Annotated in this window: 112 protein-coding genes and 2 pseudogenes (2 of these 114 only partly in view); 57 read left to right on the top strand and 57 right to left on the bottom strand. The window is 71.1% G+C overall.

The window, feature by feature from the left end; translation table 11 throughout:
* Positions 1-73 carry the beginning of a deoxyribose-phosphate aldolase gene (deoC, locus tag FHS39_RS03290; RefSeq protein ID WP_184346723.1) on the bottom strand. The gene continues 920 nt to the left of window position 1, outside the view, so 73 of the gene's 993 nt are visible here — the first part of the coding sequence; its start codon is at positions 71-73; its stop codon lies beyond the left edge, outside the window.
* A gap of 114 nt (positions 74-187) precedes the next feature.
* Here deoC and FHS39_RS03285 point away from each other — a divergent pair, with 114 nt between their 5' ends.
* Complete coding sequence (locus FHS39_RS03285) at positions 188-808, top strand: PH domain-containing protein (RefSeq protein ID WP_184346190.1); 621 nt, start codon at positions 188-190, stop codon at positions 806-808.
* Between the two features lie 379 nt (positions 809-1,187).
* On the opposite strand, the gene FHS39_RS03280 is transcribed toward FHS39_RS03285, so the two are convergent.
* The 3 genes from FHS39_RS03280 to FHS39_RS03270 all read right to left on the bottom strand — a co-directional run bounded on the left by FHS39_RS03280 (position 1,188) and on the right by FHS39_RS03270 (position 4,553).
* Positions 1,188-2,873: a phosphohexomutase domain-containing protein gene (locus FHS39_RS03280; RefSeq protein ID WP_184346189.1), complete on the bottom strand. Its 1,686-nt coding sequence runs from the start codon at positions 2,871-2,873 to the stop codon at positions 1,188-1,190.
* Between the two features lie 307 nt (positions 2,874-3,180).
* Positions 3,181-4,002: a purine-nucleoside phosphorylase gene (locus FHS39_RS03275; protein WP_045932703.1), complete on the bottom strand. Its 822-nt coding sequence runs from the start codon at positions 4,000-4,002 to the stop codon at positions 3,181-3,183.
* 113 nt (positions 4,003-4,115) lie between these two features.
* Entirely contained in the window at positions 4,116-4,553 is a 438-nt protein-coding gene (locus FHS39_RS03270) for a gamma-glutamylcyclotransferase family protein (RefSeq protein ID WP_045932702.1), read from the bottom strand.
* Between the two features lie 164 nt (positions 4,554-4,717).
* Between FHS39_RS03270 and FHS39_RS03265 the strand changes: the two genes are divergently transcribed.
* Both FHS39_RS03265 and FHS39_RS03260 read left to right on the top strand, forming a co-directional pair.
* Positions 4,718-6,166, top strand: coding sequence for an NAD(P)H-quinone dehydrogenase (locus tag FHS39_RS03265; protein WP_045932701.1), 1,449 nt, complete (start codon positions 4,718-4,720; stop codon positions 6,164-6,166).
* A gap of 131 nt (positions 6,167-6,297) precedes the next feature.
* A complete protein-coding gene (locus FHS39_RS03260) occupies positions 6,298-7,275 on the top strand; it encodes a DeoR/GlpR family DNA-binding transcription regulator (protein ID WP_246469931.1) in 978 nt (325 codons plus the stop codon).
* 10 nt (positions 7,276-7,285) lie between these two features.
* On the opposite strand, the gene FHS39_RS03255 is transcribed toward FHS39_RS03260, so the two are convergent.
* The 3 genes from FHS39_RS03255 to FHS39_RS03245 all read right to left on the bottom strand — a co-directional run bounded on the left by FHS39_RS03255 (position 7,286) and on the right by FHS39_RS03245 (position 10,838).
* The gene (locus FHS39_RS03255; protein ID WP_184346721.1) at positions 7,286-7,831 is read right to left on the bottom strand and encodes a TetR/AcrR family transcriptional regulator; all 546 of its coding nucleotides are present in this window, start codon (positions 7,829-7,831) and stop codon (positions 7,286-7,288) included.
* Positions 7,832-8,013: 182 nt separating this feature from the next.
* Entirely contained in the window at positions 8,014-9,768 is a 1,755-nt protein-coding gene (locus FHS39_RS03250) for an acetyl/propionyl/methylcrotonyl-CoA carboxylase subunit alpha (RefSeq protein ID WP_045932698.1), read from the bottom strand.
* 305 nt (positions 9,769-10,073) lie between these two features.
* Positions 10,074-10,838: an IclR family transcriptional regulator gene (locus tag FHS39_RS03245; protein WP_184346187.1), complete on the bottom strand. Its 765-nt coding sequence runs from the start codon at positions 10,836-10,838 to the stop codon at positions 10,074-10,076.
* Between the two features lie 139 nt (positions 10,839-10,977).
* Here FHS39_RS03245 and FHS39_RS03240 point away from each other — a divergent pair, with 139 nt between their 5' ends.
* Positions 10,978-11,694, top strand: coding sequence for a hypothetical protein (locus FHS39_RS03240; RefSeq protein WP_184346186.1), 717 nt, complete (start codon positions 10,978-10,980; stop codon positions 11,692-11,694).
* Positions 11,695-11,697: 3 nt separating this feature from the next.
* On the opposite strand, the gene FHS39_RS03235 is transcribed toward FHS39_RS03240, so the two are convergent.
* The 5 genes from FHS39_RS03235 to FHS39_RS03220 form a co-directional block, all read right to left on the bottom strand.
* Positions 11,698-12,306: a Maf family protein gene (locus tag FHS39_RS03235; protein WP_184346185.1), complete on the bottom strand. Its 609-nt coding sequence runs from the start codon at positions 12,304-12,306 to the stop codon at positions 11,698-11,700.
* A 59-nt stretch (positions 12,307-12,365) separates the two neighbouring features.
* The gene (locus FHS39_RS03230) at positions 12,366-13,820 is read right to left on the bottom strand and encodes a peptidoglycan D,D-transpeptidase FtsI family protein (RefSeq protein WP_184346184.1); all 1,455 of its coding nucleotides are present in this window, start codon (positions 13,818-13,820) and stop codon (positions 12,366-12,368) included.
* 137 nt (positions 13,821-13,957) lie between these two features.
* Positions 13,958-14,086, bottom strand: a complete 129-nt coding sequence (mmpB, locus tag FHS39_RS25640) for a morphogenic membrane protein MmpB (protein ID WP_281396764.1) — start codon at positions 14,084-14,086, stop codon at positions 13,958-13,960.
* Positions 14,087-14,164: 78 nt separating this feature from the next.
* A complete protein-coding gene (locus tag FHS39_RS03225; protein ID WP_045932693.1) occupies positions 14,165-14,371 on the bottom strand; it encodes an acyl-CoA carboxylase epsilon subunit in 207 nt (68 codons plus the stop codon).
* Positions 14,372-14,403: 32 nt separating this feature from the next.
* Complete coding sequence (locus FHS39_RS03220; protein WP_045932692.1) at positions 14,404-16,002, bottom strand: acyl-CoA carboxylase subunit beta; 1,599 nt, start codon at positions 16,000-16,002, stop codon at positions 14,404-14,406.
* A gap of 136 nt (positions 16,003-16,138) precedes the next feature.
* Between FHS39_RS03220 and FHS39_RS03215 the strand changes: the two genes are divergently transcribed.
* From FHS39_RS03215 to hutH, 5 genes are all read left to right on the top strand, one after another.
* Positions 16,139-16,996 carry a biotin--[acetyl-CoA-carboxylase] ligase gene (locus FHS39_RS03215; protein ID WP_184346183.1) on the top strand — a complete coding sequence of 286 codons (858 nt, stop codon included), beginning with the start codon at positions 16,139-16,141 and terminating at the stop codon, positions 16,994-16,996.
* A gap of 114 nt (positions 16,997-17,110) precedes the next feature.
* The gene (locus tag FHS39_RS03210; protein ID WP_184346182.1) at positions 17,111-18,247 is read left to right on the top strand and encodes an adenylate/guanylate cyclase domain-containing protein; all 1,137 of its coding nucleotides are present in this window, start codon (positions 17,111-17,113) and stop codon (positions 18,245-18,247) included.
* A gap of 122 nt (positions 18,248-18,369) precedes the next feature.
* Positions 18,370-19,179 carry an enoyl-CoA hydratase-related protein gene (locus tag FHS39_RS03205; RefSeq protein WP_184346181.1) on the top strand — a complete coding sequence of 270 codons (810 nt, stop codon included), beginning with the start codon at positions 18,370-18,372 and terminating at the stop codon, positions 19,177-19,179.
* A 202-nt stretch (positions 19,180-19,381) separates the two neighbouring features.
* Entirely contained in the window at positions 19,382-20,473 is a 1,092-nt protein-coding gene (locus FHS39_RS03200; protein WP_184346719.1) for a GGDEF domain-containing protein, read from the top strand.
* Positions 20,474-20,586: 113 nt separating this feature from the next.
* Positions 20,587-22,137, top strand: coding sequence for a histidine ammonia-lyase (gene hutH, locus FHS39_RS03195; protein WP_184346180.1), 1,551 nt, complete (start codon positions 20,587-20,589; stop codon positions 22,135-22,137).
* Positions 22,138-22,167: 30 nt separating this feature from the next.
* Here the strand turns inward: hutH and FHS39_RS03190 are convergent, their stop codons facing one another.
* The gene (locus tag FHS39_RS03190) at positions 22,168-22,557 is read right to left on the bottom strand and encodes a cell wall protein (RefSeq protein WP_343069331.1); all 390 of its coding nucleotides are present in this window, start codon (positions 22,555-22,557) and stop codon (positions 22,168-22,170) included.
* Positions 22,558-22,875: 318 nt separating this feature from the next.
* Here FHS39_RS03190 and FHS39_RS03185 point away from each other — a divergent pair, with 318 nt between their 5' ends.
* Complete coding sequence (locus FHS39_RS03185) at positions 22,876-24,141, top strand: L,D-transpeptidase (protein ID WP_246469778.1); 1,266 nt, start codon at positions 22,876-22,878, stop codon at positions 24,139-24,141.
* An 85-nt stretch (positions 24,142-24,226) separates the two neighbouring features.
* Here FHS39_RS03185 and FHS39_RS03180 read toward each other — a convergent pair whose 3' ends face one another.
* From FHS39_RS03180 to FHS39_RS25070, 7 genes are all read right to left on the bottom strand, one after another.
* Complete coding sequence (locus FHS39_RS03180; RefSeq protein WP_246469776.1) at positions 24,227-24,544, bottom strand: peptidase inhibitor family I36 protein; 318 nt, start codon at positions 24,542-24,544, stop codon at positions 24,227-24,229.
* A gap of 133 nt (positions 24,545-24,677) precedes the next feature.
* Complete coding sequence (locus FHS39_RS03175; protein ID WP_343069329.1) at positions 24,678-25,904, bottom strand: DUF2786 domain-containing protein; 1,227 nt, start codon at positions 25,902-25,904, stop codon at positions 24,678-24,680.
* 142 nt (positions 25,905-26,046) lie between these two features.
* Positions 26,047-26,943: a TIR domain-containing protein gene (locus FHS39_RS03170; protein WP_184346178.1), complete on the bottom strand. Its 897-nt coding sequence runs from the start codon at positions 26,941-26,943 to the stop codon at positions 26,047-26,049.
* A gap of 49 nt (positions 26,944-26,992) precedes the next feature.
* Positions 26,993-28,447, bottom strand: a complete 1,455-nt coding sequence (locus tag FHS39_RS03165; protein ID WP_184346177.1) for a vWA domain-containing protein — start codon at positions 28,445-28,447, stop codon at positions 26,993-26,995.
* A 132-nt stretch (positions 28,448-28,579) separates the two neighbouring features.
* Positions 28,580-29,185 (bottom strand): hypothetical protein, encoded by a 606-nt coding sequence (locus FHS39_RS03160; protein WP_184346176.1) that lies wholly within the window; start codon positions 29,183-29,185, stop codon positions 28,580-28,582.
* A gap of 140 nt (positions 29,186-29,325) precedes the next feature.
* A complete protein-coding gene (locus tag FHS39_RS03155; protein ID WP_184346175.1) occupies positions 29,326-29,616 on the bottom strand; it encodes a hypothetical protein in 291 nt (96 codons plus the stop codon).
* The gene (locus FHS39_RS25070; protein ID WP_221462277.1) at positions 29,606-29,995 is read right to left on the bottom strand and encodes a DUF6247 family protein; all 390 of its coding nucleotides are present in this window, start codon (positions 29,993-29,995) and stop codon (positions 29,606-29,608) included. The genes FHS39_RS03155 and FHS39_RS25070 overlap by 11 nt, the downstream gene beginning before the upstream one ends.
* A gap of 277 nt (positions 29,996-30,272) precedes the next feature.
* On the opposite strand from FHS39_RS25070, the gene FHS39_RS03145 reads away from it, so the two are divergent.
* The 3 genes from FHS39_RS03145 (at position 30,273) to FHS39_RS03135 (ending at position 32,705) form a co-directional block, all read left to right on the top strand.
* Positions 30,273-30,932, top strand: coding sequence for a double zinc ribbon domain-containing protein (locus FHS39_RS03145; protein WP_343069327.1), 660 nt, complete (start codon positions 30,273-30,275; stop codon positions 30,930-30,932).
* Between the two features lie 88 nt (positions 30,933-31,020).
* On the top strand, positions 31,021-31,449 hold the full coding sequence (locus FHS39_RS03140) for a hypothetical protein (protein WP_184346173.1): 429 nt from the start codon (positions 31,021-31,023) through the stop codon (positions 31,447-31,449).
* Positions 31,446-32,705 (top strand): hypothetical protein, encoded by a 1,260-nt coding sequence (locus FHS39_RS03135; protein WP_184346172.1) that lies wholly within the window; start codon positions 31,446-31,448, stop codon positions 32,703-32,705. The genes FHS39_RS03140 and FHS39_RS03135 overlap by 4 nt, the downstream gene beginning before the upstream one ends.
* 65 nt (positions 32,706-32,770) lie before the next feature.
* Here the strand turns inward: FHS39_RS03135 and FHS39_RS03130 are convergent, their stop codons facing one another.
* From FHS39_RS03130 to FHS39_RS03120, 3 genes are all read right to left on the bottom strand, one after another.
* Positions 32,771-33,124, bottom strand: a complete 354-nt coding sequence (locus FHS39_RS03130) for a DUF6247 family protein (RefSeq protein WP_184346171.1) — start codon at positions 33,122-33,124, stop codon at positions 32,771-32,773.
* 122 nt (positions 33,125-33,246) lie between these two features.
* Positions 33,247-33,906, bottom strand: coding sequence for a peptide-methionine (S)-S-oxide reductase MsrA (gene msrA, locus FHS39_RS03125; RefSeq protein ID WP_184346711.1), 660 nt, complete (start codon positions 33,904-33,906; stop codon positions 33,247-33,249).
* 30 nt (positions 33,907-33,936) lie between these two features.
* On the bottom strand, positions 33,937-35,022 hold the full coding sequence (locus FHS39_RS03120) for a hypothetical protein (RefSeq protein WP_184346170.1): 1,086 nt from the start codon (positions 35,020-35,022) through the stop codon (positions 33,937-33,939).
* 125 nt (positions 35,023-35,147) lie between these two features.
* Here FHS39_RS03120 and FHS39_RS03115 point away from each other — a divergent pair, with 125 nt between their 5' ends.
* Positions 35,148-36,296, top strand: coding sequence for a cystathionine gamma-synthase (locus FHS39_RS03115; RefSeq protein ID WP_184346169.1), 1,149 nt, complete (start codon positions 35,148-35,150; stop codon positions 36,294-36,296).
* 46 nt (positions 36,297-36,342) lie between these two features.
* Here FHS39_RS03115 and FHS39_RS03110 read toward each other — a convergent pair whose 3' ends face one another.
* Genes FHS39_RS03110 through FHS39_RS03100 form a run of 3 tightly spaced genes read right to left on the bottom strand, consistent with a single transcriptional unit; the run spans position 36,343 to position 37,618 of the window.
* Complete coding sequence (locus tag FHS39_RS03110; RefSeq protein WP_343069326.1) at positions 36,343-36,615, bottom strand: hypothetical protein; 273 nt, start codon at positions 36,613-36,615, stop codon at positions 36,343-36,345.
* On the bottom strand, positions 36,612-37,058 hold the full coding sequence (locus tag FHS39_RS03105; protein WP_184346168.1) for a sigma factor-like helix-turn-helix DNA-binding protein: 447 nt from the start codon (positions 37,056-37,058) through the stop codon (positions 36,612-36,614). Before FHS39_RS03105 ends, FHS39_RS03110 begins: the two co-directional genes overlap by 4 nt.
* A gap of 59 nt (positions 37,059-37,117) precedes the next feature.
* Positions 37,118-37,618 carry a MarR family winged helix-turn-helix transcriptional regulator gene (locus FHS39_RS03100; RefSeq protein ID WP_184346167.1) on the bottom strand — a complete coding sequence of 167 codons (501 nt, stop codon included), beginning with the start codon at positions 37,616-37,618 and terminating at the stop codon, positions 37,118-37,120.
* A gap of 354 nt (positions 37,619-37,972) precedes the next feature.
* Between FHS39_RS03100 and ilvA the strand changes: the two genes are divergently transcribed.
* From ilvA to FHS39_RS03085, 3 genes are all read left to right on the top strand, one after another.
* Positions 37,973-39,136 carry a threonine ammonia-lyase gene (gene ilvA / locus FHS39_RS03095; protein WP_246469928.1) on the top strand — a complete coding sequence of 388 codons (1,164 nt, stop codon included), beginning with the start codon at positions 37,973-37,975 and terminating at the stop codon, positions 39,134-39,136.
* A 156-nt stretch (positions 39,137-39,292) separates the two neighbouring features.
* A complete protein-coding gene (locus FHS39_RS03090; RefSeq protein WP_184346165.1) occupies positions 39,293-40,291 on the top strand; it encodes an ATP-binding cassette domain-containing protein in 999 nt (332 codons plus the stop codon).
* Positions 40,288-41,148 (top strand): ABC transporter permease, encoded by an 861-nt coding sequence (locus FHS39_RS03085; protein ID WP_184346164.1) that lies wholly within the window; start codon positions 40,288-40,290, stop codon positions 41,146-41,148. The genes FHS39_RS03090 and FHS39_RS03085 overlap by 4 nt, the downstream gene beginning before the upstream one ends.
* Positions 41,149-41,223: 75 nt before the next feature.
* On the opposite strand, the gene greA is transcribed toward FHS39_RS03085, so the two are convergent.
* The gene (gene greA / locus FHS39_RS03080) at positions 41,224-41,721 is read right to left on the bottom strand and encodes a transcription elongation factor GreA (protein ID WP_184346163.1); all 498 of its coding nucleotides are present in this window, start codon (positions 41,719-41,721) and stop codon (positions 41,224-41,226) included.
* A gap of 184 nt (positions 41,722-41,905) precedes the next feature.
* Complete coding sequence (locus tag FHS39_RS03075) at positions 41,906-42,316, bottom strand: DUF4307 domain-containing protein (RefSeq protein ID WP_184346162.1); 411 nt, start codon at positions 42,314-42,316, stop codon at positions 41,906-41,908.
* A 125-nt stretch (positions 42,317-42,441) separates the two neighbouring features.
* Here FHS39_RS03075 and mca point away from each other — a divergent pair, with 125 nt between their 5' ends.
* The 3 genes from mca (at position 42,442) to FHS39_RS03060 (ending at position 45,640) form a co-directional block, all read left to right on the top strand.
* On the top strand, positions 42,442-43,311 hold the full coding sequence (mca, locus tag FHS39_RS03070; RefSeq protein WP_184346161.1) for a mycothiol conjugate amidase Mca: 870 nt from the start codon (positions 42,442-42,444) through the stop codon (positions 43,309-43,311).
* Positions 43,312-43,318: 7 nt separating this feature from the next.
* Positions 43,319-43,531: an RAMP4 family protein gene (locus FHS39_RS03065; RefSeq protein ID WP_184346709.1), complete on the top strand. Its 213-nt coding sequence runs from the start codon at positions 43,319-43,321 to the stop codon at positions 43,529-43,531.
* 84 nt (positions 43,532-43,615) lie between these two features.
* The gene (locus FHS39_RS03060; protein ID WP_184346160.1) at positions 43,616-45,640 is read left to right on the top strand and encodes a thioredoxin domain-containing protein; all 2,025 of its coding nucleotides are present in this window, start codon (positions 43,616-43,618) and stop codon (positions 45,638-45,640) included.
* Positions 45,641-45,677: 37 nt separating this feature from the next.
* On the opposite strand, the gene FHS39_RS03055 is transcribed toward FHS39_RS03060, so the two are convergent.
* Positions 45,678-46,304 (bottom strand): TetR/AcrR family transcriptional regulator, encoded by a 627-nt coding sequence (locus FHS39_RS03055; protein ID WP_184346159.1) that lies wholly within the window; start codon positions 46,302-46,304, stop codon positions 45,678-45,680.
* A 352-nt stretch (positions 46,305-46,656) separates the two neighbouring features.
* Entirely contained in the window at positions 46,657-47,358 is a 702-nt protein-coding gene (gene trhA / locus FHS39_RS03050) for a PAQR family membrane homeostasis protein TrhA (protein WP_184346158.1), read from the bottom strand.
* A gap of 262 nt (positions 47,359-47,620) precedes the next feature.
* On the opposite strand from trhA, the gene FHS39_RS03045 reads away from it, so the two are divergent.
* Positions 47,621-49,441 (top strand): phosphoenolpyruvate carboxykinase (GTP), encoded by a 1,821-nt coding sequence (locus FHS39_RS03045; protein WP_184346157.1) that lies wholly within the window; start codon positions 47,621-47,623, stop codon positions 49,439-49,441.
* 100 nt (positions 49,442-49,541) lie between these two features.
* Here FHS39_RS03045 and FHS39_RS03040 read toward each other — a convergent pair whose 3' ends face one another.
* Together FHS39_RS03040 and FHS39_RS03035 are read right to left on the bottom strand one after the other, a co-directional pair.
* Positions 49,542-50,750, bottom strand: coding sequence for a pyridoxal phosphate-dependent aminotransferase (locus FHS39_RS03040; RefSeq protein WP_184346156.1), 1,209 nt, complete (start codon positions 50,748-50,750; stop codon positions 49,542-49,544).
* An 86-nt stretch (positions 50,751-50,836) separates the two neighbouring features.
* Entirely contained in the window at positions 50,837-52,450 is a 1,614-nt protein-coding gene (locus FHS39_RS03035) for an N-acyl-D-amino-acid deacylase family protein (protein ID WP_184346155.1), read from the bottom strand.
* Positions 52,451-52,825: 375 nt separating this feature from the next.
* Between FHS39_RS03035 and FHS39_RS03030 the strand changes: the two genes are divergently transcribed.
* On the top strand, positions 52,826-53,716 hold the full coding sequence (locus FHS39_RS03030; RefSeq protein ID WP_184346154.1) for a S41 family peptidase: 891 nt from the start codon (positions 52,826-52,828) through the stop codon (positions 53,714-53,716).
* Between the two features lie 52 nt (positions 53,717-53,768).
* Positions 53,769-53,860, top strand: a pseudogene (locus tag FHS39_RS25930) (IS5/IS1182 family transposase); the annotation flags it as partial.
* Between the two features lie 4 nt (positions 53,861-53,864).
* Here FHS39_RS25930 and FHS39_RS25230 read toward each other — a convergent pair.
* From FHS39_RS25230 to FHS39_RS25225, 3 genes are read right to left on the bottom strand one after another with little or no spacing between them, the layout of a single operon-like run.
* Positions 53,865-54,053: a DUF397 domain-containing protein gene (locus tag FHS39_RS25230; RefSeq protein ID WP_246469774.1), complete on the bottom strand. Its 189-nt coding sequence runs from the start codon at positions 54,051-54,053 to the stop codon at positions 53,865-53,867.
* Positions 53,965-54,576, bottom strand: coding sequence for a DUF5753 domain-containing protein (locus FHS39_RS03020; protein ID WP_343069370.1), 612 nt, complete (start codon positions 54,574-54,576; stop codon positions 53,965-53,967). Before FHS39_RS03020 ends, FHS39_RS25230 begins: the two co-directional genes overlap by 89 nt.
* Before the next feature lie 45 nt (positions 54,577-54,621).
* Positions 54,622-54,867 (bottom strand): helix-turn-helix domain-containing protein, encoded by a 246-nt coding sequence (locus FHS39_RS25225; protein ID WP_246469925.1) that lies wholly within the window; start codon positions 54,865-54,867, stop codon positions 54,622-54,624.
* A 571-nt stretch (positions 54,868-55,438) separates the two neighbouring features.
* Between FHS39_RS25225 and FHS39_RS03015 the strand changes: the two genes are divergently transcribed.
* Complete coding sequence (locus tag FHS39_RS03015; protein WP_221462275.1) at positions 55,439-55,669, top strand: hypothetical protein; 231 nt, start codon at positions 55,439-55,441, stop codon at positions 55,667-55,669.
* Between the two features lie 90 nt (positions 55,670-55,759).
* On the opposite strand, the gene FHS39_RS03010 is transcribed toward FHS39_RS03015, so the two are convergent.
* Both FHS39_RS03010 and FHS39_RS03005 read right to left on the bottom strand, forming a co-directional pair.
* On the bottom strand, positions 55,760-57,034 hold the full coding sequence (locus FHS39_RS03010; RefSeq protein ID WP_184346153.1) for an amino acid deaminase: 1,275 nt from the start codon (positions 57,032-57,034) through the stop codon (positions 55,760-55,762).
* A gap of 106 nt (positions 57,035-57,140) precedes the next feature.
* Complete coding sequence (locus FHS39_RS03005) at positions 57,141-58,502, bottom strand: M14 family metallopeptidase (protein ID WP_184346152.1); 1,362 nt, start codon at positions 58,500-58,502, stop codon at positions 57,141-57,143.
* Positions 58,503-58,719: 217 nt separating this feature from the next.
* On the opposite strand from FHS39_RS03005, the gene FHS39_RS03000 reads away from it, so the two are divergent.
* Positions 58,720-59,580, top strand: coding sequence for a trypsin-like serine peptidase (locus FHS39_RS03000; protein ID WP_184346151.1), 861 nt, complete (start codon positions 58,720-58,722; stop codon positions 59,578-59,580).
* A 47-nt stretch (positions 59,581-59,627) separates the two neighbouring features.
* On the opposite strand, the pseudogene FHS39_RS02995 reads toward FHS39_RS03000, so the two are convergent.
* Positions 59,628-60,548: pseudogene (locus tag FHS39_RS02995) on the bottom strand (chitinase); the annotation flags it as partial.
* A 364-nt stretch (positions 60,549-60,912) separates the two neighbouring features.
* On the opposite strand from FHS39_RS02995, the gene FHS39_RS02990 reads away from it, so the two are divergent.
* The 11 genes from FHS39_RS02990 to FHS39_RS02940 all read left to right on the top strand — a co-directional run bounded on the left by FHS39_RS02990 (position 60,913) and on the right by FHS39_RS02940 (position 70,618).
* Positions 60,913-61,803, top strand: coding sequence for a hypothetical protein (locus FHS39_RS02990; protein ID WP_184346150.1), 891 nt, complete (start codon positions 60,913-60,915; stop codon positions 61,801-61,803).
* Between the two features lie 43 nt (positions 61,804-61,846).
* Positions 61,847-62,578 carry a Flp pilus assembly protein CpaB gene (gene cpaB / locus FHS39_RS02985; RefSeq protein WP_184346149.1) on the top strand — a complete coding sequence of 244 codons (732 nt, stop codon included), beginning with the start codon at positions 61,847-61,849 and terminating at the stop codon, positions 62,576-62,578.
* A 64-nt stretch (positions 62,579-62,642) separates the two neighbouring features.
* The gene (locus FHS39_RS02980) at positions 62,643-64,361 is read left to right on the top strand and encodes a nucleotide-binding protein (RefSeq protein WP_184346148.1); all 1,719 of its coding nucleotides are present in this window, start codon (positions 62,643-62,645) and stop codon (positions 64,359-64,361) included.
* Positions 64,362-64,466: 105 nt separating this feature from the next.
* A complete protein-coding gene (locus tag FHS39_RS02975) occupies positions 64,467-64,967 on the top strand; it encodes a TadE/TadG family type IV pilus assembly protein (RefSeq protein ID WP_184346147.1) in 501 nt (166 codons plus the stop codon).
* Entirely contained in the window at positions 64,964-66,328 is a 1,365-nt protein-coding gene (locus FHS39_RS02970) for an ATPase, T2SS/T4P/T4SS family (protein WP_184346146.1), read from the top strand. Before FHS39_RS02975 ends, FHS39_RS02970 begins: the two co-directional genes overlap by 4 nt.
* 6 nt (positions 66,329-66,334) lie before the next feature.
* On the top strand, positions 66,335-67,273 hold the full coding sequence (locus FHS39_RS02965; protein WP_184346145.1) for a type II secretion system F family protein: 939 nt from the start codon (positions 66,335-66,337) through the stop codon (positions 67,271-67,273).
* Positions 67,274-67,319: 46 nt separating this feature from the next.
* Entirely contained in the window at positions 67,320-68,216 is an 897-nt protein-coding gene (locus tag FHS39_RS02960) for a DUF5936 domain-containing protein (protein WP_184346144.1), read from the top strand.
* A gap of 280 nt (positions 68,217-68,496) precedes the next feature.
* Positions 68,497-68,667 (top strand): Flp family type IVb pilin, encoded by a 171-nt coding sequence (locus FHS39_RS02955; protein WP_184346143.1) that lies wholly within the window; start codon positions 68,497-68,499, stop codon positions 68,665-68,667.
* Positions 68,664-69,365, top strand: a complete 702-nt coding sequence (locus FHS39_RS02950; protein WP_184346142.1) for a pilus assembly protein TadG-related protein — start codon at positions 68,664-68,666, stop codon at positions 69,363-69,365. The genes FHS39_RS02955 and FHS39_RS02950 overlap by 4 nt, the downstream gene beginning before the upstream one ends.
* 31 nt (positions 69,366-69,396) lie before the next feature.
* On the top strand, positions 69,397-69,993 hold the full coding sequence (locus tag FHS39_RS02945; protein ID WP_184346141.1) for a hypothetical protein: 597 nt from the start codon (positions 69,397-69,399) through the stop codon (positions 69,991-69,993).
* Positions 69,994-70,000: 7 nt separating this feature from the next.
* Positions 70,001-70,618 carry an OmpA family protein gene (locus tag FHS39_RS02940; RefSeq protein ID WP_184346140.1) on the top strand — a complete coding sequence of 206 codons (618 nt, stop codon included), beginning with the start codon at positions 70,001-70,003 and terminating at the stop codon, positions 70,616-70,618.
* A gap of 45 nt (positions 70,619-70,663) precedes the next feature.
* Here the strand turns inward: FHS39_RS02940 and FHS39_RS02935 are convergent, their stop codons facing one another.
* Both FHS39_RS02935 and FHS39_RS02930 read right to left on the bottom strand, forming a co-directional pair.
* Entirely contained in the window at positions 70,664-71,110 is a 447-nt protein-coding gene (locus FHS39_RS02935; RefSeq protein WP_246469770.1) for a PPOX class F420-dependent oxidoreductase, read from the bottom strand.
* A gap of 29 nt (positions 71,111-71,139) precedes the next feature.
* Positions 71,140-71,667, bottom strand: coding sequence for a PadR family transcriptional regulator (locus FHS39_RS02930; RefSeq protein ID WP_184346705.1), 528 nt, complete (start codon positions 71,665-71,667; stop codon positions 71,140-71,142).
* 140 nt (positions 71,668-71,807) lie between these two features.
* Between FHS39_RS02930 and FHS39_RS02925 the strand changes: the two genes are divergently transcribed.
* The 12 genes from FHS39_RS02925 to FHS39_RS02870 all read left to right on the top strand — a co-directional run bounded on the left by FHS39_RS02925 (position 71,808) and on the right by FHS39_RS02870 (position 84,549).
* Positions 71,808-73,055 carry an MFS transporter gene (locus FHS39_RS02925; RefSeq protein ID WP_184346139.1) on the top strand — a complete coding sequence of 416 codons (1,248 nt, stop codon included), beginning with the start codon at positions 71,808-71,810 and terminating at the stop codon, positions 73,053-73,055.
* A gap of 93 nt (positions 73,056-73,148) precedes the next feature.
* Entirely contained in the window at positions 73,149-73,802 is a 654-nt protein-coding gene (locus FHS39_RS02920) for a ScbR family autoregulator-binding transcription factor (protein WP_184346138.1), read from the top strand.
* 616 nt (positions 73,803-74,418) lie between these two features.
* Positions 74,419-75,381, top strand: a complete 963-nt coding sequence (locus FHS39_RS02915) for a ketoacyl-ACP synthase III family protein (RefSeq protein WP_184346137.1) — start codon at positions 74,419-74,421, stop codon at positions 75,379-75,381.
* A 16-nt stretch (positions 75,382-75,397) separates the two neighbouring features.
* A complete protein-coding gene (locus tag FHS39_RS02910; protein WP_184346136.1) occupies positions 75,398-76,381 on the top strand; it encodes a beta-ketoacyl-ACP synthase 3 in 984 nt (327 codons plus the stop codon).
* Between the two features lie 28 nt (positions 76,382-76,409).
* Complete coding sequence (locus FHS39_RS02905) at positions 76,410-77,147, top strand: SDR family oxidoreductase (RefSeq protein ID WP_184346135.1); 738 nt, start codon at positions 76,410-76,412, stop codon at positions 77,145-77,147.
* A complete protein-coding gene (locus FHS39_RS02900; protein ID WP_184346134.1) occupies positions 77,147-77,962 on the top strand; it encodes an enoyl-CoA hydratase/isomerase family protein in 816 nt (271 codons plus the stop codon). Before FHS39_RS02905 ends, FHS39_RS02900 begins: the two co-directional genes overlap by 1 nt.
* A 76-nt stretch (positions 77,963-78,038) precedes the next feature.
* Positions 78,039-79,094 carry an isopenicillin N synthase family dioxygenase gene (locus FHS39_RS02895; protein ID WP_343069324.1) on the top strand — a complete coding sequence of 352 codons (1,056 nt, stop codon included), beginning with the start codon at positions 78,039-78,041 and terminating at the stop codon, positions 79,092-79,094.
* Positions 79,091-80,107 carry a DMT family transporter gene (locus FHS39_RS02890; protein WP_184346133.1) on the top strand — a complete coding sequence of 339 codons (1,017 nt, stop codon included), beginning with the start codon at positions 79,091-79,093 and terminating at the stop codon, positions 80,105-80,107. Before FHS39_RS02895 ends, FHS39_RS02890 begins: the two co-directional genes overlap by 4 nt.
* Positions 80,104-80,856 (top strand): FAD-dependent thymidylate synthase, encoded by a 753-nt coding sequence (thyX, locus tag FHS39_RS02885; RefSeq protein WP_184346132.1) that lies wholly within the window; start codon positions 80,104-80,106, stop codon positions 80,854-80,856. The genes FHS39_RS02890 and thyX overlap by 4 nt, the downstream gene beginning before the upstream one ends.
* A 121-nt stretch (positions 80,857-80,977) precedes the next feature.
* Positions 80,978-81,574 (top strand): TIGR00730 family Rossman fold protein, encoded by a 597-nt coding sequence (locus FHS39_RS02880; protein ID WP_184346131.1) that lies wholly within the window; start codon positions 80,978-80,980, stop codon positions 81,572-81,574.
* A gap of 15 nt (positions 81,575-81,589) precedes the next feature.
* Complete coding sequence (locus FHS39_RS02875) at positions 81,590-83,251, top strand: AMP-binding protein (protein WP_246469768.1); 1,662 nt, start codon at positions 81,590-81,592, stop codon at positions 83,249-83,251.
* Between the two features lie 110 nt (positions 83,252-83,361).
* Entirely contained in the window at positions 83,362-84,549 is a 1,188-nt protein-coding gene (locus tag FHS39_RS02870) for a hypothetical protein (protein WP_184346130.1), read from the top strand.
* A gap of 13 nt (positions 84,550-84,562) precedes the next feature.
* Here FHS39_RS02870 and FHS39_RS02865 read toward each other — a convergent pair whose 3' ends face one another.
* The 4 genes from FHS39_RS02865 to FHS39_RS02850 form a co-directional block, all read right to left on the bottom strand.
* Positions 84,563-85,138 carry a GNAT family N-acetyltransferase gene (locus FHS39_RS02865; protein WP_184346129.1) on the bottom strand — a complete coding sequence of 192 codons (576 nt, stop codon included), beginning with the start codon at positions 85,136-85,138 and terminating at the stop codon, positions 84,563-84,565.
* A gap of 12 nt (positions 85,139-85,150) precedes the next feature.
* A complete protein-coding gene (locus FHS39_RS25635; RefSeq protein WP_281396763.1) occupies positions 85,151-85,759 on the bottom strand; it encodes a lasso peptide biosynthesis B2 protein in 609 nt (202 codons plus the stop codon).
* Positions 85,756-87,435, bottom strand: a complete 1,680-nt coding sequence (locus FHS39_RS02855; RefSeq protein WP_184346127.1) for an albusnodin/ikarugamycin family macrolactam cyclase — start codon at positions 87,433-87,435, stop codon at positions 85,756-85,758. The genes FHS39_RS25635 and FHS39_RS02855 overlap by 4 nt, the downstream gene beginning before the upstream one ends.
* A 63-nt stretch (positions 87,436-87,498) precedes the next feature.
* Entirely contained in the window at positions 87,499-87,624 is a 126-nt protein-coding gene (locus tag FHS39_RS02850; RefSeq protein WP_184346126.1) for an albusnodin family lasso peptide, read from the bottom strand.
* Between the two features lie 187 nt (positions 87,625-87,811).
* Here FHS39_RS02850 and FHS39_RS02845 point away from each other — a divergent pair, with 187 nt between their 5' ends.
* Complete coding sequence (locus FHS39_RS02845; protein ID WP_246469766.1) at positions 87,812-89,197, top strand: helix-turn-helix domain-containing protein; 1,386 nt, start codon at positions 87,812-87,814, stop codon at positions 89,195-89,197.
* A 28-nt stretch (positions 89,198-89,225) separates the two neighbouring features.
* On the opposite strand, the gene FHS39_RS02840 is transcribed toward FHS39_RS02845, so the two are convergent.
* Both FHS39_RS02840 and FHS39_RS02835 read right to left on the bottom strand, forming a co-directional pair.
* Complete coding sequence (locus FHS39_RS02840; protein WP_184346125.1) at positions 89,226-89,417, bottom strand: hypothetical protein; 192 nt, start codon at positions 89,415-89,417, stop codon at positions 89,226-89,228.
* 14 nt (positions 89,418-89,431) lie between these two features.
* Complete coding sequence (locus tag FHS39_RS02835; protein WP_184346697.1) at positions 89,432-90,283, bottom strand: helix-turn-helix domain-containing protein; 852 nt, start codon at positions 90,281-90,283, stop codon at positions 89,432-89,434.
* A gap of 267 nt (positions 90,284-90,550) precedes the next feature.
* Between FHS39_RS02835 and FHS39_RS02830 the strand changes: the two genes are divergently transcribed.
* Positions 90,551-91,057: an ATP-binding protein gene (locus FHS39_RS02830; RefSeq protein WP_184346124.1), complete on the top strand. Its 507-nt coding sequence runs from the start codon at positions 90,551-90,553 to the stop codon at positions 91,055-91,057.
* Positions 91,058-91,086: 29 nt separating this feature from the next.
* Here FHS39_RS02830 and FHS39_RS02825 read toward each other — a convergent pair whose 3' ends face one another.
* The gene (locus tag FHS39_RS02825) at positions 91,087-91,437 is read right to left on the bottom strand and encodes a DUF192 domain-containing protein (protein ID WP_184346123.1); all 351 of its coding nucleotides are present in this window, start codon (positions 91,435-91,437) and stop codon (positions 91,087-91,089) included.
* Between the two features lie 58 nt (positions 91,438-91,495).
* Here FHS39_RS02825 and FHS39_RS02820 point away from each other — a divergent pair, with 58 nt between their 5' ends.
* On the top strand, positions 91,496-92,215 hold the full coding sequence (locus tag FHS39_RS02820; RefSeq protein ID WP_184346122.1) for a prepilin peptidase: 720 nt from the start codon (positions 91,496-91,498) through the stop codon (positions 92,213-92,215).
* 518 nt (positions 92,216-92,733) lie between these two features.
* On the opposite strand, the gene mgrA is transcribed toward FHS39_RS02820, so the two are convergent.
* Positions 92,734-93,771, bottom strand: coding sequence for an L-glyceraldehyde 3-phosphate reductase (mgrA, locus tag FHS39_RS02815; protein WP_184346121.1), 1,038 nt, complete (start codon positions 93,769-93,771; stop codon positions 92,734-92,736).
* Positions 93,772-93,882: 111 nt separating this feature from the next.
* Between mgrA and FHS39_RS02810 the strand changes: the two genes are divergently transcribed.
* The 4 genes from FHS39_RS02810 to FHS39_RS02795 all read left to right on the top strand — a co-directional run bounded on the left by FHS39_RS02810 (position 93,883) and on the right by FHS39_RS02795 (position 98,987).
* Entirely contained in the window at positions 93,883-94,644 is a 762-nt protein-coding gene (locus FHS39_RS02810; RefSeq protein ID WP_343069369.1) for an isoprenyl transferase, read from the top strand.
* A gap of 358 nt (positions 94,645-95,002) precedes the next feature.
* Positions 95,003-96,325 (top strand): RNA 5'-3' helicase PhoH2, encoded by a 1,323-nt coding sequence (gene phoH2, locus FHS39_RS02805; protein WP_184346119.1) that lies wholly within the window; start codon positions 95,003-95,005, stop codon positions 96,323-96,325.
* A gap of 426 nt (positions 96,326-96,751) precedes the next feature.
* Positions 96,752-97,468, top strand: a complete 717-nt coding sequence (locus tag FHS39_RS02800; protein ID WP_484600444.1) for an aggregation-promoting factor C-terminal-like domain-containing protein — start codon at positions 96,752-96,754, stop codon at positions 97,466-97,468.
* Between the two features lie 124 nt (positions 97,469-97,592).
* On the top strand, positions 97,593-98,987 hold the full coding sequence (locus FHS39_RS02795) for an AI-2E family transporter (RefSeq protein WP_184346117.1): 1,395 nt from the start codon (positions 97,593-97,595) through the stop codon (positions 98,985-98,987).
* Positions 98,988-99,053: 66 nt separating this feature from the next.
* Here the strand turns inward: FHS39_RS02795 and FHS39_RS02790 are convergent, their stop codons facing one another.
* The 3 genes from FHS39_RS02790 to FHS39_RS02780 form a co-directional block, all read right to left on the bottom strand.
* Entirely contained in the window at positions 99,054-99,521 is a 468-nt protein-coding gene (locus FHS39_RS02790) for a hypothetical protein (RefSeq protein ID WP_184346116.1), read from the bottom strand.
* Between the two features lie 92 nt (positions 99,522-99,613).
* Positions 99,614-100,147: an alkyl hydroperoxide reductase gene (locus FHS39_RS02785; RefSeq protein WP_184346115.1), complete on the bottom strand. Its 534-nt coding sequence runs from the start codon at positions 100,145-100,147 to the stop codon at positions 99,614-99,616.
* A 6-nt stretch (positions 100,148-100,153) separates the two neighbouring features.
* On the bottom strand, positions 100,154-100,705 hold the full coding sequence (locus tag FHS39_RS02780) for a redoxin domain-containing protein (RefSeq protein WP_184346114.1): 552 nt from the start codon (positions 100,703-100,705) through the stop codon (positions 100,154-100,156).
* 132 nt (positions 100,706-100,837) lie between these two features.
* Between FHS39_RS02780 and FHS39_RS02775 the strand changes: the two genes are divergently transcribed.
* Positions 100,838-101,851 (top strand): LysR substrate-binding domain-containing protein, encoded by a 1,014-nt coding sequence (locus FHS39_RS02775; RefSeq protein WP_184346113.1) that lies wholly within the window; start codon positions 100,838-100,840, stop codon positions 101,849-101,851.
* Positions 101,852-101,905: 54 nt separating this feature from the next.
* On the opposite strand, the gene FHS39_RS02770 is transcribed toward FHS39_RS02775, so the two are convergent.
* Positions 101,906-102,154: a hypothetical protein gene (locus tag FHS39_RS02770; protein ID WP_184346112.1), complete on the bottom strand. Its 249-nt coding sequence runs from the start codon at positions 102,152-102,154 to the stop codon at positions 101,906-101,908.
* The gene (locus tag FHS39_RS02765; protein ID WP_184346111.1) at positions 102,151-103,077 is read right to left on the bottom strand and encodes an SPFH domain-containing protein; all 927 of its coding nucleotides are present in this window, start codon (positions 103,075-103,077) and stop codon (positions 102,151-102,153) included. The genes FHS39_RS02770 and FHS39_RS02765 overlap by 4 nt, the downstream gene beginning before the upstream one ends.
* A 239-nt stretch (positions 103,078-103,316) precedes the next feature.
* On the opposite strand from FHS39_RS02765, the gene FHS39_RS02760 reads away from it, so the two are divergent.
* Positions 103,317-105,581 (top strand): transglycosylase domain-containing protein, encoded by a 2,265-nt coding sequence (locus tag FHS39_RS02760; RefSeq protein WP_184346110.1) that lies wholly within the window; start codon positions 103,317-103,319, stop codon positions 105,579-105,581.
* Between the two features lie 72 nt (positions 105,582-105,653).
* Here the strand turns inward: FHS39_RS02760 and FHS39_RS02755 are convergent, their stop codons facing one another.
* The 4 genes from FHS39_RS02755 to fomD all read right to left on the bottom strand — a co-directional run.
* Positions 105,654-107,117 (bottom strand): catalase, encoded by a 1,464-nt coding sequence (locus tag FHS39_RS02755; RefSeq protein WP_184346109.1) that lies wholly within the window; start codon positions 107,115-107,117, stop codon positions 105,654-105,656.
* Between the two features lie 187 nt (positions 107,118-107,304).
* Positions 107,305-109,347: a SpoIIE family protein phosphatase gene (locus FHS39_RS02750; protein ID WP_184346108.1), complete on the bottom strand. Its 2,043-nt coding sequence runs from the start codon at positions 109,345-109,347 to the stop codon at positions 107,305-107,307.
* A gap of 54 nt (positions 109,348-109,401) precedes the next feature.
* Positions 109,402-110,079: a methyltransferase domain-containing protein gene (locus FHS39_RS02745; RefSeq protein WP_184346107.1), complete on the bottom strand. Its 678-nt coding sequence runs from the start codon at positions 110,077-110,079 to the stop codon at positions 109,402-109,404.
* Between the two features lie 125 nt (positions 110,080-110,204).
* On the bottom strand, positions 110,205-110,835 hold the 3' portion of the coding sequence (fomD, locus tag FHS39_RS02740; protein ID WP_184346106.1) for a cytidylyl-2-hydroxypropylphosphonate hydrolase. Its footprint extends 56 nt past the window's final position; 631 of the gene's 687 nt are visible here — the last part of the coding sequence; the start codon falls outside the window, past its right edge — the gene reads right to left on this strand; the stop codon is at positions 110,205-110,207.

Raw genomic sequence — 110,835 nt, 5'->3', positions numbered from 1 at the left:
CGGAGGCGGTCACGGCCGCCATCGACGCCAGTCGCTCCGCGGCTTCGTTGCCGTTTGCGGGAACAGTGGGCATGGTCACCTGCCGAGCATATCTACGCGCGTAGCGCGTGTCACCCCCCGCCTAGGACACCCTTCGGCAACATTGTCGCCTGCGGCGGGTCCTGCCGCTTGGGGCACAATCGGCGCCATGACGAGCTCCCCGAAGGCGCCGGCCCCGGACCGGGAACGGTCCTATCGCTCTCCCGCAGGCATCGCCAGCGGGGTTCTCCTGCTGGGCCTCGCGGCCTGGCTGGGCGGCGACGCTCTGGTGCGCGGCGAGGGGCGGACGCCGTGGCTGGCCCTGGCGGGCCTGATCCTCGTGGTGCCGCTGGTGATCGCCTTCACGCTGCGGCCCGCGGTCTGGGCGAACGACGAGCGGCTGCTCGTGCGGAACCCCTTCCGCACGATCACCTTGCCGTGGGGCTGCGTCCAGGCGGTACGGGCCGGGTACTCCAACGAGGTCCTCGCCGCGGGCGGCAAGTACCAGCTGTGGGCGATCCCCGTCTCCCTCCGGGCACGCAAGGCCGCTGCGCGGCGGCAGGCGCGGGCGGCTTCGGAGGACCCGACGGGCCGTACGTCGGCGACGGTGTCGGCGGGGTCGCTTCGAGCGCCGTCCGATCAGGCGGTGGACGACCTCCGCGACTTGGCGGAGCGCTGTTCGGCTTCGCCGGGGGCGCAGGGGGCACCGGCGGTGCGGTGGGCGTATGAACTGCTGGCCCCGTCTGCGGTGGGCCTGGTCCTGCTCGCGGTGCTGCTGGCCGTGGCCTGAGCCTGGTTTTCGGCCGGCCCGCCGTAGGGGGTTCACGCGCCTGCGGCGCGTTGTCTCCCACCCACCCGCCCGTTGAGCGGCACCCCATCAACGTAGGCCCGTTGAGCGGCACCCCATTGACGTAGGTGGGGGCCAGGGCGGTCGGAGTGCTGGCCGGAGGGGCGCCTGCGGCGCGTGATGTCGCACCCGCCCACCCGGTTGAGCGGCACGGGGGTGGTTGGGCCGGAGGGGGCGGGGTGGGATGGGGCCTGGCAGGGGACGTAAGGGTTATTTGCGGCGGCGTGCCCGGGTAACCAACCCCGTTGGGCTCATCCGCCGTAAATAATCCAGTCCCCAGAAGGCCCCGTCCCACCCCGCCCCCGACCCACAAACGACCCCGTCAGATACCCGCAGCCCCAGCCAGATCCGCCTTGATCGCGGCAAGCACGGAAGCGGCCCGAGCCCGAGCGTCGTCCAGCGCCACCGCCGAAGCCACCGGCACCACGACCTCCAGGTAGCACTTCAGCTTCGGCTCCGTGCCGCTGGGCCGCACGATGACCCGCGCCCCGGACACCGACCCCGCCTCGTCACCGGCGAGCTGGTACCGCAGCCCGTCCGTCGGCGGCAGCGCCTCCGACCCCTTCGACAGGTCCTCGGCGGACACCACGTGCAGCCCGGCCAGCACCGCCGGCGGAGCCTCCCGCAGCTGCCGCATCGCGGCGCCGATCAGGGACAGGTCCTCCACCCGCACCGACAGCTGGTCCGTCGCGTGCAGCCCGTGCTCGATCGCCAGATCGTCCAGCAGGTCGCTGAGCGTCCGCCCGGACTCCTTCAGCTCCGCCGTCAGCTCGGCCACCAGCAGCGCCGCCGTGATGCCGTCCTTGTCGCGCACCCCGTCCGGGTCGACGCAGTACCCCAGCGCCTCCTCGTACGCGTAGCGCATCCCGTCCACCCGGGACAGCCACTTGAAGCCGGTCAGCGTCTCCTCGTAGGGAACGCCCGCCGCGGCCGCCGCGATCCGGGACAGCAGCGAGGACGAGACGATCGTCGTCGCGAACGTGCCGCGGGCGGCCTTGTGCACGAGGTGCTCGGCCAGCAGCGCACCCACCTCGTCGCCGCGCAGCATGCGCCAGCCCTCGACGGTCTCCGGCGCGGGCACGGCCACCGCGCAGCGGTCCGCGTCGGGGTCGTTGGCGATGATGATGTCGACGCTCTCGCCACGGGCCACCGCGTCGCGGGCCGTCGCGAAGGACAGGTCCATCGCGCCCGGCTCCTCCGGGTTGGGGAAGGCGACGGTCGGGAAGTCCGGGTCCGGGTCGGCCTGTGCGGCCACGACCGTCGGCGCCGGGAAGCCGGCGCGCTCGAACGCGGCGGTCAGCACGTCGCGGCCGACGCCGTGCATGGGCGTGTAGACGACGCGGGCGTCGCGGGCGGAGCCGGCGGTCAGGACGGCGTCCGTGCGCTCCAGGTAGGCGCCGACGACGGCGTCCTCGCCCAGGGTCTCCCACCCGGCGTCGGGCCGCGGCACGTCGTTCAGGCTCGCGATCGCCGCGATCTCGGCCGCGATCTCCGCGTCGGCGGGCGGCACGATCTGGGAGCCGTCGCCGAGGTAGACCTTGTAGCCGTTGTCGCGCGGCGGGTTGTGGCTGGCGGTGACCTCGATGCCGGCGACGGCGCCGAGGTGGCGGATCGCGAAGGCGAGGACGGGGGTGGGCAGCGGCTTGGGCAGCAGCGCGGCCTTCAGGCCGGCGCCGACCATGACGGCGGCCGTGTCGCGGGCGAAGTCCGCCGACTTGTAGCGGGCGTCGTAGCCGATGACGACGGTGCCACCCGAATGGCCCTGCTTCTTGAGGTACGCGGCGAGACCGGCGGCGGCACGGATGACGACGGAGCGGTTCATGCGCATGGGGCCGGCGCCGAGTTCGCCGCGGAGGCCGGCGGTGCCGAACTGGAGGGTGCCGGCGAAACGACCGGCGAGTTCGGTGAGGTCACGGGCCTCGATGAGCTGGGACAGCTCGGCACGGGTCTCGGGGTCGGGGTCCTCGGCCAGCCAGGTCTGCGCCTGGGTGATGAGGTCTCGCTCCACGGTGTCTCCTCCGGAGGGGTGGGTGCGGTTCGTGGTGGGGCCGGGGCCGGGGCGGGCCGGGGCCTGGGCCTGGGCCGGTGCGGGTCGGGCCCTTCTGGGGGCTGGATTATTTACGGCGGATGCGGTCAACCGTCGAGGGTGCCCCGAATGCCGCCGCAAATAACCCTTACGCCCCCTGCCAGGGCCCGACCCGCACCGGCCCCTCCCGCCGTGCCGACGGCGATCGGGCGGGTGGGTGGGCGAAAAGCAAAAGCCCGCGCCGGAGGCGCACTGGGCACCCCCGGCGCGGCTGCCGGACCGGGTTGGGTCAGAGCTTGGGCAGGACCTGGGCCAGGAGGGCGCCCATCTGCGTGGCGGAGTCGCGGCCCGCCTGCAGGACCTCTTCGTGGTTGAGGGGCTCGCCCGTCATGCCCGCGGCGAGGTTCGTCACCAGGGAGATGCCCAGGACCTCGGCGCCCGCCTCGCGGGCCGCGATGGCCTCCAGCGTGGTGGACATGCCGACGAGGTCGCCGCCGAGGGTGCGGACCATCCGGATCTCGGCCGGGGTCTCGTAGTGCGGGCCGGGGAGCTGGACGTAGACGCCCTCCTCCAGGGTGGCGTCGACCTCCTTGCACAGCTCGCGCAGGCGCTGGGAGTAGAGGTCGGTGAGGTCGACGAAGTTGGCGCCGACGATCGGCGAGGTCGCCGTCATGTTGATGTGGTCGCTGATCAGCACCGGCTGGCCGGGGCGCATGCCGTCGCGCAGGCCGCCGCAGCCGTTGGTCAGGACGACGGTCTTGCAGCCGGCGGCGACGGCGGTGCGGACGCCGTGCACGACGGCGGCGACGCCGCGGCCCTCGTAGAAGTGGGTGCGGCCGAGGAAGACCAGGGCGCGCTTGTCGTTGACCTTGTACGAGCGGACGGTGCCCGCGTGGCCCGCCACGGCGGCCGCGGTGAAGCCGGGGAGCTCGGTGACCGGGAACTCGGCCTCGGGGGTGCCGAGCGCCTCGGTCGCGGGGAGCCAGCCGCTGCCCATGACCAGGGCGACGTCGTGGGTCTCGGCGCCCGTGAGCTCGCGCAGACGGGCGGCAGCGGCGTCCGCCGCGGCGTACGGGTCGGCCTGGATGTCGGGAGTAACTGATGCGTTCACGCGGACGAGGGTAACCGCTTATTGCCTACGCGCGTAGATGTCTCAGCTCACGGTGTTCCGATTGTTGCTTTGTGCGTTGCGACGATACTGATCCGTCACTTTCGGCGAGGACGTCAGCAAGGACGCTTGCGCAATTCCATGACGTAGTCGTGCGGCGCGCCCGCCGATTCGGCCGCGTCCGCGATCTCGCCGAGGTAGCGGGCGGAGGGCAGGCCGCCCTCGTAGCCGTTGAGCACATAGATCCACGCCGGTTCCTCACCGTCGAGAGTGTGGACCCGCACCCGCATGCGGCGGTAGATGTCCAGGCCGACACCCTCCCAACGGTCCATCGAGTCCTCGTCCATCGGAGCGATGTCGTAGAGGGCGACGAACACCTGCGAGCGGGGTGCTTCGACGACCGTCGCCAGCGCGCCTTCCCAGCCCATCTGCTCCCCGCCGAAGGTCAGGCGCCAGTCGGACAGCCAGCCCGTGCCGCGCAGCGGCGAGTGGGGTGCACGGCGGGACATCAGCCGCGCGTCGAGGTTGCCGGCGTAGGCGGCGTAGAGCGACATGGTTCCGAGGGTACGGGAGTGAGGCGGGACGGCATTTGGGGTGGCAGTCTCGAAGGGAGGTTCGTGCGGAACTTTTTGGCGGAACTCGCACAAAGTTTGTACAGATCAGGGTGAGGATCGCGAAGTGAGGCCCCGGAAGGAGTCGCTTTGATGGGTGCGGAACAATGGAGTACGTGACTCGGATCGTGATCATCGGTGGCGGACCCGGCGGCTATGAGGCGGCGCTCGTCGCCGCTCAGCTCGGCGCGGAGGTGACCGTCGTCGACTGCGACGGTCTGGGCGGGGCGTCGGTGCTGACCGACTGCGTGCCCTCGAAGACTCTCATTGCGACGGCCGAGGTGATGACGACCTTCGACTCCTCGTACGAGGAGCTGGGGATCATCGTCGCCGACGACACGCCGCCGCTGGAGCAGGCCGCCGGGGTGGTGGGCGTCGATCTGGGCAAGGTCAACCGGCGTGTGAAGCGGCTGGCGCTGGCGCAGTCCCACGACATCACCGCCTCCGTGACGCGGGCCGGCGGCCGGGTGCTGCGCGGGCGCGGGCGGCTGGAGCCGCAGCGGTCCGCGGACGGCTCCCGCAACGTGGTGGTGCGGTCGGCGGACGGTACCGAGGAGACGCTGGTCGCCGACGCCGTGCTGATCGCCACGGGCGCCCACCCGCGGGAGATCCCGGACGCGCTGCCCGACGGCGAGCGGATCCTGAACTGGACGCAGGTCTACGACCTCGACGAGCTCCCCGAGGAGCTCATCGTGGTCGGCTCCGGTGTGACCGGCGCCGAGTTCGCCGGTGCCTACCAGGCGCTGGGGTCCAAGGTGACGCTGGTGTCCTCGCGGGACCGGGTGCTGCCGGGTGAGGACCCCGACGCCGCCGCCGTGCTGGAGGACGTCTTCCGGCGCCGCGGCATGAACGTCATGGCGCGCTCCCGGGCGCAGTCCGCCAAGCGGGTGGGTGACCGCGTCGAGGTGACGCTCGCCGACGGGCGGGTCATCACCGGTACGCACTGCCTGATGGCGGTCGGGTCCATCCCGAACACCGCCGGGATCGGGCTGGAGGAGGCCGGGGTCCGGCTCAAGGACTCCGGGCACGTGTGGACCGACCGCGTCTCGCGGACGAGCGCCCCGGGCGTCTACGCGGCCGGCGACTGCACCGGCGTGCTGGCCCTGGCGTCCGTCGCGGCGATGCAGGGGCGCATCGCGATGTACCACTTCCTGGGTGACGCGGTGGCGCCGCTCAATCTCAAGGCTGTATCCGCGAACGTATTTACGGATCCGGAGATTGCGACGGTCGGCTATACCCAGGCCGACGTCGACAGCGGGTTGATAGACGCCCGTGTCGTAAAGCTTCCGCTGCTGCGCAATCCGCGCGCGAAGATGCAGGGCATTCGGGACGGCTTCGTGAAGATGTTCTGCCGTCCGGGCACGGGCATCGTCGTGGGCGGCGTCGTGGTCTCCCCGCGGGCGAGCGAGCTCATTCATCCGATCTCGATCGCGGTCGACAACAATCTGACCGTCGAGCAGATCGCGAACGCCTTCACCGTCTACCCGTCGCTGTCCGGCTCCATCGCCGAGGTGGCACGGCAGTTGCACACGAGGAAGACGCAGCGCGAGGCGTAGTTCCTATACCACTTCTTGGGGCGCAGGGCGGAGTACTTCCGTTAATTGCTGCAACCTGCTGAAAACAGATGGTCGTTGGCGTTACTGTCGGTTTCGTGTTCGCTGCAGAACGTCGTCAATTGATCCTCGAAATGGTGCGGGCCAACGGAGCGGTTTCGCTCCGTGAGCTCGCCCGCGTCGTCCAGACCTCAGAAGTGACCGTACGGCGGGACGTGCGGGCGCTCGAGGCCGAAGGACTGCTCGACCGCCGGCACGGCGGTGCGGTGCTGCCGGGCGGTTTCACCAGGGAGTCCGGCTTCCCGCAGAAATCCCATCTAGCAACCGCCGAGAAGACGGCCATCGCCGATCTCGCGGCGAGCTTCGTCGAAGAGGGCGAGGCCGTCGTCGTCGGCGCCGGTACGACCACGCAGGAGCTGGCCCGCCGGCTCGCACGCGTACCGGGTCTCACCGTGGTCACCAACTCCCTGCTCGTCGCCCAGGCACTGGCCCACGCCAACCGGGTCGAGGTCGTCATGACCGGCGGCACCCTGAGGGGGTCGAACTACGCCCTGGTCGGCAGCGGGGCCGAGCAGTCCCTGCAGGGGCTGCGGGTCTCGCGGGCCTTCCTGTCCGGCAGTGGGCTGACCGCCGAGCGCGGGCTGTCCACGTCCAACATGCTCTCCGCGAGCGTGGACCGGGCGCTGGTGCAGGCCGCGGCCGAGGTGGTGGTCCTCGCCGACCACACCAAGCTGGGCACCGACACCATGTTCCAGACCGTGCCCACGGACGTCATCACCAGACTCGTCACCGACGATCCGCCGCCGCACGACGACCGTGCGGCCACCGAACTGCAGGCGCTGGCCGACCAGGGCGTGCACATCTCGGTCGCCGGGCCCGGAGCGGGGTCGGGCCCGGCCTCCGGCGGGGCGCACGGGGGCGATTCGGTCTCCCCAGCCCGCCGCCGCGACGTGCCACCGCTGCCCGGACAGCGCAGAAGCCTGCCGCTCGGGCACGACCGGCCGGGCGGCCCGGTGCAGGGCGGGCCGCCGGGCGCGCAGCTGCGCAGCGCGGTGTCGCTGGGCGAGCAGCCCACGGCCCGGGTGGCGGATCTGGCCCCCCGGCGGCGCTAAGCCCCGGCCGTCAGGCTTTTATGCCGGTCAGCGTCAAGGCCAGCAGGCGGTCGGCCAACCCCGGGTCGTCCGGGGACTGTTCGACCGCCAGCGAAATGGCGTTGGTCAGCTGCATCAGATCGGCGATGTCCACGTCCTCGCGGATGGCGCCGGCCTGCTGGGCGCGGGCGAGCAGCGTACTGCCCGCCTCGCGCATCGGCAGGCTGCACCGGGACATCGCGGACGCCTTGTCGCTCTGCGCCGCCATCAGGGCCCGCGAGAGCCCGCGGTAGGTGCTGGCGTGCGTGACGATGGCCCTCAGCCACGCCACCAGGGCGCGGCAGGGCTCGGGGGCGGCCAGCAGCTCGCGCGAGCGCGCCAGCAGGCCGTCCACCTCACCCTGGAACACCGCGCTCATCAGGGCCGTGCGGTTGGGGAAGTGCCGGTAGAGGGTGCCGATGCCGACGCCCGCCCGCTTGGCGATGTCCTCCAGCGAGGCGTCGGTGCCGTGCTCGGTGAACGCCGTACGGGCCTCCACGAGCAGCCGCTCGTAGTTGCGCCGCGCATCCGCGCGCATGGGTCGTGGTGACGTCTGCGCCGCATCGGTCGCCATTGCGTCCGTCCTCCCGCTCGGTGGCCCCAGGCTCACAGTCCCCGTCCGTCAAGGATGCCAGGCTGCCGCGAGCCCTTGGCCATGAATGCCGACGGGCCCCGGCCTGATGCGGCCGGGGCCCGGGGGACGGACGGTGTCGGTGCCGGTCAGTCCTTGATCTCGCAGATCACCGCGCCGGAGGAGACGGAGGCGCCGACCTCGGCCGTGATGCCCTTGACCGTGCCCGCCCGGTGGGCGTTGAGGGGCTGCTCCATCTTCATGGCCTCCAGGACCACGATCAGGTCGCCCTCGGCCACCTGCTGGCCCTCCTCGACCGCGACCTTGACGATCGTGCCCTGCATCGGGGAGGCGAGGGCGTCGCCCGAGGCGGCGGAGGCCGACTTCTTGGCCGCCCGGCGCTTGGGCTTGGCGCCGCCCGCGGCGGCCGTACGGGCGATGGTCATGCCGAGCGAGGAGGGCAGGGAGACCTCCAGGCGCTTGCCGCCCACCTCGACGACGACGGTCTCGCGGCCGGCCGCCTCCTCGTCCTCCTCGCCCACCGCGCCCGCGAACGGGGCGATGGTGTTCTCGAACTCCGTCTCGATCCACCGGGTGTGGACCTTGAACGGGTCGGCGGTGAAGGCCGGGTCCTTGACGACGGCACGGTGGAAGGGGATGGCCGTGGCCATGCCCTCGACCGTGAACTCCGCGAGCGCGCGGGCCGCACGCTGCAGCGCCTGCTCACGGGTGGCGCCGGTGACGATCAGCTTGGCCAGCAGGGAGTCCCAGGCCGGGCCGATGACGGAGCCGGACTCCACGCCCGCGTCCAGCCGCACGCCCGGACCGGACGGGGCGTCGAAGCGGGTCACGGTGCCGGGGGCGGGCAGGAAGTTGCGGCCCGGGTCCTCGCCGTTGATGCGGAACTCGAACGAGTGGCCGCGCAGCTGCGGGTCGTCGTAGCCGAGCTCCTCGCCGTCGGCGATCCGGAACATCTCGCGGACCAGGTCGATGCCGGTGACCTCTTCGGTGACCGGGTGCTCCACCTGCAGACGGGTGTTGACCTCCAGGAAGGAGATCGTGCCGTCCTGGCCGACGAGGAACTCGCAGGTGCCCGCGCCCTCGTAGCCGGCCTCGCGCAGGATCGCCTTGGAGGCGCGGTACAGCTCGGCGTTCTGCGCCTCGCTGAGGAAGGGCGCCGGGGCCTCCTCCACCAGCTTCTGGTGGCGTCGCTGCAGGGAGCAGTCACGGGTGGAGACGACGACCACGTTGCCGTGCTTGTCGGCCAGGCACTGGGTCTCCACGTGCCGCGGACGGTCCAGGTAGCGCTCGACGAAGCACTCGCCGCGGCCGAAGGCGGCCACGGCCTCGCGCACCGCGGAGTCGTAGAGCTCGGGCACCTCTTCGAGGGTGCGGGCGACCTTGAGGCCGCGGCCGCCGCCGCCGAAGGCCGCCTTGATGGCGATGGGCAGGCCGTGCTCCTCGGCGAAGGCGACGACCTCCTCGGCACCGGAGACCGGGTCCGGGGTGCCCGCGACCAGCGGCGCACCCGCGCGCTGGGCGATGTGACGGGCCGCCACCTTGTCGCCGAGGTCGCGGATGGCCTGCGGCGGCGGGCCGATCCAGGTCAGGCCCGCGTCGATGACGGCCTGGGCGAAGTCTGCGTTCTCGGACAGGAAGCCATAGCCGGGGTGGATGGCATCCGCCCCCGATTCGGCTGCTGCGGCAAGCACCTTGGCCACGTCGAGGTAGCTCGTCGCCGGGGTGTCACCGCCCAGCGCGTAGGCCTCGTCGGCCGCGCGGACATGCAACGCGTCGCGGTCCGGGTCGGCGTAGACCGCCACACTTCCGATCCCGGCGTCCCGGCATGCACGAGCGACGCGGACAGCGATTTCGCCACGGTTGGCGATGAGCACCTTGCGCACGATGGCTCCCTCCTGAAAACAAGGTGAGTTTAGGTACTGGCGACACCTTGTGCCGACCCGACTTCCGGGGTGACCTTGCCCACACGGAGCGTGAAGCGGGAGCCGTGTGCGGGCCTTCAGTTCCCCGATACTCCACGGTACGCCGGGTTTCCTAGAGGATTCCCAAAGCGTCGGTTGCGGGCGGTGTGGGCAAGGTCTCGGTGATCGGCCGGGAGTGGCGGCGCCGAATCTTTGTGGAGTCCCTACGAACGGGTGACGCAAAGTTTTCGTGCCGCCCGGGCCGCGGGGCCCCTCGTGTCCTGTGTCTACCCGTCAGTAGTGCCGGTGATGTCGAGCTTGCCCTGGAACTTGCCCGCTTCGGCCGCGACATGGCGGATCGCTCGGGTCACTTGCGGCCCGCGCCGGTGGAACTCCGCGAGCGGCAGCGCCGCCGACACGGCCGTGAGTGCGCCCCCGCGCGCCCCGGGCACCGGTACGGCCACGCAGGCCACCCCCGCCGCGCACTCCTCGATCTCCACCGCCACGCCCTCGCGCCGCACCCGCCGCAGCTGCTCGTCCAGCTGCTCCGGCGAGGTGATCGTGCGCGCCGTCACCGCCCGCATCCCGCTCGTCGCCAGGTGCCGCAGCCGGGCGGCCCGGGGCAGCCCCGCCAGCAGCACCTTGCCGTGCGCGGTGGCGTGCGGGATGGCGTTCCGGCCCACGGAGAAGCCGCCGGTGGCCGGGTGGGAGGCGGACGCTCCGGCGACCACGGCGATCTCGCCGTCCCGGTAGGTGCTGAAGTACGTGTCCACCCCGGCCGCCCGGCGCGTCTTCACCAGCAGCTCCTGCACCTCGTCGGCGATCCGCATCTGCCGCTGGAAGGCGTGGTGCAGGGAGGGCACCCGGTAGCCCAGCGCATAGCCCGCGGGGGTGCGCACGAGGTGGCCGCGGGCGGTGAGGGTGCCCAGCAGTTCGTAGACCGTGGACAGGCCGCAGCCCAGCCGCCGGGCGAGCGCCTTGGCGGGTACGGGCCCGTCGGCCTCGGCGACGGCGTCCAGGACGTCCAGGGCGCGGTCCACGGACTGCGGCATGGCGGGCGGGCTCCTTCAGGGTCGGTGCGGGGGTGCGAGGCGACTTCCCAGCTTCGCACGGGGGTTGAGGAGGTGGTCCGGAAACCCTCGACCGGGGGAGGAGGTGTGACCGATATTCCCTGACATCGTTGAAGAAGTCATGATCAAGCGCATTGCTGCTGCCGCCGCTCTGGCCGGCGCCGCCCTCTCCCTGTCCTCCGCCGGCGCTTCCGCGGCGCCGACGCCGGTGTCCCCGCCGCCGCCGAGCTCGAAGGCCGGCCCGATCGAGGTCACCGCCCCGCCGCAGGCGCAGGAGCCCGGGAGCGGGGCCGGTCCGCAGCGCGCGGACACCTCCCGGCACGACGCGGACGGGCAGCGCGGCACCGCGCCGGGGCACGACAAGCCCGGCCGGCACGGCATGGACGCCAAGCACGGCATGGACGCCAAGCACGGCACGGAGGCCAAGCACGGTACGGCCCCGGAGCACGGCACGGAGGCCAAGCCCGCCGCGGACGCCAAGCACGGCACCGCCCCGCAGCACGGCACCGAGGCCAAGCACGGCACCGCCCCGAAGCACGCTGCGGACGCCAAGCACGGCACCGCACTCAAGCACGCGATGCCCGGCAAGAAGCAGGCGACGCCCGGCAAGCACCCGGCCGCCCCCAAGCACCGCGCCGCGGCCCCCCAGCCCGAGGGCGCTCCGCAGTTCATGCCTCCCCAGGCCGTCACGCCGCCGCAGGAGGGCCCGGAGACCAGCCTCTACCCGGGCGCCGTCAACGGCCTGGGCAAGCTGAACCAGCTGAGCGAGCTGAACCAGCTCAACCAGCTCAACCAGGTCGGTCAGGTGGGCCAGGTCACCAACAAGCTGCCGATCTAGCCGCTACGCCCACAGGTCGGTGATCTGGATCCCCAGCTCGGCCAGGAGCGTGCGCAGCAACGGCAGCGACAGGCCGATGACGTTGCCGTGGTCGCCGTCGATGCCCTCGACGAAGGGGGCGGAGCGGCCGTCGAGGGTGAAGGCGCCCGCCACGTGCAGCGGCTCGCCGGAGGCCACGTAGGCGGCGATCTCGGCGTCGCTGGGCTCGCCGAAGCGGACGGTCGTCGAGGCGGTCGCCGAGGCCTGGCGGCCGGTCGCGGTGTCGAGGACGCAGTGCCCGGTCTGCAGCACGCCGGAGCGGCCGCGCATGGACTTCCAGCGCGCCGTCGCCTCCTCGGCGTCGGCGGGCTTGCCCAGCGCCTGCCCGTCCAGCTCCAGCACCGAGTCGCAGCCGATGACGAGCGCTCCCGCCGCCTCGGCCCGGCCGGCCACGGCGGCGGCCTTGGCCTCGGCCAGGAGCAGCGCCAGACCGGCGGGGGTCGGGGCGTCGAGCGCGTCCTCGTCCACTCCGCTGACGATGACCTCCGGGGCCAGCCCGGCCTGGCGCAGCAGGCCGAGGCGGGCGGGGGACTGGGAGGCGAGGACGAGGCGGCGGGAGGGGGTCCGGTTCATACGGGCCAGCCTAGGGCCCCCGTGTGGACCCCTCGGACACGCGCCTTGAGGGGCCGCCGTCACTTGTCGAGGACGGCCTGCATGACCTTCTTGGCGATGGGGCCCGCGAGCTTGCCGCCGGAGATCTCGTCGTCCGGCACGCTGTCGTCCGGGTCCACCACGACCGCGACGGCGACGGGCGAGCCGTCGCCCTGCTTGGCGTAGGAGATGAACCAGGCCAGGTTCTTCTGGCCCTTGCCGCGCTCGGCGGTGCCGGTCTTGCCGCCGACGGTCACGCCGTCGATCAGCGCGGCCTTGCCGGTGCCCTTCGTCGCGGTGTCCTCCATCATCTGCTGGACCTTCTTCGCGGTGTCGGCGGAGACGGCCTGGGACATCTGCTCCGGCTTGTGCTTCTCGAGCACCGTGAGGTCCGGGCCGCGCAGCTCCTCGACCATGTACGGCTTCATCAGCTTGCCGTCGTTGGCGATGGCCGCCGTGGCCATGGCGACCTGCAGCGGGGTGGCGGTCAGGCTGCCCTGGCCGATGCCGGCGAGCGCCGTCTGTGACTGGTTGATGCCGTCGGGGAAGGTGCTCTTCGCGGCGCGCACGGGGGTGTCGACCTCGGCGTCGTTGAAGCCGAACTTCTCCGCGGTCTGCCGCATCTTGTCCTTGCCGAGGTCGGCGGCGACCTTGCCGTAGACGTTGTTGCAGGAGTGCTGCATGGCGACGTTGAGGGAGGCGTCCTTGCAGGGCGCGGTGGGGTTCTGGTTGGGCAGGGTGGTGACCGTGCCGGGCATGGTCCAGGGGTCGGGCGAGTCGGTCTTGCCGTTGATGTCGCTGTAGAGGCCGTTCTCCAGGGCCGCCGAGGCAGTGACGATCTTGAAGGTGGAGCCGGGCGGATAGACCTCCTTGAGCGCCCGGTTGAGGGTCGGCTTGTCCTTGTCCTTCTCCAGCGCGTCCCAGGCGGCCTTGTCCTTCGCCGAGAGCCCGGCGAAGACCGACGGGTCGTAGGAGGGGGTGGAGGCGAGGGCGAGGATCTTGCCGGTGCGCGGGTCGAGGGCGACGACGGCGCCCTTGCGGTTGCCCAGGCCCTCGTAGGCGGCCTTCTGGGCCTTGGGGTCGATGGTCGTCACCACGTCGCCGCCGCGCGTCTTCTTGCCCGTGAGCATGTCGCTGGTGCGCTGCAGGAAGAGCCGGTCGTCGGTGCCGCTGAGCAGCTTGCTGTTGAGGCTCTCCAGGCCGGTCATGCCGTAGCCCTGGGAGGCGAAGCCGGTGATCGGGGCGTACATCGCACCGTCCTTGAAGGTGCGCTTGTAGCGCAGGTCGCCGCCGGTCTCGGCGGAGCCGGTGATCGGCTGCCCGCCGACGATGATGTTGCCGCGCGGCACCGAGAAGGCGGCGATCTTCACCCGCCGGTTGTGCTCCTGGCCGGCCAGCTCGTCGTGGCGGACGAACTGCACCCAGGTCGCCTGGGCCAGCAGGGCGAACACGAGTATTCCGCTGAAGATCGCTATGTGGCGGACGGGCTTGTTCATGGCGTGACTGCTCTTCCCCCCGGTATTCCCGGTTCGACGGCATATCACTGGGCATGACGCGAATCGGGCATATGCGGTTGCAGTGGGGGTAAAGCTGTGAGGCCACTGTGGTGGGGGTGGCAACGCACGAGCGCCGCTCAGCCCACGCCCAGCACCACGAAGAGCAGCACCGCCGCGACCGCCAGCACGATGCCGGCCCGCCGGAGCATGGCCTGCGCCTCGCGCAGCTCCTCGGGCGGTTCGTCGGACGGGTCGGACCAGAGCATGGCTTCCATGGTCCGGCCGCGGAGCGCGTCGCGCCTGAGTACGCGTACTCAGGCGCGACGGGTGTGTGTACGGGGTCGTCAGGCGGGCCAGTACGTGGTGCGCCAGGCGCGCGGTCCCGGGCGGGGGGTGCGGCGGGCCTCGGCCAGCCGGGCCGGAGCGGCCCACTCCGGGCGGACCCCGGCCTCCGGCGCGGCGGCGGCCCGGGCCGCCGCGCGGGCCTGGACCACCGCCAGTGCGGCGGCCAGCTCCTCGGGTGTGGGGTTGCCCCGTACGACCTTGATCACGTCGGCGTCCCTTCCTTCGTGGTCTGCAGTGCCTACAGCGGGATGTTGCCGTGCTTCTTGGGCGGCAGCACCTCGCGCTTGTCGCGCAGCGTGCGCAGCCCCCGCACGATGTGGCGGCGGGTCTCCGACGGCATGATCACCGCGTCGACGTAGCCCCGCTCCGCCGCCGCGTACGGGTTGAGCAGCGCGTCCTCGTACTCCGCGACCAGCCGGGCGCGCAGCTCCTCCTGCTCCTCCGGCGTCTCGGCCGCCGCAATGGACCGGCGGTGCAGGATGTTCACCGCACCCTGCGCGCCCATGACGGCGATCTGGGCGGTCGGCCAGGCGAGGTTGAGGTCCGCGCCCAGGTGCTTGGAGCCCATCACGTCGTAGGCACCGCCGAACGCCTTGCGGGTGATCACGGTGATCAGCGGGACCGTGGCCTCCGCGTAGGCGTAGATCAGCTTGGCGCCGCGCCGGATGATGCCGTTGTACTCCTGGTCCGTGCCCGGCAGGAAGCCCGGCACGTCCACGAAGGTGAGCACCGGGACGTTGAAGGCGTCGCAGGTGCGCACGAAACGCGCCGCCTTCTCGCTGGCGTTGATGTCCAGACACCCGGCGAACTGCATCGGCTGGTTGGCGACGATGCCCACCGGGTGGCCCTCGACCCGGCCGAAGCCGGTCACGATGTTCGGCGCGAACAGCGCCTGCGTCTCCAGGAACTCCCCGTCGTCCAGCACGTGCTCGATGACCGTGTGCATGTCGTACGGCTGGTTGGCCGAGTCCGGGATGAGCACGTCCAGCTCGCGGTCGGAGTCCGAGACCTCCAGGTCCGCCTCCTCCGGGTAGGCCGGCGGCTCGGAGAGGTTGTTCGACGGCAGGTAGGACAGCAGCGCCTTGACGTAGTCGATGGCGTCCTTCTCGTCGCCCGCCATGTGGTGCGCCACGCCGGAGGTCGTGTTGTGCGTACGCGCGCCGCCCAGCTCCTCGAAGCCCACGTCCTCGCCCGTGACCGTCTTGATGACGTCCGGACCGGTGATGAACATGTGCGAGGTCTGATCGACCATGACCGTGAAGTCGGTGATCGCCGGGGAGTAGACCGCGCCGCCCGCGCACGGGCCCACGATCAGGGAGATCTGCGGAATGACACCGGAGCCGTGCACGTTCCGGCGGAAGATCTCGGCGAACAGCCCGAGGGCGACCACGCCCTCCTGGATCCGCGCGCCGCCGCCGTCGTTGATGCCGACGATCGGACAGCCCGTCTTGAGGGCGAAGTCCATCACCTTGACGATCTTCTCGCCGTACACCTCGCCCAGCGAACCGCCGAAGATGGTGAAGTCCTGCGAATACACGCAGACCGTACGGCCGTCGACCGTGCCGTAGCCGGTGACCACGCCGTCCCCGTACGGGCGGTTGGCCTCGATGCCGAAGTTCGTCGAGCGGTGCCGGGCGAACTCGTCGAGTTCGACGAACGAGCCCTCGTCCAGCAGCAGCTCGATCCGCTCGCGGGCCGTCAACTTGCCCTTGGCGTGCTGCTTCTCCACCGCCCGCGCAGATCCGGCGTGCGTCGCCTCCTCGATCCGGCGCTGCAGGTCCGCGAGCTTGCCCGCGGTGGTGTGGATGTCGAATCCGTTGGCTTCTGGCTCGGACACGGGATGCGGCTCCTGCTCGTCCAGAGGGGTGGGGTGGCCGTTGCTACCGGTTCGTAGGGTATCGGCGCGGATACGCCGCGGCAGTGCGGCGTTGGCCACACCGTTTCGCTGCCGAATGCCTCCTATGGTGGCTCTTATGACGCCCTCCGAGCCTTCCGGAAACCGCTGGTCCGACCTGGACCGCCCACCGCTCAACGCCACCGCGCTGCGCCGCGGTCTGCTGCGCCCCGGCGGACTGTGGACCTCGCTCGACGTGGTCCCGCGCACCGGTTCCACCAACAGCGACCTCGTCGCCGCCGGCGGTGCGGAGGGCGCGGTCCTCGTCGCCGAGGAACAGTCGGCCGGGCGCGGGCGGCTGGACCGCACCTGGTCGGCGCCGCCGCGCTCCGGGCTCTTCTTCTCCGTCCGGCTCGTCCCCGGCCCCGGCGTGCCCGCCGAGCGCTGGGGCTGGCTGCCGCTGCTCGCCGGGGTCGCCACCGCCACCGCCCTGTCCCGGGCCGCCGGCGTCGACACCGCCCTGAAGTGGCCCAACGACCTGCTGGTCACGGTCGACGGCGCCGAGCGCAAAACGGGCGGCATCCTCGCCGAGCGCAGTGGCGACAGCGTGGTGGTGGGCATCGGGATCAACGTCTCCCTGCGCGCCGACGAGCTGCCCGTGCCGACCGCCGGCTCCCTCGCCCTGGCCGGGGCGAAGGTCGTCGACCGCGACCCGCTGCTGCGGGCCGTGCTCCGCTCCCTGGAGGAGTGGTACGAGCAGTGGCGGCGGGCCGGCGGCGACCCTGCCCGCTGCGGGCTCCAGGAGACCTACGCGGCCGGCTGCGCCACGCTCGGCAGGACCGTACGGGCCGAACTGCCCGGCGGCGGCGAGCTGGTCGGCGAGGCCGTGGCCGTCGACGGCGACGGGCGGCTGGTGCTGGCGACGGCTGCCGGGGTGCAGGAGCCGGTGGGAGCGGGAGACATCGTCCATCTGCGCCCGGCACAGTCACAAGAGTGAGCTCCGGGCGGTCGGGAGAGTGAGCTACGGCACACCTGACGTATCGTTGTGCGCGGAACCTAGGCGAGCAGCGATCGGCAGGGCAGTGCGCACGGATCGGACAGGGGGCGGGCGGTGACCACCGACGGTGGGGGTACCTCCCGTGCCGTTGAGGCTACGGGGGAGGAAAAAGCTGCGCGCGGGGCCGCCGAGGAGGGCGGGCCCCAGGAGGTCGAGGAGGACTTCGGCGAGCAGGGCGGCGATCCGCTGGCGCTCCGGCTGGAGGCGCTGATCCTCGGCGCCGAGCGGCGCTACACCCCGTTCCAGGCCGCGCGTGCGGCCGGGGTCTCGATGGATCTGGCGTCGCGCTTCTGGCGCGCCATGGGCTTCGCCGACATCGGCCAGGCCAAGGCGCTGACCGAGGCGGACGTACTGGCCCTGCGGCGGCTCGCGGGCCTGGTGGAGGCAGGGCTGCTGAGCGAGCCCATGGCCGTACAGGTGGCGCGCTCCACGGGGCAGACCACGGCGCGGCTCGCGGACTGGCAGATCGACTCCTTCCTGGAGGGCCTGACCGAGCCTCAGGAGCCCGGCATGACCCGCACGGAGATCACGTATCCGCTGGTCGAGCTGTTGCTTCCGGAGCTGGAGGAGTTCCTCATCTACGTCTGGCGGCGGCAGCTGGCCGCCGCCACCGGCCGGGTCGTCCAGGCCGCGGACGACGCGGAGATGGTCGACCGGCGCCTGGCCGTCGGCTTCGCCGACCTCGTCGGCTTCACGCGACTGACCCGGCGCCTGGAGGAAGAGGAGCTGGGCGAGCTGGTCGAGGCGTTCGAGACGACCGCCGCCGACCTGGTCGCCGCGCACGGCGGCCGCCTGATCAAGACGCTGGGCGACGAGGTGCTCTACGCCGCGGACGACGCCGGCACGGCGGCCGAGATCGGCCTGCGGCTGATCGAGACCCTCACCAACGACGAGACGATGCCGGAGCTGCGCGTCGGCATCGCCTTCGGCACGGTGACCACCCGCATGGGAGACGTCTTCGGCACGACGGTCAACCTGGCCAGCCGCCTGACGTCGATAGCGCCGAAGGACGCGGTCCTGGTCGACGGCGCCCTCGCGGAGGAGCTGGCCCGCAGCGGCGACGCCCCCAAATCCGAGGCGGAGGCCACCGAGGGGAACGGCTACCGCTTCGCGCTCCAGCCGATGTGGCAGCGCCCGGTCAGAGGCCTGGGCGTGGTGGAGCCGTGGCTCCTCAGCCGCAGGGGCGGCTGAGGCCGCGGCTTCCCGGGGATTGGGTGCAACCGGTGGGCGGGAGGGTATGGCCTGCCGCGCAGCGGCGGGTGCATGATCGGTGCGACAAAGGACCGACGCACGATGCGCACCGGAAGAACGGGGTGACCCGCGTGAGCGAAATCCGCTTCGGAGAGTGGATCGCGATCCGCACACACGAGGACGGCCACGTCGCCGAACTCGTCCTGGACCGCCCCAAGGCGATGAACGCCGTCTCCACGGAGCTGGGCCGGCGGCTGGCCGAGGCCACCACCGCCCTCGCGGCGGACCGCGAGGTGCGGGCCGTCGTCCTCACCTCCACCCACGACCGTGCCTTCTGCGTCGGCGCCGACTTGAAGGAGCGCAATTCCTTCACCGACGCCGAGCTCGTCCGCCAGCGCCCGCACGCCCGCGCCGCCTACACCGGCGTGCTGGAGCTGCCGATGCCCGTCGTCGCGGCCGTGCACGGCTTCGCGCTGGGCGGCGGCTTCGAGCTGGCGCTCTCCTGCGACGTGATCGTCGCGGACACCACGGCCGTGGTGGGCCTGCCCGAGGTGTCGGTCGGCGTGATCCCCGGCGGTGGCGGCACCCAGCTGCTGCCGCGCCGCGTCGGTGCCGCGCGCGCGGCCGAGCTGATCTTCAGCGCCCGGCGGGTGGAGGCCGCCGAGGCCCGCGAGTTGGGCCTGGTCGACCTGCTCGTACCCGAGGGCGAGGACCGCGCGGAGGCGCTGGCCCTGGCGGCGCGGATCGCGGCCAACTCGCCGGTCGGCCTGCGCGCCGCCAAGCGCGCGCTCCGGCTGGGGCACGGCCTGGATCTGCGGGCCGGCCTGGAGGTGGAGGACGCGGCCTGGCGCTCGGTGGCCTTCTCCGGCGACCGGGCCGAGGGCGTGGCCGCATTCAACGAGAAGCGGAAGCCGAACTGGCCGGGGGAGTGAGAGGGCGGGTGGCAGTCCTGGCCTTGGGACGGCCGGACTCGTAGGGTCAACAGCGCATTAAACCCGTTATAAAGCGGAATGAGCACAACGTTCTTACGCTGGAGTGCAGGGTCTGCGCGCAGTGACGGAATGTGAGGCTCGGGTGGCAGCTGACGGGGAGCGCGACGACCGCCTGCGCGCCGTGGTGGGACTGGCACAGGCGATGGCCTCGGCGCGCACCCCGCTGGAGACCGTCGAAGCAGCGGCGGAGGGCGCGCTGCGCGCGCTGGGCGGCACCTTCGCCGCCGTCTCGGCCTGGGAGCGCGAGCGCGGCCGGCTGCGGGTGCTGGTCAACGCGGGCGAGCGTACGGAGGCCGAGGAGCGCTTCCCGGCCGACGAGTCCTACCCCGTGCACGACTTCCCCGAGATCACCGAGTTCCTGCACGAGCACTGGCGGGGCGGCCAGCCCCAGGCCTGGGTGGTCAGCGCGGACGGCGTCCGCGAGGATCTCCACGGCCACCGGCGGGTGGCCGCGCTGCGCCGCCGCGGCCGCAACTGCTGCGTGGTCGCACCGATTGTGCTGCACGGGCGGGCCTGGGGCGAGCTGTACGTGGCGCGGCCGCCGGGGGCGCCTCCCTTCGACTCCACGGACGCGGAGTTCGCGACCGTCCTGGCGGCCGTCGCGGCCTCCGGGATAGCGCAGACCGAGCGCCTGGAGGAGGTCCGCAAGCTCGCCTTCACCGACCCGCTGACGGGCCTGGCCAACCGCCGCGCGGTCGACGCCGGCCTCGACGAGGCCATGGAGCGGCACCTGGACGAGGGCGTGGTCGTCAGCCTCCTGGTGTGCGATCTGAACGGGCTCAAGCGGGTCAACGACACGATGGGCCACGCCGTGGGGGACCGCCTGCTGGAACGTTTCGGTTCCGTGCTGTCCCTGTGCGGCGCCAAGCTGCCCGGCGCGCTGGCGGCCCGGCTGGGCGGCGACGAATTCTGTCTGCTGACGGTCGGTCCGACGGCCGACGAGGTGGTCCGGGTGGCCGACGAACTGTGCCGCCGGGCAGCCGAGTTGGACCTCGGCGAGGGCGTGGCCTGCGGCGTCGCCTCCACCGGCGACCCCATCGGGCCCGTGCGCTCCGCCCGCCGCCTCTTCCGCCTCGCGGACGCGGCCCAGTACCGGGCGAAGGCGGCCCGCTCGGCCAAGCCGGTGGTCGCGGGGCGCGACGGCGGCCGCGAGGACCCGGTCGTACGCCTGGCGGACCGCCCGCCCAAGCCGCCCGCGGCGGAGCGCCGCCGCTTCCGGGGCCGGAGGTCGTAAGGCGCCGGGCGGCAAGGTCTGCCGGGGGCCGGGAAAGATCCGCGCCGCGGTCGGCGTTGTAGACAAATGCAGACTAGTGACAGGCAGCGATTCAGTCTCTAGGGTGCCTGAATATGGATATGCACACTGTGGTGGTGGGTACGGCCGGGACGACCGCGGAAGACGTGATCGCCGTGGCCCGCGACGGTGCCCGCGTCGTCGTATCGGAAGAAGCCCTCGACGCCGTCGCCGCGGCGCGGCGGATCATCGACGACCTCGCCGCCAAGCCCGACCCCGTCTACGGCGTCTCCACCGGCTTCGGTGCCCTCGCCGTCCGTCACATCAGCCCCGACCTGCGCGCCCAGCTCCAGCGCAACATCGTCCGCTCCCACGCCGCCGGCATGGGCCCCCGGGTGGAGCGCGAGGTCGTGCGCGCGCTGATGTTCCTGCGCCTGAAGACGCTGGCCTCGGGCCATACGGGCGTGCGCCCCGTCGTCGTCGAGACCATGGCGGCCATCCTCAACGCGGGCATCACCCCCGTCGTCCACGAGTACGGCTCCCTGGGCTGCTCCGGCGACCTCGCCCCGCTCTCCCACTGCGCGCTCACCCTGATGGGAGAGGGCGACGCCGAGGGCCCCGACGGCGAAGTGCGCCCCGCCGCGCAGCTGCTGGCCGCGCACCGCATCGAGCCCGTGGAGCTGCGCGAGAAGGAGGGGCTCGCCCTCCTCAACGGCACCGACGGCATGCTCGGCATGCTGGTCATGGCCTGTGCGGACCTCGCCCGTCTGATCACCTCCGCCGACATCACCGCGGCCCTCTCCCTCGAAGCGCTGCTCGGCTCCGAGAAGGTGCTCGCCCCCGAGCTGCACGCCATCCGCCCGCACCCCGGGCAGGGCGCCAGCGCGGGCAACATGCTGAGCGTCCTGGCCGGTTCCGGGCTGACCGGGCACCACCAGGACGACGCGCCGCGCGTCCAGGACGCGTACTCGATCCGCTGCGCCCCGCAGGTCGCGGGCGCCGGCCGGGACACGCTCGCGCACGCCCGGCTGGTCGCCGACCGTGAGCTGGCCGCCGCTGTCGACAACCCCGTCGTGCTGCCCGACGGCCGGGTGGAGTCCAACGGCAACTTCCACGGCGCCCCGGTCGCCTACGTCCTGGACTTCCTGGCCATCGCCGCCGCCGACCTCGCCTCCGTCGCCGAGCGGCGCACGGACCGGCTGCTGGACAAGAACCGCTCGCACGGCCTGCCGCCGTTCCTGGCCGGGGACGCGGGCGTCGACTCCGGGCTGATGATCGCCCAGTACACCCAGGCCGCCCTGGTCAGTGAGATGAAGCGGCTCGCCGTGCCCGCCTCGGTGGACTCGATCCCCTCCTCCGCGATGCAGGAGGACCACGTCTCCATGGGCTGGTCCGCCGCGCGCAAGCTGCGTACGGCCGTGGACGCGCTCGGCAAGGTCGTCGCCGTCGAGCTCGTGGCCGCGACCCGCGCGATCGAGCTGCGCGAAGGCCTCGGGCTGACGCCCGCTCCGGCCTCGCGGGCCGCGCTGGAGGCCGTCCGTGCGGCGGGCGTCGAGGGCCCCGGCGAGGACCGCTTCCTCGCCCCCGACCTGGCGGCCGCCGAGGCGTTCGTACGGTCCGGAAAGCTGGTCGCGGCGGTCGAGCCCGTCACGGGCCCGCTGGCCTGACCGAGCCGGCTGCCGGGGTGCGGCCCCCGGTCAGCGGTGTGCCGAGCGCGACCTGCGCAGGGCACCGGTGACCAGGGCGCCCCCGGCGGCCACGAACGCCACGCCGCCGAAGAGGTACGGCGTGGTGTCCACGCTGCCGGTGTCGGCGAGCGCCAGATCCTGTGTGTTTCCTGTGGCTTTGGTGGTGGGTGCCTTGGTGTCCGCGCCCTTGGATTCCGCGGCTTGGGCGCCCGCACCCCCGGCGCCCGGTGCGCCCCCCGCATCGGCGGTGCGCCGGTGCTCTTGCGCCTGCTCCTGCCGCTGTCCTGCCACGGTCTGCTGATGGCTCTCGGGCGTCGCGTTGGCGGTCGGCACGAACCACAGCGCGCCCAACAACATGCCTGCGGCGACGGCGGTCAGCAGCGGGCGGCGTGCGGTCACGGGATGAATCCCCCTTGCGACGATGGAGATTGGGGGTCGTGGAGCTGCGAGGAGTCCCGACTGATCCGATGTTAGTGATACGACCGCTCCGGGGGGAAGTCGCGGGCGCCTGCTGGTCCGTAGCGGTTCGTCGCCCTATGTCAAGACCCCGGCGTCGAGGTCCACCCGAGCAGGGGCTTTACTGGGGTGGTCTTCCCCACAAATTCCCTCAAGTGTGGAACGGGCGAAACGGTATGGGCGTTCTTGTAGGAGAAGCCGCGATACGGGTCGCCCCACGAGCCCCACGATCGGCTCGGGGGATTTCGGGGTCCAGGAGCAATGGAGAAGCGTGTGATGACGTACGGCAAGCGCCGCAAGGCCCTGGCGGCCGCGGCCGCTGTGCTCGGCGGTGTACTGACTCTGGCCGCCTGTGGCGGTGACGGTGACGACGCCAAGGGCGGCGGCTCCGACAAGAAGTCCCAGGGTCAGGTGGATGCCGCGGCCGCCAAGGACGCGTCCACGGCGCAGATCAAGATCACGCCGAAGGGCGGCACTGCCAACGCCAGCATCAACGCCGTCCAGGTCGCCGTCGACGGTGGAGAGCTCACCAGCGTCAAGATGACGACGGAGAAGGGCGACCCGGTCGAGGGCTCAATATCGTCCGACAAGAAGACCTGGAAGCCGAGCAAGCAGCTCGAGCGCTCGACGAAGTACAAGGTCGTCGCCGAGGCCAAGGACGACAAGGGCCGCAAGGCCACCGAGAACTCGGCCTTCACCACGGTCTCGCCCGACAACAGCTTCATCGGCGCCTTCACGCCGGAGGACGGCTCGACCGTCGGCGTCGGCATGCCCGTCTCGATCAACTTCGACAAGCCGATCAAGGACCGCAAGGCCGTCCAGTCGCACCTGGAGGTCAGCTCCAGCAGCGGCCAGAAGGTCGTCGGTCACTGGTTCGGCGACCAGCGCATCGACTTCCGTCCGCAGGAGTACTGGAAGGCCAACTCCGACGTCACCCTGAAGATGGACCTGGACGGCGTCGAGGGCGCCCCGGGCATCAAGGGCGTCCAGAAGAAGACGATCAACTTCAAGATCGGCCGTTCCCAGGTCTCCACGGTCGACGCCAAGACCCACCAGATGACGGTGGTGCGCGACGGCAAGACCTTCAAGACCATCCCGATCTCCGCCGGCAGCCCGTCGAACCCGACGTACAACGGCAAGATGGTGATCTCCGAGAAGTTCGTGGAGACCCGGATGGACGGCTCCACCGTGGGCTTCTCCAAGGCCGACGGCAAGGGCGAGTACGACATCAAGGACGTGCCGCACGCCATGCGGCTGTCCACGTCGGGCACCTTCATCCACGGCAACTACTGGGGCAGCGGCGTCTTCGGCGTCTCCAACACCAGCCACGGCTGCGTGGGCCTGGAGGACAAGCAGGGCGCGGACGACCCGAACACCTCGGGCGCCTGGTTCTACTCCAACTCCGTGATCGGTGACGTCGTCGAGGTCAAGAACTCCGACGACAAGACGATCGCCCCGGACAACGGCCTCAACGGCTGGAACATGGACTGGCAGCAGTGGGTCGCGGGGAGCGCCACGGGCCAGTGACCCTTCGGGGTTCGTGAGTACAAGGGCCCGGCTTCCGGATTCGTCCGGGGCCGGGCCCTTGCTTTCTGCCGTTTGCGGCCCGCCCCTACCGGCGGTTGAAGATCAGGCTCTTGATGAGCACCGAGCGCGGCGCCTGCTGGTCGGGGGCGAGGTGGTAGGCCTTCCCCTTACAGTTCTTCTCGGTGTAGACGACCATGGGGACGTCCGTCTGGTTGCGGCCCGCGCGGGCCTCCTGGTTCATCGAGTAGCACTTGCCGTCCGGTGGATTCTGCAGGTAGTAGGCGTGCCCCTTGGGCCCCTCCCAGATGAAGGTGCCCTTCGCCGCCTCCGCAGAGCCGGTGGGCAGCGTCAGGGCGAGCAGGAGGCCGCCGAGGGCGGCCCCGACGACATGACGGGTGTGCATCACAGTTCTCCTTGCGAGGTGAACTCGGACAGAACGCCCCACCCCTATCGCGTCGCCGCCCCGGAGCTACGGACCGTTACTCGAACGCGGTCGCGTCGCACATTGTGCTGACGCGGCGGCGTGCACCCCCGCTTCACGCCCCCCGGCGCCGGGAGATGACCGCCGCGTCGGCCGCCTGGGCGCCCTGCGCCCACCCCTGCGCGTCCCGCCCCTTGAGCCGGTGCGACGTCGTCTGCGGGAACAGCCGCTCCGCCGTCTCGCCGACCGCCACGTCCCGCGCCGCCAGCACCGGAAGCACTTCCGGGCGCCGCTCCTGCGTGGCCGCCTCCCGCACCGCGGCCGACAGCCGGTCGCCGATCCGCGCCGCGTAGGAGATCAGGAACGACTGCCGGAAGTCACGCGTGCGCCGCGAACGGCCGCTCGCATGATGATCGTCCCCCGCCCGGCGCATCGCGGTCGTGGCCTGGACGAGCAGGGAGGTGTACATCAGCTCCACCAGCTCCAGATCGGCGTCGAAGCCGACGACCGTGGAGAAGCCGTACTCGCCCGACCACACCGCCTGGCAGTGGTTGGCCGCGGCCACCGCGTCCAGCAGCAGCGCCTTCGCGGACTCGTACGGCCCGTCGATCCCGATCCGGCAGGCCCCCGGCCCGTCCACCGGCCCGGCGGGACCCGCGGCCGCCAGCAGCGCCTCGTCCATCGAGTGCCGGGCCATCAGCTCCTGCGCCTTGGCCGAGAGGGCCTCGGCCTCCTCCGGGAACTGCGTCGACTCCGCCTTGGCCAGCAGCGCCCGGATCCGGGCCAGGGTCCGCTGCGGCACGGCGGGAGCGTGACCGGCAGCGGCCCGTGACCGGTCACCGCCCGGCAGCGGGCCCACCGCACCGATCCGCGGCAGCGCGTCGACCAGCCGCAACGTGGTGAGCGCGCACGCCGCCGTCTCGAAACGGCTCAGCCGCTCGCGCCGGGCGAAACCCTCCAGGAACTCGCCGTCGGCCTCCCACCACACCTGCGCGTCCAGCTCGGCCAGCTGCGCCGCCCAGCGCGCGCCGAGGGTCTCGGGCTCGTAGCGCCGGGCCTCGGCGGCGATGACGTGGACGGTGAAGCGCTCCTCGGCGCCCGTCAGGTCCCGCCGTACGAGCCGGACCACGTCCGCGGGCTGCCAGCCGCCTTCCCAGCAGCGGCGCAGACGCCCGGAGGCCACCCGCACCAGCGCGGCGCTGACGGCTTCCCAGCCGGAGGGCGCCGCGGCCAGGCCGGAGGCGGCGGCGTACACCGCATCGTCGTCGGCCGCGGCGCGGAGGCTCTGCAGGGCCGCCTCGACGCTCTCCAGCGGGCCTTCGGGGTTGGTGCGCTTGGCCACGATCTCTCTTTCCGTCCCGACCGGTGTACCACCCATTCTCCCGGACGGCCTGGCCGTGGCCTTAGGCGCGGTCTTGGTCGTGGTCCTGGGCGGGCGATCCGCCGCCGCGTACCTCCAGCCCGTCGAGCAGGGGCTCAGTAGCTCAATGGCTCAGCAGGAAGCTGACGAATTCCTCGAACTCCACCTTGTTGGTGCTGGAGACCCGCCGCTTGTCGCGGAACAGCAGGGGAATGTCGTCCGTTTCGGCCCCCGTCAGCATCAGCGGGATCACCATCCGCGACGAGTCGCCGCTCAGCTCGGCGTTGAGGACGCTGCCGAATTCGGCCCGGGTCCAGCCCCGTTCGGTGAGTGCCGGACTGACGCACGGGAGGATGTAGCGACTGGCCCGGAGCCCCGCTTCGATCTTCTCCGAGACCCGGTCCCCGAAGTTGATCTGCTCACTGTCCAGCCAGTAGCGGATGCCTTTGGCCGCCAGTGCCTTGGCGATGAGCTGGACGCTCTCCGTGTCTTCCGACGCGTGGCAGAGGAAGACGCTGAACTCGTATTCCTGGCCCCCGGCTCTCCGGGGCGCCGGCGCGGCGAACGGCGTGTGGCTGCGTTCCACCGTCCAGGACTTGGCGAGCAGGCCCGAGCCATAGAACTTGACCAGCCCCGCATGACCGGGAAACGGCACATGGGGGCAGTTGGCCGTCAGCTCGTACGTGTGCTGCGCGGTGCGGATCTCGCCGCGCATGCGCCCGGAGAAGAATTCCAGGGAGAAGTGGTGGTAGCCCTTGCCCAGGCGGACCGGTTCCGCGAGCTGGGCGACGGGGATCAGCAGGCCTTCCCGGAACGCGCCGAACCGTGCGACGGCTGTATTGCCGTCGGCGTTCTCCGACACCGCGTAGAAGGCCACGAAGGTCCAGTTCCGGTCGGCCCGGCAGACCAGTCCGGCGCCCGCAGCCCAGCGGTCGGTGAACTGGATGCCGGCGGAAACGGAGCCGTTGAGCAGTGGGCCGGAGGCGAGGTCGATGGCGTACGAGGCCGCGTACGTACCCACGCCGCCGCCATATCCGGTGATCAGCCTCGACCCGATCGTCCATTCGCCGCTATTGGATGAGTGCCAGTCGCTCACGGAGCCTCTCGCGCATTTCTTCCAGCCGGACACTGTTCTCCGGGTGGCGCTGGATCAGGATGTCGGCGACCCCGAGGGCCCGCACCAGCAGGGTGACCTCGATGTCCTCGTCCGCCTCCGATACGTCGTGGTAGAGGCTCGACTTGCGCTGCTTTTCGTGCATGAAGCTCTTGCGCATGCGGAGGAGCAGATACCTCACCTCGGGATCGGCCCGATGCAGGTCCAGCAGTTCCTTGACGAGCAGTGTCGTCTCGTTCAACTGCCGGTTGTGGCGGAGATGGCCGATCTCCAGCCCCACCCGCGTTTCGCCGATATCGGGCGACTGACGGAACAACCCCGCCTCGATGCGCTGCACGCGGGCGATTTCCGCCGTGAGCATCTCGGTCATATTGCTGAGATCGCCCGAGGCCATGTCCTTGAGCAGCTTCTCTTCCGTGGCCGAGGCCCGGTACTGCTCCACCACGCTGGTGACGAGCGCATGGCTCTCCGTGGCGGCCACGTCGGAAAGCGGTGCCAAGGCGATGGTCTGCTCGGTGGTGGCGATCTCGCGGCTTCCGTCGTACAGGGCCGCGCCGAGGGTGAACTCGGAGCCGTCGACCTGTGCCGGATCGATCTCCAGCCGCACCGCGAAGTCGAAGGTGTCCTGGCCCTTCAAGGGCCGTAGGCCGTACCGGCGGGAAATCTTCCGCAGGGAGTTCAGCTCTTCGCTGACCGTCACGCCCGGCGGCAGGCTCAACTCGACCCTGGGACGGTCGACCACGACGGTGAGGGCGCTGCGGAATTCCTCCTCCAGAATGTCGTCGATGCCGGCCTCGGCGATGTACCAGAACCGCCCTCCGGAAGCCGTCGCGATCGCTTCCAGAAGGTCTTCCTGGAAGTCGCTGCCGATGCCGATCGTGGAGGTGGTGATCCCCTCGTCCCGGGCGCGGGTCGCCACGGCGGCGAGCGCGGCCTTCTTGGTCTCTCCCTGGTTCGCCTGGCCGTCCGACAGCAGGATCAGCCGTCCGTAGTGATCAGCCGTCATATGGCTCTGCAATTCCAGGAGTCCCTGGTACCAGCCCAGCGACAGGTTGGTGGAGCCACCCGGCGTGATGGCGGTGAGTCGTTCCTCCACCTGGTCCCGCGGGGTCTGTGGATTGATCACCACATGGGCGGTGTGGTCGAACACGACCACGGTGAAGAGGTCGTCACCCGTGAGGCGTCGGGAGATGTCGATGCAACTGCGGGTCGCGGTGGGGAGTTTGTCCTGCCCGCCCATGCTGCCGCTGCGGTCGATGACCAGGCAGAGGTTCATCGCCCCGCCCGCTCGCTCGGCGTCCTCGGCGGAACGGCATCTGACCTCGATGGCCACGTCGAATTCGGTGACTTCGTCGTTCCGTGCGGCGGGGCGCTCGGGAAGGACGAGGATTTCGATGGGATGGTCGCTCATTTGGCCCCCTAGGGCGCACAGCGAACCACACGCGGGCGCCCGCGCGGGAGCGTTCGGCGGGGGCGTGAACAAACCTTCACAAATGCGTGGACCTTTGGCCAAAGCGGGAATGAGATATTCCAGGCAGCCGCTTCACTGCTCCAGGACGACGTCCAGCCCCTTGTCCAGCAGCTTTCCCCCGACCACGAGGGCGGCTGCGGCACCTGCCACGCCGATGGGCCCTCCCAGAACCGCCACCAGCACCGAAGCGGCGACGATCAGAAACCCGCCGATGGTCGCGATCGCCCCCCACATGGGCCGTGAGAGGGCGCCCTCGACGCTCTCGCCTTCGCCCTCCACCCCGCCCAGAAGCCGGGCCTTCTCCCGGAGATCCCGGACCTCTTGGTGACCGGTGTGCTCAAGGTGCTCCAGTGCGAGGTGTGTGCCGTGAATGATCGTGTCGTGGTCCCGTTGGACCTCGGCGGCGTGGAGATTCCGTGCGAGCAGCTCCGGATTGCTTTTCGCCACCACCCTGAAATCGTGCAACAGTGTTTGGACCAAGCCGATTTCGCCATGGATGGCGGAAAGATCGGCTGCCATCTGATAGCCGAGCCGCGAGAGATGCACCCGATCCCAGAGCGACGGCAGAGGCGCTTCGTCATCAAGGCGGCCCGACCAGACCGCTTCGGTGTCCAGCAGCGATACGCACCTGCTGGACAGCTTCACGGCACGGATCTGATCCGTGAGTCTGATGGCCACGGAGCCACGTTAAGCACGTCCGGCCGAGCTCCGCCCGTCGGCAGAGCCTGACGTATGAACCGACCTCGCGGCGGGCGGCGGCAGAGTGCGGTCCGACTCCCGAGCGCTCACCAATTCGCTCAGGCGGAGCCCACGGCGTGCTAAAGGTGGGCGAACGGCGGGATTACCCGCACGATCGCGACCAAACGCAACCGGGGTAGCGGCAGCGCATAGAACCACCCCTCGGTCAGCAGAGGGAGCCGGCGAACGCCGCCGGACGCTCCCCGTTTGGGCCCCTCGCCGATGTCGGTGATGTCGACACTGGCTTCGGCCAACGCAACCAGCTCACCGGCGAGCCGCTCGACCTCGGCGGTGACGTGGTCGGGGAGCCCGCCGATGACGTGTGCTGCGTCAGGGTCGTACTCCCAGCGCCACTGAGGCTCATCGCTCATGTGGTGCGTGATCCTCCCGCTGGACGCCCGCCTCGGCGCACGCCGCATCGAGGATCCGTCCGATCTCGGCGACGATCGAACGGGCCTCGTCGAGGTCTTCGCACTCTGCGGCACGTGTCTCAAGCTCACGGAGGCGAGCCGCGCGTTCGGGGTGGCGCTCAATGGCGATGTAAACCGCCCATTGCCCAACGAAGCGCCGCAACGGCGCGGAGTTGACCGTTTCGCGGGCCTGCTGCAAGGCGACGGCCCGTTCGGAGTCAAAGGTGGGCAGGGCATCTGGGGCGAGTAGCGCAAGGGCGGCGCGAAGTTCCTCGGGAGTGCTCGCCGGCTGGGGGAGGGGAGTGGGCGGTCCCCCTGTGCCCGCTGCCGTGTTGTTCATGCCGCCTCGTCCTTCCGGTCGGCGTGCTCGGAGTCCGACCGTAGACAGTCGTGCCCCGGGCAATCAAGCATTGCCCACCGCTTGGCCGACTTCTCCCCGGAAGCCCGCGCCACCCCAGTCACGGGTGCGGCGGGCGGCTCCTGGCGCCCTGGCGGACTTCCGGCGGTCGGCCTGCCCGGGGAGCCGTCGCATGCCACACTGCGGCTGTCGAGAACCGGTCAGGCGGCGACAGGCGTCGTCCCGGTCGAGAGCTGCAGTCGGCCCACGGGGGCATGCGGTGAGTACGGAGATTTCCTTCGCCAACAACTACCGGGACATGTGCGAGCGGTACGGGACCGCGGCGGGGTTCCAGTTCGAGTTCTACTGCTCGCGCTGTCACGACACTTGGCGGTGCCCGTTCGAGCCGTACCGGGGCGGGCGGCTGGCCGAGTGGCTCAACCGGGGCATCAGCACGGCGTCCGGCCTGCTGGGCTCGGTGGGGTCCGGGGTGGGCAGCGCGGCGGAGGGGCTTGCAGGGTCCGGGTGGGGCAGTGCCCGCGATGCCTCCTTCCAGCGCGCGATCAAGGCGGCCGAGGGGCACTTCAACCGGTGTGCGCGCTGTGCCTGCTACGTGTGCGGCCGCTGCTGGCACCCGGAGCAGGGACTGTGCTTCTCCTGTGCCCCCGATACGGCGGGCGAGGCAATGGCGGCGCAGCAACGGGGGCTCAACGACCTGGCGATGCAGCAGGCGTACGACGAGGGCCAGCGGCGAGGCCAGGAATACGACGCGCGGACGGCCCGGCAGCTGGTGTGCCCGCAGTGCCGTACGGAGGCGCACGGGGGCCGGTTCTGTCCGGGGTGCGGCTTCGAGCTGGCACAACAGAGGCCGTGTGCCGGCTGCCGGGCTCCGATGCCCGACGGCGCGGCGTTCTGTCCGGGGTGCGGGCACCGGCAGTAGCGGGCGAGGGGGGCAGTACTCACTTGATTCGGGCGCCCCCGCGGTGCCAGGCTGAATACAGGGGACCCGCTAGGAAGGGTCCAGCGCCATGAATCCCGAGATGAAGCCTTCAGCAGGCGGCCCGGCTGGATGGGCCGGTAGAAGCCACCTGGAGGAGAAACCGGGTGCCGAGTCCGCGGACGGCGCCATGGAGCTGATCTCGCAGCTGCATGCCGCGCTGTCGGCCTGTTCGCGGCTGCTTGAGGATTTGAACGCCCGGCGGATCGACCCCGACTCCTTCCGCGTCCAGGCGTTCCGTGCCGGCCTCGTCCTGCGCGACGACGAGGCGTGGATGTGGGACTTCGCGAGCGGCTGGCACCGCTACGACGGCTTCGGTCTTCACCACGTGGCACTGCCCGCCGAGAGCCCGACCGTTGCCGGAGGCGACCAGACGATGCCGCCCGGCGGTCCCGCTACCGCTGTGGACTCGCGCGGAACTTGGCAGAGCCGCGATGCGTGGGGCGATGAGCGGTCATGACCCAGTGGCAGGCATTTGACGACCTCATGCAGATGGAAAGGGCGCAGGAGCTGATCAAAACCTGGGAGATGACGCTGGACGCCAAACGAACGATCCTGGCGACCAAGGAGCAGATGCTCACGGAGGGCAGCTTCCCCCCTGGGCAGACCGCGGAGGAGACGAGGTTCTGGATCCAGCACATCCAGGACGGCATGCGGCCCCTCCAGCAGAGGATCGAGCAGACGAGAGAAGCGTTGTCGCGGGGGCCGGAGGCAGTCCGCTCATGGCTCCAGCAGCTCAAGGCCCAGGGAGATGCGTCCCGCCAGGCGTTCCAGCAGATGGTCGACAGCGTCACCCCTCCCGGCCCGCAGGCAGCACAGGCACCCGGCAGCGCCGATGTGGCTCCCGACATGCCTCCTGCCAAAGGGTTCGTACCGAAGCGCGGTGGTGGCGGCGTGGGGCAGGAGGTCCCCACAGGCGGTGCTCCCGAGGTACCCGGCGGAATCGGCGCGGCCCCCGAGGTTCCCCCGGGTGGCGGCGTCGCCGTACCTCCCGAGGCCCCGCCGGTCGCCCCTGTCGCTGCGGGCGAAGAAGCGCTCGCAGGCGGTGACATGGCCGCGAGCGCCGGAGCCGAAGCCGTCGGCGCTTCCCGCCTCGGCAGGGTGCTCGTGATCGGCGTGATCATTGCCGGCGTGGCGATAGGTGGTTACTGGGCCTACACCCGCTTGACCTCCACCTCGCAGCCGACGTCGCCCCCACCCGCCCCCACCGCCCCGCAGCAGCCCGGCGGCCAGGCCCCGGAGCAGCAGCCCGGTGGCCAGCCCCCGCAGCAGCCGGCCGCTCCCGCGGCCCCGCCGACCTTCAACATCAACGGGGACTACGGAGGTACCGCGAACGGAGCGCAGTGCGCGAAGCCCGAGTGCTACGTCACCGTGACGAAGGTGAGCGACCCGTCCGGACCCGGCCCTGACCAGGCCGGGAAGATCACCGTGACGTTCACCGCCGTGGACTGGAAGCCGGCGTTCACCGGCACGGCCACGGTCATCAACAACAAGGCCGGTCCGATGGACGCCTCACTGACCCAGGACGGCACGGTCCAGGGATCCGGCTACACCACCCTCACCGACACCACCCCCGGCTCCAACACCAGCGAGTCCGTGGACTACAAGCTGAACGGACAGTTCACCGGCGGCACGAGCGGTTCACCGTCGTACACCCTCACCATGGTGTTTGCCACCGACTTCACTTACCAGCTCACGGGCACGCGCACGGGCTGAGGGTCGCACGGGCTTTCCCACCTTGATGCGGGTCGGGCTGACGTACTCCCAGTCCCATGCCTTGTTCACCGCTCGAAGTAGCCGATGGCGGCGTATGCCTCGTCGAGGATGCGGCCGATTTCCGAAGCTGCTTGACGCGCTTGTGAGGCGTCTCCGACTTCGGTGAGGTCTTCCAGTTGACGAAAGCGCGCGGCGAGTTGAGGCTGGCGGTGAATGTGCACGTAGGCCGCCCACTGGGTGATGAAGCGCTGGAGCGGAGCGAGGTCGGATGCATGCCGGGACTGGTCCGCTGCCTGATCCAGTTCCCGCGTGAACGCCGGTAGCGCCGCGGGCGCGATGTGCGCCACGGCTTGTCTCAGCGCCGTCACGGTGGCAGGAGGCTGTGGGATGAGAGGTTGCCCGGTAGCGGAGGTGGTCATTGCGTCTCCCATGGGCGAGATTCTTATCCCTGCCGCCAGCGTATCCGGGGAACTCTCTGTCTTGCCCTTCGAACGAGTGATGGGACGGTTGGCCGTACAAGGAAGGAACGGGAAGGGAGCTGTCAGCCGTCGGCCCGCGTCACCCCCACCGGGCAGCTGACCCCCGTCCCCCCGATCCCGCAGTACCCAGCAGGGTTCTTCTCCAAGTACTGCTGGTGGTAAGGCTCCGCATGCCAAAACGGCCCCGCCGGGAGGATTTCCGTGGTGATGGCGCCGTAGCCCGAGGCCCGGAGCACCGACTGGTACGCCTCGCGCGACGCCTCCGCCACCGACTGCTGCCGCGGCGAGTGGGTGTAGATCGCCGAGCGGTACTGCGTGCCCCGGTCGTTGCCCTGGCGGAAGCCCTGGGTGGGGTCGTGGGATTCCCAGAAGAGCTTGAGCAGCGACTCGTAGGTGACCACCGTCGGGTCGAAGACCACGCGGACCGCCTCCGTGTGGCCCGTCAGGCCGCTGCAGACCTCTTCGTACGCCGGGTTCGGCGTGTGGCCGCCCTGGTAGCCCACGAGCGTCGTCCACACGCCCTCGGTCTGCCAGAACTTGCGCTCGGCGCCCCAGAAGCAGCCCAGGGCGAAGTCCGCCACCTCCAGGCCCTCCGGGTACGGGCCGGCCAGTGGATTGCCCAGGACGGTGTGGCGGTCGGGGAGGGGGAATTCGGGCTCCGGGCGGCCCTTGAGGGCCTCCTCGGCCGTGGGCAGACGGGTTTCGCGGCGTCCGAACAGCATCATGTTCCCTCCAACGTGCGACCCCCGTGCCTAATTCCGGCCGGCCTCCCAGCCCGACACCGCCATCGCCCGGTACGCCGTGTACGCGGCCACCGGGTCCTGCTCGTACGTCCACGGCACCGCCCCGATGTGGCCGTCCACCGCGCGCACCTGCTCCAGGGCCTCCCCGTAGCGCTCGGCACGCACCAGGAACCACAGCAGCAGGTGGCGGACGTGCGGCAGCACCGGATGATCCGCCGGGGCGTGGGCCACCGCGTACTGGGCGGCCTCGATCGCCTCGCGCACCACGACGCTCTGGTACAGGCCGCGCACCAGCTGGACGTCCGGCAGGTGGTCGTACACCGCGAACAGCGGCAGCGCCGACAGCAGGCTGCCCTTCGGCGCGGCCGCCGCCACGCGCTGCGCGAAGGCCTCCGCCTGGTCCTGCGAACCGTGCCAATTCGCGCTCCAGTAGCGCAGCGCCACCAAATGCGCCCCCATGTGCTGCGGTGCGCGGGCCGCCACCGTCTCCCACAGGGACTGGAACTCGGCCTCGCTCGCCCCCAGACCCCGCGCCACGCCCAGCTCCACGATGGCGGGGACCACGTCCTCCGGAGCCAGCGCGGCCGCCTCGGCGCAGACCGTACGGGCCTCCTCCAGGATCATCCGGTAGTCCTGCGAGGACGGGTCGCGCAGCGCCTGCTGCACCAGGAATTCGGCCTGCACCGCCGCGCCGCCCGCATCCTCGGGCGCCACCACCCGCCAGTGCCGCAGCCACATCCCGCCCGTGCCCGGCGCCTCGGCCAGTTCGCGCACCGCCGCGCCCGCCAGCGTCTGCACCCGCTGCCAGCGCAGCTCGGGGGCGCTCGCGGCGTCGGTCCGGGCCAGCAGCTCGGCCGCCGGCTTCCAGTCCTGGGTGCGCCGCGCCTCCGTCACCGCCGCCAGCAGGTTCGGGTCGGGGCCGGGCAGCCGCAGGTCCAGCTGCTCGGGCGGTACGAAGCCGTGGGCGCCGGCCGGGTCGACGGCCGTCCCGGCACCCTGCATGACCCCTTCCACGGCCCGGCGCCGCCGCATCGCGGGTGCCACCACCACGCCGCAGATCACGACGACGGCTAGCAGGATGAACAGAAGTTCCATGACCTGTCCTGAGTACTGGAATGAGGGGGCCGACGAGGGTACAACGTGACAAACCGGCGAATCGTTCATCCGCCGGTTACAAGTGAACAGGAGCGTTCGGGCTTACGGGCACTACTCTCGGATGAATGAGCGACCAGCAGAGCTTCGAGACCCTGGCCATCCACGCCGGCCAGGCGGCGGACCCGCTGACGGGGGCCGTCGTACCGCCCATCTACCAAGTGTCCACGTTCAAGCAGGACGGCGTCGGCGGCCTGCGCGGCGGCTACGAGTACAGCCGCAGCGCCAACCCCACCCGCACCGCCCTCGAGGAGAACCTGGCGGCCCTGGAAGGCGGCCGTCGCGGCCTCGCCTTCGCCTCGGGCCTGGCGGCCGAGGACTGCCTGCTGCGCACGCTCCTCGCCCCCGGTGACCATGTCGTCATCCCGAACGACGCCTACGGCGGCACCTTCCGCCTCTTCGCCAAGGTCGTCGGCCGCTGGGGCGTCGAGTGGTCGGTGGCCGACACCTCCGACCCGGACTCCGTGCGCGCAGCCGTCCGGCCCGGGAAGACGAAGGCCGTCTGGGTGGAGACGCCCTCCAACCCGCTGCTCGGCATCACCGACATCGCCGCCGTCGCCGGGATCGCCCACGAGGCCGGGGCGAAGCTGGTCGTCGACAACACCTTCGCCAGCCCCTACCTGCAGCAGCCGCTGTCGCTGGGTGCGGACGTCGTCGTGCACTCCACCACCAAGTACATGGGCGGCCACTCCGACGTCGTCGGCGGCGCGCTCGTGACGGCGGACGCCGCGCTCGCCGAGGAACTGGCCTTCCACCAGAACGCGATGGGCGCCGTGGCCGGCCCCTTCGACTCGTGGCTGACGCTGCGCGGCATCAAGACCCTCGCCGTGCGCATGGACCGGCACAGCGCCAACGCCGAGCGCATCACCGAGGTGCTGGTGGCCCACCCGAAGGTCACCCAGGTCTACTACCCCGGCCTGCCCGAGCACGCCCACCACGAGGTGGCCGCCAAGCAGATGCGCGCCTTCGGCGGCATGGTCTCCTTCCGCGTCAAGGGCGGCCAGGAGGCGGCGGTCGAGGTCTGCAACCGCGCGAAGCTGTTCACGCTCGGCGAGTCGCTGGGCGGCGTGGAGTCGCTGATCGAGCACCCGGGTCTGATGACGCACGCGTCCGTGGCCGGTTCCGCGCTGGAGGTCCCGGCGGACCTGGTGCGCCTGTCGGTCGGCATCGAGTCGGTGGACGACCTGGTGGCGGACCTCCAGCAGGCGCTGGGCTAAGACACGCCCCAAAACGCCGAAAGGCCCAGGGCAACCGTTTCACCAGTCACCAATGCCGCAGCGGCGGCGTCGTCCCTTCCGGCGGCGCCGCCCACGGCTCCGTGACCGCCGCCCACACGCAGAACGCCACCACCGCGGCCGTCAGCAGCACCCACCCCACCCTCCGCAAGGCCCGGCGCCTCCGCAGCAGCCGCATGCCGCGCTCGGCGGCCCGTACCGCCAGCTCGGGAGGGACGGACGGCCGCGGGGCGTCCAGCATCCGGCGGACCTCGGCCTCCTTGCGGTCGTAGCCGCTCACGACGTGCTTGTAGCCGCTCACGACGCCGCCCGACGGCTGCGCATCGCGGCCACCGAGCGCGTACAGATCACCCGTACGCGCTCCACGGACAGCCCCAGGCAGGCCGCAGCCTGCTCCTCGGCGATGCCCTCGTGCAGCCGCAGCACCAGCACCAGGCGCTCCTGCGGCGTGAGCCGCTCCAGCACCCCGCCGCGTGCGTGCCGGTAGCGGCGCGCGGTGCGGGCGAAGGCGGCCGCGAGCTCGCGGCGGGTGTGGTCGTAGGGGTCCTCGCCGCCGAGCCGGTCCCAGGCGGCGTACGTACGGGCCAGGGCCCGGGTGAGCAGCCGCTCGGCGGCCTCCGCGGCGTCGGCGGGCTCACCGGTCAGCAGCAGGGCGGCGCGCAGCAGCCTGCCGCCCGCGCCCCCGACGAACGCCTCGAACTCGCGGGCGCGGCGGCGCTCCCGGGCCGCCTGCCGCTCTCGCAACCCTGCCCCGCCTCCATAGCCGTGTCCCGTTCAAGGACAGGGCAGGTCCCGGGCGCGGGTCAAGAGGTCGGCGGCACCTGCGGGATGGCGGTGTGGACGCCGGAGAGGGCGGTGTTGAAGCGGGTGAGCAGGGTGCAGAAGGCGTCCCGCTCGTCTTCCGTCCAGCCGTCGGTGCACAGCGCCATCAGCTCGCGCCGGGAGGCGCGCACCTCCTCCAGGCGCGCCCTGCCGCGCGGCGAGAGCTGCAGTACGACGGCGCGGCCGTCCTCCGGGTGCGAGGTGCGCTTGACCAGGCCGGTGTCCACGAGCGGCGCCACCTGGCGGGTGACGGTCGAGGAGTCGATCCCCATGCCCGCGGCGAGCGCCTTGACGCCCATCGGGCCTTCCTGGTCGAGGCGGTTGAGCAGCAGGTAGGCGGCGCGGTCCATGGAGTTGTGGACCCGGCCGACGCCGCCGAGCCGGGTCTGCTCGGCGCGGCGGGCGAAGACGGCCACCTGGTGCTGGAGGGCGTCGAGGACACCGGGTGCGAGGTCGGTCGTCATGTCCTGAGGGGTGGGCATGGCCTGGGGCTCACTTCGTACGGCGGGCAGGAACCGGCAGGGATTGCCGAGAGTGGGGGACAGAGTACGCGGCCCGGCGGTCGGCTGTACCGGTGCTCCGCAAACCGGTCGGTTTGTGCGGTCCCCAGATCGGCATACCGGTCGGTTTGTCGCTCCGGGAGCCGCCGGGGAGGCCGGTGTCAGGGGGGTGCCGGACGTTCCTCCGCGACGGGCTCCGGGCACCATACTGGGCACATGGCAGTGCACGTTGGGGACGGGGACGACCATGGTGACGGCGGCGACGCCCTGGGGCGCGAGGGGCTCGGTGGCCGCGCGCTGCCGGTGACGCTCGACGACGTCCGGGAGGCACAGAAGATGCTGTCCGGGGTGGCTCGAACGACCGCCCTGGAGGGCAGCCGTCATCTGTCCCGCCTGATCGGCGCCCCCGTCCACCTCAAGTGCGAGAACCTCCAGCGGACCGGCTCCTTCAAGATCCGTGGTGCGTACGTGCGGATCGCCGCCCTGTCGGAGCAGGAGCGCGCGGCAGGCGTCGTCGCGGCGAGCGCCGGGAACCACGCGCAGGGCGTGGCCCTGGCCGCCTCCCTGCTGGGCGTGCGGTCCACCGTCTTCATGCCGCAGGGCGCCCCGCTGCCGAAGGTCGCCGCCACGCGCGACTACGGGGCCGAAGTGCGCCTGCACGGACAGGTGGTGGACGAGACGCTGAGCGCCGCCCGCGAATACGCGCGGCGTACCGGCGCCGTCTTCATCCACCCCTTCGACCACCCGGACATCATTGCCGGGCAGGGCACCGTGGGACTCGAAATCCTCGAACAGTGCCCGGAGGTGGGCACGATCGTGGTAGGCCTCGGCGGCGGCGGACTGGCGGCCGGGATCGCGGTGGCGGTCAAGGCGCTCCGGCCCGACGTGCGGATCGTCGGCGTGCAGGCGGCGGGCGCCGCCGCGTACCCGCCCTCGCTGGCCGCCGGGCACCCGGTGCCGGTGGAGGCCCCGGTGACGATGGCGGACGGCATCAGGGTGGGGTGCCCGGGCGTCGTGCCGTTCCGGATCGTCGCCGACCTCGTCGACGAGGTCCGTACGGTCTCCGAGGACGACCTGTCCAGCGCGCTGCTGCTCTGCCTGGAGCGGGCGAAGCTGGTCGTGGAGCCCGCCGGGGCGAGCCCGGTGGCCGCACTGCTGGCCGACCCGGGCTCGTTCCGGGGCCCGGTCGTGGCGGTGCTGTCGGGCGGCAACGTGGACCCGGTGCTGCTGCAGGCGGTGCTGCGGCACGGCATGGCGGCGGCGGGCCGTTACCTGTCGCTGCGGCTGCGCCTGACGGACCGTCCGGGCGCGCTGGCCGCGCTGCTGGAGGTGCTGACGCAGGTGGACGCCAACGTCCTCGACATCAGCCATGTGCGCACCGATCCGCGGCTCGCCCTCACCGAGGCCGAGGTGGAACTGCACCTGGAGACCAAGGGGCCCGGGCACTGTGCCGAGGTGGGGGCGGCGCTGCGGGACGCGGGGTACCTGGTGACGACTTGACGGCGGAGGGGGCGCCCCGACTGCCGGGCGCCCCGACCGTCGACGGAATAGCGGCACGGAATATTCCGGTGAATGCCGGCGGGGGAATTCACAGCGCGGAACGGGCCCCGGGAACGTAAAATCCCTTATTACGTCACCCAAACGGGGAGAACCTCCATGCCAGGCGCAATTTATGCCGAAGGCCTGGTCAAGACCTTCGGCGACGTCAAGGCTCTGGACGGCGTCGATCTCGACGTTCCGGAAGGAACCGTTCTAGGACTGCTCGGCCCCAATGGCGCGGGCAAGACCACCACCGTGCGCGTGCTGACCACGCTGATCAAGCCCGACCGCGGCAGCGCCGTGGTCGCCGGAATCGACGTACTGAAAAAGCCCGACGAAGTCCGCCACTCCATCGGCCTGTCCGGACAATTCGCCGCCGTCGACGAATACTTGACGGGCCGTGAGAACCTCCGCATGGTCGGCCAGCTCTACCAGATGAGCGGCCGCGACGCGAAGGTGCGGGCCGGCGAGCTGCTGGAGCGCTTCAACCTCGCGGACGCCGCCGACCGCCCCGCCAAGACGTACTCCGGCGGCATGCGCCGCCGCCTCGACCTGGCCGCCGCCCTGGTCGTCAGCCCGCCCGTGATGTTCATGGACGAGCCCACCACCGGCCTGGACCCCCGCAACCGCCAGCAACTGTGGGAGGTCATCCAGGAACTGGTGGCCGGCGGCACCACCTTGCTGCTCACCACGCAGTACCTGGAGGAGGCCGACCACCTGGCACACGACATCGCGGTCGTCGACCACGGGCGCGTCATCGCCCGCGGCACCTCCGACCAGCTCAAGGCGCGCACCGGAGGGGAGCGCGTCGAGCTCGTGGTGCACGAGCGCGAGCACATACCGTTCGCCGACGACGTGCTGCGCACCTTCGGCAAGGGCGACTCCACCATCGACCACCACACCCGCAAGGTCACCGTCCCGGTCTCCGGCGGCGCCAAGCTGCTCGCCGAGGTCATCCGCGAGCTGGACCTGCGTGGCATCGAGATCGACGACATCGCCCTGCGCCGTCCCACGCTGGACGACGTCTTCATCTCGCTGACCGGGCACGCGGCCGAGACCGCGGAGGAGGCCGACGAGGCCGAGGCGCAGAAGGAGCGGAAAGGAGCGACTCCATGAGCACCGGCGGCCGCACCCTCACCAGGACGGCGGTGCCGAAGGCCCGGGGCGGTGCCGTCCAGTCCGTCCGCGACTCCCTGGTCGTGGCCCAGCGCAATCTGATCCGGATGGCCCGCATCCCCGAAGTCGTGATCTTCGGTCTGGTGCAGCCGATCATGTTCGTGGTGCTGTTCAGCTATGTCTTCGGCGGCTCGATCGCCGTCGGCGGCAGCACGGACCCCGCCACCTACCGCGAGTTCCTGATGGCGGGCATCTTCGCCCAGACGGTCACCTTCGCCACGGCCGGCGCGGGCGCGGGCATCGCCGACGACATGCACAAGGGGCTCATCGACCGCTTCCGCTCCCTGCCCATGGCCCGCGGGGCGGTGCTCACCGGCCGTACCCTCGCCGACCTGGTGCAGACGGCGCTGACGCTGGTGGTGCTGGCGATCGTCGCCGTGATCGTCGGCTGGCGCATCCATAACGGCATCGGCCAGGCGCTCGCGGGCTTCGCCCTGCTGCTCCTGCTCGGCTACGCCTTCTCGTGGATCGGCGCCCTGATCGGGCTGTCGGTGCGCACCCCGGAGGCGGCCACCTCGGGCGGGCTGATCTGGCTCTTCCCGCTGACCTTCATCTCCAACGCCTTCGTGCCCGCGGACAACATGCCGACCGTGCTGCGGCACATCGCCGAGTGGAACCCGTTCAGCGCGACCGTGCAGGCGGCGCGGCAGCTGTTCGGCAATCTGCCGGCGGGCTATCCGGTGCCGGCCGCCTGGCCGATGCAGCACCCGGTGTGGGCGTCGCTGCTCTGGTCGGTGCTGATCATCGCGGCCTTCCGCACGCTGTCGGTGCGCAAGTACCGCTCGGCGACGGGCTGAGGGGAGAGGCGGCCGAACACGCCGAGGCCCCGGACCCCATCGGGGTCCGGGGCCTCGCGCCACCCGCCTCGTGGATCAAGCCCGGTAGGGCTTGGCCTCCAGGACGCGGACCTTGGCCTTCTTGCCGTTCGGCAGCTCGTACTCGGCGTCCTCGCCGATCTTCTTGCCGTTGACGCCGGTGCCCAGCGGGGACTGGGGGGAGTACGTCTCGATGTCCGAGCTGGCGTACTCGCGGGAGGCGAGCAGGAAGTCGAGGGTGTCGTCGGGGTCGCCGTCGAAGGCGATCGTGACGACCATGCCGGGGGCGACCACACCGGTGGCGGCGGGGGCCTCGCCGACCTTCGCGTGCTCGAGCAGCTGCGTCAGCTGGCGCACACGGAGCTCCTGCTTGCCCTGCTCCTCCTTGGCCGCGTGGTACCCGCCGTTCTCTCGCAGGTCACCTTCCTCGCGGGCCGCCGCGATCTTCATCGCGATCTCGGTGCGAGCGGGACCAGACAGGTAGTCCAGCTCGGCCTTGAGCTGGTCGTACGCCTCCTGAGTCAGCCAGGTGACGTTGTCGCTGGTCTGGGTCACAGGTGCTCCTCGTCGGTGCTGGGAATGCTGGGGGGACATCGCTACACAAATGAAACGCCCTACTCAGAAGGGTGCGCCTTCAAAGGTGGGCGAAACCACGAGCCTAACAATTACGTCCGGAAAGGGGGAAGAAGTAAGCGGGACGAATTGCGCAAGAATCTCGTCAATGCAGGTCAGCGGGGGGTCATCCGCGTGGCGCGGTCCGGCATCCCTCGAGCTCCGTCGCGCTGGCGCGCTGCGTCGTACGGATCGTGACGAGCTCGGTGAAGTGGGCCTCGCGCCGGTCCAGCGTGACGTCCTTGCGGGCCACCTCGCTGCCGTCCTCGCCCAGCGAGCGCAGGGTGCACACCCCGACGGCGTCCTTCTCCTTGCGGACCTCCAGCACCGCCTGCACGGCACTGGCCGAGACGGTCCTGGAGCGGATGAGCTGGCCGCTGACGTCCGACTTGGTGAGGTAATGCACACCCGCCCAGCCGACGAAGCCCAGCAGCGCGGCGCCCAGCACCCCGCCGACGATCTTCAGCTTGCGGTCGGCACGCTCGTCGGCCGAGCGGCCGTAACGGCCCTCGGGCAGCGCCTCGCCCTCCGCAGCCATGATCGTTCCCTCCTGGGCGCCGGTTTGTGAACGCGGAATGAAACGGCGCCCGCTTCGGTCACTATAGGAGGCGCCCCGGAAGTCCAATGGGAGGGGCCAAGACCTGAGACCCAAGGGATCGAGCCTTGACTGAGCAGTTGCGAATGATGGCCGTTCATGCCCACCCCGACGACGAGTCGAGCAAGGGCGCGGCCACGATGGCCAAGTACGTGTCCGAGGGGGTGGACGTGCTGGTCGCCACCTGCACGGGTGGCGAGCGTGGCTCCATCCTCAACCCCAAGCTCCAGGGCGACCCCTACATCGAGGAGCACATCCACGAGGTCCGGGCCAGGGAGATGGCCGAGGCCCGCGACATCCTGGGCGTCAAGCAGGAGTGGCTCGGCTTCGTCGACTCCGGCCTTCCGGAGGGCGACCCGCTGCCGCCGCTGCCCGAGGGCTGCTTCGCGCTGCAGGACGTGGACGAGGCGGCGGGGGCGCTGGTGCGCCTGATCCGCGAGTTCCGCCCGCACGTGGTCACCACGTACGACGAGAACGGGGGCTACCCGCACCCCGACCACATCATGACCCACAAGATCTCGATGGTGGCCTTCGAGGCCGCGGGCGACCCCGAGCGCTACCCCGAGGCCGGCGAGCCCTGGCAGCCGCAGAAGCTCTACTACAACCAGGGCTTCAACCGCCCCCGCACCCAGGCGCTGCACGACGCCCTGCTGGAGCGCGGCATGGAGTCCCCCTACGGCGAGTGGCTGGAGCGCTGGCACACGATGGGCCGCGAGCGGACCCTGACCACGTACGTGCCCTGCGGCGACTTCTTCGAGATCCGCGACAAGGCGCTGATCGCCCACGCCACGCAGATCGACCCCGACGGCGGCTGGTTCCGGGTCCCGCTGGACCTCCAGCGCGAGGTGTGGCCGACCGAGGAGTACGAGCTCGCCAAGTCTCTCGTGGACACTTCCCTCCCCGAGGACGACCTCTTCGCGGGCATCCGCAACAATTGACCCCATGATGAGCGCGACCGCTTCCCTCGCCGCCCTGCCGCTCGCCGCCGACCTGGACCAGGACAAGGTCACGCCAGGTGTGCTCGGCTTCATCGTCTTCGCCGTGATCGGCGGGGCCGTCTGGCTGCTGATGAAGAGCATGAACAAGCACATGAAGCGCGTGGACTTCGTGGAGGCCCCGGAGCCGGGCGCCCCCGGCGAGGGCACGGACGCCAAGTAGCCGATCCCGCCCCAGCCCCGCCCGGTTCGGGCAAGGGGCGGGTCAGGCGCGCCCCGCGCCCCCGGCGTGGTGAAGGATGGGCCCATGCCCAACCGCCTGGCGCACGAGACGTCCCCGTACCTCCTGCAGCACGCCGACAACCCGGTCGACTGGTGGCCGTGGTCGCCCGAGGCCTTCGAGGAGGCCCGGCGCCGCGGTGTGCCCGTGCTGCTGAGCGTGGGCTATTCGAGCTGCCACTGGTGCCACGTCATGGCGCACGAGTCCTTCGAGGACGGCGCCACGGCCGGCTACCTCAACGAGCACTTCGTCTCCGTCAAGGTCGACCGCGAGGAGCGGCCCGACATCGACGCCGTGTACATGGAGGCCGTCCAGGCCGCCACCGGACAGGGCGGCTGGCCGATGACCGTCTTCATGACGCCCGACGCCGAGCCGTTCTACTTCGGCACCTACTTCCCGCCCGAGCCCCGGCACGGCATGCCCTCCTTCCCCCAGGTGCTGGAGGGCGTCCGCACGGCCTGGACCGACCGCCGCGAGGAGGTCGGGGAGGTCGCCCGCCGCATCGTGCGCGACCTGTCCGAGCGGACCCTGGCCGTGGACACGGCCCGCACCCCCGCCGCCGAGGATCTGCACGCCGCGCTGCTGGGGCTGACCCGCGAGTTCGACGCCGTGCGCGGCGGCTTCGGCGGGGCGCCGAAGTTCCCGCCGGCCATGACGCTGGAGTTCCTGCTGCGCCACCATGTGCGCACCGGCTCCGAGGCCGCCCTGGAGATGGCGTCGGCCACCGGCGAGGCCATGGCCCGCGGCGGCATCTACGACCAGCTCGGCGGCGGCTTCGCGCGCTACGCGGTGGACGCCTCCTGGACCGTCCCGCACTTCGAGAAGATGCTCTACGACAACGCGCTGCTGTGCCGCGTCTACGCGCACCTGTGGCGGGCCACCGGCTCCGAGCTCGCCCGGCGCGTCGCCCTGCAGACCGCCGACTTCATGATCCACGAACTGCGCACCCCGCAGGGCGGGTTCGCCTCCGCCCTCGACGCCGACAGCGACGACGGAACGGGACGGCACGTGGAGGGGGCGTACTACGTGTGGACGCCCGAGCAGCTGCGCGAGGCCCTGGGCGAGGAGGACGCGGCGCTCGCCGCCCACTACTTCGGGGTCACCGAGGAGGGCACCTTCGAGGAGGGCGCCTCCGTCCTCCAGCTGCCCGACTCCGAGCGGCTCGTGGACGCCGCGAAGCTCGCCGCCGTACGGGCCCGGCTGCTCGGCGCCCGCGAGCGGCGGCACCGGCCGGGCCGGGACGACAAGGTGGTCGCCGCCTGGAACGGGCTCGCCATCGCCGCCCTCGCCGAGACGGGCGCCTACTTCGACCGCCCGGATCTGGTCCAGGCCGCCACGGACGCCGCCGATCTGCTGGTGCGCACGCACATGGACTGGAACGGGCGGCTCTTCCGCACCTCCCTCGACGGCGTCGCGGGCGGCCACGCGGGGGTGCTGGAGGACTACGCGGACGTCGCCGAGGGCTTCCTCGCCCTGTCCGCGGTCACCGGCGAGGGGGTCTGGGTCGACTTCGCGGGGCTGCTGCTGGACACGGTCCTGGTCCACTTCACCGCCGAGGACGGCACGCTCTACGACACCGCCGACGACGCCGAGGCGCTGATCCGCCGCCCGCAGGACCCCACGGACAACGCCACGCCCTCCGGCTGGACGGCCGCGGCGGGCGCGCTGCTGTCGTACGCCGCGTACACCGGCAGCGCCACGCACCGGCAGGCCGCGGAGAAGGCACTGGGCATCGCGGCGGCCCTGGGCGCGCGGGCACCGCGCTTCATCAGCTGGGGGCTGGCGGTCGCCGAGGCGCTGCTGGACGGGCCCCGCGAGGTCGCCGTCGTCGGCCCTGCCGACCATCCCGGCACGCGCGCGCTGCACCGTACGGCCCTGCTGGGGACCGCCCCCGGCGCGGTGGTCGCGGTGGGCGAGCCGGGCTCGGAGGAGGTGCCGCTGCTGTCCGGCCGGGGCCTGGTGGACGGCCGTCCGGCGGCCTATGTGTGCCGGGGCTTCACCTGTGACGCGCCGACGAGCGATGCGGAGGCGCTGGCGGAGAAGCTGGGGTGATCCTCAGGGGGTCCGCCAGAGGGTCCGTCAGAGTCCCTCAGAGGGCGAGTCCCCGCGTCAGCACGTCCAGCGTCCGCTCGATGAGGGGCAGCAGGTCCTCCTCCTGCCCTTGGTCGACCCAGTACATGGTCGTCTCCTGCACCGCCCCGAGCACCGCGGCGGCCAGTACGCGCAGCTCCAGGCCGTCCGCCGGGAGCCCGGTGCGCTGGGCGAGCACCGCGCACAGGACGCGGGCCGATTCGGCCATCGCCTCGGCGGAGCGCCCGCGCAGCGCGGGCACGTCGCGCACGAGCCGGGTGCGCTGGCGCAGTTCGGCGGCGTCGGTCTCGATGATGTGGCGCAGCGCGTCGAGGGAGCCCTGTCGGACGGCCTCGACGGGTGGTTCGCCGGCCGGCCGGGCGCGGATGGCGGCCTCCATCACCGGGTCGTACTCGTCGGTGAGCACGATGTCTTCCTTGGTGGGGAAGTAGCGGAAGACGGTGCTGGGGGAGACGTCGGCGGCCTCGGCGATCCGGTCGACGGGCGTGGCGTCGTATCCGTGCTCCGAGAAGAGGCGGTAGGCGGCGCGGCGGATCGCCTGCCGGGTCTGGATCTTCTTCCGCTCGCGGAGCCCGAGTCTGGGCCCGGGGTGGGCGGAGGAGGACGACGTCTGTGCTGGGGCCATGACAGCATTCTCGGTCATCGATCTTGTGCCGGCCGTCCGCCGGATCCTTGATGACACACTGATTGTCAGTGGGGTGTGTGACGCTATGTGCGGGGCAGGGGTCCGATCAGTGAGATCGGAGGGGTGATCGGTGATGGGTGCCGCTGCAAATGTCGTGGCCTTGCTGGTCGCGGCGCTGTGCGTCGGGGGTTATGTGCTCGCGGGGGAGCTCGCGGTGCTGGCCGTGGTGGGTGCCGGGGTGGGCGCGCTGGCCTGGCGGGTGTCCGCGGCCTCGCGGCCGCGGCCGGGCGGGAGGGCGCGCGGGCTGCCGGGCGCCCTGTTCCGTGTCGGCTTCCGGGCCGGTCGGCCCGCGTCAGGCGTGCGAATAGGCCACCAGCGAGATGCCCACGTAGTGCGTGATGAAGGCGGCCAGCGTGAGCGAGTGGAAGACCTCGTGGAAGCCGAACCACCGCGGTGAAGGGTTGGGCTTCTTGATCCCGTAGATCACGCCGCCCACGCTGTAGAGCAGGCCGCCGACGATCACCAGGACGAGGACGGCGATGCCGCCCCTGCGCAGGAAGTCGGGCAGGAAGAAGACGGCGGCCCAGCCCATGGCGATGTAGCAGGGGAGGTAGAGCCAGCGCGGCGCGCCGACCCAGAAGACGCGGAAGGCGATGCCCGCGACCGCGGCGCCCCACACCGCCCACAGCAGCACCTGCCCGCGGGTGCCGGGGATCAGCAGCATGGTCAGCGGGGTGTACGTGCCCGCGATGATCAGAAAGATGTTGGCGTGGTCGAGACGGCGCAGCACGGCGGTGGTCCGCGGGGACCAGTCGCCGCGGTGGTAGAGGGCGCTGATGCCGAACAGCAGGCAGGCGCTGAGCACGTAGACGGCGCACGCGATCCGGCCGCGGGTGCTGTCGGCCAGGGCCGTCAGGAAGACGCCGGAGATCAGTACGGCGGGGAACATCCCGGCGTGCAGCCAGCCGCGCAGCCGCGGCTTGACCGGGGCCGTCGCGAGGGGCGCGGCGGGGGCGGAAGGCGCGGTGCGCGCTGCGTCGGGCGCGGAAGTCATGCAGGTCATGCTACCTACGGCACCGTAGGTTACGGACCGGTATCACGTGGCGATGGTCACGGGGGTGCCCCCTGGACAGATCCCCGGAGGAGTCGGATGATCAAATGAGTGCGGGCGGCACCGGATGAGCGGTCACGAAGCGTCTGGGTCGCAGCCCCCAAGGGGCAACCAAGTGAAGAGGCGGACACACCGGAGTGAACCGGGTCCGTTCCACCCTCAACATCTGACGCCGGACAGCGGGTTCCGGCGGGACGGAGCGATCGTGGCGCGCAGCAGTGCGGCTCCCACTACCCCCACCAACCACCAGGAGCTGATCTCCTGGGTCGACGAGATCGCCGCCCTCACCCAGCCGGACCGGGTGGTCTGGTGCGACGGCTCCGAGGCCGAGTACGAGCGCCTGTGCGGGGAGCTCGTCGCCAAGGGCACCTTCAAGAAGCTCGACCCGGTCAAGCGCCCGAACTCGTACTACGCCGCCTCCGACCCCAGCGACGTGGCGCGCGTGGAGGACCGCACCTTCATCTGCTCCGAGAAGGAGGAGGACGCGGGCCCGACCAACCACTGGAAGGCCCCCGCCGAGATGCGGGAGATCTTCGCCGGTGAGCAGGGCATCTTCCGCGGCTCGATGCGCGGCCGCACCATGTACGTCGTGCCCTTCTGCATGGGCCCGCTCGGCTCGTCGCTGTCCGCGATCGGCGTCGAGATCACCGACTCCGCCTACGTCGCCGTCTCGATGCGCACCATGACCCGCATGGGCCAGGCCGTCCTCGACGAGCTCGGCACCGACGGCTTCTTCGTCAAGGCCGTCCACACCCTCGGCGCGCCGCTCGCCGAGGGCGAGGCCGACGTCCCGTGGCCGTGCAACACCACCAAGTACATCTCGCACTTCCCCGAGGACCGCGAGATCTGGTCCTACGGCTCCGGCTACGGCGGCAACGCCCTGCTGGGCAAGAAGTGCTACGCCCTGCGCATCGCCTCCGTCATGGCCCGCGACGAGGGCTGGCTGGCCGAGCACATGCTCATCCTCAAGCTCACCCCGCCGCAGGGCGAGGCGAAGTACGTCGCCGCCGCGTTCCCGAGCGCCTGCGGCAAGACCAACCTCGCCATGCTCGAGCCCACCATCTCGGGCTGGACCGTGGAGACCATCGGCGACGACATCGCCTGGATGCGCTTCGGCGAGGACGGCCGCCTGTACGCCATCAACCCCGAGGCCGGCTTCTTCGGCGTCGCCCCCGGCACCGGCGAGCACACCAACGCCAACGCGATGAAGACCATGTGGGGCAACTCCGTCTTCACCAACGTCGCCCTCACCGACGACGGCGACGTGTGGTGGGAGGGCATGACCGAGGAGCAGCCCGCGCACCTCACGGACTGGAAGGGCAACGACTGGACCCCGGCCTCCGGGACCCCGGCCGCCCACCCCAACGCCCGCTTCACCGTCCCCGCCTCGCAGTGCCCGATCATCGCGCCCGAGTGGGAGGACCCCAAGGGCGTGCCGATCTCGGCGATCCTCTTCGGCGGCCGCCGCGCCTCGGCCGTGCCGCTGGTGACCGAGTCCTTCGACTGGCAGCACGGCGTCTTCCTCGGTGCCAACGTGGCCTCCGAGAAGACCGCCGCCGCCGAGGGCAAGGTCGGCGAGCTGCGCCGCGACCCGTTCGCCATGCTGCCGTTCTGCGGCTACAACATGGGTGACTACATGGGTCACTGGGTCAAGGTGGGCCAGGGCAAGGACCAGGCCAAGCTGCCGAAGATCTACTACGTCAACTGGTTCCGCAAGAACGACGCGGGCAAGTTCGTCTGGCCCGGCTTCGGCGAGAACAGCCGCGTCCTGAAGTGGATCGTCGAGCGGCTGGACGGCAAGGCCGAGGGCGTCGAGACCCCGATCGGCATCCTGCCGACCCGCGATGCCCTCGACACCGACGGGCTGAACCTGAGCGAGGGCGACCTCGACTTCCTGCTCACCGTCGACAAGGACGTCTGGCGCGAGGAGGCGGCCCTGGTGCCCGAGCACCTCAACACCTTCGGCGACCACACGCCGAAGGAGATCTGGGACGAGTACCGCGCGCTGGTCAAGCGCCTGGGCTGACCGGCCGGGCTCTGCCCCTGACGTCGGACCGCGCCGCACGCGGTTCCGACGTCAGGGGCACTCCCCGTTATTGGCTGCCCCCGTTATTGGCCGTAGCCGTCTATTGGCCGTAGCCGTCCAGGAAGTTGCCGATGCGCGTCACCGCGTCCGTCAGGTCCTTCGCGTTCGGCAGGGTGACCAGTCGGAAGTGGTCCGGCTCCGGCCAGTTGAAGCCCGTGCCGTGGACGACCATGATCTTCTCGGCGCGGAGCAGGTCCAGCACCATCTGCCGGTCGTCCTTGATCTTGTAGACCTTGGGGTCGAGCCGGGGGAAGGCGTAGAGCGCGCCCTTGGGCTTGACGCAGCTGACGCCGGGGATCTGCGTCAGCAGCTCGTACGCCACGTCGCGCTGCTCCAGCAGCCGTCCGCCGGGCAGCACCAGGTCGTTGATCGACTGGCGTCCGCCGAGCGCCGTGGCCACCGCGTGCTGGGCCGGCATGTTGGCGCACAGCCGCATGTTGGCGAGGATCGTCAGCCCCTCGATGTAGCTGTCCGCGTGGGCCTTCGGGCCGCAGACCGCCATCCAGCCGCTGCGGTAGCCCGCCACCCGGTAGGACTTGGACAGGCCGTTGAAGGTGAGGGTCAGCAGGTCGGGGGCGATGGCGGCGGTCGGGGTGTGCGTGACGCCGTCGTAGAGGATCTTGTCGTAGATCTCGTCGGAGCAGACGATCAGGTTGTGGCGGCGGGCGATCTCGGTCAGCCCGCGCAGCATCTCGTCGTCGTAGACGGCACCCGTGGGGTTGTTGGGGTTGATGATGACGATGGCCTTGGTGCGGTCGGTGACCTTGCGCTCGATGTCGGCGAGGTCCGGCATCCAGTCCGCCTGCTCGTCGCAGCGGTAGTGCACGGCCGTGCCGCCCGCCAGGGAGACCGAGGCCGTCCACAAGGGGTAGTCCGGGGCCGGTACGAGCACCTCGTCGCCGTCGTCGAGCAGGGCCTGCATCGACATCTGGATCAGCTCGGAGACGCCGTTGCCGAGGTAGACGTCCTCGACCGACAGCTCGATGCCCTTGGTCTCGTAGTGCTGCACCACCGCGCGCCGGGCCGAGAGCAGCCCCTTGGCGTCGCCGTAGCCGTGGGCGTCGCCGACGTTGCGCAGCATGTCCTCCAGGATCTCCGGAGGGCACTCGAAACCGAAGGTGGCGGGGTTGCCGGTGTTGAGCTTGAGGATGCGGTGACCTGCTGCCTCGAGCCGCATGGCCTCCTCGAGTACCGGGCCACGGATTTCGTAGCAGACGTTGGCGAGCTTCGTTGACTGGATCACCTGCATGACGGCAACCCTACGGTCGCCCCACGGCGACCGCGCGCGGATTTCCGTCACAGGAACGAAACAGGAAACCGGCCGTACGTCTCCGTTTAAGCCGCGGGCGCGCGTCGCACCGAGCGGCCCGCCAGGACGTCTGTCCGGCGCCCGTCTTCCATCACAAAGCGTCCGGCAATCAGGACATAAGGAATGCCGGTCGGAAGTGCGCGAGGGGCTTCGAAAGTGGAGCCGGCGGCCACCGTGTCCGGATCGAAGAGAACGAGATCGGCACGGTATCCCTCCCGTACGAGACCCCGGTCCGGCAGCCTCAGCCGGGCCGCCGGGCGCGACGTGAGATGCGCCACGCACTCCTCCAGAGAGAGAACGCCCAGTTCACGGACGTACCGCCCGAGGTAGTGCGGAAATGTGCCGAAGGCGCGCGGGTGCGGCTTCGCGCCGTGCAGGATGCCGTCGCTGCCGCCCGTGTGCACCCGGTGTCGCATGATCGTGCGGACGTTCCCCTCGTCCCCGACGTGGTGCAGCATCGTCGTCCCCAGCCGGTCCTCGATCAGCAGTCGCCGGGCGGTGGCCCACGGCTCCTCGCCGCGCTCGCGGGCGGCGCGGGCGATGGTCTTCCCCGTATACGACGCCGCCAGGCCGGGCGTGGCGACCCCCGAGATCTCGACGGTCTCCCAGTCGACTCTCGTCCCGTGGCAGCCGTCCGACCCCTCCGCCTCCAGCGCGTGCCGGATGCGCGCGGCCGTCGCGTCGTCGCGCAGCCGCGCGAGCACCGCATCCGGTCCGCCCGCGCTCACCCAGCCCGGTAGGAGCGCGGCGAGTGTGGTGCAGCCGGGGGTGTAGGGGTAGGTGTCGAGGGTGATGTCGCAGCCCTCCGCGAGGGCCGAGTCCAGCAGGGCGAGCAGCTCGGGGGCGCGGCACGCGTTCTCGGGGAAGTTCATGACGGCGTGGGCCAGGTGCAGCGCGCAGCCCGCGCCGCGGGCGAGGGCGATCACCTCTCCGTACGCCCGGATCGCGCCCGCGCCGTACGAGCGGTGGTGCGGGCAGTAGTAGCCGCCGTAGCGGGCCACGACCCGGCACAGCTCGGTCAGTTCGGCGTCGTCGGCGTACATGCCGGGCGGGTAGGTGAGCCCGGAGGAGAGCCCTACGGCCCCCTGCTCCAGCCCCTCGGCCACCAGACGCCTCATGTGCCCGGTCTCGGCGGCGGTGGCGGGCCGGTCCTCCCACCCGACGGCGAGCATCCGGACCGTGCCCTGCGGGACGAGGTAGGCGGCGTTGACTGCGACGCCGCGGTCGAGGCGGTCCAGGTACTCGCCGACGGTCCGCCAGTCGAAGGCGACGTCGCGCCCGTCGCCGTTCCACCCGGTGATCCGGGTGCGCACCTCGTCGAGGGTGCGGTCGTCGACGGGCGCGTACGACAGGCCGTCCTGGCCGAGGACTTCGAGGGTGACGCCCTGTGCGGCCTTGGCCTCGTGGGCGGGGTCGGCGAGAAGGGCGAGGTCGCTGTGGGCGTGCATGTCGATGAAGCCGGGGCTCAGGGCGAGGCCTTGGGCGTCGATCACCCGGCGTCCGCTGGGCCTCTTGCCGCCGCCGCGGCCCTCGCGGCAGATGGCGGCGATCCGGCCTTCGGCCAGGCCGACGTCGGCACGGTAGGGCGGGGTCTCACCGGTGCCGTCGATGACGGTCGCGTTGCGCAACACGGTGTCCATGGTGGGGTTGTTCCCCGGGCCTGCCCTTTCACGTCCCCCTGGGCGGGGCCGGTGCTGCACGTAGAGCGAGGACGCGCTGGCCGCTGGGCGTACGTCGGGTGGGTGACCGGACGTAGAACGGGTGAGAGCGGATTGAGGCCCCGCGTGGTTGTCCGTCTCGGTGGAGTCGTAGCTGCGTCGCCCGCCGCTTTAGAGGTTGCGCAGGTAGGTGGTCTGGACGAGGCGGGTGGTCTTCACCGGGTCGTCGCACAGCGCGCAACGCTGGGTGGTCGCATCGCCGAGGCAGTCGGCGACGGCCTGGGCGGGGGCGGTAGCTGAAGAAGCGGCCGTGAAATCCGCTGGGCATCCATTCGACCCGGACCTACCATCGCGCGCATGACGACTAATCACGAGATACTCGAGGCCGCACTGGCCCGGATCACCGCCGGTTACGTTTTCCCCGAACAGGCAGCTGCCATCGATGCTGCGATCCGGCGCCAGCTGGCCGTGGGCGCATATCAGGGACTGGACGTACGGGAGTTGTGCAAGCGCGTCACGGACGACCTCCAGAAGGCATGTCCGGACGAGCATTTGCGGCTGTTGTGGACCGAGGAGCCGCAATCGATGGACGAGGAGCCGGAGGACGTCGCCCGTGCACGCTTCGCGCGGTACGCCCGGGAGAACAATTACGGCATCCGGCGGGTGGAGCAGCTCGACGACAATATCGGCTACCTCGACCTTCGCATGATCGCCCCCGCCGATCTGGGTGGTCCCGCGATCGGCGCCGCTATGCAACTGCTCGCTACCACCGAGGCGTTGGTCATCGACCTGCGGCAGTGTCGGGGCGGCTCACCGGAGGGCGTGCAGCTGTGGTGCAGCTACTTCTTCGCTGACGACGGGGTGCACCTCAATGACATCTACGAACGGACCACTGAGTTCACCCGCCAGTACTGGACCCTCGGGCACCTCGCCGCCCCGCGCTACCTGGACCGCCCGGTCACCGTGCTGACCAGCGACCTCACTTTCTCCGGTGGAGAGGAGCTGGCGTACAACCTGAAGGTGCTCAAGCGCGCCACTCTGATCGGCCAGACCACCCGAGGTGGCGCCCACCCTACGGACCGCATTCCGGTCGCCCCGCACGTCACAGTGACCGTCCCCACTGCCCGCTCGATCAACCCGGTCACTGGTACCAACTGGGAAGGCGTCGGTGTCGAGCCTGACCTGGCCGTCACGCCCGGGCGCGCGCTCAAAGCGGCACTGGAGCACCTGCGCACGCGGCTCGGCTGAGCAGCGACGCTCTATAGGACCGGAGAGACCTGTGCCTGTGCTGCCATCGTGACTGATCGAACAGCCCTGGGACCAATTCGCTGCCCTGTTGCCGCAGCGGCCGCCGTTCGAGCCGACCCACCCTCTGGCTGCCACCGGGCACGACGGGTCAGGCGACGGGTGGGAAAGCGTCCGACTGGACCTGGCCGATGAACGCCGACCAAGACTTGGTGCTGAAAGTTACCGTCGAACCGATGGAATTCTTGCTGTCACGCGTTTTCACCACCACGCCCAGGAAAGCAATCTCGACGCATTGGCCATTTCCGCTGCTGTAGGAGCTCTTTCGCCACTGACGCAATCAGGTTCGATGTATCATCCGGGCTCAGTGCCACGGCGCGGAGATTGTCGAAGATCGCGCCATACCGACGGACGTCCGCCTCGGCTTCGAGGAAAAGGTCGCCGGCCATGCTGTCGATGTAGATGATTTCTGGGTCCTCGACGTCGGGGAAGCTCATGAGCACGAACGATCCAGGCATGCCCGCGTGTGCCCCGGCGCTGAACGGGATGACCTGTAGTGTCATATGCGGCTCAGAGGCTGCCGCTATCAGGTGTTGCATCTGTTCGTGCATGACCTCGGGACCGCCTACTGTGCGTCGTAGGGCTGCCTCGTCCATGATGGCCCACAAGTTGAGTGGATCGGCCTTGCCCAGGACCACTTGACGTTCGACCCGCGCCTGTACCCGTTGCTCGATTTCTCTCGCGCTTGCCATCGGCAGCACGCCTTTGATCACCGCGCGTGCGTAGTCCTCTGTCTGCAACAAACCGGGGATGAAGAGGCTTTCGTAGTTGCGAACAGCGCATGCCTCGGCCTCAAAGCTGATGTATGCAGTGCATTCCTCGGGCAGTTCACTGTGATATGGGCGTAGTCAGCCCTGTGAGCTGGCACCCTTCGACAGCGCCACAATCTCGCCACGCTGTTTCTCGCCGACTCTGTACAGATTGAGTAGCGCCGTCAACGTCCGCTGCTGCGGTCGGACTCGTGCTGTCTCGATCCTGTACAAGGTCGCTGTGTTGAGCCCTGTCTGCTCTGTGACGTCGTCCCTGGTCAACCCTGTGCCCTTGCGCAGCCGACGCAGCTCGCCGGCCAAGCGCCGTAGGCGAACCGTAGGCATCTTCTGTCCGGCAACTACCTCTACTGCAAGACCAGTTCGCACATGCACGCTATGCATTCTCATGTCTTGCAAGTGACAGGGATGCGGGTGCATGCTGTGCACTCAGTCGCCACGCGTCACGCCGTCGTCACTGAATGGTGATCTTGGGTGCTGCGACAGGCCCACGACAAACCCCGGCGGTCGTCCTACCGACCCCGGGGCGTGGCCAACGCTGGAAGGAGTGCCGACCAGCACGCCTCTGCGCGCTTGCCGCAATGCCATTGCAGCTATGGACAGTTGACTCCCATGTGGAGGGGCAGTGAGTACGTACTAGGGCGTGTCCGATGGGTCGGCACAGGCCCCGCGACTCCCCCAGCTACCGCTGGGAGGTGCCCCCAGCACGGCACCTCGCCGCGTTGTCGCATAACCCGGGTACGCCCAGTACGCGGGTCATGCTCCCCCAGCTACCGCTGGGAGGTGCCCCCCAGCACCAGACGCCGCGGGACCAGCGCTGACCCATCGGACACGCCCTAGTGCCCACGCCGCACGGGCTCAACATCGTGCGCCAACCCCACGCCGGGGAGGCGGACCAGTGAGCATCGACCCGCGGATCGTCATCGGCTGCTACGCCGTCGACCCCGTCTGGTACAAGGTCGGCCAGGTCATGGCCGTCAACGGAGACCGCATCCGGCTCCAGCCCCTCCTCGGTGGGCCGGAGTGGGACGCACTGCCGGCATACGTTCGGCCTGCGACACCCGGCGAAGTGATGATGGCCAAGCCCAAGGCCACAAACGCCGAATCAAGGAAGGGCGGGCGACTATGACGAGGTAGTCACCCTCCCCGCGAACTGCCGAGGCCCCCGCCGGCAACGGCGGGGGCCTCTTCACATCTAATCAAGCCGGATTGCGCCCGCTCAGAAGAACGTCCGGACGTAATCCGTCACCGTGCCGTCCCCCGCCACCAGCGGGATCAGCGGCCACTTCTCGAAGACCGTGCACGGGTGGGACAGGCCCAGGCCCACCCAGTCGCCGACCTCCAGTTCCGCGTCCTCGTCGAGGGTCAGGAACGCGTGCTGGTCCGCCAGGGCCGTCACCGTCATGCCCTTTGCCTGCCGCACCGAGCCGTCGCGGGCGGAGCGGATGAGCTGGGGCTCGGGGAGGTCCAGGTCGTAGGAGACGTCGCGCTTGCCCGCGTTGAGGTACGCCCGGCCCGGCTCGGGGCGCGAGACGCACTGGGCCCACAGTCGCAGCGCGGGCCGCAGTTCGCCCTCCTCCGGGTGCCGGTTGAAGGGCGTCTTGCGGCGGTACTGGCCGTCGTCGTGCGTGACGTACGCGCCGGAACGCAGCAGCTTGAGCACCGGTGCCGACAGCGGCGGCAGGGCCGCGAAGGCCTCGGCGACCGCGTCGAACCACGCGCTGCCGCCCGCGCTGACGACGATCTCGGGGACGCCGGCGAAGCGGCCCGCCTTGTCGTAGGCGACGGCCAGCCCGGTCAGCCGGTCCAGCCAGGCGCGTACGGACTCCTCGTCCGCACCCGGGATCTCCGCCTCGTAACCGGCGAAGCCCACCAGCCGCAGGGTGCTCGTGGCGGCCACCGCGTCGGCGACGGCCTCGCAGCCCTCCTCCGTCCGTACGCCCGTACGGCCGCCGGCCGCGCCGAGCTCGATGACGACGTTCAGCGGGCGGGAGGCGCCGGCCTCGCGCAGGGCGGCGTCCATCAGCTCCACGCCGCGCACCGAGTCGACGTAAGTGACGAGATGGAACTCCGGGTCGGCGGCCAGCTCGGCGGCGAGCCAGCGCAGCGCGGCCGCGTCGACGACCTCGTTGGCGAGGAAGATCCGGCGCACCCCGAAGGCGCGGTAGACCCGGACCTGGCTGGGCATGGCGGCGGTGATGCCCCAGGCCCCGTGCTCCAGCTGGCGTTCGAGCAGCTGCGGCGCCAGCGTCGTCTTGCCGTGCGGGGCGAAGGCGAGGCCGCGCTCGCCGGCCCAGCGCTCCATCACGGCGAGGTTGTGGTCCAGGGCCTCGGCCGACAGCGTGAGCACCGGCGTGATGAAGCCCCCGGCGAACAGCGACCGCCGCTGCGCGGCCAGCGCCCCGACGGTCAGGCCTTCGGCATCCGGAGGCAGACCCTTGAAACGGTGGTCGAGCCGTTCCTGGGCGAGAGCGGCGACGGGGCCGGTACCCATGGAGCCTCCAATGGTTCGTTGTGCGGCGAGCGCACCGTGCGTTCGGAACAGGTCCAAACGTACGCATCGCGCATTACGGGACGGCATCGGAGGCCCACGGGGACTGTTACGAAGCGGAGCCGCTGCAGTACTGCTGTTCCTTGCCGATCGACCGGTACATGCAGTCGGCGTTCTCCAGCAGCTGCAGGACGGCTTCGCGGTTGCGGGCCGTCTCGCGGTCGATCACCGAGCCGGGCGGGTAGAAGCCGCCGCCCGTGCCGCTGGCGTCCGGGTACATCTCGAAGGTGTAGGCGAAGACTTTCTGGTTCCCCCACAGCCAGTCGTCGATCGACCCGTCGGTGATGTAGAGGTCGCTGGACTGCTCGGGCGTGTAGCCGTTGCTGGCAGCCATGGATTTGCCGACGGCGGCGAAGGCGTCGCGGTCGTCCTGGGTCATGCCGGGGGCGGTGTCGGAGTACGTCCAGCCGAACGGCCAGAGCACCAGTTCGCTGTAGGTGTGGAAGTCGATGGCGGCCTTGATCCGCTGCTTGCCGTCGACGACGCGGCTGCGGACGAAGTCGGCGACGACCTTCACCTCGGGTGCCGAGGCGGGGCCGGAGCCGCGGTAGGTCTCGGAGCCGGTGCTGCCCGAGGAGCCGCCGCAGCAGCCCCACTTGTAGTCCCAGTTGCGGTTGAGGTCGGTGCCGCGGTTGTTCGAGCCGGCGTTGGGCTGGCGGTTCTTGCGCCAGCTGCGGTACGTGCCGGTGGCGATGTCGTATTCGCCCCCGTCGGGGTTGACGTCGGGCACGATCCAGATCACCCGGCTGTCGATCAGCTTGGTGACCCTCGGGTCGGTGCCGTACTCGGTGCCGAACTCCTTGAGGAGGTAGAGCGCCATCTCCACGGTCAGGTGCTCGCGCGCGTGCTGGTGGTGGGTGAAGAGGACCTCCGGCTTGGCGGCGGCGGTCCTCACCGCGTCGTTGGCGACCCTGACGGCGACGATGTCCCGGCCCTCGTAGGACTTGCCGATCACTTGCTTGCTCATCAGGGACGGGTGGGCGGCGATGTCGGCGTCGATCTCCGCCGTCGCCTCGGCGTAGGTGTGGTACTGCTCGTCGCCGGGCGGGAAGTCGAAGGGCGACCGTGCTTTGTCGTCACTGCCGTCGCTGCGGTCGGGAGGGCCTGGCAGCCGGGTGACCCGGTAGCCCATGCGGCGGATGCGTTCGGCCTGCGCGCCGTCCGCGGTGATCGTCACGGAGCGGGGGCGGACGGCGTCGACGGAGGCGCCGGTCGCGGCGACGGCCGTGCGCTGAGCCGCGGTTCTCGGCCCGGAGACCTCGTACGAGGCGGTCGGCGGGGCCGCCTGGCCCGCACCGCGCGGCGCCGCGGGCGAGGCCATGGCCAGGGTCAGCAGGGCGGCGAGGGCGCCGGTCGCCCAAGTATTGCGGGAGAGCCGTCCGGTGGGGGACGAGCGGAATCGCGGTCGCATGCGGTCCTCCTGAGGGGTCCGGTCAGTGCGACGGATGAGGGGGGTGAGCCTCCCCAGTGTTCGAGCGATGACATGAGCAGGTCAAGCGCCACCGTATGGGTGAATCAAGCCAACTTCTTCATAACTTCGGACCGGTTGATTGCCGCCCCGCCTCACCGGAACCAACAATGCACACGTCAAAACCGCGGCACTTCAGAACTGAGAGGACCACCCCCCCATGAGACGACCTCTCGTCGGTGCGCTCACGACCGTGCTCCTGACCGGAGCAACCGTCGGCGTCGGCACGACCACCGCGACGGCGGCCCCGCAGGGCAGGGTCAAGGCCGTCGACTTCGCGGGAACGGTCGCGCTCAGCAACTGTTCCGGCTCGCTCATCCGGATGCCCTCCTCGGCCGACGGCGACCCCGCCCTGGTGATGACCAACGGCCACTGCCTGGAGACCGGCTTCCCGGGCCCCGGCGAGGTCATCACCGACCAGCCGTCCTCCCGTACGTTCAGCCTGCTCAACTCCTCGGCGGGCAAGGTCGCCACGCTGCGTGCCGTCAAGGTCTCGTACGCGACGATGACCGACACCGACGTCACGCTGTACCAGCTGAACACCACCTACGCGCAGATCAAGCAGCGCTACGGGATCAGCGCCCTGAGCCTGTCGGCCGACCACCCGGCCGCCGGGAGCGCCATCAAGGTCGTGTCCGGCTACTGGAAGAAGATCTACTCCTGCAACGCGGACGGCTTCGTCTACCGGCTGCAGGAGGGCGACTGGACGTGGAAGGACTCGCTGCGCTACACGCCGTCCTGCAACACGATAGGCGGCACCTCCGGCTCGCCCGTGATCGACGTGAACACCGGCAAGGTCGTCGCCATCAACAACACGGGCAACGAGAACGGCGAGCGGTGCACGGAGAACAACCCGTGCGAGGTCGACGAGAACGGCCAGGTCACGGTGCGGCAGGGCATCAACTACGCCGAGGAGACGTACGGCATCGCCAAGTGCGTCGCGCCCGGCAACAAGATCGACCTGAGCCTGCCCGGCTGTGACCTCCCCAAGCCGACCGAAGAGGCGGCGGCGCGCAGCTAGGCCTCCCGCCGGGCGGGCTGCTTCTCGGCCCGCCCGGCGCATGAGGGCTACGGCAGCCCGTGCACGTGCGGCCCCACCCCCTCCGACCAGGCGTCGCCCGCACTCGCGTCCCAGTTGGTCGACCACGTCATCGCCCCGCGGATGCCCGGATACGTCCTCGCGGGCTTGAACGAGCCGCAGCCCGTGCCCTTCGCCAGGCAGTCGAGAGCGTTGTTGACGACCGACGGCGCGACGTAGCCGCTGCCCGCGCCGCGCGGGGACGCGGGCAGGCCCAGGCCCACCTGCCCCGGGTCGAGGCCGCCTTCCAGCTGGATGCAGGCGAGTGCGGTGAGGAAGTCCACCGAGCCCTGGCCGTAGACGTTGCCGTCGCAGCCGTTCATCGAACCGCTGTTGTAGAACTGCGTGTTGACGACCGTCAGGATGTCCTTGATGTTGAGCGCGGTCCTGAAGTAGCCGGCCGACGTCGACTGCATGTCGATGGTCTGCGGCGCCATGGTGATGACCAGCTTGCCGCCCGCCTTCGCCGACAGGGACCGCAGGGCCTGTGTCATATAGGTGGGGTCGAGCCCGTTCTCCAGGTCGATGTCGACTCCGTTGAAACCGTACTTCTGCATCAACGCGTAGGCGCTGTCGGCGAAGTTGGCGGCGGACGCCGCATCGTTGACGCTCACCGTGCCCTTCTCGCCGCCGATGGAGACGACCACCGACTTGCCCTGCGCCTGCTTGGCCGCGATGTCGGCCTTGAACTGTTCCTCGGTGTAGTGCAGCGCCGGGTCGAGGGTGAAGTCCACGGCGCCGGGCGTGGTCGTGGCGTCGGCGAAGGCGACGGCGATGATGTCGTACTGGCTCTGCACGTCGCTGATCTTCTGCACCGTCGCGCCGTTGTCGAAGTTCTGCCAGTAGCCGGTGAGCGCGTGCTCGGGGATGCTCGGGGTGCCGGCGGTCGTGGTGGCGGTGACGGCCTGGACCTTGGCGCCGTCCGCCGCGCGGGCGGTGCCCGGGCCGGCGCTGAGCGCGGCAAGGCTTCCGGCCGCGAGCGCGACAGCCGCGGAAACGCCGCCGAACCGGCGTCTGGACATGCGGAATCCGTTGCGACGAGGACGTTCCACTACTGCCTCCGGTGGGAAGGGAGTTGGAGCGGTGATGGGGGGTGTTGCGGGGGTACTTTGGGGGGTATTCATCGACAGCGGCGGCCGCCCGCCGTACGCACGTACGGGGGCCGCCGCACGCGCGTCAAAGATGGTCCAGACCAATACGTCCGTCAAGGGTTCGCGAGACGGTATCGATGCGACCGCCGAAGCCCCCGAGGCCGGAGTGAACGGGGAAGCCGACGTGCCGATTGCGATCGCGGTCACCAGCTCCGACCTGGTGCTGCCGCCGCCCGGTGGCCCGGTCCCCGCTGCCGCCGTCCTCCAGCCTCCGCACGCCCAGCCGTTGGAGACCGCCGTCACCCAGGCCGGCATCCTGCTCGACCAGTGCGGCCACCTCGTCGTGCTCTACCCGGACTCCCTCCCCGCCCCCTATGTACAGCGCCTGCACGCCGTGCGGTCCCTCCTGGAGAGCGACCGCGTGGCCCTGCTGCCCATGAGGCTTCCGCCGCTCGCCGTGGCCGTACTGGCCCGGCAGTTACGGCAGTTGTCCGTCTCCGACCTCACCCCGGGCATCCTCGCCTCCGCCGCCCGGCTGCTCGCGCACTACATCCACGCGGGCGCCGAGGTGGCCACCGTCAGCCGCCTCGACCGGGGCGTGGAGGTCGGCCTCGGCGGCCACCTCGCCTCCTACCTGCCCGGCGCCCGCTTCGCCGTGCTCGTCAACCCCGCGCCGCAGCTCATCCGCATCAAGGACGCCGAACCCCCCGGCGGCCCCGGCTTCGCCACCCGCCTGACCGTCGCCCGCGGCAAACCGGGCCGCAGCGAGGACTGGGTCACCGGCACCCTCGCCCCCCACTGGCGGGTCCAGGGCATCCAGGAGATCCAGCCGCTGCCGGCCGACTCCCGGCGCTGGTGGGGCACCCCCCGGGCCGTCGAATTCGCCGCCGCCATCCCCGACCCCTCCGTGCTCTACCAGCTCGTCGCCTCCGTACGGCGCGAGGAGTGCCGGTGGTGCGGGCTCGAACTCATCGGCGACCGCTGCGGCTTCTGCTCCGCGCCCGTCACCCGGGACGGCGGCGGCAGGCACGCCCTGGACCCGCCCGTACGGGCCGCCGCCCCGGCCGGCCGCTGAACCCCACCCCGGCTTTCGTCCCCCGAACGAGGTTCGCCGCCCCATGAATTCACGCCAGCGCCGCGGGATCATCCTGCTGCTCCTGTCGGTCCTCTGCGCCGTCGGCGCGGCCGCCGGAGTGCTCGCGGTCATCGACGACGCCGAGTCCAAGGTCGGCCCCGAGACCACCGCCTACCGGCTGAAGTCCGACGTCCCCGCCTACCGGGACCTGGACGGGGAGACGGACGCGTTCGAGAAGGTCTCCATGCCCAGGCGCTGGCTTCCCGCCACCGCCGTCACCGACCTCGCCGCCGTCCGCGGCAAGATCGCGGTGACCCCGTTGCACAAGGGGTCGCTGCTGCAGAACGACATGATCGTCGCCCGGCCCGCCCTCCAGCCCGGAAAGCAGGAGATCGCCATCATGATCGACGCGGCCACGGGCGTCGCGGGCAAGATCGACCCCGGGGCGAGGGTCAACATCTACGCCACCTTCGACGGCAAGGAGCAGGGCGCCAAGCCCGTCTCCAAGGTCATCGTCAGCGGAGCCCAGGTGATGAACGTCGGCAAGCTCACCCCCTTCGACCGCGACGGCGGCTCCGGCCGCCCCGCCTCCACGGGCACCCGGCAGGCGGGCGAGGCAGTGCCCATCACCTTCGCCCTCGACACCAAGGACGCCCAGCGCGTCGCCTACGCCGAGTCCTTCGCCACCCACGTCCGGCTCGCCCTCGTCGCCCCCGGCGGTGACGACGGCGTCGGCAGCGGCGACCGCACCTACACCCTCGACGGCGACAAGTAGCCCGCCGCCCGAGCGGCCCCCGGCAGTCGGCAAGCAGACGAGCAGAGACAGAGGCAGGGCCACGGTGACGATCAGAATCCTCCCGGCCATCGGCGATGCGGACACGGCCCGCGCCGTCGACGGGCTGCTCGGCCGGCTCCCCGGCGCGCACCCGCTGCAGACCGCGGGCGACTCCGCCCGGCTGCTGGACACGCTCGCCGTGCTGGCCGCCGCCTCCGTCGCGGAACTGCCCGAAGTCGTGCTCGTCCACGAGCGGATCGGGCCCACGCCCGCCCTCGAACTCATCCGCGAGATCGCCCTGCGCTTCCCGGCCACGGGCGTCATCCTGCTCAGCGCCGACGCCGGACCCGCCCTCTACGCCGCCGCCATGGACTGCGGCGCCCGCGGCCTCGCCGCCCTGCCGCCCTCCGCCGAGGAGCTGGCCACCCGCATCCAGGCCGCCGCCCACTGGGCCACCGGCGTCCGACGGCACCTGGGCCGCGCGGAGGAGACGGCCCCGGCGGGCGGCGGGCCCGGCGGACGGCTCGTCGCCGTCGTCGGCGCCAAGGGCGGCGTCGGCACGACCGTCACCGCCGTCCACCTCGCGCTCGCCGCGAGCGCCGCCGGACGCGCGGTCGCCCTCGTCGACATGGACCTCCAGTCCGGCGACGTGGCCTCCTATCTGGACGTACAGTTCCGCCGGTCCATCGCCGACCTGGCCGGCATCAACGACATCTCGCCCCGCGTCCTGCAGGACGCCGTCTTCCCCCACCCCACCGGGCTCGGCCTGCTCCTGGCCCCCGCCGAGGGCGAGCGCGGCGAGGAGATCGGCGACCTCACCTCCCGGCAGATCACCGCCGCCCTGCGCGAGCGCTACGAACTGGTCGTCGTCGACTGCGGCACCCAGATCACGGCGGCGGGCGCGGCGGTCATCGAAACGGCGGACACGGCCCTGCTCGTCACCACGCCCGACGTGGTGTCCGTACGGGCCGCCAAACGCATGGTCCGGCTCTGGGAACGGCTGCAGATCCGCAAGGCGGAGGAGACGACGACCGTGGTCAACCGGCACACCCGCACCGCAGAGGTGCAACCCTCCCTCGTGGCCCGCACGACCGGCACAAAGGCGGCCCGCACGACCGTGCCGGCCGCCTACAAGGAACTGCGCGGCGCCGTGGACTCCGGCCGCATGCAGGACCTCGACGCCAAGTCCGGGGTCCGGCAGGCGCTGTGGGCGCTGGCGGGCGAACTCGGCCTGGCCGCGCCCCCGGGCCCCGGCGGCAGGCCCCCGCGAGGCGGCCCCGCACACGCCGGGCCCGCCGACCGGCCCTCCCTCACCGGGCTGCGGCGCCGCCGTGCCATAGGGGGAGGACCCGCGGACACCTCCGGCGGCACCGGGCCGGACCAGCTGGCGCCGGTGCCGAGCATGCGCCCCGGCACGCCGCTCGCCCGGTTCCGCAAGCGCGGCGGGGGCGACCGGGGGCAGATCGCCGTGGAGTTCGCGGGGGTGCTGCCGATGATCCTGGTGACGCTGGCCGTGGTCTGGCAGTGCGTCCTGGTCGGCTACACCTACTCCCTCGCCGGGCACGCGGCCGACAAGGGGGCGCGGGCCGGAGCCGTGGGGCGCGACTGCGCGGCGGCAGCGCGCGCGGACCTGCCGAGCTCCTGGCGGGCGGAGCCAGACTGTGGCACGGACGGCGGGGTCTACCGGGCGAGCGTCCGCATGGAGGTCCCGGTCCTCTTCCCCGGCAGCGTCAACTGGCCCTGGTCCGTGGAGAGCACGGCCGGCGCGGCCCGGGAGGACTGAGCCGTGCCGCTAGGGCGTGTCCGGTGGGTCGGTGCGGGTCCCGCGGCGTCTGGCGCGGTGCATCGCAAGGCGGAGCATGACCCGCGTACTGGGCGTACTTGGGTTATGCGACAACGCGGCGAGGTGCCGTGCGAGGCGTCGCGGGGCCTGTGCCGACCCACCGGACACGCCCTGGGGACGTCCCCGGCCGGACGGCCCCGCACGGCGCGGACGGGCGAGGGCGCGCGGCGCAGGCAGGGCCCCGACCGCGGTTCCGTCTCCGTCGAATTCCTCGGCTTCCTGCCGCTCCTGCTGCTCCTCGCGCTCGGCGCCGTCCACCTCGGCCTGGCCGCGTTCGCCGCGCAGCAGGCCGGCACCGGGGCGCGGGCCGCCGCCCGGACCGCCACCCTCGACCTGCCGGAGACCGGGCCCGCCGCCGCGGGGCGCGCGGCCATGACGGGCTGGGTCGCCGGGCGCGCCGCGGTCGACGCACCGGCCTGCGCCGCCGCCGGCGGCAGCGTCACCGCCACCGTCACCGTCTCCGTGCCGGCCCTGATCCCCGGCACCGGATTCGACGTCACCCGGCGGGCCACCATGGCCTGCCCCTCCGCGAGGAGCGCGCCGTGAGCCTGCGCGCGCGCCTGAACGCGCCCGACGCGCCCGACGGCGGCCGGGAGCCCGGCCACCTCGTGCCCGTCTACCGGGCGCGGCTGCTGGAGGAGATCGACCTCGCCGAGATGTCCGCGCTCTCCGCGGACGAGCGCCGCTCCCGCCTGGAGCGGGTGCTCGGCCACATCATCAGCCGCGAGGGCCCCGTCCTCTCCACCGCCGAGCGCGACCGGCTCATCCGCCGCGTCGTCGACGAGGCGCTCGGCCTGGGCGTCCTCGAACCGCTCCTCGAAGACCCCACCGTCACCGAGATCATGGTCAACGGCCCCGACCGGGTCTACGTCGAGCGCGCGGGCCGCGTCGAGCCCGTCCCCGTCCGCTTCGCCTCCCACGAGCAGCTGATGCAGACCATCGAGCGCATCGTCTCCACCGTCAACCGCCGGGTGGACGAGTCGAATCCGATGGTCGACGCCCGGCTGCCCGGTGGCGAGCGCGTCAACGTGATCATCCCGCCGCTCGCGCTGGACGGCGCGACCCTGACCATCCGCCGCTTCCCCCGCGTCTACACCCTGCACGAGCTGATCGGCACGGGCACCCTGGACGAGCACATGCTGATGCTCCTCGGCGCGCTCGTCCGGGCGAAGTTCAACGTCGTGGTCTCCGGGCCGACGGGCGCGGGCAAGACCACGCTCCTCAACGCCCTCTCCGGGCTGATCCCGGAGGGCGAGCGCATCATCACCGTCGAGGACGCCGCCGAGCTGCAGCTCCAGCAGCCGCACGTCATCCGCCTCGAATCCCGGCCGCCCAACGTCGAGGGCAAGGGCCGCATCACCATCCGCGACCTCGTCCGCAACTCCCTGCGCATGCGCCCCGACCGCATCATCGTCGGCGAGGTCCGCGGCGGGGAGACCCTCGACATGCTGCAGGCGATGTCCACCGGCCACGACGGCTCCCTCGCCACCGTGCACGCCAACAGCGCCGAGGATGCCCTGATGCGGCTGCGCACCCTGGCCTCCATGTCCGAGGTGAAGATCCCCTACGAGGCGCTGCGCGACCAGATCAACAGCGCGGTCGACTGCCTCGTCCAGCTCACCCGGCACGCCGACGGCTCCCGCCGCATCACCGAGATCGCCCTGCTGGACAGCGGCGGCGACAGCGCCTACCGGGACCGGGGCGAGGGCCACCGCCTCGTCACCGTCTGCCGCTTCGACGCGGCTCCGGTGGGCCCGGACCGCATCGTGCACGGCGCCTTCGCGCACTTTCCCCTCCCTCCGCGGGCCGCGGAGCGGCTGCGGCTCGCGGGCGAACCGGTGCCCGCGGCCTTCGGCGTCGCCGCGTCCCCCGGCGAGCTCACCACCCGAGAGGCCAGACAGAGGTAACGGCACATGGACCAACTCGCACTCCTGACCATCGGCGCCACCCTGCTGTGCGGGGCGCTGGGCATCGCGGGCGTACGGGCGTACATCACCGGCAGGGACCGGCACCAGGCGCTCGTCGACCGCCTCTCCGACACCCCGCCGCTGCCCCCGGTGGGGCGCACCCGCTACTTCCGGCGCACCGACCGGTGGCTGCGCGCCACCCGCGCGGGCGCGCGCCTGGAGCGGCGGATCGCCTCGACGGGCCTGGACGTGACCGTGGGGGAGTTCGCGGTGTGCACGGTGGCGGCGGCCGCGGGCCTGTGGCTGGTGGCGGCGGCCTTCCTCGCGCCGTTCTTCGGGCCGCCGGCGGGCGTCGTCGCAGTTTGCTTTGCGCACGCCTTCCTTGGCCGGCAGCGCCGCAAGCGCATCGAGCGGTTCATCGGCCAACTCCCGGAGCTCTCCCGCATCCTGGCCAACGCCACCCAGGCCGGTCTCGCCCTCCGTACGGCCCTGGGCCTGGCCGCCGACGAGATGGAGGCCCCGGCGGGCGAGGAGCTCGCCAGGGTCGCCGACCGGCTGGCCGTCGGCCACTCGGTCGAGGAGGCCCTCGGCGAACTTGCCGACCGGCTTCCCTCCCGCGAACTGGTCGTCCTGGTGACGACCCTGGTGCTGTCCAACCGTGCGGGCGGCACGGTCGTCAGCTCGCTGCGCAATCTGACGGTCACCTTGGAGGAGCGCAAGGAGACCCGGCGGGAGGTGCGCACACAGCTGTCCCAGGTGACGGTGACTGCGTACGTCGTCCCGCTGATGGGCGTCGGCACGCTGCTGCTGATGGACCGCATCGCGCCCGGGTCGCTGGAGCGGATGACCGGCAGCTGGCCGGGACAGCTGGCGGTGATCGCGGCCTTCTGTCTGTACGGGCTCGGGTTCTTCTTCATCCGCCGTATGTCGAAGATCGACGTCTGAGAAGTCCCCTGAACTCCTGAGAAGTCTTGAGAAGGGTGTGGCGCACATGGGATGGGCGGCACTGCTGCTGGCCCTGGCGGCCGGGGCGTCCGTCGCGGGCGTCTGTTACGGCATCGCCCTCTGCCGCAGCGAGGCCAAGCTGCCGCCGGACCTGGCGCTGGCCCTGGAGGTCGGCGCGACGCGCACGACGGCGGTGGGCTCGGCCGTGGACCGGCTCGGCATGCGGTACGCGCCGCTGGTGCTGCGGCTGATGGGGGAGAAGCGGGTGGCGAAGGTCCGCAGGCGGATCGACCGCGCGGGCAACCCCGGCGGCCTGACGGTCGACCGGTACGCGGCCCGGCGCGCCGTCTACGGGATGCTGGGCTTCGGCGGCGCGCTGGTGATGCTGGCCAAGGGGCAGCTGCCGGCCGCGCTGCTGCTGGTGGCGTTCGGGCTGTTCTGGATCGAGGTCGGCATCTGGGCGGCGGTGCGCGAGCGCCGGGACGCCATCGAGCGCACGCTGCCGGACTTCCTCGACGTGCTGGCCGTGGTGGTCAGCGCCGGGCTGGGCTTCCGGCAGGCCCTGGACCGGGTTGCCGAGCACTACGAGGGCCCGTGGGCGGACGAGCTGCGCATCACCCTGCGCCAGCTGGACATGGGCGTCAGCCGCCGCCAGGCCTTCGACGGCCTGCGCAAACGCAACGACTCCGAGCAGGTGGCCCAGTTCGTGACGGCGCTGCAGCAGGGCGAGGAGCTGGGCACCCCCATCGTCGACACGCTGATCGAGATCGCCACGGACATGCGGCGCACGGACGCCCAGCGGGCGCGGCGGCGCGCCGCGCGGGCGGTGCCGAAGGCGACGATGGTCATCACGACCTTCATGGTGCCGGGCACGATGATCCTGTTGATCGCGGGGTTCTTCCTGGGCTCGGGGATGGACTTCGGCTCGTTCACCGGGCGTTGAGCAAACGGGCGTTGAGCAAAGAGCCTTCGCGCCTGCAATCGGATGTGGGACAGTCGACGGACGGTCTTCGTTTCCGGGCCCGGCGGGTCGCCGTGGTGGAGCGGGGGTGAATTCATGGGCCGTCAGGTGTGTCAACTCCCTTGTGGGGGAAGAGAATGCAGCCGCGCACACTGTCGTGTCACTGCTGTTCCGGCGTACGTTTCTCGTGCCGCGAACGGCATCACGGGAACTCACCCGCCGGGCCTCTCCGGCCCGGCCGTCGCCCTTGGAGGGGAAGACGATGCGGACGCTGGGCAAGCGTTTACGGGCAGACGACCGGGGTCAGACGTCCGTCGAGTACCTGGGGATCATCGCCGTCGTCGTGGCGATCATCCTGGTGCTGACGACCACCGACTTCGGGACGATGATCGCCACGGCCATCACCAACCAGATCCAAAAGATCACCGGGTGAGCCGAGCCGTCCGCGCCCGCCGCCGCACAGGCGACGCCGGACAGGCGTTCCCGCTCTACATCACGGCGGTGGCGGCCCTGCTCTTCCTCGCCCTGGCCTTCTTCGCGGTGGGCCGGGCGGGGGCCACGAGGAACGGCGCCCAGACCGCGGCGGACGCCGCCGCCCTGGCCGCCGCGCAGGACTACCGCGACCAACTGCTGACCGGCTTCCTCGCGGCCCTCGGCCCGCGGCCCGGCACGGGCGGCGGCTGGCAGGACTGGCTCGCGGGCCTGGGCGCCGACCGCGGCACCGCCTGCCGGGCCGCCGCCTCGTACGCGGGGCTCAATGACGCCCAGCCGGAGCTCACTTGCGACCAGGGCGAGGAGCCCGGCTCGTTCCGCGTCACCGTCACCTCGGAGAAGGCGGTGGGCCGCTCCGTCGTACCCGCCACGGAGAACCGGCACGCGAAGGCGTCGGCGAAGGCCGTCGTCGCACCGCGCTGTACGCCCGGGGCGCAGCCGACACCGACGCCGACACCACCGCCCTCGTCGCCGGCACCGCCGTCCGCCACCCCCGGACCGCAGCCCTCCGGCCCGGATGCCGGGCAGCCCGCCGCCGTCACCCTCCTGTGCGACGGCAAGGCGCTGACCGTCGACCCGCGGCTTCCCGGGGCCGCGGTCCGGGCCGCCGACCTCTTCGCCGTCCACCTCACCGACTGACCGCCGCCCGACCAGCAAAGGAAGCCAGCCCATGAGCTCTCGGCACACGACGGCGGTCCGCAGGGGGACGGCCGGCGCGGCCCTCGCGGCCCTCATAACCCTCGCCGTCGCGGGCTGCGGTGGCGGCGGCGACGGCGGGGACAAGGGTGAGGACAAGAAGCAGATCTCCGTGGACTCCCGGACGGGGAAGAAGCCGGCGTCCTCCACCCCGGCGGGGCCCGAGCCCCGGCCCAGCGCGACGATCGGCGAGATCAAGGGGACGGACGGCGTGGTCGTCACCCTCACCTCCGCCGTCCGGGACAAGGGCGGCTTCGTCACGGTGAGCGGCGTCCTCGCCAACCGGGGCGAGAAGCCCTTCACGTCGCTGACCTGGCGGTCGAAGGAGACGGAGATGAAGTCGCAGTCGTCGGTCTCGGGTGCCTCCCTCGTCGACGAGGCGGGCAAGAAGCGCTATCTCGTCCTGCGGGACACCGACGGGGAGTGCCTGTGCACGACGGGCCTGGTGGGCATCCGGCCGGGGGAGAGCCGGGCGGTCTTCGCCCAGTTCCCCGCGCCCCCGGCCGAGGTCACCGACGTCTCCTTCCAACTGCCCACCATGCCCGCCGTCCACATCAAGATTTCGGGGTGAGGACCCCATGCCGACGCACCGGACCCGATGCGGCACGGCCCTGGCCGCGGCCGCGGTGACCGCCGTCCTCGTCCTGTCCGCCGGTGCTCCCGCCCGTGCGCAGGGCGGCCCCGGCACCGCCGACACCACACCCCCCGTCAAGACCGACGCCTCCGCCTCCGGCCTCAGGCTCCGCCCCGGCGCCAAGCTCGCCCCCGGCCGCGTCCTGGACATCAAGTCCGTCGTCGAGACCGACGGCGGCAACGAGCGCCGCGAGGACACCAACGTCGACGTCACCTTCGCCCTCCAGGCCGAGGTCCTCTTCGACAAGGACAGCGCGCACCTGGGCGGCGCGGCCACCGACCGGATCCGGGTGATCGCCGAGGAGGCGAGGAAACAGCACGCGGCGAAGCTGCGCATCTTCGGCTTCACCGACAACCTGGGCTCGGCCGACCACGGCGTCGCCCTGTCGAAGGACCGCGCCAACGCCGTCCAGCGGCAACTGGCCCAGGACCTGGGCTCGTCCGCCGTCGCCTATGAGATCCGCGGCTACGGCGAGGACTATCCGATCGCCGACAACGCGACGGAGGACGGCCGCAGGAAGAACCGGCGGGTGGAGGTCAGCTTCCCGCGCGGCAAGGGGTGAGCACCCGGCCGGCACCGCGAGGCGGCACCGGCGGGGCACAGGTGGTCACTCGGCGATGTGGCGGGCGGCGACGACCCGGTCGACGGTGGCCCGCACCAGGTATTCGCCGGGTACGGAGTTGCGCAGCCCGTACGCCTCGGCCCGGTCGGCGCCCATGTACCGACCGCCGATGCGGGTGGCCCAGGCGCGCAGCACCTCGGGGTCGTCGGTGAACTCGGCCGTGCACTCCAGCATGACGTAGCTGTAGGGCGGCTCCTGGTCGTCGATACACAGGGAGAAGCGCCCATCGCGGCGCAGCGCCTTGTACTTGAGCGACTCGTGCCACGTGGTGAAGACGACGCGGACGGGTCCGCCTGCGTCGTCGACCTCGTCGAGGAGGAACCAGACCGGGGTGACGTGCGGTCGGCCGTCTTTGCGGTTCGTGGCCAGTTTGCCGGTGCGGGTGCCGGAGAGGACGAAGGATCGCCATTCGTCCTCGGTCATGGGCTGCATGAATATCCTTGTCTGGGCGGCGGGATGCGCTACTGGGCGTCGAGGGTTTCGAGGGTCTCGTGCAGCCAGGCGAGTTCCGTCTCCGAGGTGGCCTTGGCGATGGTGAGGACGCCGCGCCGGAACGGGTCCTCGACGTCCGCGATCCTCAGCGGGCGGTCGCCGCTGTAGAAGAAGCTGCTCGGCTCCTGGAGGAAGGCGAGCCGCCTGCGCAGCACGTCGGCCTGCGCCTTGGGGTCCGGCAGGTGCCGCAGGAAGGCGAGGAGCGTGAACCAGCGGTTCTCGTCGGTGATGAACGGGTCGTCGGGCTTGCGCAGTTGGGACAGCAGCGCCTGCCTGCCCTCCTCGGTCAGGCTGAGCATGTGCCGGGGCGCAGCCGCCACGCCGGGCTGCGACTCCCGGACCAGCAGGCCGGCCTTCTCCATGCGCTTGATGGCCGGATACAGCGTGCCGTGGCTGATCGCGCGGACGTGGCCGGTCAGCTTGGCGATGCGGGTGCGCAGCTCGTAGCCGTGCAGCGGCTCTTCGTAGAGGAAGCCCAGGGTGGCGAGATCCAACATGCTTGACATGGTCGGACAGCATAGGGCTAGAGTTGGGCATAGGTCGATACGACTCATGGCGTAGTCGACATACATAGATGACGATGCCTGGCTTGCTGCGTGTCTCTTTCATCCGCGGATCCGGGCAAGGAGGTACAGCCTTGTCGGCCTCATCCATGCCGCAGACCACCGGGAGCGCACCCAACGGAGTGTTAGGTTCCGGTGTGGCGGCTCCGTCGGCGTTCCCCGTCGCGGTGCTCGCGGCACTCTCGCTCTCGGTCTTCGCCCTGTGCTCGGCCGAGTTCGCTCTGATCGGCCTGCTGCTCAACGTCTCGGACGACCTGCACGTCTCGGTGGCGAGCGCCGGACAGCTGCTGAGCGCCTATGCCATCGCCGTCGCGATCGGCGGCCCGATCGTGACCGTCGCGACCGCGCGCGTCGCCCCCAAGCTGCTGGCGCTGGTGCTGCTGCTGGTCTTCGCCGTGGCGAACGTCCTCGGCGCCCTCGCGCCGTCCTTCTCCCTCCTGATGGGGGCGCGCACCCTCGGGGCGCTGACCCACAGCACCTTCGCGGCGGTGTGCATCCTCATCGCCGTGCGGCTCTCGCCGCCCGCCCGGCAGGCCTCCGCCATCGCCTGGGTGGCCGGCGGCCTCGGGCTCGCCACCGTGCTGGGCGGCCCCATCGGCACCGCCATCGGCGAACAGTGGGGCTGGCGCGCCACGTTCTGGTGCGTGGCGGGCGCCGCCGTGGTGGGCATCGCGGCCCTGGCCCTGCTCGTACCCGGCAATCTGGACCGCGGCGAGGCGGAGTCGATGCGCAGCGAACTCGGCATCCTGCGCCGCCCGCAGGTGTTGTGCGCGCTGGCGGTCACCGCCGTGTCGCAGGGCGGGTGGTTCCTCCTCTACAGCTACATCTCGCCGCTGCTGCAGAACGTGACCGGCTTCGGGGCGGGGATCGCGACGGTCCTGCTGTTCGTCTTCGGGTTCGGCGGCTTCGTCGGCAACGCCCTGGGCGGCAAGCTGGCCGACCGCACCCTGCGCGGCACCCTCGCGAGCATGCTCGTCCTGCTCGCCGTCACCCTGCTGGTGCTCAGCCTCACCGCCGAGTCCAAGGTCGTGGTGCCGGTCGCGGTCTTCCTGATCGGGCTCGCCTCCGGTGCGCTGGTGCCGCCGCTGCAGTCCTGGGTGCTGGGCGCGGCGGGCGGCGGTTCGGCGCTGGCCCTGGCCGCCAACACCTCGGCCTTCAACCTGGGCAACGCGCTGGGTTCCTGGTCCGGTTCGCAGTTCCTGGACGGGGGGACGGACGTGACCGCGCTGGCCTGGATCGGGGCGATCGTCGTGGTGGTCGCCCTCGCCGGGACGCTCGCGGCCCTCGCCGGCCGCCGCAAGAACGGCGCCCCGTCCGACTGAGCGCCCCCCCCGAGAACGCGGGCCTGTGCGGAGACCCCCGCTCCGTGCAGGCCCGCTCTGCGTTACCCGCCGCGCCGCCCGTGAGGAGACCCCGTGCCGAAGCAGTTCCGTTCCGAGCAGACCCGCCAGGCCCTGATCCTGGCGGCGGCGGAGCTGTTCGACCGGCACGGCTACGGGTCCACGAGCGTCAACGACATCCTCGACCACGCGGCGTCGTCCAAGGGGGCCATGTACTTCCACTTCACGGGGAAGGAAGAGCTGGCGCACGCCGTGGTCGAGGAGCAGCACCGGCTGTGGATGGCGCACGCCGGCCTGCTCGCCCGGGCCGAGGGGTCCGGGCTGGAGCTGTTGCTGAGGCTGTCGCGCGAACTGGCCGAACTGCTGCTGAACCACGTGGTGGTGCGCGCCGGCGTCCGGCTCGTCCTCGAGAACGCCGCCTTCCGCGGCTGTGCCTCGGACATCCACCGGGACTGGGTGGCCCACGTCGCCGGTCTACTGGAGCGCGCTCGTGATCAGCACGAACTGCGGGCAGACGTACGGCCCGAGCTGCTCGCCCGGGTCTTCGTCGGCGCCTACACGGGCGTCCAGGTGATCACGCACACCCTGGCGGCGGGGCTGGTGCCGCAGTTGGGCGAGATGTGGGAGGCGCTGCTGCCGGGGGTCGTCCACCCGCGCAAGCTCGCGCACTTCCGGGCCTGCGCCAGGGCGCTGCACTGTGACGGCTTCGGCGGCATTCGTCCGCTGTGACCGGGGGCAACGACGCCCGCAGGAGCATCTGAGTCTCCAACGCGCCCAAGGCGCCCGTCACTTCGCACCGTTCCCCCGTGAACCGCACGGACCGTCCCCCTCGCAGTGAAGTTGTACGTTGCAGCTAGATATTCGTACCACACGGTCTGAATTGGCTCCCAGGCTCTTTACGCCGTCTTGGTGTTCAACTGATCTTCTGCTTCTGGCAAAGCCGAAAGGCTCGGATCTGCCCCACTTTGGGCAGTGGGGCCTTCGTAGATGCACAGGATCAAACCGGGGTGAATCCATCGCGTAAGTCGAATCGATCTATGTCTGTTGACAAGGGCGATCGGTTTGGTTTTAGTGAGATCACGGCAGAGGCCGGAGCCGGAACCCCCGGGGACCGGCCCCTGACGGCACGCAACTCACCCGCATCCAGCGGCCATCGAGGCGCGCCGTCACGACCAAGCCCTTCCAGATCTCCAATGCCATCCCGTCCGGCGCCCGCGAGGTGCGCTCGGCGAGTCCCTTGGCGCGGCAGGACGAAGAGGAGCAACACGTGCGGTTCGGCAACGACTTATCGATCCGAGCTGTCGGTACCTGGTTCCCCGAAACCAGCGAAACCTCAGCTCAGGCCATGGACGAAGGACGCCTGGACATCAAGTCGGCACAGCGCATCGGCGTCCGCGCCCTGCCCGTCTCCGACGTCCCGGCCCCCGACATGGCGGTACGGGCGGCACGTACTGCACTTGAACGAGCCGCCTGGCGACCGGACGACGTCGACCTGCTGATCCACACCTGGCTCTACTACCAGGGCCACGAACTCTGGTCGCCTCCGCACTACATCGCCAACCAGCTCGGCGCCACCGACTGCCTGCCGCTCGCCATCCACCAGGGCTGCGACGGCGGAGCGCTCGCCCTCTACGACGCGGCGCTGCGGCTGCAGGCGGACCCCACGGTCTCCAAGGCCCTGGTGACTTCCTCCGACCGCTACGTCCGCCCCGGCATCGACCGCTGGAACTCCTACCCCTCGATGGGCCTGGGCGACGCCGCCGCCGCGATCCTCCTGCACCGCGATCCGCAGCCCGACGACGCCTTCTTCCTCCGCTCGCTGAACACCGTCTCCGACGTCGAGCTGGAAGTCGTCCTGCGCGGCCACGCCCCCCTCAACTCCGTACCCCTGGAACCGGGCATGCCCGTCGACGCCGTCACCGCCGCCCGCCAGGCCACCGCCGACATGGGCAAGGGCGTCTTCGACGAGATCGCCCGCACCCGCATCCGCACCGTCCTGCACGACACCCTGCGCGACGCCGGCGTGCAGAGCGACGACCCCCGCCTGCGCTGCCTCGTCCTGCCGCGCGTCGGCGCCCGCACCCTCGACGCCCAGTACCTGCCCGTGCTCGAAGACGTCCTCAAGTGCGAGCACCTGCGCTTCGACGACCACACCGGCCACCTCGGCTGCAGCGACTGGGGAGCCGACCTCGACGACCTGGTCGAGCAGCAGATCCTCGCCCCCGGCGAGATGGCCGTCCTCATCGGCGCGGGCGGCGGCTTCACCTGGGTCGGCGCCGTCGTCCAGGCCCCCGGCACCGACAGCTGACGAGAAGGGCGCAACCGTGAACACAGGACTGCTCTCCCTCGGGACCCACCTGCCCGAGCACGTCATCGACAACGCCACGATCGCCGAGTGGACCGGCGCCCCCCAGAGCTGGGTGGAGGAGCGCACCGGCGTCCTCGAACGGCGCTACTGCGCCCCGGGCACCACGACCTCCGAGATCGCCTACCGGGCGGCGGACCACGCACTGGACGGACTGCCGCAGCTGCGGCGGCAGTTGCAGCACATCGTCGTCGCCACCTCCACCCCCGACCAGCCGCAGCCCTCCACCGCGGCCATCCTCCAGGACCGGCTCGGCCTGCCCGGCGTGCCCGCCTTCGACGTCAACGCCGTCTGCTCGGGCTTCCTCTACGGGCTCGCCGTCGCCGACTCCCTGCTGGCGACCCGGACGCCCGGCGGCACCGCGCTGGTGGTGGGCGCCGACATCTACTCCACCCAGATGGACCGCACCGACCGCCGCACGGTCAGCCTCTTCGGCGACGGCGCCGGCGCCGTGGTCCTGGGCCCCGTACCCGAGGGATACGGCATCCGGCACGTCCACCTCGCCGCCGACGGCGCGCACCGCGAGTTCGTCGAGGTCGTGGCCGGCGGCACCCGGCAGCCCGCGGACGCGGCCGCCCGCGAACGCGGCGAGCACCTCTTCCGCATGCGCGGCCGCGACGTGCGCGACTACGTCCTGCGCACCTTCCCGAAGGTCATCTCCGAGGCGCTCGCCGAGAGCGGCCTGCGGATCGAGGACATCGGCCGCTTCGTCTTCCACCAGGCCAACACCCGGCTGATCGAGACCTGCGTGCGGGAGATGGGCATCGACCCCGCCCGGGTCCCGCTCACCGCCCCCTTCCTGGGCAACACCGCGGCCGCCTCCATCCCGCTCACCCTGCACCACGAGCACACCCGCCGGCCCTTCCGGCGCGGCGAGCACCTGCTGCTGGCCGCCGTGGGCGGCGGCATGACCGCGGGCGCCGCAGTCGTCACCTGGTACTGAGCCCACCCACCCCCGGAAGGAGACCAGCGTGCGACTCGCTGGACGAACAGCAGTGATCACCGGCGGCACCCGCGGCCTCGGGCGCGCCATCGCCGAGCGGTACCTGGCCGAGGGCGCCAACGTGGTGGCCGCGGCCCGGAGCCCCTACGACTTCAAGGAGGTGCTGGACCTCCACCCCGACCGGGCCCGCCTGGAGAGCGTGGACGTCACCTCCGCCGACTCGCTCGGCGCCCTGATGGCCTCGGCCCGCGACTGCTTCGGCTCCGTCGACGTGGTCGTCGCCAACGCCGGCGTCAGCCGGGACGGCCGTGTCGAGCGGCTGTCGGAGGAACACTGGCAGGAGATGGTCGGCACCAACCTCACCGGCACCTTCCTCACCACCCAGGCGGCGGTGCCGTTCCTCAAGGAGCGCGGCGGCCGCATCATCAACGTCTCCTCCAGCATGGCGACGCGGGTCGCGGTGGGCGCCGCCGGATACTGCGCCACCAAGGCCGCCATCGAGATGTTCACCAAGGTCTCGGCGATCGAGCTCGGCCCCAAAGGCATCCTGGTCAACGGCCTGGCCCCGGGCATCATCGACGAGGGCATGGGCCGCGCCCTCAAGAACAACGACAAGGCCTGGGAGGCCTACCGCACCCGCTTCGCCCTCGGCCGGGCCGGGCGCGCCGAGGAGGTCGCCGCCGCCGCGGTCTTCCTCGCCGACGAGGCGAGCTCCTACGTCAACGGCCATGTGCTCGAGGTCAACGGAGGCCTGCTGTGGGCGTGATGGAACAGGAGCCGACGCAGGAGAAGGCCGCACCGGCCGGCGAGGTCCGCCTCGAACTGCTGCCCGGCGCGGTGGCCGTCATCAGGCTCGACCGCCCCCCGCTCAACATCCTCGACCGCGATATGCAGGCGCAGCTGCACCGCGCCGCCGACGAGGCCGCCCGGCGCGACGACGTCCGCGTGGTCGTCCTCCACGGAGGCCCCAAGGCCTTCTCCGCCGGCGCCGACATCCGCGAGATGTCGGGCATGACGCACGCCGAGATGACGCAGCACGCACCCCTGCTGCAAGGGGCGTTCAACGCCGTCGCCGAGATCCCCAAGCCCGTCATCGCGGCCGTCAACGGGCCGGCGCTCGGCGGGGGCTGCGAGCTGGCGCTGACCGCCGACTACCGCATCTGCGGGCGCGAGGCCCGGCTCGGGCTGCCGGAAGTGCTGCTCGGCGTCATGCCGGGTGCGGGCGGCACCCAGCGGCTGCCCCGGCTCGTCGGGCCCGCCCGCGCCAAGGACCTGATGATGACCGGCCGCGCCGTCAGCGCCGCCGAGGCACAGTCGATCGGCCTGGCCGACGAGGTCGTCACGGACTCCAAGGTCCTGGACGCGGCCGTCGCCCGCGCGAGTCGCCTGGCCGCCGGCCCCGCCGTCGCCCTCGGCGCCATCAAAGCGGCCGTCGACCAGGGCGGCACCAGCGACCTGGCCACCGGCCTGGGCCTGGAGACCCGGCTCTTCGCCGGCCTGTTCGCCACCGAGGACCGCGCCGCGGGCATGCGCGGCTTCCTCTGCAGCGGACCCGGCCAGGCGGAGTTCACCGGCCGGTGAACCGCACGGTGAATTCGCTGAGATCCGCGCCGTGAACACTGCCCGCCCCACTACCAAAGCGACAAGGAGCCACGAGGTGACGACCAGCACCACCACCCCGCACCCGGCCGCCGCCGGAGCCAGGCCCATCACTCTGGTCGACGGCTACGTACCCGTCATCGACGTCTCCGGCGCCCGCCAGGGCGACCCCGCCCGCCGCCTGCAGGTGGCCAAGGCCATCGGCGAGGTCTGCGAGACCAGCGGCTTCATGGCCATCGTCGGACACGGCGTCCCCCAGACCCGCATCCGCGACGTCTACGAGGCCACCCGCACCTTCTTCGCCCTCCCCGACGCGGTCAAGCAGGGCCTGCTCGCCGACCCGGCCGACCCGCTGATGCGCGGCTTCGGGCACAAGGGCAACCTGGCCGCGGCCAACAGCGGCGTCGACGCCGAACAGGAGCGCCGGCTGGCCGACCTGTCGGAGACGTACACCTACAACCGGCTCGGCGAGACGGGCGCCAGGGGCATCCCCGCCACCGCCCCCGCGGAGCTCCGGCTCCCCAACAAATGGCCGGACCTGCCCGGCTTCCGCGAGGCGTTCACCGCCTACTACACGGCCATGGAGGAACTGGCCCAGGAGCTGATGCGGCTCTTCGCCCTCGCCCTGGACCTCCCCGAGCACTGGTTCGACGACAAGATCGACCAGCACATGACCAACCTGACCGCCAACTACTACCCCGGCCAGGAGAACCCGCCCGAGCCCGGACAGCTGCGCAAGGGCGTCCACAGCGACTGGGGCAGCCTCACCATCCTCTACCAGGACGGTGCCCCCGGCGGCCTCCAGGTCCTCGACAAGGGCGGCGAGTGGGTGGACGTCCCCGCCATCAACGGCTCGTTCGTCATCAACATCGGCGACCTGATGGCCTTCTGGACCAACTACCGCTGGGTCAGCACCGTCCACCGCGTGGTCAACCCCCCGCGCGACGTGGCCACCCGCAAGCGCTACTCGGTGCCCTTCTTCCTCCAGCCCAACTACGACGCACCCATCGAGTGCATCCCCACCTGCACCGGCCCCGGCAACCCGCCCCGGCACCCGGCCACCACCTCCGGGGCCTACCTCACCGGCAAGCTCAGCGCCGCGTACGGGATATGAGCACCGAGCCGTTACGCGGCAGGGCCCGCAGCCCGGCCATCGCCGCCGCCACCGCGGCGGGCGCCGTCCTCGCCCTCCAGGCGTGGATCAACGGCCGGCTGGGCGAGGCGCTGGACGACGGGGTGGCCGCGGCCACCGTCTCCGACGGACTCAGCTTCGTCCTGCTGGCGGCCCTCTGCCCCTTCCTGCCGGAATTCAGGCGCGGCACCGGCCGACTGGCCCGCCGCACCCGGGGCGGCACCCCCGCCCTGCGGCCCTGGCACTTCCTCGGCGGCATCGTCGGCGGCGTGGTGGTGCTCTCCCAGGCCACCAGCACCGCGGCCCTGGGCACCGCCCTCTACACCGTCGCCCTGGTGGCGGGGCAGACCCTCAGCGGACTGTGCGTGGACCACCGCGGCATCGGCCCCGGCGCGGCCACCCCGGTCGACGCCCGGCGGCTGACCGGAGCCGCGGTGGCCCTGGCCGCCGTGACCGTACCGCTCCTCGGCTCCCTCACCGCCGAGACGATCTGGCTGGCGCTCCTGCCGTTCGCCGCGGGCATCGGCCTGTCCTGGCAGATGGCCGTGAACGGCAGGCTCAACGCCGTCGCCGGCTCCCCCTACCCGTCCGTGGCGCTCAACTTCCTCCTCGGCGTCCTCGTCGTCAGCGCGGCCATGGGCATCGACCTCGCCCTCACCGGGCCGCCGCGGCACTGGCCGCACGACCCGCTGCTCTACACCGGCGGCCTGCTCGGCGTCGCCTTCGTCCTGGCCTCGGTGCTCCTGGTGCGCCACATCGGTGTCCTGGTGATGGGCCTGGCCATGGTCGGCGGCCAGACCGTCGGCTCGCTCGTCATCGACCTCGCGGCCGGCGGCGGCAGGCCGACGGGCCTCACCACGCTGCTGTCCTCGGCCGCGATCGTCGTCGCCGCCGTCCTCGCCTCCCGCCCCGGAGCCCGGCCGGCCACCACCCCCTCCGAACCTTCCGAACTTTCCGACCAGCACACTCCCGTACCCGAAAGGCAGTGGACATGACCATCCAGCTCACCGAAGAGACCACCGCCGGCACCGCGCTCGGCATCGAGCTGCGCAGCGACATCACCGTCGAGCTCGTCGACCACAGCGCGAGCGACCTCAGCGTCGTCCGCGCGGCCCGCGTCTCCACCGCGGGCGAGCGCGCCCAGCGCGAGGACAAGGGCGACGGCTACACCGACGGCCTGATCAAGTACCTGATGCGCTGCCGCCACGGCAGCCCCTTCGAGCACAACTACATGACGTTCCTCGTCAGCGCGCCCATCTTCACCGTCCGGCACATGATGCGGCACCGCACCTGGTCCTTCAACGAGGAGAGCGCCCGCTACCGGGAGCTGGAGCCCGTCTTCTACGTGCCCGACGAGCAGCGCCTGCTGCGCCAGGAGGGCAAGCCCGGCCACTACAACTACGTCCCCGGCGGCCCCGGCGACCTGGAGAACGTGGTCACCTCCGCCAGCGAGGTCTACGTCTCCGCCTACCGCGAGTACACCCGCATGCTGGAGGCCGGCATCGCCCGCGAGATCGCCCGCATGGTCCTGCCGGTGGCCACCTACTCCTCGGTGTACGCCACCTGCAACGCCCGCGCCCTGATGCACTTCCTGGGCCTGCGCACCAATCGCCCCGACTCCGCCTACCCCTCCTCCCCGCAGCGGGAGATCGAGCTGGTGGCCGAGGGCATGGAAGCCGAGTTCGCCCGCCTGATGCCCCTCACCCACGCGGCGTTCGAGTCCTACGGGCGCGTCAGCCCGTAGCACCTCCGCGCCCTCCGCGCCTTCCCCGAGCCGCCGCCCGGGAGACAACTCCCCCGAAGCCTCCCGGGCGGCCCCCCACTTCCCTCTTCCGGCACTTCCTCACCAGACAGGTTGGATTCACGTGCGCGTCACCATCTATGCGGGATCGTCGTCCGGCAACCGTCCGGCCTTCGCCCACGAGGCGGCCGCCTTCGCCCGGCAACTGGCCCGTTCCGGAGCGGACATCGTCTACGGAGGCGGAAGCGTGGGCCTCATGGGAGTCGTCGCCGACGCGGCGCTCGAAGCGGGCGGCAAGGTCATCGGGGTCATCCCCACCTCCCTGGCCGACGCCGAGGTCGCCCACACCTCCCTGACCGAACTCCACGTCGTGGACACGATGCAGGAACGCAAGCAGCTCATGGAGAGCCTCGGCGACTGCTTCGTCGCCATGCCCGGCGGCGTCGGCACGCTGGAGGAGACCTTCGAGGTCTGGGCCGCGCTCGTCCTCGGCCACCACTCCAAGCCCGTCACCGTCCTCAACACCGAGAACTACTGGAGCCGGCTGCTCTCCCTGGCCGCCAAGGCCGCCCACTACGGCTTCATGACCCCCCTTGAGAGCGCCTCGCTGGTGCCGGTCCAGGACGCCGGCGAACTGCTCGCGCTGATGGACACCTGGACCCCGCCGCGCCCCCGCTGGCAGCGCCCGGCCGCGGCCGACGCCCTGATGGTCACCGGCTGACGAGGAGAGGACGCCATGGAGGCCATGGAAAAGACCGAGGACTTCACCCCTGAGGCCTGGATCGCACGGGCGGCGGCCCCCGACGCCGACCTCGCCCACCTGCTGTGCGACCGGCACCCGCGCGAGCGCCCCGCCCTGACCGTCGTCCGCGAGAGCGACGGCCGGCTGCACCGGGAGACCCTCACCTACGGCGACCTCGCCGACCGCTCGCAGTACCTCGCCCGAGGCCTGGCCACGCTGGGCATCGGAGCGGGCGACCACGTGGCCACCCTGATGGGCAAGTCGGCCGAACTGGTCGTCACCCTGCTGGCCGTCTGGCGGCTCGGCGCCGTCCACGTACCCCTCTTCACCGCCTTCGCCGCGGAGGCCATCACCGCCCGTACCGCCACGGTCGCGGCGCTCGTCGCCGACGCCCCGCTGACGGCCAAACTGGAGCCCCTGGACGGTCCCTGGACGGTCGTCGTCAACGACACCGCTCCGGCGGCCGCCCCGGCCCGGACCGCAGGACCGACGCTGCGCGAGCTGGAGGCCGCCGGCGCCTGCGGACCACCGCTGCCCCCGGCCCGCCGGGGAGGCGACGCCCCCTTCGTCCACCTCTACACCTCCGGCACCACCGGCGCGCCGAAGGCCGTGCCCGTCCCCGTCCGGGCCGTCGCGGCCTTCGCCTCCTACCAGCACCACGCCCTCGACCACCGGGCCGACGACGTGTTCTGGAACATGAGCGACCCCGGCTGGGGATACGGGCTCTACCAGGCCGTCGTCGGACCGCTCGCCCTCGGCCGGCACACCCTCTTCCTCGCCTCCCGCTTCGACCCGGCCCTCACCCTGCGCGTCCTGCGGGAGCTGCACGTCACCAACTTCGCCGCCGCCCCCACGGTCTACCGGGCCCTGCGCAACCACGACGGGCCCCCGGACCGGCCGGACGCGCTGCGCTGCTGCTCCGCCGCGGGCGAGCCGCTCAACCCGGACCTGCCGCGCTGGGCCGAGGAGCACCTGGGCGCCACCATCCACGACCACTATGGGCAGACGGAACTCGGCATGGTGCTCGGCGCCCCCTGGCACCCTGGGTGGCGCACGCAGCCCGCACCCGGCCGGATGGGGCCCGCGCTGCCCGGCTGGAGCCTGGCCGTGATCGACGAGCACAGCCACGAGGTCCTCGCACCCGGCATGGTCGGCCACCTCGCCGTCGACGTCCCGCGCAGCCCGCTGATGTGGTTCACCCACTACGCCGGACAGCAGGCGCAGGGATCCGGCCGGTTCACGCAGGACGGCCGCTGGTTCCTCACCGGCGACCTGGCGAGCGCCGACGGCCGCGGCCGCTTCGCCTTCGCGGGCCGCGACGACGACGTCATCATCATGGCCGGCTACCGCATCGGCCCGCTGGACGTGGAGAACGTCCTCCTGGAACACCCGGACATCGCCGAAGCGGCCGTCACAGCGGTCGCCGACGACCTGCGCGGCGAGGTCCTGGAGGCGTTCGTCGTCCTGGCCCCCGCCGCGGACCCGGCCACGGACCTGTCCGCGCAACTGCGCGACCACGTCAAGGCCCGGCTCGCCGCCCACCTCTACCCGCGTGCCGTGCACATCCGCCCCTCGCTGCCCAAGACGGAGAGCGGGAAGGTCAAGCGGAAGCAGCTGCGCCACGAGCGGGAGCGGGAACTGGTGCCCGCCCGCTGACCTTCTGCCCGCCTCTCCTTTCAAACCTCGCAACTCCGCTCGCGCGGCCGCCGGTTGCGCGGCAGGATGGGCGGTGCCCGGCAGTGCGGGAGTGGCGAGGGAGGCGGGACATGAGGGGCGGGCTCGTCGGGGTGGCGATGTGGGCCGTGCTGGTGGGAGCGGCCGGACCGGCGGGCGCCGAGGGCCCCGTCGCGTACCGGATGGCACCCGACGCCAAGGAGGTGCGCGGCTCGGGCAGCAGCACCGCCGGCCCCGAACTCGCTCCCGGCACCGGCACCTACACCGACACCCTCCGTCCGGGCGAGAAGCGGTACTACACGGTGGAACTGGACGACCGGTCCAATGCGTACGTGTCGGCGGTCGCCGTGCCGCGGCCCGGGAGCACGATGGGGATGCGGGACGGCATCGAGCTGTCGTTACAGACCCGCGACGGCGTTTCGTGCGGGACCGCGCACCACCGCTCGTTCCTGTCGGTGGGCGGCGCGTACCCGGTGGCCGACTACGCCGAGCGGATCGCCGGGGCGGCGGGCCCGTGCAAGGCGGCGGGCACCTACCGCTTCGCCGTGGAGCGCGGCGAAGCCACGGGAGGCGACCTCTCACCGGTGCCGGTGGAGCTCAAGTACGTGACCGAACAGCCCGGCTCCGCGGGAGGCACATCGCGGCCTCCGTCGGTGGCGAGGGCAGACGGCGAGGGCGTCACGGGCGGCACGGGGTTCAACGACGCGGCGGAGGTCGGCGAGGGCGTCTGGAAGGACGAACTGCGGCCGGGGGAGACCAGGTTCTACAAGGTGGCCGTCGATTCCGGGGAGCAGCTCTTCGCCGACGCGGAGTTCGCGGCCGCCGCGGGCACCCGGTATGTGGTCGGCGGGGTGCGGCTGGGCCTGTCCAATGCCGCGCGCGGCTACGTCATGAACAAGACCGGCGGCTACCAGGGCAAGCCGTCCACGGTGTCCCTGGCCACGCCCCCGGCGGCCTACGGCAGCGCCACTGGTGAAGCTGTGCGGGGCATGCGCATGGCCGGCTGGTACTACCTCCAGGTCAGCGTCAGCGCCAAGGTGCGCGACCCGGCCGTCCCGGTCCGCCTGCGGGTCGATGTGGCGGGCGCCGGGACGGCGGAGCGGGGCGCCCTCGGGGGTACGGACCACGGCGGCACGGGCGGCGAGTCGGTGGCCTCGGCGGGCGGCAGCAGGGGAGACGAACGACTGCGGATCGTCGGCTATGCGGGGGTGGGAACGGGCTCGGCGCTGCTGGTGGGCCTGGGGGCGTGGACGTTGGTGGCGCGGAGGCGGGGGGATTAGCCAGTTCCGCTAGTTAGGCGGGTCCGTGCCCCAGGCCCGCGCGTACGGCCGACGGGCCAGGGAAGTCGGCGGGAACGGCGTCCATGAGGAGTTCGTCGGCGCTTTCGCCGAGCCAGTAGCCGGACTGCCGTAGGCGTCCGGCATGGCGGAACCCGGCCTTCTCGTACGCGACGATCCCCGCACGGTTGGGCTCCAGGACCTTCAACCACACCATCCGCAGGTGGCCGACGTGAAATGCCCAGTCGAGCGTGAGCCGTGTCGCCTCGGCGGCGTAGCCCTTGCCACGCGCCTCCGGAGCGATGACCAGGACGTATTCGGCCGTGCGTACGAACTGGTTGACTGTGAGAACGGTCATGCCGACCGGCGTCATGTCCTCAAGGCGCACCACTTCGAACTGCGGATAGTTGTGGTTGCCGCGCTGACGCTCCCACCCGGACTCACGGACCTCCCACGACTGCGGCCACTGGTTGCCGTAGCCGTGGACGGTGCCCGGGTCGTTCTCCCATCGGTGGTACTCGGGCAGCAGCTCGCGCCGCGGCTGGCCGAGGGCGAGCCGTTCACCGGGCAGAAGGATGTGCGGGGTACTCATGCGGTGGTCCCTTCAATGTCCCGGAACGGGTCCGTCCGGTGTGTAGGTCGGGGTGCACAGGGCCGTATCCGCGGGCTCGTCCACGGGCTGGCCCGCTCGGTCGGCTATCCAGGCGTGCAACCGCCACGGGTCGGCGGCGACTCCATGCCGCCACTCCGCGCGGCGCCCGGCCGCCGATAGCAGGAGGGAGGCGGCGGTGGACTGCTCCAGACAGGCCCAGCGCGCGGGGATCACCGATGACATCCGGCGAACCGCGCGCACGGCGTGCTCGGCCTGGGTGCGGTCGGCCGGAGGAAGAGCGCGACCGTAGCTTGCCAGGCGGATCATGCGGGCGAACCTGCCTCGTCGTGGGCCCACGGCGGCTGCGAGAGCTGTCACCATCACCGCGGGCACCGCGCCCAGGTACCACCGGAGCGGAACCTCCGGCAACGGTGCCAGGACTGTGGGCACTTCGTTCGTCCCCCACGACAGGGCGGTACCGGGATGGTGGACGACCACGGACCCCGACGGCAGCTTAGGCGCCGCCGTGGCCGTCGATCGGAGCTGGACCCGTCCAGTGCGGTAGTCGATGACGATACTCCCGTACGGGGCGACCACCGCGACGATTCGAGGAGTAGTCATCGGACGCCCTCCCCCGGAGTCGGAGACCACTGGACCGTCGGCGCGGTCTCGACCGCTTCCAGCCACGCCTCCGCAGTCAAGGTGGCCAGGACCGGGGGCCATACGGTCTTGGCTCCGAGGGCTGCCGCCTGAAGCGCAGCACGCAGCGGACCGGGGTTGATTAACCCCATGGCGGCGAGACGGCCGTCAGCCAGGGTGAGGAGGCGCTGCAAGTTGACGCGTACGCCCTGGTGGAAGTCCTCGGCAAACACGCCTTTAGTCACCCGTCGACGGTGAAGCTCCGGCAGGAGGTCACCCACTGCGTCGATCAGGACTGGCTTGTACCGGTGAACGGCGAAGCGGTCCCAGGACGGCACGGAGAGCACGGCATCGAGTATGGCTCCGTCGAAGTACGGGTTGTGCAGCTCGATACCGAGCTCCTCGGCCAGCTGACAGTCGGCATACGCGGGCCGGGCCGCTCCTCGAATGCTCGCGATCAGTGCGGCATCGGCGTGGGGAACGTCGGCTGCCTCCCGGTCACCGACAGCGTCGAGGTGCCAGAGTGGCCGTGTCGGCCAGGGCCGCGCGAGCCGAGCGGCGTCGCGGCGGAGCGCGGCTGCGACCAGCGGCCAGGGGCTGACCTTCCGCAGCCGGGCCCATGCCTGGGCGTCGGCCGCCATACGAACGATCCGACCGCGCCAGACCAGGTCGACGAGATGGGTGGGCGGGGGCAGGAACAAGTTGTCACCGCCGTCGCCGGTCAGATGGACGGCCGATCCGGCATTCGCAACCCTTCGCAGCATGTCGGAGAACATCGCCCAGGTCATGGAGGAGGGCGCGGGCTCGTCCGTCGCGGGCAGATGGCCGCCCGCCGGGCTGAAGGGCAGATGGCGAGGCCGCAGGGAAAGCATGGTGCGAGACAGCCCCGGGACGGACAAGGCTCGGGCGTATCGCAGGTCACCGCCGTCAGTGACGTCCACCGGGTGGGCGGTCACACCAAGGACGGGACCGTAGCGGGCTGCGATGACGGCGATGGCGGTGGAGTCCATGCCCGCGAGATCGCAGGAGACGGCTCTGCCCTCCGTTCGAGCCCGGACTCCGTCAAGCAGTGCTTGACGCACCCCTGTGGCGGCATCGCCGCAGCAGCGTTGGCGCGGCGACCACCACGGAGTCACAGTGAGCGTGTGACGTGATGAAACGGACAGTCGGTGCCCTGGTGGAACGGGAACGACTCCTGACCAAGCACTGCGGTGGGGCATCGGGGTGCGCTTGTCCACCAGGTACGACGCCAGCCACTCTTCGTCGACACGGTTGCCAGTCAGGCCGGATAGCGCCCGCGAACTTGAAGCCCACACCACGCCGCCGGCAATCCGCGCGGTAAACAGCGGGCATGCGGACGAGACGTCCGTGACGACTTCCCACTCGCCATCGGCAGTGGTGCGCACCACCGTGTACGAGCCGGCCCATGACCCGCTGGCGGAGGCGAGGTCATCGGCGGCCGAGGCACGGGAGAGTTCGTCCAGCCCGGCGGAGCAGGAGCCGAATACGGCGATACGCCTGCGGGGCCGATCCACCATGCGTACAAGATGATCCGGCCATGGCCCCACGGTCCACAGGGCTGGCTCACGCCACAGCAATCGGGCGCCCAACGGAACGACCGGTTCGCTGCTAGGGGCGCATCCTCCGAACCACCGCATCAGTGCCTCCCGCCGTCAGTGTCCGGGGCGGCGACCCCCTGCCCGGGGGCCGCCGCAGAGTGTTCAGCTGTACGGTTCCTGTTTGCTCTCGACCGACTCGTTCTCGTTGCCCTTCGTCAGTTCGGCCGCGTCGCCGAGGTCGATCACGGTGGGAAGAGCGGGAAGAGCTGGTGCGTCGTGGTGCGTCATCGCGGATTCCTCCTCTCTGCGGAGCGCTGACTCCATCAGAGTGGGGTCCTGCGGGGGTGGACGGGCAGACGTATCGAGGGCCGCGCAAGTCTCTTGCGTGTCCCGCAAGTTCATGGCCATGCCCTGCCGTGCCCGGTATCGCGCGGCTACCGTGGACAAGCCGCCACGGGCGGGACGAGGAGGCTGGATGACCTTCCACGCCACGACTGCGCGCCAGGCCATGGGCAGTTTTGACCTGGGACTGCTGATCCGTAGTCGTCGCCACGCCCGACGTCCCCGCATGACGCAGGCAGCGCTGGGGGCACTGATCGGCTACTCGGAATCGTGGGTCTGCCGCGTCGAGAAGGGGGACCTGGTACCGCCATGGGACACCGTGGCGCGTATTGCGGACGTGCTGGGCATCGCACCAATGGAACTTATGAAGGCTGCTCACCCACCGGAGCGATCCGTAACCCGTGTAGAGGCAACCGGCGATCCGAGGGCCTTCCCGGCCGCTACCGTGACCACAGCGGTGTCCGGCGATCGGGAGGACGGCACGGTGCGACGCAGGCAGTTTCTCGCGGGGGCGGTCGGCATCAGTGCGGCCACCGTCTCCGGCACACCAACCGAGGCTGCCGCGCGAAGGCTCGTGACTGCCGATCCGTCCTCCGCCCTGGAAGCGGCGTTGTTCCAGCCGCCCGGTGCGGCGCCGGTGAGCCTCGCCCTGCTTGGCCCGGCACTCCGTGCCGCCCGCGGCGACTTCCGACGCGCCCGGTACGCGAAGCTCGGTGCAGGGCTGCCCGGGCTCCTTGCCACGGCCGAGGTCACCCGCGACACCCTGGCGGGCCGGGACCGCGAGACGGCGTCCGGCATGGTGGCCCGTGCCTATTCCCTCGCATGCGAACTCGCCATCAAGACGCGCTCCGGAACCGCATGGGTGGCAGCGGACCGTGCTCTGACCGCTGCCCGGGTGTCAGGCCAGGCGGCACCGCTGGGGGAAGCCGCACGGGTCCTTGCGGTCACGATGCGCCAAGCGGGTCGAGCTCATGCCGCACTGGAGGTGCTCTCCGACGCCTGCCGCACACTGGCCGATCTCGATGAGCCACAGGCCCAGGGCACGAGGGCGGCACTGCTGCTTACCGCCGCGTACACGGCGGCGCAGACAGGAGACCGCGGGGGTGCCCTGGACCTGGCCGGAGAGGCGGCGGAAGCCGGCGGCCGACTCGCGTACGGCTCGGAAGCCGACCATTTCACCCTCCAGGCCACGCCCGAGCAGTGCGCGGCGTTCCACATCAGCATCTTCAACGCCCTGGGCACCCCGGACGACGGCGTAGGGTACGCGCGCCGGATCGACCCGGCGGTGTTTCCCACGGCCGAGCGCAGGGCCCGTTTCTGGACCGACACAGCCCGCATGTGGCACCAGATCGGCCGCCCCCAGCAGACGTACGCCGCGTTGCGGGCTATCGAGCAGCAGGCCCCCGAAGAAGCTCGCCGCCCATCGGTCCGGGCGCTCACGGCGGACCTCGTGTACGCACCGGTCAGCTTGCCGGGGCTCAGGGAGTACGCCGTCCGTACCGGAGCGATCCACGGCTGAACCGGGCCCGCATCGCGGGAGCCCGGTGTCAGAGCAGGTGGTCGGCTTTGCCGTCCTTGATGTCGCGGATGAGGGCGCGCAGGGCTTCGCGGGAGTCGGTGAGGTAGTGGTCCTCGGCGCCTGCGACGGCTATGTAGGCGTTGCCAGCTATGTCGGTGCCTATGCGAAAGCAGGCGCTGCCTTCGCCGCAGAAGGGCTCTTCCCAGGTGATGTGCGGCATTTGAGTGCGGCTCCTTACAGTTGACGGGAGATGTCGTGGATGAACTTTCGAGAGTCGTCCGGTTCGAGAGCCAGGCGTTCCAGCCAGTCCAGTTGTCCACGGTACTTGGCCAACTGAGTGTCACCGTATAGAAAATCCGGCCCGTGTGTGCTGTCGATTTGCACAGTGTCGAGCTGGGCCACTTCGGCCTCGGCGTAGACGAGCGTTTGCCCGGCTCCGGGGAAAGCCCCGCTGGCCACCGGTAGGACACGCAGGGTTACGTGACTGAGCTCTGACATGTTGATCAGGTGTTCAAGCTGTGCCCGTGCCACTGACCGTCCACCGAACTGCATGCGCAGTGCTGCCTCGTGGATGATGCCGTAGTACTCCGGGGGGTCCTCTTGCGTGAGAATCCGTTGCCGTTCCAGGCGATGAACCAGACGTAGTTCCAGTTCTTGTTCCGGCAATGGCGGCACCACCGCACCGAAGATCGTGCGTGCGTGGTCCACTGTCTGAAGCAGCCCGGGGATGTGTACTGAGTGAGCGGTCCGCAGGCGCATTGCGTACGCCTCCATCTCCGCGATGTCGAGTAGCCCGCCCGGAAGCACACCCCTGTAGCGCTCCCACCACCCTCTGGTCCTTGACTGCGCCATCTTGGCCAGTGCCTCGACGTAGGAGGCGTCCGAGCACGCGCAGTGGCACGCCCAACTCCTCAGTCGCTCGGGACTGATGGCCCTCATGCCCCTTTCAATGTTGGAGATCTTGCTGCGATCTACGCCAAGCAGCGAGGCGACGGCCTCCGCGCTCACTCCTGCGGCCAGGCGCATCTTGTTCAGCTCGTGACCGAGGCGCCTCTGGTGTTCTGTAGGTGATGTCCTTGGGCCCATGGCCTCTTTCTTATAGGCGGCAGCGAGTGGTTCGCGCCCCGACGGTGTCGGCATTCCCTCGAAAGTGGTCAAGGTGCCGGTGTAGGTGGCCATTTGATCCTGCCGCCGCCTACCTTCAGTGGTGCAAGGCCAAGCGCACGGCGCAGCCGGAAGTGCATCGCGTGGGCATGCCCAGAACCCTCCTGCCCTGGGAGAGGCGTGCCCGCGTCAGGGAGACGAGCCACCGGCGGCCGATCACCTCACCCACCCCCACCACGGGAGCGCCGTATGTCCAGCAGCCGCATCTGCCCGCTCGTCCCCGCCCGCCCGCAGGGCATCACGCACCCCACCCGCAAGCCCGCCGCACTCGCGTACAGCTTCACCGTCCCCGGCGAACCCCGGTCCGCAGCCGTCGCGCGGGACACCGTCCGTACCGCCCTGTACGCCCACGGCCTGGCGGCTCTGGCCGAGCCCGGCACCCTCGTCGCCAGCGAACTCGTCGCGTGCGCAGCACGTTTCGCGCCGGGGGAGGCGCTGTACCTCTCCCTGTCCTGGCGTGACAGCGCCCTGCGGACCGTCCTCTGGGACCCGCATCCCGCCCGGCATCACGACCCCGTGGCCACCGCGATCTGCGCCGCAGGCCGTAAGCGGCTGCTGTTGCTGCTGGCGTGTGTGGTGCGGGAGTGCCGTGGAAAGTGGGGCGTGGGGAAGCCCGTACCGGCCGACGAAGGGACGACGGTGTGGGTCAGCCTGCCGCTCGGGGGAGCGGTGTCGTATACGGAAGCGCGGTGCTGATAGTCGAAGCGGACCTGACGGCCGAGGCGTCAGCCGAGGACGTCGAGCCGTACGCCCGGGCGGATGCCCCACCCCGCCATCGCCCCTGCCGCCGACTCCAGGACGTGGCGCGCCCTCGGCCGGGGCGCGCCGAGTCGGCCGGGACGCATGGTGCGCACGCTCAGGACGACGAACTCGCGGTCGAGATGCGCCACGTCGATGGGAAAGCGCATCCGGAAAGTGTGGACGCTGGCGGCCGGGGTGAGGAGCAGCGCGCCGTGAACTCCGTCGCGACCCAGGAGGCCACGGGTGCGGGCGTGCCAGGAGGCGGCGATCTCCAGGGGGACCACCGGGCCGTCCGGGACGCGGAGTTGGGCCGGTCCGTCCTGCCAGTGAGCCATGGAGCAAGGTTATCCACAGGCCCCGGCGTAGATCGCCGGAAATCCGTAACCTCGGGGCATGTACTCGCTGTTGATCCTCCTCTCCGCCCTGTTCGGCGCCGCGACGGGCGCGTTGGTGCCGCGCGCTCGGTACCGGCTGTCGGTGGAGCCGGAGGAGGCGTGGCGTTCGTCCGGTCCGTGCGGGCACGCCGTCGCGGGCTGGGCCGGTCCGGCGCGCTGCCGGGTGTGCGGAGGGAGGTACGGGCCGGGGGCGCTGTGGCCCGCGCTGGTGGCGGCGCTGGTGTGCGCGGTGTCGGCGGCGGCCGTGGGCGCGCGGCCGGAGCTGGCGGTGTGGCTGGCGGCGGCCCCGGTGGCGGTGCTGCTGGCGGGGGTGGACTGGTCGGTGCGGCGGCTGCCGGACGTGCTGACGCTGCCGCTCGCGGCGGGGATGGCCGCCCTGCTGGGCGTGGCCGCGCTGATACCCGGCGCCGCGGGGGTCTGGCCGCGGTCCCTGCTGGGCGGCCTGGCGCTGGGCGGCGGCTATCTAGCCCTGCACCTGTTGCACTCGGCGGGGCTCGGCTTCGGCGACGTCAAGCTCGCGGCAGCCCTGGGCTGCGCCCTCGGCTGGTACGGCTGGTGGCCGCTGCTCCTCGGCACCCTCGCCGGCCTCCTGCTGGGCTCGGCCTACAGCTGGTGGCTGCTGGCGAGGGAAGGGCGGGGGGCGGTGATGCCCCTGGGGCCATTCATGATCGCCGGGGCTTGGCTCGGCATCCTTCTGGGTGCATGGACGGCGGGGTGATTTTCGCGGAGCCAGGTCCCGCCGGGTCCGCTTGCGGCCCCGTCTGGCCCCGTCAGGCCGATCCCCGTCAAGCCGATGATGACGTTCCGGCAACGTTTCCGGAGGAAATGGCGGGTCGACTTCCGGCCGTGCGCTGAATGGCTGGTTCTACGCCGTAGGCCCAGTGCTGGCGGGCCCGGCGCCGGGTGAAGCGACCCTGCCCGCTGGCCTGTTCAAGATCATCAAGAAGGTCACAAGTCAGCACGCCACGCACTGTCACCCCCGTTGGTGCGCGAACCACGGCCTCGAACCGGTTATGGTGGAAACCCCCCCTCGGGCCGGTCCGTATCCCCCCCACGGACCGGCCCGTTTTTCTTTCCCCTTCATCACTCTCCGTGTCGGTGTCGTTAACGCAGGGAGCAAACGGGGAAGTTGATCTAGGGAATCGGCGCGCTCCGGCCCGGAAATCCGCCGCCGCAGCCGGAAGAATCTTCCGCGCGGCCCGCAAATCTCCCGCCCCACTTCCGTGCCGGCGGAAATCAACCGCGCGCCGCCCAGATGTTGACGCCCTCCGTGTTCACCGCGAAGGTATCGATTTCGGCCAGCTCCTCCTTGGTGATCTCCGGCGCGCCGAGCGCCGCCACGTTCGCCTCCAGCTGCCGGACGCTGGAGGCGCCGATCAGCGCCGAGGTCATCCGGTCGTCCCGCAGCACCCAGTTCAGGGCGAGCTGCGCCAGCGACTGCCCGCGCCGCGCGGCGATCTCGTTCAGCCCGCGCAGCCTGCGGACCACGTCCTCGGTGAGCAGCTGGGGGTCCAGTGACGTGCCCTGCGCGGCCCGCGAGCCCTCGGGGACGCCGTGCAGGTATTTGTCGGTCAGCAGACCCTGCGCGAGCGGCGCGAAGGAGATGCAGCCCATGCCCTCCTCTTCCAGGGCGTCGAGCAGCCCGTCCTCCTCCGTCCAGCGATTGATCATCGAATAGGACGGCTGGTGGATAAGGGCGGGGACGCCCATTTCGCGCAGCAGCCGGGCGGCTTCCCGGGTCTGCTGGGCGTTGTAGGAGGACACGCCGGCGTAGAGCGCCTTGCCCTGATGGACCGCGGACGCCAGGGCGCCCATCGTCTCCTCCAGCGGCGTGTGCGGGTCGAATCGGTGCGAATAGAAGATGTCGACGTAATCAACACCCATTCGGGCCAACGACGCGTCGAGCGAGGACAGCAGGTACTTCCGCGAGCCCCATTCGCCGTACGGGCCGGGATGCATCAGATAGCCGGCCTTCGTCGACAGGATGATTTCGTCCCGGTATGGCCGGAAATCCTGGGCGAAAATCTTGCCGAAGTTCAGCTCGGCGGATCCGGGCGGCGGCCCGTAGTTGTTGGCCAGGTCGAAGTGCGTGACGCCCAGGTCGAAGGCGCGGCGCAGGGTGGCCCGCTGCGAGTCGAGGGTGCGGTCGTCGCCGAAGTTGTGCCACAGTCCCAGGGAGATGGCGGGCAGCTTGAGCCCGCTGCGGCCCGAGCGCCGGTACTCCATGGAGTCGTAGCGCGTTTCGGCCGCGCGGTAGAGCGAGGGATCGGTCATGTGCCACTGACTATCACGGTCTTGTGACAGGGCTAGTTGGGCTCTCGCGACACGCTGGCAGTAGGGTGGCGCCTTCGGGGCGACCGCCGTGGCATGGAGGGGCAGGAAGACGTGAAGTTGCGCGACCTGGTGTACAGGCTTTACGCACGCCGGGTGGAGGGCCGCCTCGACCACGCCCAGGTGCCCAAGCACATCGGCGTCATCCTCGACGGCAACCGCCGCTGGGCCCGCGCCGACGGCCGGACCACCGAGCAGGGCCACCAGGCGGGCGCCGACAAGATCCAGGAGCTGCTCGGCTGGTGCGCCGAGACCGACGTCGAGGTCGTCACGCTCTGGATGCTCTCCACGGACAACCTCGACCGGCCCGCCGAGGAGCTCAACCCGCTGCTCGGCATCATCGAGAACACCGTCCGCGGCCTGGCCGCCGACGGCCGCTGGCGCGTCCACCACGTCGGCACCCTCGACCTGCTCCCCGCCCGGACCCAGTCCGTGCTCAAGGAGGCCGAGCAGGACACCATCGACACCAAGGGAATACTGGTCAACGTCGCCGTCGGCTACGGCGGGCGGCAGGAGATCGCGGACGCGGTCCGCTCCCTCATCCTGGAAGCCGCGGAGAACGGCACCTCCCACGAGGAGCTGGCCGAGATGGTCGACGTCGACCACATCACCAAGCACCTCTACACCCGCGGCCAGCCCGACCCCGACCTCATCATCCGCACCAGCGGTGAGCAGCGCCTCTCCGGCTTCATGCTCTGGCAGAGCGCGCACTCGGAGTACTACTTCTGCGAGGTCTTCTGGCCCGCCTTCCGGAAGGTCGACTTCCTGCGGGCCCTGCGCGACTACGCGGCGCGCCACCGGCGGTACGGGGGCTGACACTCCGGCTGACGGAGCGACGACAGCGAACCCCAGGGGAACAGCAGTACGGGTAACGGCGGATCAATCGTTCAACTGCGCGTCGCATATGCCGTTGCATGGTCTCGCGGTGGAGCGGGAATATCCCCTCCAGGCCGACGGTCGGAACTGGGACCGTCGCTCTGCCAGCGGACGGCATGGGGCCGTCCGCCCGGGAGGCCCTTTGCACCAGGACGACGACCGTGCGGACCGAGCGGATGTGACTGGCCGCACGGCGGTCGCGGGGGGCCGGCAGGCCGCCCCTCAAAGGGCACGGACCCGGCCCATTCCCCGCGACCTCGTCGCGCCCTTACCTCTCCCCGAGGGGGTTCGTCCACCCGTGGTGACCAGCAAGAAGCGCCGTGTTGGCGACCGGCGCACCTATGTCCTCGACACCAGCGTGCTGCTGGCCGATCCAGGAGCCATGTCCCGCTTCGAGGAGCACGAGGTCGTGCTCCCCGTCGTGGTGGTCACGGAGTTGGAGGCCAAGAGGCACCACCCCGAGCTCGGCTACTTCGCCCGCAAGGCCCTGCGCCTGCTGGACGAGTACCGGGTGCAGTTCGGCAGGCTCGATTCGCCCATCCCGATCGGTGAGCTGGGCGGCACCCTCCGCGTGGAGCTCAACCACTCGGACCCGGGCATACTGCCGGCCGGCTTCCGCCTCGGCGACAACGACTCGCGCATCCTCGCCGTCGCCCGCAACCTCCAGGCCGAGGGGTACGACGTCACCGTCGTCTCCAAGGACCTGCCGCTGCGGATCAAGGCGTCGTCGGTGGGGCTGCTGGCCGAGGAGTACCGCGCGGAGCTCGCCATCACCGATTCGGGCTGGACGGGGATGGCGGAGCTCGCGGTCACGGCCGATCAGGTGGACGAACTCTTCGCCGCCGAGCGCGTCGACATCCCCGAAGCAGCCGAACTGCCGGTGCACACGGGGCTGGTGTTGCAGTCCGAGCGCGGCAAGGCGCTGGGCCGGGTGGCGGCGGACGGCTCGGTGCGGCTGGTGCGGGGCGACCGCGAGGCATTCGGCATCCACGGCCGCAGCGCCGAGCAGCGCGTCGCGCTGGACCTGCTGCTGGATCCCGAGATCGGCATCGTCTCCATGGGCGGCCGGGCCGGCACGGGCAAGTCGGCGCTGGCGCTGTGCGCCGGCCTGGAGGCGGTGCTGGAGCGCCGCCAGCACCGCAAGGTGATGGTCTTCCGGCCGCTGTACGCGGTGGGCGGCCAGGAGTTGGGGTATCTGCCGGGCAGTGAGGCGGAGAAGATGAGCCCCTGGGCCCAGGCGGTCTTCGACACCCTCTCCGCGGTGACGACGGCCGAGGTGATCGAGGAGGTCGTGGGCCGCGGCATGCTGGAGGTGCTGCCGCTGACCCACATCCGCGGCCGCTCGCTGCACGACGCGTTCGTGATCGTCGACGAGGCGCAGTCCCTCGAACGGAACGTGCTGCTGACCGTCCTGTCGCGGATCGGCGCCAACTCCCGGGTGGTCCTCACCCATGACGTGGCGCAGCGCGACAACCTCCGCGTGGGGCGCTACGACGGGGTGGTGGCCGTGGTGGAGAAGCTGAAGGGGCACCCCCTCTTCTCGCACGTGACGCTGACGCGTTCGGAGCGTTCGCCGATTGCGGCGCTGGTGACCGAAATGCTGGAGGACGGCCGCATCTGAGGGCTCCGGTAGGGGCTCCGGCGGATACGTCCGGTGGCAGCGCGCGGCAGGGCCGAGGAGCTTAGCCGCGCGCTGTTTCGCGGCGCGGATGTTTCCGGAAAACCGGTCGGGTAAACGGGGTGTGAGCTTTCCCACGTGACCAAGAATTGCCTCGGAGCGTGCCGTTCGGGCAGAGTCTGGGTCCTGTCAGGCCCCGCATACGGCACTTGAGCCCCTCTGGGGGTAGTGCGGAACACAATTCCACAGCGTCGCCGTATGCCGCCCGAGCACCATGCGGACCTCCTTCACGGGAGGGCCCACCGGGTCAGCGCCTCCTGTGACCAGCCGGTCGCCCGTCATTCGGGTCCGGTCCTATCGGAGGCCAGTGCCAGGGGCACGATCGCGTCCGCGAGGTCACCTATGCGGGCGATGCTGGAAGGAAACCGTGTGAGCCGGATTTCGGTCCGGGGATTCGCCGTGGCGTCCGCCACCGCGGTCACCACCGTGGGCGCCGTCGTGGGTGTCGCCGCGGGCAACGACCAAGGCACGACCGACCGGGTCGAGGCCACCGCCGCGGACACCACGCTCCTCGCGGAGATTCCCGCCGGACAGGGCGCGCAGGTCCAGACGGCTTCCCTCAAGCAGCAGGCGGACACGCAGGCCGACGCCGCCGACTCCGCTGCGAAGAAGGACGCCGAGGAGGCCGCGCGCAAGCAGGCCGCCGAGGACGCCACCGCGAAGAAGGACGCCGCGGAGGCGAAGGAGAAGAAGGCAGCCGAGGAGAAGGCCGCCAAGGAGCACGAGGACAAGGACGGCCTCACCAGCCGTTCCGCCACGCGCGACGCCTCCGACTTTGCGGTCAAGGGTTCCTACTCGGTGGCCGACGTCCAGGCGATGGCCCGGCAGATGGTTCCCGGCGACCAGTTCCAGTGCTTCAGCAACATCGTGAACAACGAGAGCACCTGGGACTACACGGCCACCAACTCCTCCTCCGGCGCGTACGGGCTCGTCCAGGCGCTGCCCGGCACCAAGATGGAGTCCGCGGGCTCCGACTGGCGCACCAACCCGGCCACCCAGATCAAGTGGGGCCTGGGCTACATGAACGAGCGCTACGGCAGCCCCTGCGGCGCCTGGTCGTTCTGGCAGGCCAATCAGTGGTACTAGGCCCTACCGGCCGTCCCACGTCTTCATCTGGCCCCCGACCTCAACCGGTCGGGGGCTTCGTGGTGTCTTGAGACAGGTAACGTCGACACGGATGGCCACGGGGGAGTGGGGTAGAGGAAGAAGAATGTCCAGATTGCCACGATGGGTCGGCGGCCTGGGGTCGGGCTTGATACGACTCGCGGAGCGGCTCGACGAGCGCAAGGCGGCGATCGCGCCGGCCGCGGACGTGGAGACGGGCGCGGTCGTCGCACCGGAGCCCGCGCCCGTGGCCGTACCCGCGGCCCGGCCCGCGCCGGACGCTCCCGCCGGCCATGTCACCACTGCACAGGCCGAGCCCGAGCACGTGCCCCCGCCGCCCAGCTACGCCCCCGCCGTCTCGGCGCGCCCCGATCCGGTGGCTGCCGTGCCCTGGTCGATGCGCGTCGCCACCGAGGTGGGCTGGCGGCTGCTGGTCCTGGCCGGGACGCTGTGGGTGCTGATGCGGGTGATCAGCGCCGTCCAGCTGGTGGTGCTCGCCTTCGTCGCGGGCCTGCTGATCACCGCGCTGCTCCAGCCCGCCGTGGCCTGGCTCAAGCGGCGTGGCGTGCCGCGGGGGCTCGCCACGGCCCTGACCTTCATCTCCGGCTTCATCATCATGGGCCTGGTGTGCTGGTTCGTGGTGTGGCAGGTCACCGATCACCTCGACGACCTGACCAAGCAGGTCCAGCACGGCATCAACGAGCTCAAGCGCTGGCTCCTCAACAGCCCGTTCCACGTCACCGAAGCCCAGATCAACAACATCGCCGACAAGCTCAGCCAGGCGATCGGCACCAACACCAAGGACCTCACCTCGGCGGGTATAGAGGGCGTCCAGGTGATCATCGAGGTGCTCACCGGCATTCTGCTGGCGATGTTCAGCACGCTCTTCCTGCTCTACGACGGCCCGCGGATCTGGGACTGGCTGCTCAAGCTGATGCCGGCCGCGGCCCGTGAGGGCGTGGCGGGCGCGGGCCCGCGCGCGTGGGCGACGCTGACCGCTTATGTGCGGGGCACGGTGATAGTGGCCCTGATCGATGCGGTCTTCATCGGCGTGGGGCTGTTCTTCCTGAAGGTGCCGATGGCGGTGCCGCTGGCCGTCTTCATCTTCCTCTTCGCCTTCATCCCGCTCGTGGGCGCCGTCGTCTCGGGCGCGCTGGCGGTCATCGTGGCGCTGGTGACGCGCGATGTGTTCACCGCGACGATGGTGCTGGTCGTGGTGCTCGCGGTGCAGCAGATCGAGGGCCATGTCCTGCAGCCCTTCATCCTGGGCCGGGCGGTGCGGGTGCATCCGCTGGCGGTGGTCCTCTCGGTCGCCGCGGGCTCGATGGTCGCGGGCATCGGCGGCGCGGTGGTCGCGGTGCCGCTGGTGGCGGTGACCAATGCGGTGGTCGGCTACCTGCGGGCGCACGCCAAGGAGCAGGCCAAGGAGAATGCGGCCCGCTCGGCGCTGGCGGTGACTCCCCAGGAGGCCCCCGCATCCCCGCCGAGACCGGGGGGCTGACCCACACACGCCAAAGCGGCCCGCGGACGATGCATGGTCCGCGGGCCGCTTTCGTTTACGGCGCTGTCAGTGAAGGGTTCTCCACCCTATCCAGACGAGAAGCGGGACGAGCAGGACGGCCAGGGCGATCGCCGCCGGGCGCCGCATGCGTGCGGATCGCATGGCGGCAACCAGTCCCGGGCCGCCCGCGCTCATCAGGTAGAAGACCCACGACCGCGCGAGTCCGCCAACCTCTGCCCAGACCATCATCGTGCACACCGACAGACCCAGGCACGCTGTCACGGTGACGATCAGCGGTCTGACCTCGAGAACCCACAGCAGGATCACGAAGCCGGCCAAGGCCACCGCGATCCAGCCGGCGATGCCCAGCTCGGGGTAGAGGGTGAGGCAGACGTCGTTGGGGTGCTGCTGGCACACGCGGGCATCGGCGGCCGTGGCCCGGCGCACTATTTCAAGATCGGCCCAGCCGATGGCCGCGCCGCTCAGGGCAGCGCCGACGACCGCCAGCCGGTCGTCCACCACGCGTCGTGCCACAGAAACCGTCCCCCTCGGAGTCCGCGCAAAAAGGTTGGGCCCACCAGCAAGATCGCTGGTGGGCCCAACCGTACCGTTTGACCGGCCGCAGGCTACTGCGCCAGCACGGCCTCGGCGTCGAGGGTGGCGCCGACGGCCTGGAGGACGGAGGCGATCTTGAATGCCTCCTGGATCGTCTCGCGGGCCACACCGGCCTTGCGCAGCACCTGCTCGTGCGAGTCGAGGCACATGCCGCAGCCGTTGATGGCGGAGACCGCCAGGGACCACAGCTCGAAGTCGACCTTCTCCACGCCGGGGTTGCCGATGACGTTCATCCGCAGGCCCGCGCGCAGGTTGCCGTACTCCGGGTCCGACAGCAGGTGCCGGGTGCGGTAGTAGACGTTGTTCATCGCCATGATGGCGGCGGCGGACTTGGCGGCCGTGTAGGCCTCCGGGGAGAGGTTGGCCTTGGCCTCCGGCTCCAGCTCGCGCAGCACGATCGGCGAACGGGTCGCGATCGCGCAGGCGAGGACGGTGCCCCACAGCTGCTGCTGCGGAAGGTCGGAGTTGCCGATGACCGAGCCGAGGTTCAGCTTCAGGTCCTTGGCGTAGTCCGGTACGGCGGACTTCAGCTCATCGAGGGCCATGGAGGATCAGCCCGCGAGAAGGGCGGCGGCGTCGAGGGTGTCCTCGCCCTTGTTCCAGTTGCAGGGGCACAGCTCGTCCGTCTGCAGGGCGTCGAGGACCCGCAGGACCTCCTTGGGGTTACGGCCGACGGAGCCGGCGGTCACCATGACGAACTGGATCTCGTTGTTCGGGTCGACGATGAAGACCGCGCGCTGGGCGTAGCCGTCCTCGCCCTCGACGCCGCAGGCCGCCATCAGCTCGTGCTTGGCGTCGGCCAGCATCGGGAAGGGCAGGTCACGCAGGTCGGCGTGGTCCTTGCGCCAGGCGTGGTGGACGAACTCCGAGTCGCCGGAGACACCGAGGATCTGGGCGTCACGGTCGGCGAACTCGTCGTTCAGCTTGCCGAACGCGGCGATCTCGGTCGGGCAGACGAAGGTGAAGTCCTTCGGCCAGAAGAAGACGACCTTCCACTTGCCCTCGTAGGTCTTGTGGTCGATCTGCGCGAAAGCCTTGTCCGCGTCGAGGTCCACACAGGCGGTCAGGTCGAACTCGGGGAACTTGTCACCGACAGTGAGCACGCGCTCTCCTTGCAACGAAGGAAATCCCGGTATGCGGGATTTCCTGCGGGTTGGACGGCTCCCACAGTGCCACAGGAGGCATTGATAGCGGAAATAGCTAGACTGGGTGGCGTTGATCGGAGGTGGTTATCAATGACGGCATCGATACCCGGGGGGAAGCCGGACGGACCGGGAGGTGCACTCCCGTGGCCCGGCACCGGAAAGGTCGCCCCGGCCAGGCCTCGCCAGCCCAGCCTCGCCCAGCTGCGCGCCTTCGCCGCCGTCGCCGAGCATCTGCACTTCCGCGACGCCGCGGCCGCCATCGGCATGAGCCAGCCCGCCCTCTCGGGGGCCGTCTCGGCGCTGGAGGAGTCGCTCGGCATCCAGCTCCTTGAGCGTACGACGAGAAAAGTGCTGCTCTCACCGGCGGGCGAGCGGCTCGCCGCCCGGGCCCGCACGGTCCTGGACGCGGTGGCCGCCCTGATGGAGGAGGCCGACGCGGCCCGCGCGCCGTTCACCGGCGTGCTGCGCCTCGGCGTCATCCCGACCGTCGCGCCCTACCTGCTGCCCGCCGTCCTGCGCCTGGTCCACGACGCCTACCCGCAGCTCGACCTCCAGGTGCACGAGGAGCAGACCTCCTCCCTGCTGGACGGGCTCACCCAGGGCCGCCTCGACCTGCTGCTGCTCGCCGTGCCCCTCGGTGCGCCCGGCGTCACCGAACTGCCGCTCTTCGACGAGGACTTCGTGCTCGTCACCCCTTGCGACCACTGGCTGGCCGGGCGCGGCGACATCCCGCGGGCGGCACTGCGCGAGCTGGACCTGCTGCTGCTCGACGAGGGGCACTGCCTGCGCGACCAGGCGCTCGACATCTGCCGGGAGGCCGGGCGCACCGAGGGCGCGCCGATGACGACCAGCGCGGCCGGGCTGTCCACGCTGGTGCAGCTGGTCGGCGGCGGCCTCGGGGTGACGCTGCTGCCGCGTACCGCGCTGCGGGTGGAGACCGGGCGCAGCGACCGCCTGGCGACGGGCTACTTCGCCGATCCGGCGCCCTCGCGGCGGATCGCCCTGGCGATGCGGTCGGGGGCGGCGCGCCAGGGGGAGTTCGAGGAGTTCGCGGCGGCGCTGCGCCGGGAGTTGCGGCGGCTGCCGGTGCGGATCGTGGGGTGAGGGCGCGACAGTAGCCGTTCACGTTCGCGAAGTCCGTGAACGGCTGTCGGCCGGTCAGCCCTCCGGCCGGTCCGGGTTCTGCTGCTTCGGTGGCCGGCCCCGGCGCCGTATCGCCCCGACGTCGCCGGGCAGCCGTCCGGCCTCGGCGAGGGCCTTGCGCAGCAGGAACTCGATCTGTGCGTTGGCGCTGCGCAGCTCGTCCCCGGCCCAGCGGGTCAGTGCGTCGTGTACGACCGGGTCGAGCCGCAGCAGCACCTGTTTGCGCTGCCGCGGCCGCCCGGCCCCGGAGGGTTCCTCCGTCACTGGTACAGCGTGCCGGTGTTCAGGACGGGCTGCGCGGCGCGGTCGCCGCAGAGCACCACCATCAGATTGCTGACCATGGCTGCCTTCCGTTCTTCGTCCAGGGTCACGATGTCCTGCTCCATGATCCGCTCCAGGGCCTGCTCGACCATGCCGACCGCGCCTTCCACGATCAGCTTGCGGGCGGCGACCACCGCGCCGGCCTGCTGCCGCTGGAGCATGGCGGAGGCGATCTCGGGGGCGTAGGCGAGATGGGTGAAGCGCGACTCGATGATGCGCACGCCCGCCGCCTGCACCCGCTCGTGCAGTTCGATCGCGAGCTTCTCGGTGATCTCCTCGGCGTTGCCGCGCAGCGACAGGGCGTCCTCGTCGTGCGCGTCATAGGGGTACTCGATGGCGATGTGCCGCACGGCCGCCTCGGTCTGGGTGGCCACGAACTCCTGGAAGTCCTCCACCTCGAACTTGGCCTGCGCGGTGTCCTCCACCCGCCAGACGACGACGGCCGCCAGCTCGATGGGGTTGCCGTAGGCGTCGTTGACCTTCATGACGGCGGTCTCGTGGTTGCGCACCCGGGTGGAGATCTTGTCGCGGCTGGTGAAGGGGTTGACCCAGCGCAGGCCCTCGGAGCGGATTGTGCCCCGGTAGCGGCCGAAGAGCTGGACGACGCGGGCCTCGCCGGGGGCGATGGTGTTCAGCCCGGACATGGCTATGAGCGAGGCCAGGCCGAGCAGGATGCCGAGGGGGATCAGCGTGGCGGCCGCGGTGTGGTTGCCGTCGGCCCTGAGCCCCGCCCCGGCGACGACGGAGCCGATGCCGGCGAGCAGGCCCACCAGCCCGAGCAGCAGCGCGAGGCCGCCGCCGATGTCATTGGCCGGGATCTCGCGGACGGGGGTCCGGGACGTGCTGCCGGGTGTGGTCTCGGACATGGGGGTCCCCCTGATTCCTCGCAGCGCGCGGCGGGTCGCCGGACGTCTGCACCGTCTAGCAAAGTGATAGCACTTTATCGCCCTGTACGGTTTTCCGCACTACGCCGTATCCGGGTTCCCGCCATCCGGGTGCTGTATGTCACGTCCGTTATTGCCGTGATCGATGGGCGTTTGGTGACAGTTGCGGTGTTAGCTTCATGAGCTGGGTTGGGGGCGGACGGACTGGAGCTGCAGGAGAGATGGGCCGAGCGGACGCGCGACGCGTGCAGAACAAGGGCAAGAAGCCAAAGAAGAAGGGCATTCGCCGGTTCTTCACCTGGAAGATGCTGCTCGCCTACTTCGTGGGGCTGATCGCCCTCGGCGTGGGTGCCTTCTGGGCGCTGTACCTCTACGTGGACGTCCCCGGTGAGGGAAACCCGGCCGCCAAGCTGCAGAGCAACATCTACAAGTCCAGCGACGGCAAGCAGATCGCGCGGATCGGCGATGTGAACCGCGAGGAAGTGCCGCTGGCGAAGATCCCCAAGGATGTCCGGTACGCCGTCATCGCCGCCGAGAACAAGACCTTCTACACCGACCCCGGCGTCGACCTGAAGGGCACCGCCCGAGGTCTGCTGAACACGCTGATGGGGCGGGGCAAGCAGGGCGGCTCGACGATCACCCAGCAGTACGTCAAGAACTACTACCTGGACCAGCGGCAGACCGTCAGCCGCAAGGTGAACGAGCTCTTCATCTCGCTCAAGGTCCAGGACAAGTTCAGCAAGGACAAGATCCTCGAGGGCTACCTCAACACCAGCTACTACGGGCGCGGCGCCTACGGCATCCAGGCCGCCTCCCGGGCGTACTACGGCAAGGACGTCGACAAGCTGTCGGTCGAGGAGGGCGCCTACCTCGCCGCCCTGCTCCAGGCGCCGAGCCAGTACGACTGGACGGCGGCCACCGACGCGGGCCGGCAGAACGCCATGAACCGCTGGAACTACGTGCTGGACAAGATGGTCGAGCAGAAGTGGCTCGACCCGGCCAAGCGCAAGCAGATGAAGTTCGAGAAGCCGGGTGACCCCAAGCCCTCCGAGGGTCTCAAGGGCCAGAACGGCTACCTCGTCGAGGCGGCCAGGCAGGAGATCATCCGCGACCTGATCAAGGAAGGCCGCAGCCCCAAGGACGCGGAGCAGGACTTCGCCGCGGGCGGCTGGACGATCACACTCAGCATCGACCCCAAGAGGCAGCAGGCGCTGGAGGGCGCGGTCAAGAACCAGCTGCTGGACCACCTGGACCCGAAGGCCCGCGAGGTCGACGGCCACGTCCAGCCCGGTGCCGTGTCCGTGGACCGCAAGACCGGCAAGATCGTGGCGCTGTACGGCGGCCAGGACTACCTCAAGCACTACACCAACAACGCCACGCGCCGTGACTACCAGCCGGCCTCCACGTTCAAGCCGCTGATCCTGGTCTCCGCCCTGGACCACAAGTCCCAGACCCAGGACGGCAAGTCGATCAGCCCGGCCACGATCTACGACGGCACCAACAAGCGCCCGGTCGTGGGCCCCGGCGGCGACGGCTACGCCCCGGAGAACGAGGACCAGTACTCCAATGCCGCGGTCACCGTCCAGGAGGCGATGAACCGCTCGGTCAACACCGTCTTCGCGCAGATGGCCGTCGACGTCGGCCTGGACAAGGTCAAGAAGACCGCCGTGGACCTGGGCATGCGGGGCGACGGCACCGGGTTCGACGCGAACCCGTCGATGGCGCTGGGCTCCATGGGCGCGAGCCCCCTGGACATGTCCGGTGTCTACGCCACCCTCGACAACCACGGGCAGAAGACCACGCCGAGCATCGTGAAGTCCGCTTCCCGGGGCGGCAAGGACTACCAGCTGCCCGACGCGGTCAGCAAGGACCGCATCGTCTCCCGCGACACCGCCGACGGCGTGACCTCCGTCCTCCAGGGCGTGGTCGACGACGGCACGGCCAACGTCGTGCAGAACGCGCAGTACCAGGTGGCGGGCAAGACCGGTACCTCCGACGACGACAAGTCGGCCTGGTTCACCGGCTACACCCCGGACCTCATCACCTCCGTCGGCCTCTTCGGTGAGGCCCCCGGCGGCAAGCAGGTCACGCTGATGGACACCGGCGGCAACGGCCGTGTCAACGGTGGTACGTACCCGGCGAAGATCTGGGCCGCGTACACCTCGAACGCCCTCGACGACGACGCCACCGCCAAGTTCGACCTGGAGACCAGCGAGCCCGCCGCGCCGGTGCTGCCGAGCAAGCCGTCCGCCGCGGCCACCCCGTCCGCGTCCGCCTCGCACTCGCCGTCGCCGTCGCGCTCCCCGCAGTCGACGCCGTCGGGCAGCGCCTCGCACACGCCGCCGTCCCACGAGCCCACGGCGGGCCCGACGCGGCACACGCCGCCGGTGACGCCCCCCGTCACCCCGCCCGTGACCCCGCCGGGGCCGACCGACGGGACGGACCCGAGGCCCAACGGAGGCCGGGCCACCGCCACCACCGGCTGACGACCGAACGACGGACGGCCGCGCCCTCCCCGCCGGGGGAGGACGCGGCCGTCCGTCGTTTCCCGAAAGACCTCAGCCGCCGTTGACCCGGCGGGAGATCCGGTCGCCGATTTCCTTGTCGATGTTGCGCCAGTACTGCAGCGCCCGGTCCAGCACCGGCCGGCTCACGCCGTTGCGCAGATGGCCGGAGACGTTGCCGACCAGCCGCTCGCGGGCCTCGTCGTCCAGGACGTGGCGCACCATCGTGCCCGGCTGGCCCCAGTCGTCGTCCTCGCGGTGCAGCTTGTACGCCTCGCGCACCATCTCGCCCGACGCCTCCCAGCCCGCGATCTCGCCGAAGCGGCCGGTGGCGGCCGCCGGGCCGCCGTAGGAGTTGGGCGCGTAGGGGCGCGCGGTGTTCGCCGGCTCGTAGCGCATCGGGCCGTCCTTGGCATACGAGTTGACGGGCGAGTGCGGCCGGTTGGGCGGCAGCTGGGTGTAGTTCGGGCCGATCCGGTAGCGGTGCGTGTCCGGGTACGAGAAGAGCCGGCCCAGCAGCATCTTGTCCGGCGACGGGCCGACGCCCGGCACCAGGTTGGACGGCTCGAAGGCCGCCTGCTCGATGTGGACGAAGAAGTCGTCCGGGTTCCTGTCGAGCGTCATCCGCCCGACCTCGATCAGCGGATAGTCGCCGTGCGGCCACACCTTGGTGAGGTCGAACGGATTGAAGCGGTAGCCCGCCGCGTCCTCGAAGGGCATCACCTGGACGTACAGCGTCCACGACGGCGCATCACCGTTTGCGATCGCGTCGTACAGATCGCGGCGATGCAGGTCGGGGTCCTCGCCCGCGAGGCGGTCGGCATCGGCCTGGGTGAGGTAGTCGATGCCCTGGTCGGTCTTGAAGTGGTACTTGATCCAGAACTTCTGGCCGCCCCCGTTGACCCACATGTAGGTGTGCGAGCCGTAGCCGTTCATATGGCGCCACGTCTTGGGGATGCCGCGGTCGCCCATCAGCCAGGTCACCATGTGCGCCGACTCGGGCGACAGCGTCCAGAAGTCCCACTGCATGTCGTTGTCGCGCAGCCCGTTGTCCGGGCGGCGCTTCTGCGAGCGGATGAAGTCCTGGAATTTGATCGGGTCGCGAACGAAGAAAATGGGCGTGTTGTTGCCCACCAGGTCGTAATTGCCGTGCGCCGTGTAGAACTTCAGGGCGAAGCCGCGCGGATCGCGCCAGGTGTCGGGCGACCCCTGCTCTCCGGCCACGGTCGAGAAGCGGGCCAGCATCTCCGTGCGCCGGCCCGGCTGGAAGACGTCGGCCTTGGTGTACTGGCTGACGTCATTGGTCACCGTGAAGGTGCCGTACGCGCCACCGCCCTTGGCGTGGACCACCCGCTCGGGGACCCGTTCCCGGTTGAACTGGGCCATCTTCTCGATCAGGTAGTGGTCCTGCAGCAGGATGGGGCCGGTATGGCCGACGGTGAGGGAATGCTCGTCGCTCTCCACCGGGATTCCGGAGTTGGCGGTGGTGTACGAGGTGCTGTGCGCCGAGTCGCTCATGGGACGCCTCCCGGACGGGAACGGTGAGGGCGCGCCGGTGCGACCCTCCACACCGGCCAGTGAACTCCCGCCGACGACCTGTCGGCAACAGGAGTCTGGACACTGTCCAGAATTTCACCTCGTACGGGCGAACCGGCTCATGCAAACCCGCGACCGCAAATCCCGCCCATCCGGAGCAGCCGGATGATCAGCGCGCGTGCGCCTGCAGCGCCAGCTCGAACCACACCACCTTCCCCGTGCTGAGCCGCGTCGCCCCCCACCGCCGGGCCAGCTTGTTCACCAGGTACAGACCCCGGCCGCCCTCGTCCGACGGCCGCGCCTGCCGCAGCCGGGGCAGCTGCGGCACGTCGTCGCCCACCTCGCAGCGCAGCACGTCCGTCCGCAGCAGCCGCAGCGTGATCGGCCGCTCCGCATACCGCACCGCATTGGTGATCACCTCGCTGACCAGCAGCTCCACCGCGTCGGTCAGCTCCTCCAGGCCCCAGCGCACCAGCGCCCGGCGCGCCAGCCTGCGCGCCTGCCCGGCCGTCTGCGGGCGCGGGTCCAGGAACCAGTACGCCACGTCGCTCGGCGCGATGCCCTCGAAGCGCGCCGCGAGCAGGGCGATGTCGTCGTCCCGGTCGCCCGGGCCCAGCATCCCCAGCACCTCGTCGCACAGCGGCTCCAGCGGCGGTGGATTGGGACCCGTCAGCCGGGCCGTGTCGGTCAGTCGCTCGCGCAACTGCTCTATGCCGGTCCATACGTCCCGTATCCGGGATTCCACCAGGCCGTCCGTGTACAGCAGCAGCGTCGCCCCGGCCGGGGCGTCCAGCTCCACCGCCTCGAAGTCCACCCCGCCCACGCCGATCGGCGCGCCCGGCGGCACCCGCAGCACCTCGGCCCGCCCGCCGCGGTGCAGCAGCACCGGCGGCGGATGCCCGGCGTTCGCGATCACGATGCGGTGCGCGACCGGGTCGTACACCGCGTACAGGCAGGTGGCCATCCGGTCGCTGCCCAGGCGCTGCGCCTGCTCGTCGAGGTGGTGCAGCACCTCCTGCGGCGGCAGGTCCAGGCCCGCCAGCGTCTGCGCCGTGGTGCGCAGCTGGCCCATGATCGCGGCCGAGGTCATGGAGTGGCCCATCACGTCGCCGACGACCAGCGCCACCCGGTTGCCCGGCAGCGGGATCGCGTCGTACCAGTCGCCGCCGACCCGGGCGGTCTCCGCGGCCGGCAGATAGCGGCTGGCCAGCCGGACGCCGGTGGGCTGGGGCAGGGAGTCGGGCAGCATCGTGCGCTGGAGCTCGTCGGCGATGTAGACCTCGCGGCCGTAGAGCACCGCCTTGTCCACGCCCAGCGCGGTGTGGGTCGCCAGCTGCGCCGCCACCAGCAGGTCGTCGCCCTCGAAGGCGGCCCGGTCCCCGCGCCGGATGAAGACCGCCGCGCCGATCACCCGCCGCCGGCCGCGCAGCGGCGCCAGGATGGTGCGGTGCCGCTGCGGTACGTGCCTGCCTTCGCCCAGCAGCTCGGGGAGGGCTGCCCGGGCGGCCGAGGAGTCCCCGAAGACCGGTCTGACCCCCCGCAGCACCTCCGCGAGCGGCCCGCCTATGCGCACCTCGCAGCGCTCGGACGCGGCCTCCGCCAGCTCCGGGCCGAGCGCGGACAGATCCCGGTCGGCCTCGGGGTCGCCGTCGCCGCGCACGTACTCGGGCAGCCGGTCGGTGCGGCGCAGGCGCAGCACGACGGGGCCGACGGGCCGTTCGTCGCCGACCGGCAGCGGGTCGCGCAGGTAGACGAGGATGGCGTCGGCGAAGGTCGGCACGGTCGCCCGGCACAGGCCCAGCACGATCTCGTCGAGGTCTATGCCGCGCGCGATCCGCCGGGTCGCGGCGCCGACGAAGCGCAGCCGCTCGCCGCCGGACGTACCGGCGGGGGTCCGGGGCAGCCCGCCGCCGGACCCGCCGCCCTCGCCGTCGGGCGGTCCGGGGACACCGGCGGCGGCGCCCGGCCGCCGGGCGGCCTCCTGCCCGGCGTCGTCCTCGGCGGCCGCGTGGGCCTCGCCGCCGCGCGGGGCGGGCAGCTGCTGCGGGCCGGGGCCGACCGGGGTCGGGTCCGGGTGGGCTTCGCCGCGCGCCGTGGCGCGGGCCGGTGGCTCGCTGTGCCCGGTTGCTGCGACGGCTTCGCCGTCCGGCGCGGCGGACCGGCGGACCGGGGCGGTCCGCTGTCTTCCGTGGGAGTTGGGGTGCTCCGTCACGCGTGGGGTTCCATCCGTCGGGGCCGTGCGCCCGGTCGCCCGGGCGCACGTGGGTCAGGCGCGGCGCAGATTGAGGAAGATCTGGATCTCGGGTGGTACGTCCGTGCTCGCCGGGGCGTACGCCAGCGAGTTCTCCCCGGCGATCTCGAAGCCCGCTTGGGTGACGACGTCGCGCAAGTCGTCCCGCAGGTAACCGGATACCCGGATCGTGTTGCCGAGGAACGGGATCGAGAAGTCGTCCACGTCGGCCTCGACCATCGACAGGGCGAGCAGTCCGCCGGGTCTCAGCAGGGCGTGCAGCATGTGCAGCGCGTGCGGGATCTCGGGGCGGGGCAGCATCAGCAGGGTGAAGAAGGCGGCGATGCCGTCGAATTCGCGGCCCAGCCGCCCGTCGCGCAGGTCGGCCAGGTCGCCCAGGTGGAATTCCGCGTCGGGGACGTTGGTCCGGGCGAGGGCGAGCATGCCGGGGGAGAGGTCGCTGCCGACGACCTTGTGGCCCGCCTCCGCCAGCTGACGGGCGGTCGGCAGTCCGGTGCCGCAGCCGACGTCGAGGATGCGGGAGCCGGGCGGCAGGGAGGAGGCCAGCCACTCGCCCGCGGCGAGCTGGCCCTCTTTGTGCGGGAACGCCTCGTCGTAGCGGTCGCCGATGGCGTCGAACGCCTCGGCCTGTCCGCTGCGGTCCAGCCCTAACCGGGCGTAGCCGTCGTACTCCCGCCGGTCGTCACCGCTCACGGCTCCGCCCTTCCTGTGACTGACTCGGTCTCATCGTGCCGTGCTGTGCAGTATCGCGGAGGCCGATCCTACGGTTGTCGTGCGGGGAGTCGGCAAGCGATTCCCGCCTTGATTCGCGCCCCTTCTCACGCCCCGAGGCGTGCCGGGGTGCGGTCCCAGTCGTCGGGCAACGGCGGTACGGACCAGGCGGGATCGGGCCGCCAGTCCTCCCAGCCCGCGGCGAACGGTGCGTCCCAGGACTCGATCCGGGCGATGGCCTCGCGCCCCGCGGCGCGCACCCGGGCGGCCTGACCGGGCGTCATCAGCCCTGCCTGCTGGGCCTCGGCGAATTCGTCCTCGTCCTTCCACTCCCAACTGCGGTCGGGATAGACGGCGATGTCCAGGAAGTGGTCCTCGGAGTCGACGCCGCCGGCCCAGCGCGCGAGCGGTTCCTCGAGATTCACGTACCAGTTCTTGAAGCGCCAGTCGAGGTCCCAGAAGAGCCAGACCGACCAGGGCTCGCGGGGCCGGGCCAGCTTGAGCACCCCGGAGCCGTGCCAGCGGGTGACGGCGGTGGTGCGGGGCTTGGTGTAGCGGGTGGCCAGCGGCTCGCGGTGGACGGGGGTGCCGTCGGCGAGCAGCGGCTTGACGCAGTCGGTGCCGGGCGCCATCCAGACCGCGAGCAGGTCCGGGGTGTCCTGGACGACGGTGACGGGGCGACAGATGTGGATGGAGTCGCTGGCGTTGCCCCGGTAGCGCCAGAGGATGTGCTCCCCC

This window comes from Streptomyces olivoverticillatus (assembly GCF_014203555.1).
Taxonomy (GTDB): Bacteria; Actinomycetota; Actinomycetes; order Streptomycetales; family Streptomycetaceae; genus Streptomyces; species Streptomyces olivoverticillatus.
Note: the sequence above shows the minus strand (reverse complement) of the source record. Positions and strands in the feature narration are given on the sequence as shown.

Coding starts and splice junctions, on each gene's coding strand:
- FHS39_RS03040 (WP_184346156.1), bottom strand. CDS start 50,750: ATGCAGGTGATCCAGTCAACGAAGCTCGCCAACGTCTGCTACGAAATC.
- FHS39_RS03005 (WP_184346152.1), bottom strand. CDS start 58,502: ATGCGACCGCGATTCCGCTCGTCCCCCACCGGACGGCTCTCCCGCAAT.
- FHS39_RS03230 (WP_184346184.1), bottom strand. CDS start 13,820: ATGAACAAGCCCGTCCGCCACATAGCGATCTTCAGCGGAATACTCGTG.
- FHS39_RS03215 (WP_184346183.1), top strand. CDS start 16,139: ATGACGCCCTCCGAGCCTTCCGGAAACCGCTGGTCCGACCTGGACCGC.
- FHS39_RS02775 (WP_184346113.1), top strand. CDS start 100,838: ATGACGGCATCGATACCCGGGGGGAAGCCGGACGGACCGGGAGGTGCA.
- FHS39_RS03140 (WP_184346173.1), top strand. CDS start 31,021: ATGAATCCCGAGATGAAGCCTTCAGCAGGCGGCCCGGCTGGATGGGCC.
- FHS39_RS02945 (WP_184346141.1), top strand. CDS start 69,397: ATGAGCTCTCGGCACACGACGGCGGTCCGCAGGGGGACGGCCGGCGCG.
- FHS39_RS02930 (WP_184346705.1), bottom strand. CDS start 71,667: ATGTTGGATCTCGCCACCCTGGGCTTCCTCTACGAAGAGCCGCTGCAC.
- FHS39_RS03200 (WP_184346719.1), top strand. CDS start 19,382: ATGGCCTCGGCGCGCACCCCGCTGGAGACCGTCGAAGCAGCGGCGGAG.
- FHS39_RS02870 (WP_184346130.1), top strand. CDS start 83,362: ATGAGGGGCGGGCTCGTCGGGGTGGCGATGTGGGCCGTGCTGGTGGGA.
- thyX (WP_184346132.1), top strand. CDS start 80,104: ATGACCATCCAGCTCACCGAAGAGACCACCGCCGGCACCGCGCTCGGC.
- FHS39_RS02850 (WP_184346126.1), bottom strand. CDS start 87,624: ATGACGCACCACGACGCACCAGCTCTTCCCGCTCTTCCCACCGTGATC.
- FHS39_RS03245 (WP_184346187.1), bottom strand. CDS start 10,838: ATGCCGCAGTCCGTGGACCGCGCCCTGGACGTCCTGGACGCCGTCGCC.
- FHS39_RS02935 (WP_246469770.1), bottom strand. CDS start 71,110: ATGCAGCCCATGACCGAGGACGAATGGCGATCCTTCGTCCTCTCCGGC.
- FHS39_RS02825 (WP_184346123.1), bottom strand. CDS start 91,437: ATGGCTCACTGGCAGGACGGACCGGCCCAACTCCGCGTCCCGGACGGC.
- FHS39_RS02865 (WP_184346129.1), bottom strand. CDS start 85,138: ATGAGTACCCCGCACATCCTTCTGCCCGGTGAACGGCTCGCCCTCGGC.
- FHS39_RS03115 (WP_184346169.1), top strand. CDS start 35,148: ATGAGCGACCAGCAGAGCTTCGAGACCCTGGCCATCCACGCCGGCCAG.
- FHS39_RS03130 (WP_184346171.1), bottom strand. CDS start 33,124: ATGACCACCTCCGCTACCGGGCAACCTCTCATCCCACAGCCTCCTGCC.
- msrA (WP_184346711.1), bottom strand. CDS start 33,906: ATGCTGTTCGGACGCCGCGAAACCCGTCTGCCCACGGCCGAGGAGGCC.
- FHS39_RS03030 (WP_184346154.1), top strand. CDS start 52,826: ATGACGACTAATCACGAGATACTCGAGGCCGCACTGGCCCGGATCACC.
- FHS39_RS02795 (WP_184346117.1), top strand. CDS start 97,593: ATGTCCAGATTGCCACGATGGGTCGGCGGCCTGGGGTCGGGCTTGATA.
- mgrA (WP_184346121.1), bottom strand. CDS start 93,771: ATGACCGATCCCTCGCTCTACCGCGCGGCCGAAACGCGCTACGACTCC.
- FHS39_RS03155 (WP_184346175.1), bottom strand. CDS start 29,616: ATGAGCGATGAGCCTCAGTGGCGCTGGGAGTACGACCCTGACGCAGCA.
- FHS39_RS03260 (WP_246469931.1), top strand. CDS start 6,298: ATGGTGCGGGCCAACGGAGCGGTTTCGCTCCGTGAGCTCGCCCGCGTC.
- FHS39_RS03120 (WP_184346170.1), bottom strand. CDS start 35,022: ATGGAACTTCTGTTCATCCTGCTAGCCGTCGTCGTGATCTGCGGCGTG.
- FHS39_RS02940 (WP_184346140.1), top strand. CDS start 70,001: ATGCCGACGCACCGGACCCGATGCGGCACGGCCCTGGCCGCGGCCGCG.
- FHS39_RS25070 (WP_221462277.1), bottom strand. CDS start 29,995: ATGAACAACACGGCAGCGGGCACAGGGGGACCGCCCACTCCCCTCCCC.
- FHS39_RS03055 (WP_184346159.1), bottom strand. CDS start 46,304: ATGGCCCCAGCACAGACGTCGTCCTCCTCCGCCCACCCCGGGCCCAGA.
- FHS39_RS03265 (WP_045932701.1), top strand. CDS start 4,718: ATGGAGTACGTGACTCGGATCGTGATCATCGGTGGCGGACCCGGCGGC.
- FHS39_RS03285 (WP_184346190.1), top strand. CDS start 188: ATGACGAGCTCCCCGAAGGCGCCGGCCCCGGACCGGGAACGGTCCTAT.
- trhA (WP_184346158.1), bottom strand. CDS start 47,358: ATGACTTCCGCGCCCGACGCAGCGCGCACCGCGCCTTCCGCCCCCGCC.
- FHS39_RS03135 (WP_184346172.1), top strand. CDS start 31,446: ATGACCCAGTGGCAGGCATTTGACGACCTCATGCAGATGGAAAGGGCG.
- FHS39_RS02900 (WP_184346134.1), top strand. CDS start 77,147: ATGGAACAGGAGCCGACGCAGGAGAAGGCCGCACCGGCCGGCGAGGTC.
- FHS39_RS02840 (WP_184346125.1), bottom strand. CDS start 89,417: ATGCCGCACATCACCTGGGAAGAGCCCTTCTGCGGCGAAGGCAGCGCC.
- FHS39_RS02830 (WP_184346124.1), top strand. CDS start 90,551: ATGTCCAGCAGCCGCATCTGCCCGCTCGTCCCCGCCCGCCCGCAGGGC.
- cpaB (WP_184346149.1), top strand. CDS start 61,847: ATGAATTCACGCCAGCGCCGCGGGATCATCCTGCTGCTCCTGTCGGTC.
- FHS39_RS02955 (WP_184346143.1), top strand. CDS start 68,497: ATGCGGACGCTGGGCAAGCGTTTACGGGCAGACGACCGGGGTCAGACG.
- FHS39_RS03060 (WP_184346160.1), top strand. CDS start 43,616: ATGCCCAACCGCCTGGCGCACGAGACGTCCCCGTACCTCCTGCAGCAC.
- FHS39_RS03065 (WP_184346709.1), top strand. CDS start 43,319: ATGAGCGCGACCGCTTCCCTCGCCGCCCTGCCGCTCGCCGCCGACCTG.
- FHS39_RS03185 (WP_246469778.1), top strand. CDS start 22,876: ATGGAGAAGCGTGTGATGACGTACGGCAAGCGCCGCAAGGCCCTGGCG.
- FHS39_RS02845 (WP_246469766.1), top strand. CDS start 87,812: ATGACCTTCCACGCCACGACTGCGCGCCAGGCCATGGGCAGTTTTGAC.
- FHS39_RS03240 (WP_184346186.1), top strand. CDS start 10,978: ATGATCAAGCGCATTGCTGCTGCCGCCGCTCTGGCCGGCGCCGCCCTC.
- hutH (WP_184346180.1), top strand. CDS start 20,587: ATGGATATGCACACTGTGGTGGTGGGTACGGCCGGGACGACCGCGGAA.
- FHS39_RS03180 (WP_246469776.1), bottom strand. CDS start 24,544: ATGCACACCCGTCATGTCGTCGGGGCCGCCCTCGGCGGCCTCCTGCTC.
- FHS39_RS02835 (WP_184346697.1), bottom strand. CDS start 90,283: ATGGGCCCAAGGACATCACCTACAGAACACCAGAGGCGCCTCGGTCAC.
- FHS39_RS02765 (WP_184346111.1), bottom strand. CDS start 103,077: ATGTCCGAGACCACACCCGGCAGCACGTCCCGGACCCCCGTCCGCGAG.
- FHS39_RS03010 (WP_184346153.1), bottom strand. CDS start 57,034: ATGGGTACCGGCCCCGTCGCCGCTCTCGCCCAGGAACGGCTCGACCAC.
- FHS39_RS02875 (WP_246469768.1), top strand. CDS start 81,590: ATGGAGGCCATGGAAAAGACCGAGGACTTCACCCCTGAGGCCTGGATC.
- FHS39_RS03085 (WP_184346164.1), top strand. CDS start 40,288: ATGAGCACCGGCGGCCGCACCCTCACCAGGACGGCGGTGCCGAAGGCC.
- FHS39_RS03075 (WP_184346162.1), bottom strand. CDS start 42,316: ATGGCTGCGGAGGGCGAGGCGCTGCCCGAGGGCCGTTACGGCCGCTCG.
- FHS39_RS03090 (WP_184346165.1), top strand. CDS start 39,293: ATGCCAGGCGCAATTTATGCCGAAGGCCTGGTCAAGACCTTCGGCGAC.
- FHS39_RS25225 (WP_246469925.1), bottom strand. CDS start 54,867: ATGCCTACGGTTCGCCTACGGCGCTTGGCCGGCGAGCTGCGTCGGCTG.
- FHS39_RS02785 (WP_184346115.1), bottom strand. CDS start 100,147: ATGGCCCTCGATGAGCTGAAGTCCGCCGTACCGGACTACGCCAAGGAC.
- FHS39_RS03100 (WP_184346167.1), bottom strand. CDS start 37,618: ATGCCCACCCCTCAGGACATGACGACCGACCTCGCACCCGGTGTCCTC.
- FHS39_RS02760 (WP_184346110.1), top strand. CDS start 103,317: ATGGGCCGAGCGGACGCGCGACGCGTGCAGAACAAGGGCAAGAAGCCA.
- ilvA (WP_246469928.1), top strand. CDS start 37,973: ATGCTGTCCGGGGTGGCTCGAACGACCGCCCTGGAGGGCAGCCGTCAT.
- FHS39_RS02890 (WP_184346133.1), top strand. CDS start 79,091: ATGAGCACCGAGCCGTTACGCGGCAGGGCCCGCAGCCCGGCCATCGCC.
- FHS39_RS03255 (WP_184346721.1), bottom strand. CDS start 7,831: ATGCGCGCGGATGCGCGGCGCAACTACGAGCGGCTGCTCGTGGAGGCC.
- FHS39_RS25635 (WP_281396763.1), bottom strand. CDS start 85,759: ATGACTACTCCTCGAATCGTCGCGGTGGTCGCCCCGTACGGGAGTATC.
- FHS39_RS03035 (WP_184346155.1), bottom strand. CDS start 52,450: ATGGACACCGTGTTGCGCAACGCGACCGTCATCGACGGCACCGGTGAG.
- FHS39_RS02960 (WP_184346144.1), top strand. CDS start 67,320: ATGGGATGGGCGGCACTGCTGCTGGCCCTGGCGGCCGGGGCGTCCGTC.
- FHS39_RS03270 (WP_045932702.1), bottom strand. CDS start 4,553: ATGTCGCTCTACGCCGCCTACGCCGGCAACCTCGACGCGCGGCTGATG.
- FHS39_RS02965 (WP_184346145.1), top strand. CDS start 66,335: ATGGACCAACTCGCACTCCTGACCATCGGCGCCACCCTGCTGTGCGGG.
- FHS39_RS02755 (WP_184346109.1), bottom strand. CDS start 107,117: ATGAGCGACTCGGCGCACAGCACCTCGTACACCACCGCCAACTCCGGA.
- FHS39_RS03235 (WP_184346185.1), bottom strand. CDS start 12,306: ATGAACCGGACCCCCTCCCGCCGCCTCGTCCTCGCCTCCCAGTCCCCC.
- FHS39_RS02820 (WP_184346122.1), top strand. CDS start 91,496: ATGTACTCGCTGTTGATCCTCCTCTCCGCCCTGTTCGGCGCCGCGACG.
- FHS39_RS03000 (WP_184346151.1), top strand. CDS start 58,720: ATGAGACGACCTCTCGTCGGTGCGCTCACGACCGTGCTCCTGACCGGA.
- FHS39_RS02975 (WP_184346147.1), top strand. CDS start 64,467: ATGCGACAACGCGGCGAGGTGCCGTGCGAGGCGTCGCGGGGCCTGTGC.
- FHS39_RS03165 (WP_184346177.1), bottom strand. CDS start 28,447: ATGAGCGACCATCCCATCGAAATCCTCGTCCTTCCCGAGCGCCCCGCC.
- FHS39_RS02915 (WP_184346137.1), top strand. CDS start 74,419: ATGGACGAAGGACGCCTGGACATCAAGTCGGCACAGCGCATCGGCGTC.
- FHS39_RS02855 (WP_184346127.1), bottom strand. CDS start 87,435: ATGCGGTGGTTCGGAGGATGCGCCCCTAGCAGCGAACCGGTCGTTCCG.
- mmpB (WP_281396764.1), bottom strand. CDS start 14,086: ATGCTCTGGTCCGACCCGTCCGACGAACCGCCCGAGGAGCTGCGCGAG.